Below are 115,343 nucleotides of genomic sequence, written 5' to 3'. Positions count from 1 at the left end.
TACTGACGAATCCATTGAAACCCGCCAAAAGAATATCGCTGCTCGCCATGGCATTAAACTATCTAACCATAGTTTATATCTATATGGTCATTGCGCAGATGGTGATTGCCGTGACAATGCTGACGCACACGAAGCAAAAGAGTAATAGTATTCAACCATCGTTGATGAAACATCATGGTTAAAAATGCCAAAACCCTGATAATACAATTTTATCGGGGTTTTTTATTTTAAGTATTAATATTCCCTTTTTTACTCGATTAGTGATAATTGTTAGTAAGTAACTTAAACACAATTATTTATCACTGTATTTTAGCAACAATGCAAGATTTTTATAAAAACTATAATAGTTGCAATTCAAATCAAAACCCTTATATTATTTCAGAGATAAATATATTCCGTTATCTAGAATAATACTTTACATATCAAAGTGGTATATAAATAACATCATAGATGATTCCAAACATTTCATACTATTTAAAATTATTTAATTACCTTGCTATAATTTCAACTCCAAATTAGAGAGTTAATGATCCAAATGTAGTCATAACGTTAAATCATCATTTAAATGCGTAATTACATTTATTGACTAAACTAATTGAGTACTTGAGTAATTTGTAAGAGATTAACTGATGAAAAAAACCTATCTTTTTCTCAATACAAGTTTTTTCTTCTGGTTTCTTACTTTAATAGGGTGGTTTTTTAGCTATTCGTCTATCACCTTATTTTCGTTTGTATTATCAATACTGTTCTTGATCGTATACTTCAATCAAAAAAAGGTAAGTAAAATGTTCACCAAAAGACAAAACAAGCCCACGCCTACAGCGACGTCCCCTTCTATAAGTAATGAGCCTGAAGTGACTACAAAAATAGAAGAACAAATAACACTGTCAACTCCGACTATTAGTGAAGAAAAATCGAATACGATTATCTCTAGGGACGTTATTTTTGAAGGAAATATTACGTCTAATGAGCAAGTGCATATCTATGGGAAAGTCATTGGAAATATAACAGGAAAAGAAAATACGGTTAAAGTTATGTTAAACGGCCAAGTTACGGGAAATATCACCTGCAAAGAACTGGTGGTTAATGGTCGTATTGAAGGTGAATGCTTATCTGATACTATTTGTATTGAAAATAATGGGGAAATCCACGGTACTATCCATTACAGTAGTTTATCAATTAAAAAAGGGGGGATTTTATCTGGCCAAGCACAAGTTAAAAACCCACCCCATCAATCAGAAAAAGTTACCGTATTAAAAAATAAATTAAAACAAGATACCCTTATACTCAATGAAAGTGTAAATAACGTATCCTTGTAATAAAAAAACAAAATAAGGTAAATAAATTTACCTTGTTTTTAACTCTTAATATAAGTGTTTATTCTTGTCTTAATATTCCATTCAATATTAAAAATATATGATAAGCCTTTAGCTATCAGGGCAAATGACTGCTATAGTTTCTTTATAGCAGTCATTGCTACTAAAGGATTTTACTAATTAGAATACCGTGAATGGCATCATCACCATAAATTTAATATCTTTTTCATCTTGGAAGATATTTCCGTAACCACCGCCATAGCTCGGAATATCTGTATGGTTATCATACTTGGTAAAATGCAGTTTAAATAGCGTATCTTTTGCTCGACCTGACTGTACGGTATATAAAATATCAAAGTTCCATGCGCTTTCTTTTAAGCGTACATCCTGAGCATATTGGCTATTGGTACTTGGTTTAGCATCCCATCCATAAATATATGAGGTTCCAACCTTCCATCCAGCTAAGTCCCAATTTTTTAAATCATACATGACACCGGCCATAACGGCTTTTTCATTATTAGCATTCCAATCCGAACGGCCATCCCACCAAATGTCCATGCGACCATTTGATGTTGCCCAACCGGGGGTCATACGCTGCAGGAAATAACCTTGGTTACCTTTGGCTTTTACATAGGTTCCTTCTAATTTAAAATCAAATTCATCGTAAGTGTAGCCTAGTGTCATCGCTTGCAACCAAGCTAAACCGTCATAAACATCGTTAACTCCACCGCCTGAAACCTTATCTTTTGCACCATAAAATTGATAAGACATACGTAAGTCACGGTCAACAACAGGAACTGCATAGGAAACCTTGGCAAAATATTGATCCATATAGCTTTTAGCTTGCCCATATGCCCCTTCTAAGACTAAATTGTTTTTAAAGTCATATTTAAAGCCAATTGAGTGTAAATAACTGATCCCAGTTTCACCATCCGCTTCACGGAAGTCATACATGCTACGGTACCAAGGTGCTTTATAGCGGTCGGTCCACATATAGGACATGCTAAGTTCACCATTTTGCTCAAAATCAAACACCCCGCCTACCTCTAATCCGCGATATGTACCCGGCATATAGCTCCAGTGGGATGCGAGTAAAGTTTGACCAGTAGGTTGAATATAGCCACCTCTACCCCAGAAAGGGCCATATTTCAATTTTGCAGCAGCCTTATAAAAAGTCACACCACTGCGATCACCTGTCCATTTTTCATCCCAACGTGATTTTGCATCACTAAAACCGATTTCATTGGGTGCAGCTGGGCCACTATTTGATAACTCAATAGCGGTAAAACCCGCTAAATCTAGCCCGATGATGTCCTGAAAATAACCGGATGAGAAATCAAGACTGGCATTAAATGTTGAGTGTTTAAGATTATCCGCATACTTTTTATATTTATCGCTATTTGGGTCTAAATCTTTACGTGAACGATCGCGTTGCCAGTAGTAAAGGCCACCTGTAAGTTTTGAATCTTCAATAAATTGCTCCGCATGCATGATTGGTTGGTAACCAATAGGAAGCATTGCTATTGCAATTTTTAAGACGAGCAATTTCCTGCCAGTATTGACATTTTTATTAACCATTCTTGTATTCCTCTAATATTTTTTAATTTTATTTTTCGGCCGAAATACGATTTAACTTTCCATTTAAATCTAAATATTCACAATGAGTTATATCTCTTGCGATGTATTTAGCCTATTTTTTGCAACGCGAATTATCAACACAGATACAGGCTTTGTTGCCAAAATATGATCAACGGCACATTAATTTTAATTAACTGTCATTATCACCGATGATGACCTTGCTAAAAATAAAAAGTAATTGATTGATAAATATAAAAAATATGCATGGGATACGTATAAGGAAGTGTTTAAGAAAAAATCAATAAATTAACTAATTGTTCCTTAATTTCGTCTATTCTGCAGGAATTCGCTAAGTTCTATCACCACATTGACCTAATTGCCTTAAAATAGATCAGATTACTGAGTCAAATAATTAGGATAAATGTTGTTATGCTGAAAAATAACATACACAGCTATAAAATTTCTCAATAAATAATCAAATAAAATGTACAGCATTATTAAGAGAAGCACCGCATTATCATTTGCTATTATGAACTCTCCTTTTCAATATAAAGAGTTCGTAAATGAAAATAGACTTAACAGGCAAACGCGCATTAGTCAGTGCATCAACAGCTGGAATTGGTTATGCAATTGCTAAAGGCCTCGCTAATTGTGGCGCAGAAGTTTTGATTAATGGCCGTAACAATATACGTGTTAATGATGCCGTTTCTCTGCAGCGACTTCCGGTGCAGCCTTACGTGTTGATGGTGGCGTTATCGATGACATTGTGTAATTCGAGCATTCAATAATATTGCCTTATTGTCACAGCAAAACTAACGGGGTACAGGCTACTGCACCCCGCTGTATGAAATAAATACTCGTTTTGATAATTAATATTTTTCGAATAATGCCTGAATTTGCTGAGGATCTTTAGTCTGAGTTAAGGCTAATTGCAGCAATACGCGCGCTTTTTGCGGATTTAACCTTTCTGAAGCAACAAAACCATATAAGTTATCATCCACTTCGGCATTTCTTGTCGTATACCCTGTTGGTACACGGCTTGAGCGAACGACAACCACGTCTTCTTTCGCTGCTTTTGCTAAAGCGTCAAAGACAGTCTTATACATATTACCGTTACCCACACCCGCGCTTACAATTCCTTCAACCCCTTCTTCTCTCAATGCTTTCACAGGAGCTGCTGATGCATTGGCATAGTTATAAACGATACCTACCGCAGGGAGCTTTTCGAGCTTACTGACGTCGAATGCCGCTTTGTCACTACGAGGTTGCGCTGCTTGGAAATAAGTAACTTTACCATCATGAATAAAGCCTTCTGCCCCACTATTAACGGCATCAAACGCTTGTACTTCAGTGGTGCTCATTTTCATCACATTACGGCCTTGCACGACTTTATCGTTCATTGCCATCAAAACACCGCGCTCTCCAGCAGACTTATCCGTCGCTAAAACGACTGCATTATACAGGTTCAAAGGACCGTCAGCGCCTAAAGCCGTTGACGGTCGCATTGCACCAACCAAGACAATGGGCTTTTTACATTGCGTGGTTAAATCAAGGAAGAATGCCGTTTCTTCTAAAGTATCAGTACCGTGAGTGATTACAAAACCATCTGTTTTATCACAATCTTGGTTAATTTTTTTCGCCAGTGCCAGCCAAACTTGGTCATTCATATCTTGCGAACCAATATTCACCAATTGCTCACCGCTTAAATTAGCGATTTTTTTGGTTTCTGGCACCGCATTAATTAAAGCATCAATCCCTACTTTACCCGCTTGGTAACTGGAGGATGTGGCTGAATCACCACCACCTGCTATCGTTCCCCCTGTCGCCAATACCGTAATATTCGGTTGAGCGATAGCGGATACGGCAAACAGTGAAACCAATGTCGCCAAAAGCGCTTTATTTCTGTTTTTCATCCTATTTTCCTTTCATTAATAAACTTCGGTTATTATGTGGAATTGTGCTGAATTTTATGTGACCTATACAATTATTTTAGGATAAATAATGAATTTTAAGATGATTTATCTATGAATGAATAAAAAGCGTGAGGCTTGCAGCAAAAATCCGTATCATAGCCCGTTTGAAACACTCTATTCACAAGTGACTGACAATGAGCCAAACTTTTATTCCCGGCAAAGATGCCGCTCTTGAAGATTCCATTGATGCATTTCAAACCAAATTAAAGAAATTAGGGTTTGATATTGAAGAAGCCTCTTGGTTAAACCCTGTACCTAACGTTTGGTCTGTACATATCCGCGATAAAGCGTGCCCACTTTGCTTTACTAATGGTAAAGGGGCGAGCAAGAAAGCTGCATTAGCCTCAGCGCTTGGTGAGTATTTTGAGCGTTTATCAACGAATTACTTCTTTGCGGATTTCTACCTAGGTAAATCTATTGCTGAAGGGGATTTTGTCCACTACCCTAATGAAAAATGGTTCCCATTAACCGAAGATGATAGCTTACCTGAAGGGTTATTAGACAATCGTTTGATTAAGTTTTATGACCCCGACAACGCCTTAGCCGCCAGCCAATTAATTGACTTGCAATCTGGTAATGAAGAACGCGGTATTTGTGCACTGCCATTTACCCGTCAATCAGACAACCAAACCGTATATATTCCAATGAATATTGTTGGAAACCTCTATGTTTCTAACGGAATGTCTGCGGGCAATACAGCCAACGAAGCTCGTGTACAAGGGCTTTCCGAAGTCTTTGAACGCTTTGTAAAAAATAAAATCATTGCTGAAAGTATTAGCCTACCGGCTATCCCAGCAGACGTCATGGCACGCTACCCTGCGGTAGTTGAAGCGGTTGAAACCTTAGAAAAAGAAGGTTTTCCAATTTTCTGTTATGACGCATCACTCGGTGGCCAGTACCCTGTGATTTGTGTGGTGTTATTTAACCCACAAAATGGGACTTGTTTTGCCTCATTTGGTGCTCACCCCGACTTTGGTGTTGCCCTTGAGCGTACCGTCACGGAATTACTGCAAGGCCGTGGCTTAAAAGACCTCGATGTGTTTAATGCACCGACCTTTGATGACGAAGAAGTGGCTGAGCACACGAATCTTGAAACTCACTTTATTGATTCAAGCGGTTTAATTAGCTGGGATCTGTTTAAAGATGATGCCGATTATGCCTTTGTAGATTGGAGCTTTAAAGGCACAACTCAAGAAGAGTTTGCAACACTGATCAGTATTTTCAATACATTAGATGCTGAAGTCTATATTGCAGATTATAACCACTTGGGTGTCTACGCTTGCCGAATCTTAGTCCCAGGTATGTCTGATATTTACCCAGTTGAAGACTTACATATCGCCAATAACGCGATGGGCGCTTATTTACGCGACACCATTATCAACCTACCTGATAGCCAATGGGAAAAACAAGACTATCTTGCCCTTATCGAGCAATTAGATGACGACGGTTTAGATGATTTTACCCGTGTTCGTGAATTACTTGGTTTGGCAGTAGGTAAAGACAATGGGTGGAGTAACCTGCGTATTGGTGAACTAAAATCCATGTTGGCACTAGCGGGTGGAGACCTTGAACAAGCACTTGCTTGGGTTGAATGGACACAAGACTTCAATAGCTCAGTATTTACTGCCGAGCGCGCAAATTATTATCGTTGCTTGCAAACCCTGTTGTTGTTATCTCAAGAAGAAGAACGTGACCCTGCGCAATACTACAACGCCTTTGTGCGTATGTATGGTCAAGAGGCAGTAGATGCTGCATCAGCCGCTATCGCTGGGGAATCATGCTTCTATGGCTTGTGGTCTATTGACGAAGAACTTAAAGCACTTCCTGCGCATCAAGCTTTGCTGGCTGCTTATGAAAAGCTGCAAAAAGCAAAGCGTGATAATGCATAATGTGAATTAAATCGTTGACGGGGAACTTGCCCCGTCAACATTTTTACATTTTATTGGTTTATATTAATTATAAATCCAATGAACGTTTCCATAATAAGAAATCAAACTGTTCTAGGCGATCCGCTTGGACCTGATAGTCACCGCTTGCCGTATCAATTACCCGTTCAAATAGCCCTTTACTTATTGTCGGTAATGGAACCCCATCAATAATTGGCCCGCAATCATAATCAATTATGTCCGATAGGCGCTCTGCAATGGCACTATTCGTCGATATTTTTAAAACAGGTACAATCGGGTTCCCTGTGGGAGTGCCAAGCCCTGTTGAGAAAATAACCACATTACACCCTGCAGCAACAAGTCCTGTGACTGCATCAACATCATTACCTGGCGTACAAACTAAGGATAACCCACTGTCAGGCATCGGCTCCGCATAGTCACACACCGCACTAATCGGCGATGTTCCGCCTTTTTTAGCCGCTCCGGTCGATTTAATCGCATCGGTTATTAGCCCGTCCGCAATATTGCCGGGACTTGGGTTATCGGCAATGGTAGTATTAAAGAAATTCGCTGTTTTTTCATAACGTTCCATCAAATCTAAGAATTTTTTCTTATCTTCAAAAGAGACGCACCGTTTCACCATATCCCCTTCTGCACCACATAATTCCGGAAATTCAGCTAACCCTGATGCGCCCCCCAAAGTCACTAGCCAATCAGAAACTAGCCCCATCGCAGGGTTACCCGAGATCCCAGAAAAACCGTCAGAAGCGCCACATTTCACACCGAGTTTTAAATGAGACAACGGAACGTCCACACGAGATTGCGGTATGACGGCCTTCATGCACTCATAGGTTTGCTTCAATGCTGTTTGCATCATTTCTTCTTCGCTACTCCACTCTTGCTGGCGAAAGTAAAGTGCAGGTTTAGCAAAATTAGGGTTACGAGCAACAAGTGACTCTTTAAACATTTTACGCTGTGCTTTTTCACAGCCCAAACTGAATACCGTAATACCGATGACATTAGGGTGGTCCGCATAAGCAGCAAGCACATCACACATCGTTTTACTGTCAGAGGTCGCTCCACCACAACCACTCGTGACCGTAATACATCGTACACCTTCTATATGTGGGAATAATTTAGGTTTTGCCGTTCCCCCTTGCTCACCAGCTGTTAAATCCAACGCAAAATTTTTCAAACTATTATTGGTATAACCTAATGCTTCATTTAAGGCGTCTGTAAGTTTTGTTACATTGCGGTTTTCACAAAATACCAATGGAAAAATTAACCAGTAGTTTGCGGTTCCTACTCGCCCATCCTCACGTACATAGCCTTTAAATGTGCGTCCTTGATATGCAGATACATCAGGTGCATTCCACTCGTACGGTGCATCTTGTTCTAAAGAAACTGGGGCTGCATAGTGGCGAATATTATCGACTGTGATAACTTCACCTTTTGCAATTGGCTTTGTTGCTTTTCCTACTGCTGTGCCATACATAGAAACAATGCCATCAACGGGTATCGCTTCCATGGCAAATTTATGCTTTGCTTTAACATCAGTCACGAGGGTCACATCTTCACTTCCCCAGTGATAAATATCCCCTGCTTGCAAGTCCTTTAAGGCAACAATTAGGTTGTCGCTCTCATCAATTTTGAGAATTTTTTGCATGTCACACCTTCCTAAAAATTGTCATTAGTTAGATGACAATGCGTTGAGATTCTTGTTATGCGTATTTTTTTTAAGTAATGCGATTAAGACGGCACAACCTACGGTGATCACCACTAATGTCACGATACCTGCGGTATTGCTATTCATCATTTTATCGACTTCCACGCGAATGATTGGCGCGAGGAATGAACAAAATGCCCCCATGGTGGTACAGAAACCAATTCCTGCTGCTAATGCAGGGCCGCTTAATAACTGAGGAGGAAACGTCCAAAATACTGGTTGAACGGATAAAAAACCAACAGCGCTTAAACATAATGCTGCAATAGCAAAAACAGGGCTTGCAAATGCTGACAATGCCAAACCTAATGCTGCGGCTAACATACACAGCACTGAGATTTCGATGCGACGAGTTGGATGGCGGTCAGCAAAACGAGGAATGTAATACACCCCGAATGCAGAACAAGCCCAAGGTATGGCAGCAACTAAGGATTGTTTAAAGCCTAAACTTTCCCCCATTAAGGACGCAACTTGGGAAGGCAGAAAGAACATCAAACCGTATACTGAAATTTGTATCGTGCCGTAAATCAGTGCAAGGTGCCAAACTTTGATATTTTTTAGTGCAGATAATACCGATGTGGTTTCAGTTTTTGCATTTTCTTTGGCTAATTGTTCAGTTAGCGCTTTTTTCTCTTCTTCGGTTAAAAAACGGGCTTTTTCAGGGCTATCATCCAAATAAAAGAAAGCAAAAATACCAATCACAACGGCAGGAAGTCCTTCAATGACAAACATCCAGAACCAACCTGGCCGGCCTAACCAGCCATGCAATTCCAGTAACGCGCCTGATAATGGCGAACCCAGTGTCAATGCCAAAGGTACACCTAGAACAAAGATCCCAATTACAGACCCACGTACATTATTGGGGAAATAAATTGAGGCTAATAATAGAATGCCTGGATAAAAGCCAGCTTCCCCAAGTCCCAACAAGAAACGCAAAACTATAAATTGCGTTTCATTGGTGATAAAACCTGTCATTGCCGACAGAACGCCCCAGATTACCGTGGTAATACTCAGCCACTTTTGCGCACCAATTTTGTTTAAAATTAAGTTAGCGGGAATGCCAAATAGCGCATATGCCGCAAAGAAAATACCGGCACCAAAAGCAAACGCTGAATCAGATAAACCAATGTCGACTTGCATTGCATCTTTCGCAAAACCTACGTTGACTCGGTCAATAAATGCAACAAAATACAAAATAAACATCAGGGGTACTAAACGTTTCCACGATTTGGCTATCGCAGAATTTAAAACAGGATTGTTATAAGCTTTAGTTGTCGCCATGATATTTTTCCCTGTTGGTAAGATGTTCTATTGTGTTTGATTCAGGAAAGGTCAGAGCGGTGAATCAGCAAGGGTTAACAACTGCTGAAGTTGCTCAATCTGTATATTGTTCAACCCAATAAATGGTGCTGTACAATAATCTGAATTAACCACACCTTTTAGCTGCAACGCTTTCTTAAAGGTTGGGATGAATGGCGCATTGACGCCATATATAGCCATCAATTGGTCTACTCGTTGCTGGTGTTTTGCCACTAACGCTAAATCACCTTGGGTAAACGCATGCATCCATGATGCAAAAAATTGCGGCACAATATTTGAAAGCCCACCAATGCACCCATTTCCCCCCGATAACACCACATGAGCAAAGTTATTATCGTAACCTGCGTATACCTCAAAATGAGGCAAGCGTGATTTCACCGTTTCAATCACTTGGGCGGTATGAGTCGTGTCAGGAATGGTATCTTTTAATCCGATGATATTGGGATATTTATCCGCTAAACGTAGGCAAACATCAGGGGAGACAGAATAACCTGTTCGTTCAGGAAAGTTATAAATGAAAATGTTAGCAGATGTTTTTGCTGCTATCGCACTGTAAAAACGAAAAACACCTTCATCATCTAGCGGGAAATAATATGGGCTAATAATCATCACCCCATCGATTCCTTTTTCATATGCATAGTTAGCCAATTCAATCGACTCTTCCACATCAAGGCGGCTTGCCCCTGCATAAACACGCATTTCCTCCTTGGGATAACGACCACATAGGTCGATGAGTTTTTTTGAGCTCTGCATATTGAGCGCAAAAAACTCCCCCGTGCTTCCCATAGTGACAAAACCGGAGACTTTGCCCTTCAATGAGTCATAAACACGTATATTTTGTTCTATATCCACTCGACCTTTGTCATCAAAGATGGTCACTACTGGAGTGATATAACGACTTTCCATACTGATAATCTCCTCGTTACCGATGTTCATATATACAAACTACATTCATAAATAAAAACTACAAACAAGAAATCATGAATCATTGATTGAGTCAAATTCATACAACTCATATGAAAATTTTATGTAATAATCTGATTAAAAAGATATTTGAAGGGATTAAGTGGTCATAAAGCTAACTAAAGAATAATTTTTTTATTGCTAAATTTTGAGCAAAGTCACGCCTTTTGGATGACTTTACCCATTATTAAGAGTGACCAATTTGAGATTAAACGTATTCCTGAGATGATTTACATAGTGGTATTTTAAACCTAGAATAGCGACAAAATTAATCAGGGAGGTGGTTTAATGTCTACGGGGCACATGCCGACAATTCGGGTATTAGAAATACTGCAAGTTTTATCGGCTGAAAATACTGGGCTTTCTTTGACGCAACTTTCTGATAAAACACAAATATTAAAAGGGACGATTTATCCTATCTTAAAAACATTGGTTGAACATCGGTATATTAATTACGATGATAATAGCCAGCTATATTATTTAGGTATCGCCTGCTCGCTTCTTTCCCGCTCATTTTTCGAAAAATCCTATTGGCTAAAAATGGTTCATCGGGAAATTGTGCATATCGTTGATGAATGCAATGAAGTGTGCCAAATGGGGATTTTAGACGGTGCTAATGTGTTATACATTGATAAAGTTCAATCGGCGCAAAAGGTCCAATTAATCTCTAATATTGGAACTCGTTTGCCTGCGATTTACTCGGCACTGGGTAAGGCTATGATTTTTAACTACAGTGACCAGCAAATTTCCGAACTTTATCCTTCGGGTTTTACTCCGTTAACCCAATACAGCGTGCAAACTTTGGCTGAACTGCGCCTACAGCTTAACGCGGTTCGCGAAAATAGTTATGCCGTTGATAATAAAGAAATTGATGAAGAAACCATTTGTTATGCTGTCTCATTACGACAACGCAATAACATCATTGCGGCAATCAGTGTGTCTATCCCAACCTTCCGCATCGATGAACCCAAAGTGAACCAAGTCATCAAAACGCTCTTAACTAGTCGAGAACGTATTGAGCAAGAACTAAACACTCTTGACAATATTGAATTTTATACCTAGTTACAACGTTAAAAACGGATTGTTTTATTAAGATATATCACTTTAATTTATCGATTAATTTATATTAATCTTTTATTATTTGCATAATTGTTAGATAAATATTGCAAAAATATGGTTTGGCTAAGGAATATATATCGGAATCTCCCCTAATTAACTAGGGCATTATGCAAACATAAGTTAAATTATATGCCAAAGAGATCATATTCATCTTAAATAGTTAACATTTACGCGTATATTTTTACTTATTTTGCTGGCCAAAACTGACTTTATAAAAATTTTATATAAATTTTAAAAAATATTTAAACCTTATTTATCAAATGGATAAGTTGTAATTTAACATTAAATTAACCGTTTTCACCACTCTCTCTAGAGAGTTCATGATCCATATCAAATTTATCAATTCTCCCCTTTGTTACTATTATTGCGTGCTATAATTAATCAACTTTGTAAGAGAGTGTTGGTATGAAAGCTGACAACCCTTTTAATTTATTGCCACCAGCTGTAATGGCGCAAGTCGCAGATGATGCCTCTGTTTATAAGGCAAATAAACATCCTGCAATTACTTACTTGTCAGCATTCACTGCCGGTATTTTTATCTCTATCGCATTTGTATTCTATATCACGGCAACAACCGGGGCAGCTGAAGCGCCTTATGGTTTCACTAAACTTATTGGCGGGATTTGTTTCTCCTTAGGCCTGATGTTAGTGGTTGTATGTGGTGCAGACCTTTTCACCTCCACCGTACTCACTATCGTCTCAAAAGCCACAGGTAGAATCACTTGGGGGCAAATGTTCCTCAACTGGTTTAATGTCTATATTGGTAACTTAATTGGCGCGCTGTTCTTTGTTGCACTGATTTGGTTTGCAGGACAATACACCGCAGCCAATGGCCAATGGGGATTAAATGTATTACAAACCACCAGCCATAAATTGCACCATACCTTTATTGAAGCGGTTGCATTAGGAATTTTAGCAAACTTAATGGTTTGCCTTGCCGTTTGGATGAGTTACTCCGGCCGTAGTTTAACTGATAAACTGGTCGTTCTAGTGTTACCTGTCGCGATGTTTGTGGCGAGTGGTTTTGAGCATAGTATTGCAAACATGTTCATGATCCCATTAGGTATTATGATTAAAGAGTTTGCACCTGCTGAATATTGGTCTCAAATAAATATGTCTCCTGATCAATTTTCACACCTAACAGTCGGTAACTTTATTACAGATAACTTAATTCCAGTTACTATCGGAAATATTATTGGCGGCGCGATTTTAGTCGGCCTCATTTATTGGTTTATGCATTTACGTAGTGGCCAAAAACATTAATAGCCACTGACACACACTAAAAGATTTATTAAGATCCCTAAAAGATCCATTGTTAAAAGGTAAAAGTATCATGTCCGAGTTAAATGAAAAATTCGCTTTAGCATGGCAAGGTTTTAACCAAGGTGACTGGCAGAATAACGTCAACGTACGTGATTTCATCCAGAAAAACTACACTCCATATGAAGGTGATGAATCTTTCTTAGCAGGCTCTACTCCAGCAACTGACACGTTGTGGGATAAAGTCATGGAAGGGATCAAAATCGAAAACCGCACTCATGCGCCAGTTGATTTTGACACAGATGTCGCTTCAACCATCACTTCCCATGATGCAGGTTACATTACTAAAGAATTAGAAAAAATTGTTGGTTTACAAACTGATGCACCTCTGAAACGAGGTCTTATCCCGTTCGGTGGTATCAAAATGGTTGAAGGCTCATGCAAAGCTTACGACCGCACTTTAGACCCTGAAATCAAAAAAATCTTCACTGAATACCGTAAAACTCACAACCAAGGTGTTTTCGACGTTTACACACCAGACATCTTAAAATGCCGTAAATCAGGTATCTTAACGGGTCTACCTGATGCATATGGTCGTGGTCGTATCATCGGTGACTACCGTCGTGTTGCACTGTACGGTATTGATTTCCTGATGAAAGACAAATTTAACCAATTCACCTCTTTGCAAGAAAGATTAGAAAAAGGTGAAGACTTACAAATGACTATCCAACTGCGCGAAGAAATTGCTGAACAGCACCGTGCATTAGGTCAAATGAAAGAAATGGCTGCAAAATACGGTTACGATATTTCTGCACCAGCAACAAACGCACAAGAAGCAGTACAGTGGACTTACTTCGGTTACTTAGCCGCTGTTAAATCACAAAACGGTGCTGCAATGTCATTTGGTCGTGTTTCTACCTTCTTAGACGTGTATATCCAACGTGACTTAGAAGCAGGTAAAATCACCGAACAACAAGCGCAAGAATTAATTGACCACTTAGTCATGAAACTGCGTATGGTACGTTTCTTACGTACTCCTGAATACGATGAGCTGTTCTCTGGTGACCCAATCTGGGCAACTGAGTCATTAGCAGGTATGGGCCTTGATGGTCGTACTCTGGTAACGAAAAGCACATTCCGTTTCCTGAACACACTGTATACCATGGGCCCATCTCCTGAGCCAAACATGACTATCCTGTGGTCAGAAAAACTGCCTATGAATTTCAAAAAATTCGCAGCAAAAGTGTCTATCGATACCTCATCAGTTCAGTATGAAAATGATGACCTGATGCGTCCAGACTTCAATAACGATGACTACGCAATCGCATGTTGCGTCAGCCCAATGATTGTTGGTAAACAAATGCAGTTCTTCGGTGCTCGCGCAAACTTAGCGAAAACCATGCTGTATACCATCAATGGTGGTGTTGATGAAAAACTGAAAATGCAAGTAGGTCCTAAACATACACCAATCATGGACGAAGTCTTAGATTTCGATACTGTGATGAACCAAATGGACCACTTCATGGATTGGTTAGCAACTCAGTACGTCACTGCACTGAACTGCATCCACTTCATGCATGATAAATACAGCTATGAAGCTTCACTGATGGCGTTACATGACCGTGATGTATATCGCACCATGGCTTGTGGTATCGCGGGTCTATCTGTTGCTGCTGACTCACTGTCTGCAATCAAATATGCGAAAGTTAAACCAATTCGTGACGAAGACGGTATTGCTATCGACTTCGAAATCGAAGGTGAATACCCTCAATTTGGTAACAACGACTCTCGTGTAGATGATATCGCGTGTGACTTAGTTGAACGTTTCATGAAGAAAATTCAGAAACTGCCTACTTACCGTAACGCGGTACCAACTCAGTCAATCCTGACCATCACATCTAACGTTGTGTATGGTAAGAAAACAGGTAACACACCAGATGGTCGTCGTGCAGGTGCACCATTCGGACCAGGTGCAAACCCAATGCACGGTCGTGACCAAAAAGGTGCGGTAGCTTCACTGACTTCTGTTGCTAAACTGCCATTTGCTTACGCGAAAGATGGTATTTCTTATACTTTCTCTATCGTACCAAATGCGTTAGGTAAAGATGATGACGTTCGTAAAACTAACTTAGCCGGTCTGATGGATGGTTACTTCCACCACGAAGCGTCTATCGAAGGCGGCCAGCACTTAAACGTTAACGTTATGAATCGTGAAATGCTGTTAGATGCAATGGAAAACCCAGAGAAATATCCACAGCTGACTATTCGTGTATCGGGATATGCTGTACGTTTCAACTCACTGACTAAAGAACAACAGCAAGACGTTATTACTCGTACTTTCACAAGCACAATGTAATAATTAGCTTATTAAAATAAAGTAAATTAAAGACCCCGCTTTATGGGGTCTTTTTATCTATACCAGCAACGATATTTTTTCTCTAAAGTTTGCGGTATGACAGATATTTTGGAGTGCCTGCTATGTCTATCGATGATACAAAAACCAAAACAATAGCGATAACTAATATGACAGAAACCCCAACCACACTCGGCCGCATTCATTCATTTGAATCATGCGGAACGGTCGATGGTCCAGGGATCCGTTTTATTGTCTTTTTCCAAGGCTGCTTAATGCGCTGCCTGTATTGCCATAACCGCGATACTTGGGACACCCATGGTGGCAATATCGTCACTGTTGATGAATTAATGAAAGAAGCCGTGACCTATCGCCACTTTATGAACGCGACTGGCGGCGGCGTTACCGCCTCTGGTGGTGAAGCTATCTTACAAGCCGAATTTGTTCGTGACTGGTTCCGCGCATGTAAAAAAGAAAATATTCATACTTGCCTTGATACCAATGGCTTTGTGCGCCGCTACGACCCAGTGATTGATGAACTGATGGATGTCACTGACTTAGTGATGCTTGATTTAAAACAAATCGATGATGCAATTCATCAAAAATTAGTGGGTGTTTCTAATCACCGTACTTTGGAATTTGCCCGTTACCTTGCCAAACGCAACCAAAAAACCTGGGTACGCTATGTTGTCGTGCCGGGTTGGAGCGATGACGACCATTCAGTACATTTACTGGGCGAATTTACCAAAGATATGAACAATATCGAGAAAATCGAATTATTACCTTACCATGAGCTTGGTAAACACAAATGGGAAACTATGGGTGAAGAATACAAGCTAGATGGCGTTAGACCACCATCAAAAGAAGTGATGGAACGAGTCAAAAGCATTCTTGAAAGTTATGGTCACAAAGTGATGTACTAAAATTATAGAGGCTCTTTGCAGAGCCTCTTATTTATTTGAAAAGCGGTAAATGGCCAATTAACTGAGTAACTGCTTTTTTATTTCCCACCAAGCCTATCCCTGCCAATTGAATATCTTTATATTGCTGTTCAGATAATTTCTGCTGATATTCATCATAAGTACGGCAAGATTGAGCGAGCAAACTAAAAGGAATGATATAAATATCATCTTTCTGGTAAGCTGCCACTTCAATCTCTTTCATATATTGCTCTGCGGATTTTAATATCGGTAATGGTGCATAAATCACCCCTGGGTAATTCATATTATCCAAACTATTAAGATCATTCCCTACCATATTATTGACTTTATTTCCTAAACTCACACCAATTACACTCGCTGCATTCATCGCTAAACCATTCGATAAGTTTTGGTTTACCACGATGGCACAACGGTGTTCTGTTGGATTAAAAATCATCTCTCTTTTCCCTTTTACTGTTTGTTATTGTTCTAAAACACCTCATTATTATTGCATTTAAAGAAAGAAATAGGCTTTCTAACTCAGTCATTACACGCTAAAATTTAGGCAATTTTATCCTATTTTATGCGATTTTAAGGTCAAGGCTTTCATTTATGGCAATAGATAAGACAGAAATAAAAATATTGAAATTACTACAAGATGACGCTCGAATAACGAATCAAGTTCTTGCTGAAAAAGTAGGCATGTCAGCCTCTCCCTGTTGGCGAAGAGTTAAAAAGCTAGAAGAAGAACATGTTATTGAAGGATATCGCGCTATTCTCAATCGTAAAAAAATTGGCTTAGGTGTGATGGTATTTGTTCGCGTTATTATTGATAGCGATAGCGAGGCTGAAGCTCAAAAATTTGAACAAGAAGTGACTGAGCTCGAAAATGTTGTCGCTTGCTACAGTATTGGTGGTGATACCGACTTTTTATTGCAGGTTGTATCTCATGATTTAGACTCCTACGCCGACTTCGCGATGACGGTTATTCGCCGGTTACCGGGTATCAAAGAAATGCAAAGTATGTTTGTACTAAAAGAGATTAAGCCATTGGATGCTTACCCCATATCGCTCATTTAACCGCTGGGTAAATGGCATTTTGCTTACGTATTAATAATAATGATTATTTAATTTACTCTTCACTATTAAGTTATGACTTGCTCTTACTGTATAGAATAAAAAAAAAGTCTTTTTCACTGTACTATTAAATACTTATATTCTATTCAATACATTAAGGTATAGACAATGGTCTTATTACGATAAAAAATATCTTATACAAGAAAATTTTAATCAACAATACCTTACCAGAATTGTCTGCTTTATAATAAGCTAACTTATCTGCATACTACTGCCGATAAGTTACAAGAATGAGTATAAACTCAGAAAACTTATTAATAATAATATATTGCTAATTCACTATGACTAACAGGTTCCTTTTTTATCATGAATAATGAAAACTTCAGTGCAGATAACAACCCTGCACCTACAATTAACGCACAAACTCAAGCCGATACATTCGTTTTTCACGCAGAACCTCGCACAGTAGATGCAGGTGAAGGTGTTAACTGGATCAGCCAATCATGGTCTCTTGTTAAAGAAAAGCTGGGAATGTGGATCCTAATTAACATCGTTCTGTTTGCGGTGATCTTTATCATCTCAATGATCCCATTCTTGAACTTACTGATTACTTTTATTACGCCTATTTTTATTGGTGGTATTATCGCTATCAGTGAAAATCAACGTAAAACTGGCCAAGCAGAAATTGGGTTATTATTTGCTGGTTTCCAAAATAAATTCGGTACCCTATTTGCCGTTGGAGCCATCAACTTTGCGGCTAACTTAGTAGGCATGATCATCGCATTTATTATCGGTGGTTCTGCTATGTTTGGTTTATTGATGGAAAGCAACCAATATGGTTCACCATCTGATGCGGCTATTCTTGCATCTTCAGGTACATTCTTCTTTGCAATTATTATCATGGCCGTTGCTGCGTTAGTAGGTACTGCCTTGACATGGTTTGCTCCAGCATTGGTTATGAACCACGACTTCACTGTTGGCGCTGCAATTTCTGCAAGCTTACAAGCTGTTAAGAAAAATATCCTGCCAGGTCTCCTGTTCTTTATCGTTTTATCAATCTTAATGATAATTTCAGTAATTCCTTTAGGTTTAGGTTTATTAGTTTCTATGCCAATTATGTATGTTTGCTATTACAGCAGCTACCGCAGCCTGTTTTTCTCACAAGTAAAATAAACCAAAATGTGATGGTTTAACGACTTTGCTAAATGATTTAATCTAAAAAAGGAAAGCAATTGCTTTCCTTTTTGCTATCCCATACAAATTCACATATATTCCTTTAAATAGTAATCTCCCTCTTTCCTTTCATAAATTGGAGCTGTTTTCCATGTATTTCGATATTACTGATTTAAAACTATGTGTTAATGTCGCTAATGCAGGGAGCATCACCCATGGAGCGAAACTAACTTATCTTACACTGCAATCTGCAAGTGAACGGATACGTGGGTTAGAAAATGAATTAAACGTAGATATTTTTGTTCGCTCAGTAAAAGGGGTTTCATTATCAAATGCAGGTCATACATTTATTGAGCATGCGAAAACAATTTTGCAGCAAATTGAAGTAATGCAAGATGAACTGCAGCAATATAGTCGACACCTGCGTGGGCATATTAATATTCTTTGTAATACATCTGCTCAAATGGAGTTTTTACCTGCCCGTGTTAGTGCTTATTTACGCCAGCACCCTGCGATGTCTGTGTCAGTGAAGGAAAAGCCAAGTACTAATATCGTCACTGCAATCAGAAATAAAATCGCTGATATCGGTGTTATCGCAGATTCTACTGATCTCACCGGGCTGGATATCCGGCCATTCAGCTCAGATGAATTAGTTGTTTTTGTCCATAAAGATAGCCTTTGGGCAAACCGAGAAAATGTTCCATTTTCTGACATTATTGATGCTGAATTTATTGGTTTAATGGAAGATAACCCATTACAAAAACATATTGACAATAACGCCAAACAGCAAGGTAAGCAGCTAAACTACCGGGTACGTATGCCAACATTAGATGCTGTAATGCAAGGAGTTAATGATGGCATTGGCATAGCCATTATTCCCAAACAAGCGGCACAGCGTAGCCAGCTCTCTGCGAGTAAAATAGTGCAATTGGCTGAGATTTGGGCATGCCGAAAATTAGTTATCTGTGCACGAGATTTCAACCAATTACCTGATTACACTAACGAGTTTGTTAATTTCTTAATTAACTGGTCATCTGAAGGCTAATTTTGTCGCCATGTAAATTCCTAATCCGATCAAACCAATAAAAAAGCAACGACGGAATAATTTCTCGCTAATAATCTTGCGAAAATATTGACCAAGGTACATTCCACCAATAGCTGGTATTAAGGCAAAGGCAGATAAACTCCAATTAATATCATATTGTTGCTGGTCAATGGATAACTTGATTGCTAATGCAACTGTTGATGCGGTAAATGCTAGCCCTAGAGCCTGAATAAGCTCATTTTTATTTAATTTTAAGGTTTGCAAATAAGGGACTGCTGGAATAACAAATACACCCGTAGCAGCCGTAATCACACCTGTGATATATCCCACTATTGGTGAAAGCCATATTTCATGTTTCTTGGATGATGGCATTTTTTTTGCGATTAACCCCCATATTCCATAGATAATAAGCACGAAACCAAGTGCAGGTAGTGTCCAACCAGATGCTGAGGTTAAAGAAGGTAAAAAACTGAATATGGTGCCAAGTACCACCCCAATAATAAAACCACTGAGCCGTTTGATTAGTGCCATAAATTGTGGGCCAATCAATAATTGCCATATATTCGTGATTAACGAGGGAATAATTAACAAGCTAGCAGCGGCAGCAGGCTCCATTGACGTGCTTAATAACCCCATTGCGATTGTCGGTAACCCTAACCCAATCACCCCTTTTACAAGGCCTGCTAGTAAGAAAACACCAATAATTACACCCATTTATTTCGCTCCGATAAATTTACTTTACCGTAGAGTAATGTCCTACATTGAATAGTGCTATTTGGAAAATATTGAGGGGGGATCAGGTTTAGCCTGAGGATACGTTTTCAAAATGCTTTAAATTTGCAAAAAAAACGCGACTACTATGAGTCGCGTTTTACTTTTGAAGAAGTAACGGAAATTAACCGATGTACTCTAACCCTTTCATGTATGGGCGTAATACTTCTGGAACTTCAATACGGCCATCTGCTAATTGGTAGTTTTCTAAAATCGCCACCAATGTACGACCAACCGCTAAACCAGAACCATTCAGAGTATGAACAAGTTGTGTTTTCTTATCACTCTTACCGCGGAAGCGAGCTTGCATACGACGCGCTTGGAAATCCCACATGTTTGAACAAGATGAAATTTCACGATAAGTATTTTGCGCTGGTAGCCATACTTCTAAGTCATAAGTTTTACGTGAACCAAAACCAATATCACCGGTGCATAAAATCACTTTACGATAAGGTAAGTTCAGTAATTGTAATACTTTCTCTGCATGGCCAGTCAGCTCTTCCAATGCATCCATAGATTTTTCTGGATGTACGATTTGCACTAACTCAACTTTGTCAAATTGGTGCATACGGATCAAACCACGTGTATCACGGCCATAAGATCCCGCTTCAGAACGGAAACAAGGTGTGTGTGCTGTCATTTTCAGAGGAAGTGAGTCTTCATCTAAAATTTCATCACGAACCAAGTTAGTCACAGGTACTTCAGCTGTTGGAATCAAAGCATAAGTGCTGCTGTCTGCTTCTTCTTCCAGTGGTTTAGTATGAAATAAGTCTTCACCAAACTTTGGTAATTGGCCAGTTCCGTAAAGCGTGTCATGGTTGACTAAATACGGAACATACAATTCTTGGTAGCCATGTTGTTCAGTATGTAAATCAAGCATGAATTGTGCCAATGCACGGTGCATACGAGCAATTTGCCCTTTCATGACAACAAAACGTGCACCCGTCAGTTTTACCGCAGCTGGAAAGTCTAAGCCGCCAGATAGCTCACCAAGGCTAACATGGTCTTTAACTTCGAAATCATACTGGCGAGGCTCACCCCAACGAGCCACTTCAACGTTGTCAGAATCATCTTTACCGTCAGGTACTTGATCATCAGGGATATTCGGGATACTCAAGGCAATATCACGGATTTCTTGTTGCAGCTTTTCAAGCTCCGCTTTTGCAGAATCCAATTTTTCGCCTAATTGGTTAACTTCTAGACGTAATGGTTCGATATCTTCACCACGTGCTTTTGCCGCACCAATAGTTTTCGATCGCGAGTTACGGTCTGCTTGCAGGGTTTCAGTTTCAACTTGTAAAACTTTGCGGCGTTCTTCTAATTCACGCAGCTTTTCCACATCAAGGGTAAAACCCCTGCGAGCCAGTTTTTCAGCAACCGCGTCTAGCTCCGTACGCAGTAAATTGGGATCGAGCATGCTTATCCTGTGATTATTGTTAGTAATTAATGATACTTTTTGAGGTGCATTCCAGCACAACAAATAAAGTAAAGTATTTCGCTATATAACCTTACCGCATTGCCCAGTTTAGCGATAGCGTTTTGTGGTGCTAATTTGATCCTGTTGGGCTAACCAGTCTAGTTTTTCAGCAAACTTGCTTTCTTGACCCCGTTTCGTAGGGTAGTAATAACGTGTTGTTTGCATAGGTTCAGGAAAATAGTTTTCCCCTGCCGCATAAGCGTTAGGTTCATCATGCGCATAACGATACTCCTTCCCAGCTCCCATTTCTTTTAATAGTTTAGTTGGTGCATTTCGAAGATGTTCTGGCACATCGTAATCCGGTTGCATTTGTGCATCTTTAATCGCAGCTTTATAGGCGGTATAAACCGCGTTACTTTTTGGTGCACAAGCTAAATAAACAATGGCTTGGGCAATTGCACGCTCACCTTCGGCAGGCCCCACTCGAGTAAAGCAATCCCAAGCTGAAATGGCTACTTGCATCGCACGAGGATCCGCATTACCCACATCTTCTGATGCAATTGCAAGTAACCGACGAGCAACATACAAAGGGTCACCACCCGCAGTGATGATCCTTGCAAACCAATATAGTGCGGCATCCGGTGCTGATCCTCTGATAGACTTATGCAGCGCAGAAATTAAGTCGTAATAACGGTCGCCTTTGTTATCAAACCTTGCGGTTCGTTCACCACTGACTTCTTTTAATAAATCAGCGGTTAAAATACGCTGCCCTTGGCCATCCGCTTCGGCCATATCCGCCATCATTTCCAGCAGATTTAATGAACGCCTAGCATCCCCATTAACCAACTGAGCAACCATTTTGCGCGTGCTGTCAGGTAGAACAATATTTTGCCCACCAAGGCCACGAGATGAGTCTGCCAGCGCTTGCAGCAATACTTGTTCAATATCATTCTCTTCAAGAGATTTAAGCAAATACACCCTAGCACGTGATAACAACGCAGAGTTTAATTCAAATGATGGGTTTTCTGTTGTCGCACCAATAAATGTAATCGTGCCATCTTCTATGTGCGGTAAAAATGCATCTTGCTGGCTTTTATTAAAACGATGAACTTCATCCACAAATAAAATGGTTCTTCGCCCTGCACTACGATTTTGCCGAGCCTTTTCAATGGATTCTCGGATTTCCTTAATACCAGAGGTAACCGCTGAGATGCGTTCAATATCGGCTTGTGCATAATTGCCAATAATTTCAGCAAGGGTTGTTTTGCCTGTTCCTGGGGGCCCCCATAAAATCATGGAGTGCAGATGACCCGCTTTAATCGCACGCGGTAACGGTTTGCCCTCTGCCAATAAATGCTTTTGGCCAATATATTGTTCAAGGGTTTCAGGCCGCATTCTTGCTGCTAAAGGTTGAAATTCATTCTGCGAAAAATCAAGAGACAGGTTACCCACTATATCCTCTTTTTTACCTCTTAAAATACCCTATATATTAACCAGCAAATACTCATGTTGCTGGTTAATATTTTTTCTAATCAAGCTTATTTTGCGTTTGAGCGCTGGTCATCTAAAGTGACACCTTTTGGCACAGTAAACTTGAATTTACTTGCATCAACGCGACCATTTTTTTGCTCTTTTAATTGATAAGCACTGGTTTGGCCATCTTGTTCAACCGCTGAAAACTGCTCAATCGTCCCTTGGGGAGAAACTGTAATGGAAAAACGTTTTAAAGTTCCATTAGTTTGTTTTGGTTTTAAATCAAACGTATTTCCTTGTTGGATGATTGAGTACTGTTTCCAATCTTTCGGGTCGTTACGTGTAATTAGTAGAAATGGCGTATCCTGCGTAGCATCCGCTAAATTAGTTACGGTCACTTGTTCTACAAACGGATTATAAAACCACAAATTTTTTCCATCTGACACCAGTACACTTTCATCCGGTGATGTCATGTTCCAATTAAATAAATTTGGGCGCTCAAGCCATAAATCTCCAACACCTTCTTGAATCAAATCCCCTTCAGGACTTGTCACTTTTTGCGAGAAGCTAGCTTGGAAGCTATTGACCTTATTCAAACGTTCTTGAAGGTCTTCGCTTGCGTCTGCCAATACTTGGCCAATATGTAAACTCAGGGCTAACGCACCCAATAACATCATTTTTTTCATCGATGAAAGACCTTAAAATTATTACCTTAAGAGGCGTCCCGTCTTTATACACCCCTTAAATTAAACCAGCAATCAGCACACTAAATTATTAATGTCCCATTGACGGAGGAGCAAGAACTTCACGGTTACCATTGTGCCCTTGCTCACTGACAATGCCTTGGACCTCCATTTGCTCAACAATCCTTGCAGCACGGTTATAACCGATCCTGAATTGGCGTTGAACCCCAGAAATGGAAACTCGTTGTTTCTCAACAACAAACTCAACAGCTTGGTCAAACAGTGGATCGAGCTCTTCGCCACCACTATCATAACCACCGCCTTCGCTATCATCACTACAGGTTGTAATGCTATCAATATATTGTGGTTTACCGCGAGCTTTCCAATCATTCACAACGGCATGAACCTCTTGGTCACGGACAAAGGCGCCGTGCACCCGCACTGGAATTGAAGAGTTTGGCGGTAAATACAGCATATCCCCCATACCGAGTAAAGACTCCGCACCGCCTTGGTCAAGGATCGTGCGCGAGTCAATTTTACTGGATACCGTAAATGCAATCCGCGTTGGAATATTTGCTTTGATTAACCCTGTAATAATATCAACCGATGGTCGTTGGGTTGCCAATACCAAATGGATACCCGCTGCACGTGCCTTTTGCGCCAATCGTGCAATTAGCTCTTCCACTTTTTTACCTGCCGTCATCATTAAGTCAGCAAACTCATCAACCATGACAACAATGTAAGGTTCTTTTTTCAGCATTGGATGCTCTGTATCCATACTATCACCAGGTTTCCAATGCGGATCAGGAATTGGCCGGCCCATTTCTTCTGCCGCTTTGATGCGGTCGTTATAACCCGCTAGGTTACGTACCCCTAATGCAGACATGAGTTTATAACGACGTTCCATTTCATTCACGCACCAGCGCAAGGCATTTGCCGCATCTTTCATGTCAGTAACCACTTCTGTCAATAGATGCGGGATACCTTCATAAATGGATAATTCGAGCATTTTCGGGTCAATCATGATAAAGCGAACATCTTCTGGTTTCGCTTTATACAAAATGCTGAGGATCATTGCATTGACCCCTACAGATTTACCAGAGCCGGTTGTCCCCGCAACGAGTAAATGTGGCATTTTTGCTAAATCAGCAACGACAGGATCGCCTTCAATATCTTTCCCTAAGACAATAGTGAGAGGAGATGGATTTTTGCGGAAGTCATCGCAATCTAATACCTCACTCAAGTAAACAGTTTGCCGTTTCTCATTAGGGAGCTCTAGGCCTACATAAGGTTTGCCCGGTATCACTTCTACAACACGTACGGCTACGGTTGACAACGAACGAGCAAGGTCACGTGACAATGTAGATATCCTTGCTGCTTTTACTCCCGGCGCTAGATCAAGCTCAAACCGAGTAATGACAGGGCCTGGAGAGAACCCAACTACTTCGGCTTTAACACGATAATCATTGAGCCTCGCTTCAATCAACCTCGCTGTTTGTTCTAGTTTGAACATGTCCACTGGCTCTTCTTGCGCTGGCGGGCTTGCCAGCAAATCAAGAGATGGCATTGGCGTTGTTGGTTTCGGTAATGGTTGGTCATTACGCACTAAGAACGGGTGGAATAAGCTATCTTGCTGTGGCTGCTGTGGCTGCTGTGGCTGCTGTGGCTGCTGTGGCTGCTGTGGCTGCTGTGGCTGCTGTGGCTGCTGTGGCTGCTGTGGCTGCTGTGGCTGCGCAAAAGTTTGTGTTACTGCTGGTGAGTTGCCAAGCCCTTCAGCAATATTATCAATATTATTTTGCGGAGCCGTAGGTGGAACAGAAGACGTACTAAATGACGGCATAAATAATGGGTCAGCAGGCTCGTTGTCAACCAAATCATCAACAGGGGTAAAACTATCCAGTACAGAGAACTCTTTTCTTAAATCAATTCTAGGCTCAAAGTCCTCTTGTACTTGCGAAGAATACTCTTGCGTGAACTGAGGCTGATAGCCATTATCAACGACTGGCGCAACTTCCTCAGGCTCTGGAATTGTATGCGTATTATTGGACTGTTGTGAAGCCGACGCCCAACGGTGTTCAATTTCTGGCTGTGTAAATGAGCTGATTTTATTTTCTGTCATTGGCTCATTTTGTAATGGTTCTTCATCTGAATGTACGCTATTTAATGGCGCTTCATAATCCGTTTCATCAACTTCACCATAACGTTCACGTTGCTGCTCTAAAAACTGTGCTCGTAGTAATTCACCTTGTTGTGCTTCATCATCAGTTTCAAGTTGCTCAGACTCACTCGCAGACCACTGCTGATATATCTGCTCACGTTTAGAGGCTTCTTCTTCACGCCGCTGTAGTTCTGCATCACGTAACGATGGAATGCGAATACCATATAACTCACGACGAGTCGGTAAGCGAACAGGGTTTGGCCGCGGAAGCTCTGGTTCCATATTTTGTTTAACCTGAGCATGACGTTCCAGCGCAGCCACTGAAATACCCGCAGCTGCTAATGCCGCAGGGTTAGAGACCCTTTCAGTGACTGATGAAGGAATAACACTTTGCGTTATATTGGTAGTGTCAAATGGTGGAACTGAGTGAGTTTGTGATTCAAAAGCCGCTTGCTGAACAGGCGTTTCTTGTTTATCCGAATACTCTTGGTAAGCGGTATTACCTTGTTTTTGTGGTTCTGATTGTTGATTATGCTGAACACTAAACAGCTGTTCTTCTGGTGCAACATATGGCGACGCTTGAGCTAACGGCTCATTAACGGTATCTGAAGTTGTATCAAAACCAGTACCAAGCTTAGGCTGGTAATCTTCAGGTACTTCAAAATGATATGTGCTCGGCTCATCCACTGCAGAGAAGGCCGTTACTGGAACTTGCTCAGACACGCTTTGATTCACCAATGGGATTGCGTTTTCTGTCGCTGTCATCGCTTCATTCGTCGTTTTTTCCGTTGTTGGAGCGATTTCAGTGACTAATTCAGCCACTGTGGGAGCAGAAAATAAAATATCATCCGCATCAATATTTTCTAGATCGTCATTGGCCCTGTGCTCAGCTTCTTGCGCACGCTGTAAAGCCCCTTCAGTCTCTTCAACGTCATAATCATAGTTATCTAAATCATCTCCCCTTGCTCGATTTGTCAGCAACGTAATTGGGAGAAGCACAGCCGCACCAATTTTTTCTGCGATTGTAAGCCATGACCACCCAGTAAACAGGGTAAAGCTTATTGCCCATAAAAATAGCAATGCTAACGTAGCGCCTAATGAATTGAACCACGGCATAATGGCACTGCTAAATACACTGCCAATCACTCCACCAGAGGCGAAGTTAGGTAAGTCGTCAAAATTGAGAGCCGCGAGTCCACAAGAGGATAAAATAAGTGCTAAACCACCGATTAATCTTAATGATAAAGAGAAAAAGTCAATATATCGGCGCTGACTTTCGTATTGAAAAATCGCCCAGCACCCTAGAAGTAATAAGGGGGGAATAGCAAATGCAAGAATACCAAAAGCCGAGAAAAGGATGTCAGCGCTCCATGAACCAACACTTCCCCCTAAATTCTTCACTGGGGCATTCCAAGTTGTCTGTGACCAGCTTGGATCTGAAGGGCTGAAGCTCAATAAAGCCACCATTAAGAAGAGTGCGCTCAAGCATATTGCGAGCAAAATAACCTCTAATAGCCGCCTTCCGCTACTTAGTTTTTTAAATTTGATGTGTTTATCTTCTGTATATTCTTGGCTCATTATTGTTTCTTTGCTAACTGATGTTCTTGACTAACCTAGGTTTATTCTACCATTAAACGACTGACTCTGCCTGCTTTACAACATCTAAGGTAAATCAGGGCATTATGAAAACGCTAAGGTGCAGTATTCCATCTAATGTATGACGATTCAATTTCTATTTCTCATCAAAAGTCCTAAATATTTATAGCTTTAGAATCAATAAATTGAAAATAAAATTTATCAATTGCTAAGTAATTTTTGCAAGATAACACAGAAAGACTGGGATTGCGGTCAGACAATGCCTTTTAAAGACGAGACATTACGTTTTTATCTAGCAGCAAATGAGGTGAGAAAAACGGAACAACGCTGAGTAAACTCAGCGTTGAAACTGCAGTGCGGCAACAAAGCTGAAATGCTGTGCTGAAGCGAGGTTAAAAAGCTCTGATTAGCGAGTTTTGATCACTAAGCGATTGCTTTGTTTAACTTCTTCCATAACTACATAGGTGCGAGTGTCGTTTACACCTGGTAAACGTAACAGAGTTTCACCTAACAGTTTACGATATGCGGACATATCTGGCACACGCGTTTTCAACAGGTAGTCAAAGTCACCAGAAACCAAGTGACATTCCTGAATTTCTTCCAATTTTTGAACTGCAGTATTGAATTGCTCAAACACATCAGCTGCACCGCGGTTGAGTGTAATTTCAACAAACACGAGTAAAGATGCATCTAAGTAATGTGGGTTTAATAACGCCGTATAGCCAGAGATAAATCCTTGTCTCTCAAGACGACGCACACGCTCTAAACAAGGTGTTGGGGATAAACCAACTCGTTTAGATAATTCTACGTTAGAAATTCGCCCGTCTTTTTGTAGCTCGTTTAATATATTCCTGTCGATACGGTCAAGGTCTTTGCCTGGACGCTTTTTATTGTCAATCATCTCTTTATCTCTCTTTCTCTAATTGTTATTTTCTACATCTAAAAATAAGCACCTTAGCCACCACCTTTTTTATTTAGGAATTCGTGTTCAGGAGCAAATTTTGTTCGTAATGCTGAAGTTAGTGTGAATGTAATTATCACCCACAATTTTTACTTGTATTTTAAATTTGTAAGTAGTGTAAAGTTAATTTTCCAGTGAGAACAAAAATGCGCCATTTCCATTGATCCGCTAGATAATTAACTCTTACACTGATGTTTTCGCAAATGCGCAGCCGATTGTCAAAGCAAATGAATAAAAATCAGTACAAGATTTCGCTTTTTTTTCCAGTAAAACGTTTCGCAGCCTTAATTCAAGATAATTCCTAAAAATTGTGATGCGTGACACAAGCAACTTTTTGTCACACTTTTTTACATTTTGTCGGTTTTACCTATTAATGAAATAAGCCAAATGAAACTAAGTCGCACTTAAACCACTTTTGTTAGCCTCTTATTTCTCCTACAATCTGATAAATGCTTTTTAGATTAAAGAGGAATTCATGAGCACAACAACACATCGCAAGTTAATCATTCTTGGTTCTGGCCCAGCTGGCTATACTGCGGCTGTCTATGCTGCACGTGCAAACTTAAACCCAGCATTGATTACTGGGGTGGAAAAAGGCGGTCAATTGACCACCACAACTGAAGTTGAAAACTGGCCTGGTGACCCAGAAGGATTAACCGGTCCAGGGCTTATGGAACGCATGCATGAGCACGCGTCAAAATTTGATACTGAAATCATTTCTGACCATATCCAAAAAGTGGACTTAAAACAACGTCCTTTCCGTTTAATTGGCGATGAAAATGAATATACCTGTGATGCTTTAATTATTGCGACAGGCGCTTCCGCACGTTATATCGGTCTGCCTTCAGAAGAAGCGTTCAAAGGCCGTGGCATTTCAGCTTGTGCAACCTGTGATGGTTTCTTCTATCGTAATCAAAAAGTGGCTGTCGTTGGTGGTGGAAACACCGCGGTAGAAGAAGCGCTGTACCTTTCTAATATTGCATCAGAAGTCCATTTAATTCATCGCCGTGATAGCTTCCGTGCAGAAAAAATCCTTATTAACCGTTTAATGGATAAAGTTGAAAACGGTAATATTATCCTGCATACCGACCGTACATTAAATGAAGTCTTAGGTGATGACATGGGGGTTACAGGTGTGCGCTTAGAGTGTACTAAAACACACGCAACAGAAGATATCCCTGTTATGGGCGCATTTATTGCCATCGGCCACAGTCCAAATACGGGCATTTTTGAAGGTCAACTCGATTTAGACAACGGTTATATTAAAGTGCAATCAGGCACCCAAGGTAATGCGACCCAAACCTCTGTTGAAGGTGTGTTCGCTGCCGGTGATGTCATGGACCACATCTACCGTCAAGCCATTACCTCTGCGGGCACAGGCTGTATGGCCGCCTTAGATGCAGAGCGTTATCTTGATGGCTTAGCATCTAAATAATCAATAAATTATTGTGATTTAAATAGGCTTCAATGTTTATTCAATTGAAGCCTTTTTTGTTACTGATATTACCCATCTTAACTATTGGTTTTACATATATTTTTAAGAGCAAGTTTATATTGTACTTCTCGAATACTCCCTATACTGTTTTTACATAACATTTACGAATATAGGTGTAGGTATGGGGCAACAATTAGAACGTGATGCCATTCGCGGTTATTCTTATTTTATTATTGTCATACTTGCCGTGATGCAAGGCATCGTCATCACTGCCACCACTGATTACGCCATCCGTATAGAAAGCCAATTAAGCACGACCACTCTATATCTGCCTATTTTGCTTGCTATTTTTGTTCCTTCAGCAATAAGTTACCTAATTACCAATGCAAAATCCGGTATTTTTTATCTCAACATCGTCGTTATTATTGGGTTAATTTTCTGGCTCAATTACTGGCATGCCCAAGACTTTAAAAATCCTGCAGATACAGACCCATTCTTCGCCTTTATCACCCTAACCGTCCTGTTCTTTTTTATGCTTCCTTGGATGCAACTGTGGCAAGTAACAAGAACATGGAAAATCGATTACGGTTGCTTAATGGGGCTATATATTAAAAATACCTTTTTAGGTGTTCTAGCTGCTGCTATCGGTGGGTTGCTAACTCTAATCATAAAAATAGCCAGTTTCCTATTTGATATTGTTAACCTTAATTTTTTGAGTGAAGCTCTTGATAACGACGTTATCTACTGGGTGAGCTTTGCACTTGGCTTCAACGTGAGTTTAGTTTTTTTACGGGCAACACTAAATGTACAGCTCAGTAATTTTGCTAGCTTTATTGCTCGTTTTTTCTTACCCCTCTTAAATATTGTTGCCGTTATTTTCTTAGGTGGTTTTGTTGTTTCCTACTTTTCAGGTTTAAGCTCCACGAATTTAGGCTCCGCGGTGATGCTATGGTTTTTAATTTTAAACCTCATTTTCATCAATTTTGTGTATGGCGATGGCACTAGCCAATATCAATACCGTACAGGTCTAAATGGTTTTGTCTTAGTTAGCATTATTCTACTCAATGCATTTTCAGTGCTTTCCCTCTATGGCATTCTGGTACGAGTAAACCAGTATAGTTGGAGCGTTGAACGCCTGTATGCATTTACTATTGCCTTATTTCTATTTGTATTGGTTTTTGCTTACAGTATTGCCATTATTTATAAAAGATCAGCTTGGATGTCCTATTTAGGGTTTATCAATAAAGCGGGGGTCTTGTCTCTAATTGCCATTATATTGGTCACTAACAGCCCTATTGCTGATTTTAAACGTATCACACTAAACAGTATTCTTGCTGGCGTTGAAAATGGCAAAATTAAAGTCAATAGCTCGCTAGCTTATGACTTAAAACAATTAGGTGAAAAAGGGCAACAGGCTTTTGAGCAACTCAATAACAACCCTGAATATCAAAAACTATTCCAAACTAGCCCTTATGAAGAAGAACAGCGCAAACCACTGAAATCAGTATTAATTCAGGCTCAAAATAGCCCCACAATACCAGACAGCTGGTTCGATCTCGGAGAAAATGTTAGCAGTGCGTGGTATTGCACTTCACAATATGACCCATACCCATGTGTGGGCTTTATGGCCGATGTAAACCAAAACAACCAAAATGATGTAGTTATGTGCTATTCCTACCCAAGTAGTTCGAGTATTGATTGCAATATATGGCAACAAACGGAACAGACCTGGGAGTTAATGGATACGCAAACTCGCACATTTAATAGCATGCAAGAAAAAGATCAGGCTTGGGATAATTTATTAAAAGGAAACTTTAAACTAAAACCCAAAGAATGGTTAATGATAGACCCCACTTCTTAATACTAATTAAAAATGCAGGTGGCTTAACATTTCTTTGTTAAGTCACCTTTTCATTACGTAAAAATACAGTAACATCTCAAGATTATTACATTCCAAACCTTACTGAAATATTAAATTTACCTTTACAAAACAATTTAATAACAAAACACAACTCACCGTAAATAACCCACTTTTATTATGTAACATATCGTGGTGAAACTGTTATGATGTACCCTAGTACCCGAATTTATGGGTAAGATCAAAAACGCAGATTTCCTTATAACCACCAATTGCGTTACCAGATCAAAAAATTATCGTTCTCATGCGGTATAAAATAGTCCAACTGCAATATAGCGCATGGTAAAAGCAACGTTAGGTTGGTATTTCCTAACTATACTCAATGACATTAAAACTACACCTGCTAACTAAATCATTATGGATAAATCAAGACAGACTGAATTGGTACGTTGGTTAAAACAACACAGTGCCCCTGCCAAGCGCTGGTTGCGGATCTCTATGTTACTAGGTATTTTGAGCGGATTACTGATTATTGCTCAAGCCTGGTTCTTAGCTGTTATCTTACAAGCATTGATTATGGATAACGTTCCTCGAGAACAGCTATTAACTCCCTTTATTCTTCTGATTTGCGTTTTCGTCTTACGTGCAATTGTCACCTATATACGAGAACGTGTTGGCTTTCGTTGTGGCCAAGTGGTGCGCCAAGAAATACGCACCATGGTACTCGATAAACTCCAAGAACTCGGCCCTGTTTGGGTTAAAGGTAAGCCAGCGGGTAGCTGGGCTACGATTATTCTTGAACAAATTGAAGACATGCAAGACTACTATTCACGCTATCTTCCACAAATGTATTTAGCGGGGATCATCCCCATTATGATCCTGATTGCTATTTTCCCATTTAACTGGGCTGCTGCACTTATTTTATTCGTCACTGCCCCGCTAATTCCTATTTTTATGGCATTAGTCGGGTTAGGCGCTGCGGATGCTAACCGCCGTAATTTTATTGCATTAGGCCGTTTAAGCGGTAGTTTTCTCGATAGATTACGAGGCCTTGATACCTTGCGGTTATTTTTTCGTGAAAAAGCAGAAATTAAGCAAATTCGCGAATCAACAGAGGATTTTCGTTCTAGAACGATGGAAGTACTAAGAATGGCATTTCTATCTTCTGGTGTACTTGAGTTTTTTGCATCGATTTCTATTGCTGTTGTTGCCGTCTATTTTGGTTTTTCTTACCTAGGTGAAATGAACTTTGGTAGCTACGGTCTACCTGTCACACTATTTGCCGGTTTTCTTGCCCTGATACTGTCTCCAGAGTTTTTCCAACCACTACGAGATCTTGGCACATACTACCACGCCAAAGCACAAGCTGTTGGTGCCGCTGAAACACTCGAAACATTGTTAAACAGTGATGGAGAACAAAACACTCAACAAGGAACCCAAACACTGAGCGATGATGCTATCTATATTCAGGCTAAACAATTAGAAATTTTATCCCATGATGGCGTGCGCCTTGCTGGGCCATTAGATTTCAATATTGAACCACAACAGCGTATTGCGATTGTTGGTCAAAGTGGCGCAGGGAAAAGCTCATTACTCAATTTATTGTTAGGCTTTTTACCTTATCGTGGCTCCATCACCGTCAATGGTGTTGAACTTCGTGAATTATGCCCTGATAAATGGCGTGAATTACTTGGTTGGGTTGGGCAAAACCCTCACCTTCCAGAGCAAACACTGGTTGAAAACATCTGTTTAGGCAAGCCAAATGCTACAGAGGCAGAAATTCAACAGGCTATTGATAATGCATATGTTTCCGAGTTCTTAGCCCATTTGCCTGACGGTCTAAATACCAAATTAGGTGACTATGCCGCCCGCCTTTCGGTCGGACAAGCTCAACGTGTTGCCGTTGCACGAACCCTGTTGAAACCTTCTCGTATGCTACTTCTAGATGAGCCCGCTGCGAGCTTAGACTCCCACAGTGAGCAACGTGTCATGCAAACACTTAACCAGCTATCAAGTCAGCAAACAACCCTTTTAGTCACCCATTTGCTGGAAGAAACCCTTGATTATGACCAAATTTGGGTAATGGCTAATGGTCAAATCATTCAGCAAGGTAATTACACACAACTAAGTCAATCAGAAGGCGCTTTTGCCCAGTTACTTGCCCATCGCAGTGAGGAGCTTTGATAATGAAAATTTTATTACCTTTCTTAGCCCTTTACCGCCGCCATTGGTTTTTAATTACATTAGGTATCATCTTAGCGATTGTGACCTTACTGGCGAGTATTGGTTTACTTACCCTTTCCGGTTGGTTTTTAGCCGGAACCGCAATTGCTGGTTTTCCGGGTCTTTACTATTTTAATTACATGTTACCCGCAGCAGGTGTCCGTGGCGCCGCTATTTTTCGTACCGCTGGTCGCTATGGAGAACGTCTAGTTAGTCATGATGCCACCTTTAAGGTGCTTGCTCATTTGCGAGTTTTTGCTTTTAGTAAAGTATTACCCCTTTCACCGGGTGGTATCAGTCGTTTCCGTCAAGGGGAGTTACTCAATCGCCTCGTCGCTGACGTAGAAACTCTAGATCACCTCTATTTACGTGTTTTATCGCCGATCATTACTGCATTTTTTGTTACCTTTGTCCTTATTTTTGGTTTAAGTTACCTCGACCCTCGTCTTGCGTGGACACTGGGTGGCATCATGCTGTTTTTACTGTTTACCATGCCATTTATATTTTATCGTGCTGGCAAACCCATCGGCCGTGAACTAACCGAATTACGTGGAAGTTATCGCACTATTTTAACCTCTGCACTGCAAGGGCAAGCTGAGCTAACATTGTTTGGCGCCACTGACCGTTTTCGTCAAAACTTGCTTAATATTGAAAACAAATGGCAAATACGCCAACAACAGCAAGCGGCACTTACTGGGCTATCTCAAGCCATTATTTTATTTGCCTCTGGTGTGACTGCGACACTACTTCTTTGGATGGCTGCCGACCATGTGGGCGGGGATACTAAACCGGGGGCTCTCATTGCTTTGTTTGTTTTCTGTGCGCTGGCTGCTTTCGAAGCACTAGGACCAGTTGCGGTAGCTTTTCAACATATGGGGCAGGTGATTGCGTCTGCTACTCGCGTTTCCCAATTAATGACCGCGAAACCGGAGGTAACTTTCCCAAGTGAAAGCCCTTCAATCGCAACATTGGAAAGCCTGACTGTCGACAATATTTCATTTACCTATCCAGAGCAGCCATTTGCCGTTCTTCACAATGTATCTTTAACGTTAAATAAAGGCCAACACCTTGCTTTATTAGGTAAAACTGGCTGCGGTAAATCAACACTCCTTCAATTATTAACTCGCGCTTGGGATGTTGATAGCGGAACCATCTACTTAAATGGCACGCCTATTAACGAATTTAGCGAAAAATCGTTACGCAATATGATGTCTGTTGTGCCACAACGGGTTCATGTCTTTAGTGATACATTACGCAATAATCTATTACTCGCCAATGAACAAGCGACTGATATCGAATTAAATGAAGTATTGCAACAAGTTGGCTTGGGCAATTTATTAGAAAACGAATTAAAGCTTAATGCATGGATGGGAGAAGGCGGTCGACAGCTTTCAGGTGGGGAACAGCGCCGCTTAGGCATTGCCCGTGCTTTGTTACATAATACCCCATTAATTCTAATGGATGAGCCAACGGAAGGGCTTGATGCGCATACAGAACAACAGATTTTAGCACTACTCAAAGAAAAATGTGCTGATAAAACATTAATTGTCATTACTCACCGCATGCAGGGCTTAGAGGAAATGGATAACATTTGTGTGATGGATAATGGTAAAATCATCGAACAAGGTACTCATCAAGCGCTGTTAGGCATGCAAGGCCAGTATTATCAGTTCCGCCAGCGCCACTGGGCACAGCAACCGCTCTGAGGCGTATATGTATCAATTAGATGACGACTCCTATTTATTCCCTCCCGTGTCTGAAGCCATGCGGGAGCCCAATGGTTTATTAGCGATTGGCGGAGATCTTTCATCAAAAAGGCTGCAAGCCGCTTATTATGATGGTATCTTTCCTTGGTTTAATCCTGGAGAGATGCCTTTATGGTGGTCTCCGGACCCTAGAGCAGTACTCATGGTTGGTGAGCTTCATATTAGCCGGTCAATGAAAAAAGTATTAAAAAAGCAGACTTATCGCATTACCGTTAACCATGCATTCAAGCAAGTTATTGAAGCTTGTTCTGTACGCCAAGAAGGCACATGGATTTTACCCGAAGTTCAAGCTGGGTATTTGGCATTACACCAAGCAGGAATGGCTCATTCCATTGAAGCTTGGTATGGCGATAAACTCGTTGGAGGCCTGTATGGTGTGAACATGGGGCACCTATTTTGTGGGGAATCTATGTTCAGTAGAATGAATGATGCATCCAAATTTGCTTTTATTACGTTCTATTTTCATTTTTTGCGCTATAATGGGCAACTTTTTGATTGTCAGGTACTTAACCACCATACCGCCTCAATGGGCGCAAAAGAGATATCCCGTAGGGATTTTTTACATATTCTTTATCGGTGGCGTGACAAAGCGATTGACCCCGCCTGCTGGATACCGCAATCGATTGAAATACCGCCAATTTTCGATTAATGAATTTTGGTTTTACATTAATTTTATTCCTTCACTTAAAAATAAAGATCGCGTTAAAATGCGACACTTCTTTACTTAGTGCGGGTTTTTGGGCATTATCTTGCCCGTTAAAAATCACGGTTATTAAACTTAGAGGATTAGATGGCCAAAGAAGACAATATTGAAATGCAGGGCACAGTTTTAGATACCCTGCCAAACACAATGTTCCGTGTTGAACTGGAAAACGGTCACGTGGTGACTGCTCATATTTCTGGAAAAATGCGTAAAAACTATATCCGCATCCTGACAGGCGACAAGGTAACTGTAGAGTTAACACCTTATGACCTGAGCAAAGGCCGAATCATTTTCCGTAGCCGTTGATATTCGCTTCAGGCAAGGCCTGACAACCACAGGTGCATTGATACACCTGTGGTCTATTCGTCAGAATACCGCATCCTCCGGAGAGGCCTTGTGCACGCTACTGAAGCTGTATGTCAGTGTGTTACTTTTTTCATCAAGCCCGATACTTACAGAGCCACCATTCGTTAGTGAACCAAATAGCAACTCGTTTGCTAATGGTTTTTTCAGGTTATCCTGAATGGTGCGAGCCATAGGTCGGGCACCCATCGCTTTATCATAACCTTTTTCACATAACCAACGGCGAGCCGCCGCGCTAACTTCAATTGATACGCCTTTCTCATCAAGTTGAACTTGTAATTCCACAATGAACTTATCAACAACTTGCGTAATAATTTCCGGAGTTAATGAGTTAAACCAAATGATACCATCAAGGCGGTTGCGAAACTCTGGTGAGAATGCCTTTTTGATTTCTGACATCGCATCAGTACTATTATCTTGCTCAGCAAAACCAATAGAACGACGCTGAGTTTCTTGTACCCCTGCGTTGGTTGTCATTACCACAACAACATTTCGAAAATCTGCTTTACGGCCGTTGTTATCCGTTAAAGTACCGTGGTCCATTACCTGTAAGAGGATATTAAACACATCAGGATGGGCTTTTTCGATTTCATCTAACAGCACCACTGAGTGAGGATGTTTAATAACTGCATCAGTCAGTAAACCGCCTTGATCAAAGCCGACATAGCCAGGAGGAGCCCCAATTAAACGACTAACAGTATGACGCTCCATATACTCGGACATATCAAAACGTAATAATTTAATATCCAGCGCTTTGGCTAACTGAACAGTGACCTCCGTTTTACCCACCCCCGTCGGACCTGCAAACAAGAAAGAACCCACCGGTTTATTTTCTAACCCTAAACCTGCCCGATTCATTTTAATTGCCTCAGACAACGAATCTATCGCTTTGTCTTGCCCAAACACTAACATTTTCAAACGAGAGTCGAGTGTCTTGAGTTTGTCTTTATCACTTGAAGAAACGGTTTTTTCAGGAATGCGGGCGATACGCGCCACAACAGTTTCAATTTCGGGTACACCAATGGTTTTTTTACGCTTACTTGGTGCAACCAATCGCGTTCGGGCACCAGCTTCATCGATCACATCAATGGCTTTATCAGGCAAATGTCTATCAGTGATATATTTAATAGATAAATCCACCGCGGCTTGAATTGCCTTTGCGGTATACCGAACATCATGATGCGCTTCATATTTAGGCTTTAACCCATTGATGATGCGAATTGTTTCTTCTGGAGTTGGTTCCACAATATCAATTTTCTGGAAACGACGCGCCAATGCTCTGTCTTTCTCAAAAATACTGCCAAATTCTTGATATGTTGTAGAACCAATAACACGAATTCGGCCACTGGATAGCAACGGTTTAATTAAATTTGCCGCGTCAACTTGCCCACCAGAGGCCGCCCCTGCACCGATGATAGTGTGTATTTCATCGATAAATAAAATACTCTTCGGATCTTTTTCCAGCATTTTTAATAATGCTTTGAAGCGTTTCTCAAAGTCACCACGGTATTTAGTTCCCGCCAGTAATGAGCCAATATCTAATGAATAAATTGTGCAGCCTTTCATTACGTCAGGAACATCATCTTGCTCAATACGCCATGCTAGCCCTTCCGCAATCGCGGTTTTACCGACACCTGACTCGCCAACTAATAGTGGGTTATTTTTACGACGGCGACACAGTACTTGAATGGTACGCTCTAATTCAGCCTGACGTCCAACTAGAGGGTCGATATTCCCTTTCTTGGCCTGCTGGTTCAAGTTGGTCGTAAAGTTGTCCATATGGTCTTCTGGGACCGGCTGCTCTTCATTTTGCATGCTATTAGAGGGGATATCTTGTTCTGATGGCGACTCTTCGCCTTTTATCGTGCCATGGGATATATAATTAACCACATCTAAACGGCTAACATCATGTTTACGTAATAAGTACGCAGCTTGGGATTCTTGCTCACTAAAAATTGCGACTAATACATTTGCGCCGCTAACTTCGTTACGCCCAGATGATTGCACATGAAAAACGGCGCGCTGTAATACACGCTGAAAACTCAACGTAGGCTGGGTGTCTCTGCTATCATTTTCGGGTAACAAAGGTGTCGTTTGCGCGATGAAGTGTTCAAGTTCTTGACGTAATGCAACAAGATCAACCTTACAAGCATCTAAAGCTTCGCGAGCAGAGATATTACTCAGTAGCGCTAGCAATAGGTGCTCTACAGTCATAAACTCATGGCGGCTGTCTTTCGCTTTCGTAAAAGCTACGTTTAAACTAAGCTCCAGTTCTTGATTGAGCATAAGCACCTCCCAAAATTGATATTAAGCCAAATTAGACTTTCTCTATAGTGCAAAGCAAAGGGTACTCATGTTCACGAGCAAAAGTATTGACTTGTGACGCTTTTGTTTCAGCAACCTCTGCAGTAAAAATTCCACAAACTCCCTTTCCTTGAATATGGACATCTAACATTATCTGTGTAGCGCGTTCTTCATCAAAAGAAAAGTATTTTTGTAACACTTCGACAACAAAATCCATCGGAGTGTAATCGTCATTATTTAATAGCACCTTATACATCGAAGGTGGCTGTAAGGTTTGTTCTATTTCATCTTTAAAAATGACATCAGTTTTAAATGTGCCCAGAAAATCACTCATTACTTTCTTGCTCAGTGTTTAACTTCAATTTAAGCATAGTCTTTATTATCAACGATTTCTATCAATCATATTGATAACACCACAAAACTATACCATTTCGTAACCATGCTGTTTTTGTTTATATTGCTTCAAGTCACAGTGTACCATGGGAATCACCTTTGCTTCCATGGTTAGCAATCTGTGAGCCACATCAAATATTATAGAAAATGAGCGCTATTGATTAGCGAATTCTTAACACTTTCCACTAATTCCTGTACCTCGCCTCTTGACCTTAGAAGGCAATTTATTACAGTATATTTTACGAACAAATAACATCGTATTTATACTTATTTTGTGTGTTTTTTATACATTACTTTAAACGCAAATATTGGTAAATCTGAAGGATGAAATATGGAGACGGGTATCGTTAAGTGGTTCAATAACGCAAAAGGCTTTGGTTTTATTTGCCCGGCTGATGGCGGAGAAGATATTTTTGCTCATTATTCCTGTATTCAAATGGACGGTTACAGGACACTAAAAGCTGGCCAGAAAGTTCAATTTAGTGTGACTATTGGCCCAAAAGGTAATCATGCAGACCTCATTGTTCCTATTAACACTGAGGATGTCCCAGACAACATTACCGAATTAAATCAATAGCTCAGCAATAGAGCACAGTTAATTATTTTAGTAATACTGACAACACTAATAATTAACTGTGACTATTTATCAATTAATCACTTCTTTACTGCACCATTGCCCGCGGTTTGCAGGTGCGACATATCACCATATAGTGACGTTAATAAATCATACTGTTCAACATCATAAAACGCACATTGCTTTCCTGTGAATGCTTTAGCCACTTCTATCATAAATTTCACTGTCGCTGCAATGTCAACCTCATGGCTAGCCCCTGTAGAACAACCAGGCACCACCGTTTCTGAGCAGATAGCGACGCCAACCACAGGCGCAGATGTAGATACTGCAGGTTGTAATATACTGTTGATATGATGCAGGCCATTACCATATGGCGTGATATCTTGAATTGACAACGGGAATGTCACCGCTTTTTGGCCACTGCTCCACTCCATCAAACGGATTAAATCCTCTGATACAGGTAAAATATAGCCATTTTTTACCGTTGGAGACAGCGCATACCCTTTATGATTGAGTAAACGATTTCCCTTTGTGGTATCTACAGACAAAATAGCATCCGCTTCAGGGATAGCTTCATGTTGATTCATCGTGGCATCTTCAAGGGGGGAGTCCATGAAATCAACAGGTGTATGCGGACGTGTTGGCGCATTGGGGCAAATATGTGTCGTGATCACGACATCGCCGAGTAGCCGATCGCCCTTTTCATGCATTTGTGCCAGTTTAAGCGCTGCTGCAAGTGCGGCAATCGCACCGTCTGCATCAGAGACAACACCAATTCGAGAAGGCCTAGCACCAATTCCGCCTAACCGCCCGATGATCCCCAGCGTTGGCGCATCTTTATGGTGTGATTTACCTTGTGTTCCTGGAATAAGAATACGAACAAAATCGCTTTGCCCTTTGTTATCCTTAACCGTTTTAGACATGACTTTAATGTGTGGGAAATCTTGGAACAATGCAACAATGTCTTCACCTTTAACACTAGCGCAATCGATTAGCTCATATAGGCAAAGAGTTTGTTTTAGACTCATTGTACTTCCTTTAATTTTTTTTATGGGAGTGAAGAGCTACTTTGAGGTTAACTCGCATAAAATAGCGAGTTAACCTCATTTCGCTCTAGATGGAGCCTCACGTAATTGAGGTTCCACTTTTCCTGATGAAGGCGTATTCACGCACTTAAAATACTAACAATATAAATATTTATAATTTACTGATTACTTCTACTACCTACTTCTTACTACTGATTGCTTTTATGACACGAAATAAGTTCATGACTTATTTATGCTTTTTTGCAACCAATACGGGTCACCCACCATACAACCAAGATAAGCGGCTTTATGGCAAAGACTCTTGGATAACAGCGCCATAACCTCATCATTCATTTGCGTCGCAGGCAAACTTAAACACAAGGCATATAACGTATTTTGCGCTGGGTCGAACACCGTGCTAGATATGGAAGCGACTCCAGCAACGGATTCATCCATCGAAAATTCCCAGCCGCGCTCAGCCACTAAATCCAAACGCTCAACTAATTTACCGCGCTCTTCTTTGGGTTCACGGTCAATAATTTTTGACCGCTCATTTAGCGGTAACCTTGCTAATAATGCACGCCCCGTTGACGTTCCCAGTATAGGTAAACGTGTCCCCGGTTGAGTAATCACTTGCAACATGCTATTGCCAAAGCGTGCATGAACGACACGAACCATATCATCGTCAAGTGCTGACACATAACTGGTAAAACCGCTATCTTTCGCAAGTTCATCAAGCGCTTCAAGCATCATATCGATTAACGGATTCATTCCCCTAGCTCGATGCGCTAATTCCATAATCAGCAAACCTGGCCGATATATCGGTGCATTGTTTTTCTTTTCTAGCAACCCAAGCTCTGCCATTTGCTTTAAAAGGCGGGAAGCCGAGCTTTTAGGCATACCTAATTCATTAACCAACGTTGTCACAGTCAGCTCATTTCCAGAACGCAGGAACAGTTGGTAAACGTCAACAACGCTAGATAAAATACTCATGACCCTAAACCTTGGGTTAATACACTGTAGCTTTGTGGCTTTCTATCTCTCAGATAAGGCACTTTTAAGCGGGTATGGGCTTGGTTTAAAAAATCAACCTCACCAATTAATAGCGCCTCACCCTCACAGCTGGCTTCACAAAGTACTTGGCCGCGAGGACCTAAAACCTTACTACCACCAAATAAATGCAAATCTTCTTCATGACCCCAACGGTTCACTGCAAGTAAGTGAGTTCCATTTTCTAATGCACGACAGGCACTGTTAATATCCCAGACATCTCGGTCTTGAACACACCAAGCTGAAGGAGCTAATAACAATTCGGCACCTTGTAATGTTAAAATTCGTGCGACTTCGGGAAAGCCCATGTCATAACAAATCATGATACCGATTTTACCAATCGGTGTTTCAAACACAGGGAAACTATCACCGCGTCCAAACCACTGTTTTTCTAGTCCAAAAGCATGAACTTTACGGAAAACACCACTGATACCCTCGCATCCAGGGTTCCAAACACCGACAGAGTTATATATATCGCCTAAATATTCACCGCGCTCAACAAAACCGCTCACAATAGTGATATTTAGACGAGTAGCAAGCTCGCTAAATAGCGTATAAGTTTCACTTCCGATAGAATCACTTAAATCCCACAACTTAGTGGTCAGTAAGTCGCCACGGTAACCTGTTGTCGCCAGTTCAGGAAAACAGATCAATTTTGCTCCTGAATCCGCGGCTTGTTGGCACAACTGTGCCATTCGTTGCAAGTTATTGGTTTTATTGCCTAGTTCTGAATCAAACTGAGCCAGAGCAACTTTAACTTTTGTACCTGACATTGTTTAATCCTTAATCTAAATGAGAGACTTTGCGAAAGTGTACCGTTTCAACACCTTTCGCTTTCGCCTGCCAGCGCATGCCTATCCAATAGGCTACTGCACCAGTAATCAAAGAGTTAAGCGCAGGGATACCATAGTCAGCGTGCAATGGACCTAATTCCGAAGTTCCCCATCCAACAGCTACGGCAATCACCCACACAACTAAGGTAACAGGGTTATATGCTTCACAGCTTGGTGGTAATATGCCTTGCTCTCGAGTGATATCTAATTCTTTGCGATCACGCTTCAATAAATAATAGTCAACAACCATAATCCCTGCGACAGGCGGGATGGCTATTCCTAAGTAAATTAAGAAACCAATAAAGTTATCTAAGATCCCTAACATTGAAGCAATTGTGCCGAAGATACCAATCACCCACGTTAAATAGCGGCGGTCAAAGCGCTTATTGAAGATGGCATTTAGCAGTGTTGAAAAACCTAAAGATGACGAATACAGATTGATGTCATTCATTTTTATTGTCGAGAAGATAACAATCGATGCACCTAATAGGCCAGTCAGTGCCATCATTAAATCAAATACTTGGCTTGTACGTAATGATAATGCCATTAGTACCGCTATCATATTGACCAGTAGCTCACCAAAAAATGTGCCGATGAGAGTCATCCAAAACACATCTTTAGGCCCTTTCATAAAGCGGCTGATATCGGGTGTTGTTACTGCTGCAATAATAAAACCACCAGCAACCATTGTGATGGCCGCAGGCATAGTCATTAATGGCCCGGCGGGTTCAGTGTCATTGATAAGTGTACCAATATCTTGACCTGATAATAAATTATATGTCGCCCAGCCTAACGCGAATAAAAATAGCGGCGTTGAGATATTGGCAGTAATAGATAAAAATCGATACCCATATACTGTTATAACCGTCACCGCAATACCTGTAATAAGTGACCAAGTCCCTGGTGTTAGCACATTAGTCGCTTTATACATTCCATCCGCAAAGAAACCATTTTGGACGCCAAACCAGCCCATTAAGGAGATAGCAATCGCGCCACCAATGAGAGCTGAGCCTAACTTACCAAAACCCGCCCACCGAGACAGTAGGCTGATCGACATTCCTTCACGGCACGCAGCCGCTCCAAGCCCCCAGCTGACAACCTGTAAAATTACAGAGCCAAGCATTGTTGCCCAAAACGCCTGCCAAAAAGTTAACCCATACCCAAGAGCTGCACCTAACATCACTTGTGAAACACAAGCTAGCGCACCAATTCGTAGAATTAACACTTCATAGAACGGTCTACGAGCACTTTGGGGTACTCGAGCCAAAGAATAATCTTCACCTGCTTTATTCGCCATATCGCACCTGCTGTGTGGTTGTCTTTGCTTAGTTTTTACTGGCTTTATTATAAGTTCCATTATATGGAACTAGGTTTCATTTATTCTACAAGGCAAATGATATCCATGATCGATACCAATTCGCAAGCAGAATTTATCTTTTCAGATAGTTTTTTATTATGAAATATTTTGAGAAACGAGGGAATATATAGATTGAAAAAAATATTATCAGGAAATGAAGGAGTTAAAAATAACGCATTTAATTAGCAGAATTTATTTGAGGAACTCGGTTCCAATAAATGAGACTATTCTTGAGCAGATATCTCTTTCACGTTAGCATTTAATGCCTTCTATATATCTTCTGCACCAAACCCTGTGATGCAGAAGATACACAGTAATTATTTAGGTTATAAATGATTAGGTTATAAATGATTAAGCTATAAACTATTCCCTCGCTAATGCGTCAATTGGGTTTAAGCGAGCCGCATTTCGCGCAGGTAAAAAGCCAAAAATAATACCAATGGCTGTTGAACAAACAAAGGCACTGATTAACGCCACAGGATCAAAAGAAAAAGTCCAGCCCGGTAGCGCCATTTGAGCCAATAAACTAATTCCATACGATAAGCCGATTCCCATCAGGCCGCCCATTAAACATACCAGTACGGCTTCGATGAGAAATTGCTGCATCACATCGCTGGTTCTAGCCCCTACCGCCATACGAATACCAATTTCTCGTGTCCTTTCTGTCACAGAAACCAGCATAATATTCATCACACCAATACCCCCGACTACTAATGAAATGACAGCCACTAGTGTGAGGAATAACTGCATAGTTTGGGTTGTTTTCTCAGCCGTTTTAATAAAGGTATCTAGGTTATAGGTAAAAATATCTTTCTTACCATGACGCAATGTCAATAAGCGGATTAGTTGCTGCTCCGCTGTTTTAGCATCATAGCCCTCTTTAACCCGCACAGTGATACTGTCGTAGTATGGCCGGTTAAGCACTTTACTATTTACCGTGGTGTCTGGTAACCAAATGGATAATGACTTATTCGAACCAAAAGCCGATTTTTTTTCTTCAAGTACACCGATGACCGTTGCTGGCATATTACCAATAAGTAAAGTTTCGCCAATAACATGCTCTTGCTTAGGAAAAAAGCGGCGCTTGGTGTTAGCATCAATGACCACCACTTGAGCTCGTCTGTCCGCCATATCTTGAGTAAACCCCATTCCTTCTGAAAACTTCCAAGCATAAACATTAAAATAATCACGCCCAACACCTGAAAGTTGAGCTGATGCATCTAAATTGCCTTTTCTTAACCGAGTTGAGCTGTTCAACTCCCCAGAGACAGCGTGGACATAAGGCTGCTTAGCAATCGCGTCAATATCCAAAGATTTTAATGATTGCCTATTTTCTGCATCGTCACTCCCGAAATCTTTCCCGGGATAGATAGAAATGGTATTGGTTCCGATCGATTTAATATCATTGAGTACCATGCCCTGCGCCGCATCGCCAATCACCATAATTGAAACCACAGAGGCAATACCAATAATAATCCCAAGCATCGTTAGCAGCGTGCGCATTTTATTGACAACCATGGCACGCCAAGCCATCAGTAATGCCTCACTAAATCGGCCATACATTTGATTTAATGTGAGTTTCCTTGCGGGGGCTTTTGGTAATGAATTTGCACGTATCGAGGCTTTACTCCCCGAATCTTTCAAAATTTCGCCATCTTTAATTTCTACGATACGTTCCGCTTGCTGAGCAATTTCGGGATCATGAGTAACAATAATCACTGTATGCCCTTGGGCACAAAGGCCTTTTAAAATACTCATGACCTCTTCCCCCGAATGGCTATCCAGCGCTCCTGTTGGCTCATCCGCAAGAATTATCTGCCCGCCATTCATTAGGGCGCGAGCAATACTCACGCGCTGTTGTTGCCCGCCAGACAACTGACTTGGACGATATTCAATTCGCTCTCCAAGCCCTAAACGCTGTAATAGTTGGGCGGCTCGTTCACGACGTTGGTTTTTACCCGCTCCTGCATATACCGCAGGTACCTCAACATTTTGCTCCGCACTTAAATGGCTTAATAAATGGTAGCGTTGAAAAATAAAACCGAAATGTTCTCGACGCAATTCTGCCAATTGGTCGTTATCTAATGTTGCAACACTTTGGCCATCAATACAGTAATTCCCTTCTGTTGGTTTATCTAAGCACCCAATAATATTCATGAGTGTGGATTTACCTGAACCAGAAGCACCTATAATCGCTACCATCTCACCTGCATTAATTTGCAGTGAGACATTTTTTAAGACCGTAACTTGGTTTTCACCTTCCCCATAGCGGCGAGAGATCCCTTGAAGATCAATTAACGCAGCCATAGTTAGTATTCCGCCTCGTTGTGCCCAATGACCACTTTGTCACCTTCATTTAGGCCTTTGGTAATTTCCACATACACATCGTTTCGACCACCAATTTCAACTTGTTTTTTCTCTACTTTATTGCCTTGCAGAATATCCACTTCATAGGTTTGTGGTGAAATTTCATTACCTAATGCAGATAGTGGTAGCAATAGCACATTCTTACGTGAATCTAATTCAATCGTGACCTGAGCGGTCATTTGTAATTTCAACAAATGTTGCGGGTTAGGCACCTCAAAACGCGCATAATAGAAAATGGCATCATTAATTTTTTCAGGAGTTGGCAAAATATCCTTTAATTGCCCAGCAAATTTTTTATCTGGAGCCCCTAGAACAGTGAAAGAAGCATCTTGACCGGGTTCCAAATAAATTACGTCGGCTTCAGAAACTTCGGCTTTCACTAGCATCGTGTCCAAATCCGCAAGCGTTAAAATTGTTGGTGCTTCTTGGGCAGCAATAACCGTCTGTCCCTGTAGTGTTTTAATAAAGGTGACAATACCATCCATTGGTGCCGTAATTTGCGTATATTTTAGATTTGTTTTTGCCGAATCTAGAGTGGCTTGGTTACGCTTAATTTGAGCTTGATAAGTGGCGACTTGCGCTTTTTTTACTTCCACATCGGTTTTAGCTTTATCAAGTTCTTGTTGAGAAACTGCTTGCTGTTTTGCTAGGCTTAAATGACGCTGATAAGTCACTTGGGCAAGACGCAGCTCGGCTTGAGCTAATGATAAATTGGCTTCGAGCTCACGTGTTGTTGCCTCAGACTCAATAACATCATTTTGAGCTTTTTTCGGGTCAATAACCGCTAATAAGTCACCTTTTTTAACATAATCACCCTCTTTGACATACAGCGTTTGCAGCTGCCCACTCACCTGAGCGCCCACATCGACTTTACGTACGGCATCAAGTTTCCCCGTTGCCAGTACTTGTTTATCTAAATTGCCTCGAGTGACATCTACGGTTTGAAAAACCTCGGCTTCCTCACGATTAAAAAGAAACCCAGCGGTGATTAGGGCAACAATAATGATTGCCAAATAAATCGGCCACTTTTTCTTAGGCTTTGCCTTCATGTTTACTTGCTTCCTATGAACAAAAAGAGGGCTTTGCCCTCTAAGATCGCTGACAACGTGTAAAAAGGAGGTTCCAATTAGTTGTCAGCTAAAAACTAATGATCAAATTATATATCACTTAAGTTATCAATTGATTCAACATGTGATAAACCTGAAAGAACCATTTCTTAATAATCAATCAACAACAAGTAATATTTCTCGATATCACGATTAATTTGCTTTCCCCCTTGCCAACCATGCCACGCGAGAAAACATACTTTTCAATTGCAGCGGAATGCTGTCTGGCCCTAATTCTGCGGCTCTATTTACAGTAGCTAGCGCTAAATCTGGTTTCGATGTACGAGAAATCGCCTTAATAATTACACGTCTGGTTGAAACCTTCGCATTATCTGGAATATCCGCAATTTCATGATAAAGGCTTCTAAACCCTTCACGATATAGGAAATGTTCCATATCTGGTGCGGGGAGCATCGTTAACCTATCTCTATCTGAAGAGTTAATTTTGTTGGCATAATGAGTCGCTGTTGCTGCATACTTGCGCCCCGCCTCATCACCATCGGTTAAAACATGCCATTCAATACCCATTTTATTGGCAAACTTCAGCAATGGTTTCAAACCACTTTGTGCAAATGCAATAACTTTTATTCCTTCAGTTTCAAAGTAATAGTTACACTGGCGCGAAAATTCATTCATCAACCAAATTTCCGTTTCCCCTTCCACTAATAACCAGCAGCGAGCAAACAGCGCTGATGGACGATTAAAGCGAATATGGAAAGAAATTTTACGTAATTCTTCAGCACTTAAATCATTTTCACTCAATCGATAAGCTGAAACTTTATTGGTATTGCGCACCAAACGACACAAATCTTCCAGAGGTGCTAATGAAAGCAACTCCCCTGAGTTCGTCGTGGTAATCCGCTGTAGAGAAAATAGGCTAAATAACCCCCATGCGATGGAGAGCATAATCGGGTGTAAGCGCGTTTCTGGATCTTCAACGATAATCAATGGCCTTGCATGTTTATCTAACTGAATATTACCTTTTGATTGTAATAACGAAGAAAACATTCCTAAGATAATTAATCGAATATTGCGTTGGTTTGGTTTTGCGATTAAACGGCTAATATTATCAAGTGCTTTCCACCCGCGCTTGCGCGGTTCTATATTGACAATTGAGTTATCCAGTTTTATAAGATGTGCGCTCTGCCCTGAAAAATAATGACTGAGCAGCTGTTGCATTGCATCAATACCATCACCAAGGTCCTCATCACTTAAACATTCAGGATTATTAACCAATGCATGAGTTAATTCTTTAATGCGGACGTTGAACAAATCACGTAAATCTTTTTGGCCTGTAACAATAGTTTCAGTGTTAAGTGTATGCAAAAAGCGGGCATCTCGCAGGCGAATAACCGGATACAACCTAATAATTTCTTTAATGTATTTACCTACATTATCCAAAGAAAGTTTATTACCACCTGAGTTCAAAAAGTTTTTATCTACAACAATCGTGTCATCATCTCTCAGCTCTGCACTAACACGATAGAAAATATGTTTAAGGCCATCTCCGTTATCGACCCAAACAGAGTTAAGATTATGAAAACGATATGATTGATGACGTCCTTTTCGGCGTTCACAAAATTTTAGAACAATCTGTAATGAGCGGTAACGCGATTCATCGTTCCCTGCTGGGTGATGAAAGTCATGAAGGCTGAATTGGTAATCTGTATGCTCAGGGGAAAGAAGAAGGTCAAGTGCGTCCAGTAAACTTGATTTTCCCCAAGAATTCTCACCGACTAAAACCGTACTATTATTCAGTTCTAAAGAAAGCCGGTTAATTCCTCTAAATCCGTATATTTCCACACGTTCCAGGTACATATTACTCTCCTTGGAAGATTTTTAATTCACCCTCAATATTATTAGTTTTCATTACATACCGGGTGATTCCGTCAATGAAACAGACTAAAAGACACTATTTAGAGCTTACCGATTAAGCGCCTTTATTACTATAAATATGTAAGCAAAATAAAAATACTTATAACAAAACAGCGAACTGTGTTGAGCATCTAATTACAGTGTTATAAAATAGTAAAACTTTCATTTTTAGTGTTTTTGACCTATTTTTCTTTCTTTAGCCAATAAAAAAATTTTATAACAATAAGTTCTTTTAGCACAGGGCGCTAAATCAGGTTTATGCTTCGATAACCTAAATAAAAAAGATAAGCATAACCCTTTGTTTACATTAACCTAGTCGATGGGATAACCTCTAAGGAAACGGCCATGTATTCAGGACTCTTAATTATTCTTCTACCGTTAACACTCGGTTATCTTATTCCAATTAAAAATAAACGTATTCTCCATCGAGTTCATCAATCCCTGAATTCAATGGTATATGTTATTTTATTTTTAATGGGAATTACCCTCGCACTGCTTGAAAACTTAAGCGTTCACTTATTTTCTATTTTAATTTATGCAGTTACCTTTTTTGGTTGCATATTTTCATTGAATGTAATCTCATTGTTATTGCTCGATAGATTTGATCCATGGAGAATTCCGCAACATAAACAAGAAAAGCCACCTTCACGAATCAAAATGGTTCTCGAATCCTTACAGTTATGCGGCGTGCTACTGCTCGGATTTGCCGTTGGCTTGACGCATTTTGACTTTCTACACTATGCCGATAGAGGTAGCCAAGTGGCGTTAATGCTATTGCTATTACTTGTCGGTATCCAGCTACGCAATAGTGGCATGAGCATCAAGCAAATTTTAATCAACCGCCGTGGTACCACCATCGCGTTTGTCATGGCAATCAGTGCGTTAGCTGGTGGCGCGTTAGCTGCATTTTTACTCGATCTTCCGGTGAAAATGGGGCTAGCGCTGGCTTCTGGCTTTGGTTGGTACTCATTAACAGGCATCGTACTTACCGATGCATATGGCCCAGTCATGGGAAGTGCGGCTTTTTTCAATGATTTAGCAAGGGAACTTGCTGCCATCATGCTCATTCCTATTATTATCAACCGTTACCGCTCAACGGCTCTTGGCATTTGCGGTTCAACATCAATGGATTTTACATTACCTGTTTTACAACGCAGCGGTGGAGTTTCAATTGTCCCTGCCGCCATAGTTCACGGCTTCGTACTTAGTCTAATTACGCCAATTCTTATGGCCTTCTTTACATAGGTAAAATTTCAGTCACAATAGCCGTTAATTTGCGTGAAACAGGAAATTAACATGACAGATAAACAACGTGTTTTAGTGTTGGGCGCTAGTGGCTATATTGGTCAGAATTTGATCCCTAAACTCATTGAGCAAGGATATGACGTAACAGCAGGTGCTCGCCGTGTTGATTGGATGCTATCTCAAGGCTGGCAAGATACCCAATGCATTTATGTGGATCTTCACGACCCCGAAACATTAAAAGGTGTCATGGAAGGCATCGATATTGTTTATTTCCTCGTTCATAGCATGGCTGACCAAGCCAATTTAGTCGAACGTGAGCGCACAGCCGCTCGCAATGTGCAACAAGCCCTTGAAGGCTCAAGCGTTAAACATGTTATCTATCTCAGCGCATTACAACACGGGCATACCTATTCACCACACCTAATAGCACGGCGTTTAACCGGTGATATTTTACGTGAAAGCCAAATCCCTGTTACTGAAATTCGTTCATCAATTATCGTTGGCTCTGGTTCTGCCGCATTCGAAATTATGCGCGATATGGTCTACAACTTAGCGATTTTAACGCCACCACGCTGGGTTCGCTCTAAGTCGTCACCTATCGCTCTGTCGAATATTTTGTATTATTTAACGCAACTGGCAAAAATACCAACAACCGAGAACCGAATTTTCGATGCGGGTGGCCCTGAGTTTATTAGCTACCAAGAACTATTTAAACGCTTTATTAAAGTGAGTGGTAAACGGCGTTTACTTATTCCCATTCCGATCCCCATCAGTATGATCTCTGTGCATTTCATCAGTTTGATCACCTCTGTGCCACCGTCAATTGCTAAGGAGCTAATCCAAGGCTTGCAGCACGACCTCCCGGCAGATGATAAAGCGTTACGAGAACTGATCCCACAAACCTTAATTTCTTTTGATGATGCTGTTAGAACCACTTTAGCTGAAGAAGCCGATGCCGTTGATAACGCAGATTGGGGTTATGACCCAGAAGTCAGAAAACGTTGGCGTCCTGGTTATGGCTATTACCCAAAACAAGCGGGAGCAACCCTTGGAACAACGGCCAGTTCAGAATCGCTCTGGTATACAGTGCAACAGATTGGCGGAAAAAACGGCTACTTCTATGCCAATGGTCTGTGGAAAACCCGCGCCATCATGGATGATATGATGTTGAATAAAGTGAAATATGGCCGCCCCGATCGTGAACAGCTCCAACTCGGTGATGAGATTGACGGCTGGCGCGTGATTAATCTTGAGCCTAATAAACAACTTAGCTTGTTATTTGGTATGAAAGCGCCAGGACTTGGCCGCCTAACTTTTACTATTCATGATAGCGGAAACCGCCGTTCAATCGATGTTCGGGCATGGTGGCACCCTGCTGGCTTTTGCGGTCTACTCTATTGGTTTGCCATGATGCCTGCACATTTATTTATTTTTAAAGGCATGGCAAAACGCATCAGTGAGCTAGCTTATGAGCGGGATAAACAACTCGCTAAACAACAGCAAGCAGAGCAACTGACCGTTAAATCAGAATAAATTTAGCGTAAAAACCAATTTTTTATGCAGAAATTATTGCATAAATATGCTCGTAGGATTAATATCGCAGGTAGTGAAATAAGATATTATTGGTACACATGAGCATTCAATTAAAAAACATCAACTGTTTCTATGGTTCCCATCAGGCACTCTTTGATATCAATCTAGAGTGTTCTGCTGGTGAGACTATGGTATTACTCGGGCCAAGCGGAGCAGGTAAAAGCTCGTTGTTGCGTGTCCTCAATTTATTAGAAATGCCACGTTCAGGCCACTTAAATATTGTGGGTCAGCAATTTGACTTTTCTTCTGCTCCAGATGCGAAAGCGATTCGTGAGCTGCGTCAAAATGTGGGAATGGTATTTCAACAATATAACCTATGGCCTCATTTGAGCGTTATGGACAACTTAATTGAAGCACCGTGCCGCGTGTTAAAATTGTCCAAGCAAGAAGCGCAAGCAAAAGCCTCTAAGTTATTAGAGCGCTTACGGTTGTCTCAATTTGCTGATCGCTACCCCTTACATTTATCGGGTGGGCAACAACAGCGTGTTGCGATTGCTAGAGCATTGATGATGGAACCAAAAGTTTTATTATTTGATGAACCAACCGCTGCACTTGACCCAGAAATTACCGCACAAGTTGTTGATATTATTCGAGAACTTTCTGCAACTGGAATTACGCAAGTCATCGTTACTCACGAAGTGGAAATTGCTCGCAAAACCGCTAGCCGTGTAGTGTATATGGAAAATGGCCATATAGTAGAACAAGGGGATGCAAGCCATTTCACTGCACCTCAAACAGAAGCATTTGCAAATTATCTGTCACATTAATAGATATAGGATTAAGCAATGAAAAAAATTATATTAGCTGCACTACTGGGCGCTGTAACCCTATCTGCAACTGCTGCGGAAAAAGAAACCATCCGTTTTGCAACAGAAGCGACTTACGCACCTTTTGAAATGTTCGATAAGAATAACCAAATCGTTGGCTTTGACGTTGATTTAGCCAATGCCATGTGTGAAAAAATGAATGCAACTTGCACATTTACTCACCAATCTTTCGACAGCTTAATCCCTAGCTTAAAATTCCGTCGCTTTGAAGCATTAATGGCAGGTATCGATATTACCCCTGAGCGCCAACAGCAAGTGGATTTCACTGAGACTTACTACCCTAACTCAGCAGAGTTTATTGCTGTGAAAGAAAAAATCAGCTCAGTAGACCAATTAAAAGATAAAAAAATTGGTGTTCAAAACGGAACCACTCACCAAAAATATATCATGGAACAACATAAAGGTATGACAACCGTTCCTTATGATAACTACCAATCTGCTATTTTAGACCTGCAAAATGGCCGTATCGATGCCGTCTTCGGTGATACCGCTGTTGCTGACGAGTGGTTAAAAGCTAAAGGTAACGAAAACTTAGCCGCTGTAGGTGAAAAAGTGACTGATCCACAATATTTCGGTATTGGTTTAGGCATTGCAGTGCGTAAAGGAAATAAAGAGCTGTTGGATAAAATGAATAAAGCCTTAGCTGAAGTTAAAGCAGACGGCACTTATGATGCTATCCACAAAAAATGGTTTCAACAGTAATTGATATAATTAATGAGCAACTTTCTATTTTTAACAAGTGCCGCCGGTATCACCGTCGGCCTTGCTGTTTCTGCACTGGTTTTGGGGCTGATCCTCGCCATGTTATTTACTGCGTGGGAGTCCGTCCGTTTTAAACCTATTGCCTTTTTAGGGACTTGCTGGGTTACTTTGATCCGCGGTCTGCCTGAATTATTGGTCGTGTTGTTTGTTTATTTCGGTACATTACAACTGATCAATTTGTTTGGTGATGGGTTCGATATAAACCTCGGTTTTTGGCAAACCACTATCCAAATTGACCCCAGCATTTTCTTTGCTGATAGCGGTGAATTTGATTACACCCCATTTGTCTGTGGTGTCATTGCCCTCGCCTTGTTGTATGCATCTTATGCATCACAAACATTAAGAGGGGCTTTAAAAGCAGTACCTTATGGTCAGTGGGAAGCTGGTTTTGCATTAGGTTTAAACAAACGCACTATTTTCTTTCGGTTCATTATGCCGCAAATGTGGCGCCATGCGCTTCCTGGCTTAGGTAACCAATGGCTTGTATTATTAAAAGATACTGCGTTAGTTTCACTCATCAGTGTTAATGATTTAATGCTACAAACAAAAACAATCGTCAATAGAACTCACGAACCTTTCACATGGTACACCATTGTAGGGTTGATTTACCTTGCCATTACGTTAGTCAGCCAAGTTATTTTAAAACGTATTGAATTGCGTACGACTCGCTTTGAGCGAGGTGAATCAAAATGATGGATTTAATTTTAGATATTCTTCCCGGGCTACCAACCAGCTTATCACTGACATTTAGTGCTCTTATTGTAGCTTTTATCTTAGCGATATTATTTACTTTAATTCTTTCACTTAAAACCCCCGTGGTTTCTCAAGCAGTTAAAGTCTATATCACGCTTTTCACTGGTACGCCTTTATTGGTGCAGTTCTTCTTAATTTATAATGGTCCAAGCCAGTTTAAATCACTGCAGAATTACCCAATGCTATGGGAGTTTATCTCAACCCCTTGGGTATGCGCCATGATAGCATTGGCACTAAATAGTGCAGCGTATTCTACTTTGTTATTCCACGGTGCAGTTAAAGCTATTCCGTCAGGCCAATGGCAATCGTGCCAAGCCCTCGGGATGAGCAAAATGCAAACCATGCGTATTATTTTGCCTTATGCCTTTAAGCGTTCGTTATCGTCTTATTCCAATGAAGTTGTCCTGATTTTCAAAAGTACTTCACTTGCCAGTACGATTACAATGCTAGATGTTATGGGTTACAGCCAACTGATCTTTGGTCAAAGCTGGAATGTGATGGCGTTTGTTGCTGCGGGAATTATTTATTTAGTGGTCAATGCAATTTTGACCGTTCTAATGCGTTTAATTGAACGCAAAGCGCTGGAATTTGAGCACAGAGGCTAGTCCTTCTTTCTCGCCGACAAGTAAAAAAAGCTTGGTATTATGCCAAGCTTTTTTTTAATAAGATTCATTGATTTTTGAAAGAGCATTAAAGTTACAAATGCCATAATTCAGGTTATTACATAAATAAAATCAATAATTGAGGTAACTATGCCTGATATTAAATTTGACATTCCTTTTAATCAAAATAAGTTAATTACCTATTTTAAAAATGACAAAAAAAACATAATAAGTAACAAACTATCTCTTGTAAAGAATACATCAAATATAACTAATGGCCTTTGTTATGGATTGTCCTCTGCTTATCTTTGTAATGAAAACAAGAATCAAGGTGATAAATTAATAAAAACCATAGCTTCACAATTAAAAAAATGCAATCAAGATAAAGCATCAAACAAATTTAAGTTACTTAGTACAAAAACAGAGGAATACAATTATAATACATCGACATTGAACACTCATTTAGCTAATATTTTAAACATTCAAATAAATTGCTCACGCGCATATAATTTCAATTACATCTCATACAATTTAGATTCAATTATTGGTGATACAGTATCCCCAAAGCTCTCTCTAGATAAAAAGATAAGCTACCTAAATACTAAGGAAGAAACTAAACCCTTAATAATTGGCAACGGAAAAAACAACAACTTATATAACATACTGTTTTTTCTTAATGAAAGAAAAGATGTAATTAATGATAAAATATTATTTTCAAAAGAGAATCATGAAGTTTTAAAACTAGTGAATTTATACTACAATCTGTTAAAAACAGAAAATATTGAATTCTATCCTAAATCAGATTTAAATATAGATATCCTTCATAAAATAAAAAATGACATAGAATTAAGTGAAACTGAAATAATAGATTTTTTAAAAAGCTCATTTAAATTTTTAGCTAAAAATGAAATGTATAAAAACACGTCTAAAAAATTAAACTTTGGTTTAGTAAACTGTAAAGAACGAAAAATCAATGACGATGAAAATTTAATTTTCGATAATGACCTTTCATCCATTCAGGAACTTAAGGACAGAATAAAAAGCATAATAAACAATGAACATGTTTTTTATTCATTAATTATTTATGATAATCACTGCATGGCTATTTCGATTAAACGCAACTCAAAAAACTCCGATTATATCTATAAATTCTTTGATTCTAATAAAGGGATAAAAAAATATAAAACTCAAGAATCTTTTTTTGATGATATTGAAGAGCTACTCTCCAATCATAGTTCAGATAAAACTCTAATCAAAACACTGGATTTTCCAGTTGAAATAATCTCAATGGAATCACTTAAGAATTCAAGTTATAATATTTTATAAAATAACTAGAATAAATTTTGAAAATAGAGCATAAAAATATCGAACTATAAGCTGTTCAAATAGGCTTTACTGTTCGATTCGCTTTAACAACGTCAGCACTTCAAAGTGTGCTGTATGAGGAAATAAGTCGAATAACTGGACTTTACAGACTTGATAGCCAGCCAACAGTTGTAAATCTTGCGCCATGGTTTGTGCATTACAGCTAGAATACAAAATATATTCAGGCTGCATATGCGTAAGGTAATCGCATAATTCCTTACCGATCCCTCGACGTGGCGGATTAACTAAAATAAGCTGAGGGATATCCTGATTCGCCGTGGCAAAACGCGTTGAATCAAGGGCTTTAAACTCAACATGCTTTAATCCAAGTTCATCCGCGGATTGCTGTGCGCTGGCAATCGCTGGCGCACTAATTTCTATCCCTGTTAAGCGAGTGTCTTTTTCAGCACAGTGCAACCCAAAGCCGCCCACCCCACAAAACAGATCCCACAAGCTATCGATATCTAACGCTTTAACCCATTCCCTCGCGGTTTGGTATAATTTTGCAGCCACTATAGGATTCGTTTGGAAAAAACCTTGTGGCCGAATAAATAAAGGGACTTGATTAAACTCTTCACGAAGTGTGCGCTGCTCCGTTAAGAAAATCTCATCCTCACCTTCAAGTATTGCCATATGCACGGGTTGAATATTGGCGGTGATCACCGCAAGCAGTGGCAACTGTTCTTGTAGCCATGGCAGTGCCTTTTTTAACTGCTCAATTTTTTTCTCTGAGCGCAACACAAACCGCAGCATAAATTTCCCAGTATGATGACTTTGAGTCAATAATAGGTATTTTAACTCACCACGTTTGCGTTCAATGTTATAAGGCGTCAGCCCTGCCCTTGCAATAAAAGGAATAATGGCACTAAACACATCAGAAAAGGCATCTGGATACAACGGGCAGTCCGTTAAATCTACACCTTGCCCATCTCGCCCAACAATACCTAAAATTGGCTTCTCAACACTACCACTAACGACCATTTTAGCTTTATTGCGAAAAGCCGTTTGCGGCCCTGTAACTGGAGGCTGAAATAGGGAGGTATCAATAGCAGGTAAAAGAGCCTGTAGTTGGCTCTGCTTTTCAATAATTTGCTGTTCAGGAGTTAGTGTCAGCCATTGGCATGAATGGCATTGCCCAGTGGCATACTTTTCACAATGCATAACAAAGACTTAGTGGAGTATTATCGAAGGTTTGTCGTCAAGAGAATGCTCAGAGTCTTCATCAGAATTGTCATCGTCTTCACTGAAATCATCTTGATTCGCATACAGCAAGTTATTGCTAAAAATTTCAAATACAATAGCTGAAATTTGTTCTTCTGCTTGCTGTAAAAAATGACCGAATTGACGATACGTCATTCCTGCTGCTAATGAAAATGATTGGCTAACAATCAATTTAGGCAAGTTTTCATTATTTATTTCAAGGAAAACTTTTGCCGTTAATGAGCTGGCATTAATTTGGCTGATATTCGCCACTAACGTCACAATCGCTGTCGGTTTGAGCTCAGCTAATGCAGACAACACCAAAACATTATTTAAAATATCGAGCTTCGCATCAAAAATACCGTCAATATTTTGCATATGAGGTAAATGTAATGCAGAGCAGGAATCACACTCGAAATAAGAGGTTTTGAGTTGGTCTAGCCATTCACGTAACTTAGTGATGTCAGGGTAACAAATAGAATCCATGGGCAGTAACCTTCTTCAACTCAAAATAGTCGTGCAATATTGATTTGTTAGGGTTTTGGCACATTTTCCCCCTAACGAAAAAACGAATAATTCTCACATATTGTAGGCCGAAACACCAGTAAAACCGCGTTTAATCTGCTTATTCATCGAGTTTATTATCTGTAGAGTCTGACTTTTTAGAAGCTTTCTTTTCTGGTTGTTTATTATCTATCCCCAAAAAACTCAGGCCATGAATTGCCCGCCAGACAATATTGATCATTGCAGGCACCAAACAACCAATACCGACCATAATAATGCTGACGATCGCTCCTGACTGCATTAAAGGCTCCGGCAGAGTGATATAGTCATTTAATGCCAACAACACAATGATAAGCAGAATGATCCCGACACCTTCTAACACGATAATGGGCTTTGGCATATCCGCCAATGAACGCATCGTCCCTTTAGACTGAGGTTTATTACTCATTCTTCTTCTCCTCTCATTATTGTGTCTCTTCCTCAAACTGAGGATTATATGCCATACCTATAGGTATAACAGGAAAATTCGACTTTTATTTCATAATTTATGTAGGCATAGTATTGAGCATTGTAATTAGAATCTGAGTTCAAGATAAAAAGGAGATACTATGTATACTGTTATTTTTGGTCGTCCTGGCTGCCCATACTGCGTTCGTGCAAAAGAACTCGCTGAAAAACTGAAAAATGAACGTGAAGATTTTGACTACCGCTATGTTGATATTCAAGCAGAAGGTATTTCTAAAGAAGATTTATCTAAAACTGTCGGCAAACCTGTTGAAACCGTTCCACAAATTTTCATTGATGAGCAACACATTGGTGGGTACACAGATTTTGAAGCTTACGCAAAAGAAAATTTAAATCTTTACAAATAGTTAGCCATACCTGTTTTTCATCTCAACAAGCAAAGTTGTTCACTTATTTATCGGTGCTGACACTTTGCTTGTTCTTTTTGTGCTATTTAAGCCAAATTTAATAAAAATATTGCACTTTTTTTCATCTAAGTGAGAACTTTCTTTTTTAGACGGAGTCTTAATTAATGCCACTGCTTTTCTTTGATGTCCCCATATTGAGGAGCCCGATAGCCAACTTTTTGTTTTCCTGCTATCGGGTTTTTTGTTTTTAACGGCTGAGTTCACCCTGTAATGTAATGATTAACCTACGTTTTCCACCATAATTTCGGTGCTCACATAAATAAATCCCCTGCCACATCCCCAAGTTTAAACGCCCTTTAGTAATCGGAATAGTCAAACTTGCACCCAATAAACTGCTTTTTAGGTGAGCTGGCATATCATCACTTCCTTCATAATCATGTTTATAATAAGGCTCATTTTCAGGAACGGCCTGATTAAAAAAACTTTCGAAGTCTTCTCTGACAGTGTAATCCGCATTTTCATTTATCGTTAAAGATGCCGATGTATGTTGAATAAAAATATTGGCTAAACCAACATTGATTAAGCTAAGTTCGGGAAGTTGCTTGAAAATTTCTTCTGTCACTAAATGAAATCCTCTTGCTTTTGCGCTAAGTTGTATCTCTTTTTGCCACCACATCACTTTTTCTTCCTTTTACTTTTCTATGTCTGTTACTGCACTAAATAATTATTGAGTAATAGTTAAACCGCAAGTAAATTTGTCGCACAAAGCTTTCAATAATAAGACAAAGGGACTTTACCTGCGAGGTAAGACACTTTAACCTCCTCTCTTTATGTATCTACCCTGTCTTACTCACTATTTGCCCGAGGTACTGAACTGTGCTGGAACAACTGAATCTTGATCTTTTCAATTTGATCAATGCCACACCCGAGACCGCAAGTGGAACCATTGCTGTAGCTAACGTGATTGCTAAGCGCTTAATCCTCTTATTTCCACTTTTTACGGTTGCCTGTTGGTTTTGGGGCGCCCAGCCAAATATGACTCGCCAACGTGCCTTTGCCTGTAAAGCCGCTATTGCTATCGTCATTGGTTTAACTATCTCATGGTTAATTGGTTATTTTGCTCCACATGACCGCCCATTTGTCATGGGGATTGGCACCAATTTTTCTGAGCATAAAGCCACACCTTCCTTCCCGAGTAATCATGGCACAATTGTGTTTACATTCGCTTTCGCATTTCTTTTCTGGCTAAGAACTTGGGTAGGGCTTGTAATGATGATCCCTGCCATTGTTATTGCCTGGTCACGAATTTACCTCGGTGTTCATTGGCCTTTAGATATGGCTGGTGCTTTCATACTTGCAATGGTGGCATGCGGCTTAGCTCAAATTCTCTGGTCTCTTGGTGCGAATAAAATTCAATTACCTATCACGCAACTATATAGCTTTATTTTTGCTCCTCTTATTCGTAAAGGCTGGTTTCAGCCATAACAACGTATATTCAAATACTGGCATTAATTAATGCCAGTATTCTTCGCATTATAAAAATTGCGCTAAATCAAAGTTTCTGTTTATTTTCACTTTCATCATTAAAACTTTTTTGAAGTTATCAATAAAATTATTAAAACAATTAATTAACAAATATTTCGTTACCTTTTTCAATTATTTTTTTCGTTGCGAAAAAAGTGACAAAAATAGGTCTGAGAAAAACGTAAAATAATTAATGTATAGTTCTATTCTCTCCAGTTTTTAAACTAATTAATCACGCAATAAACCAATCAGCAAATAAAAAATATCCCGTTGTTTTTCATATAAATACAAAAATACACAGCCTAGAAAATCGTACTACCATTACAGTACAGTTCAATATTCACATTGATATAGATGATATTTTAGCCAGCTACATTTCGATCATTAATATAATAATATTTTTCTAACAGAATATTATTCTGCTCATATTCCAGCAAAGCAAAACTTATTTACTCAGTATTTAATTGCTAACAAAAATAAACTTAACACAAATTTATTTAACAATTTTATAAAATGTGATTATTTTGCGCAATTTTGGGGGATATTTCTCTTTTGAGATAATGATCACGGCATTTTATTCTGGTAAAATATAAATTCACACACTCAAAATCCACTGTTAAAATTAAATGATAAAAATACAAAACTGATTGAAAATCAATTTACCGTAAATTTTAGTTTTATTTCCAATCAGATTGTTACGCAAAAGAAAACAATTGTTATTGAGTAATTGTTCGTACCTAAAGATTAAAAGTTCGTAACGCAATTGCCGTTACGCTAAATGATTTTTTTGACTTATATTTTCGGAGACTATTATGGATGCAACAAAAGTTGGTTCCATCGACAAAACAGCCTCGCAAACAGTAACGAGTAATGCTTGGCGCAAAACTGACACAGTATGGATGCTGGGTTTATATGGTACAGCTATCGGTGCTGGGGTGCTGTTTTTGCCAATCAACGCAGGTATGAGTGGTTTATTACCTGTTTTACTGATGCTGGTATTAGCCTTCCCAATGACATTTTTTGCTCACCGTGGGTTAACACGCTTCGTTCTCTCTGGTTCAAAACCTGACGGTGATATTACTGAAGTCGTCGAGGAACACTTTGGTCGCACAGCAGGTAACTGGATCACCCTACTCTACTTCTTTGCTATTTACCCTATTCTTCTTGTTTATGGTGTTTCCATCACTAATAACGTCAATAAATTCTTAACCGAATTATTGGGCGTTGGCGCACCGCCACGCTGGTTACTTGCCTTAATCCTTGTCGGCGGAGTCATGGCGATTGTGGCATTCGGTGAAAAATACATCGTCAAAGTCATGAGTATGTTAGTGTTTCCATTTATCGCCGTACTGGTTGCATTCTCACTGTATATGATCCCACACTGGTCTGGCGATGTACTAAATACCTTAACTTGGGAAGGTATCACTGAGGCAACAAAAAATACGGGTGGGCAAAGCATTTGGGTCACTATTTGGCTGACAATCCCTGTGATGGTATTCGCATTTAACCACTCACCAATTATTTCTGCTTTCTCTGTGGCAAAACGTGAAGAATACGGTGATGCCGCTGAACAAAAATGCTCACGGATCCTTGCCTCCGCACACATTTTGATGGTGCTGACCGTCATGTTCTTCGTGATCAGCTGTGTATTTACCTTATCTTCAGCGGATCTCGCACAAGCTAAAGCACAAAATATTAGTATCCTTGACTACTTGTCTGGCTATTTTGACCAGCCATTCATCAAATATGCTGCTGCAATCATTGCATTTATCGCAATTATTAAATCTTTCCTCGGCCACTATTTAGGTGCTCGTGAAGGTTTCAATGGCTTAGTTGAACGTGCTTACCGTGCAAAAGGTAAAACCATTGATGTTCGCAAGTTAAACCGCGGTACTGCAATTTTCATGTTAGTCACCACTTGGCTAGTGGCAACATTAAACCCGGGTGTATTGGATATTATTGAAAGCCTCGGTGGCCCAGTTATCGCTATCTTACTGTTCTTAATGCCAATGTATGCAATTAGCAAAGTACCTGCGATGCGTAAATACTCAGGTAAAATCAGTAATGTATTTATCGTAATTATGGGTCTGGTCGCTATCTCTGCGGCAACATATAAGTTATTCTTCTAATTGAAGCCACTAGGTAGCGACCAGTAATGGAAGCTACCTAATTTCAATGACTTTCTACAAAAGGAAGCACTGAATATGATTAGTGTATTTGATATCTTCAAAATTGGTATCGGCCCTTCAAGCTCCCATACTGTCGGCCCAATGAAAGCAGGCAAACAGTTTGTTGACGACCTTATCCAGCAAGAATTACTCACTCGCACGACACGAATTTCAGTAGACGTCTATGGCTCACTCTCTTTGACGGGTAAAGGCCATGCAACGGATATGGCGATTATTATGGGCCTTGCAGGTAACTTACCAGACACCATTGATATTGACGCTATTCCTACTTTTATGCGTAACGTAGAGCAAACTGAAAGGCTCTCCCTTGCACACGGGCAACATGAGGTTGATTTCCCTACTGAAGGTGGCATGAATTTTCATACTACCAACCTACCTCTCCATGAAAATGGAATGAGTATTACGGCATTCAGTGGTGATGATGTTATTTACAGCAAAAATTACTATTCTATCGGTGGCGGTTTTATCGTCGATGAAGAGCACTTTGGCCAGTCTGATGAAAGTGCAGTGCAAGTCCCTTACCCATTTAAATATGCGGCCGACCTGCAAAAACATTGTAAAGACACAGGCTTATCACTTTCCGCACTCGTGATGCAGAATGAATTAGCATTACGTAGTAAAGAAGAAATCCAACAATATCTCTCGTCCGTCTGGGATGTCATGAAATCCGGTATTGAACGAGGGGTGACAACCGAAGGTTTACTACCCGGACCATTACGTGTACCGCGCCGAGCAGCCGCATTACGCCGTCAACTCGTGACAACGGATAACACCAATATGGACCCAATGGCCGTCATAGATTGGATCAATATGTATGCGCTTGCCGTTAACGAAGAAAATGCAGCGGGTGGTCGTGTTGTCACGGCACCAACTAATGGTGCATGTGGCATCATTCCTGCGGTATTAGCTTATTATGATAAATTTATTCGCCCTGTGAATGAAAATTCCTATACCCGTTATTTTCTAGTTTCCGGTGTCATTGGTGCATTATATAAAATGAATGCGTCAATTTCCGGTGCCGAAGTGGGTTGCCAAGGAGAAGTGGGTGTTGCTTGTTCGATGGCCGCCGCGGGACTCGCCGAATTAATGGGCGGTAGCCCTGAGCAAGTGTGTATCGCAGCAGAAATTGCCATGGAGCATAACTTAGGTCTCACCTGTGACCCTGTTGGAGGGCAAGTTCAAGTACCTTGTATTGAACGTAACGCCATCGCTTCCGTTAAAGCCGTGAATGCGGCACGCATGGCACTACGTCGCGTCAGTGACCCACGTGTTTGCCTCGATAAAGTCATTGAAACCATGTATGAAACTGGTAAAGATATTAACGCTAAGTATCGTGAAACGTCTCAAGGCGGCTTAGCGATTAAATTGGCTCACTGCGAATAGTATTGTTTATCTATCATCTCTATAAAAATGCCTGTATTAACAGGCATTTTTTTGTTCACATCATTTTCACTCAATCATTATTAACCGAAAATGGCACTCCACCAGCCACTAATGGTTTTCATGATATAATCCCAAATACGCCCAAAGAACCCCGCTTCTTCAACCGCATTTTTTGCGACTAAAGGGTGCTGTTCGACAACTTCATCATTAAGAATAAAGTTAATCGTTCCCACTGTTTGGTTCTTAGCAAGAGGCGCTTCAAGTGAATCGTTGGTGAGTTGAATATCCACTTTTAAGTTTTGCAATTGCCCTTTAGGAATAGTAATAGAAACATCATCGGCAACACCTAAATCAACTTCTGAAGTATCACCAAACCAGACACGCTGCTTTTTCAGTGTGGCATCAGCTTTAATTGGCGTGACAGTTTCAAAGAAACGGAAACCCCATGTCAGTAATTTTTCGCTTTCAGAAAAACGCACTCGGTCACTTGGTGCCCCCAACACAACTGAAATTAAACGCATATCACCTTCTGTTGCAGAGGCGACTAGATTATGACCTGCACCACTCGTGTGCCCAGTTTTTACACCATCCACCTTTAAATTTTGGTTCCATAACAAACGATTACGGTTTGGTTGACGAATTTTATTAAAGGTAAATTCCTTTTCCTTGTGCAGTGCGTATTCATCCGGTACATCACGGATCATCGCTTGGGTTAACAATGCCATATCCCGTGCCGTGCTGTATTGCCCTTCAGAATCGAGACCATGAACCGTTTTAAAGTGAGTATTTTTCAAACCAATCTTTTGCACGTATTGATTCATTAAGCTCACAAATGAGTCTTGGCTACCAGCAACATAATCAGCAAGCGCGATACTGGCATCGTTTCCTGACTGGATCACAATCCCTTTATTTAAATCTAATACAGAAACGCGGTCTTTTGGCTTCAAAAACATCAAAGAAGAGCCTTTCAAAACAGGATTACCCGTCGCCCATGCATCTTCCCCTACCGTGACCATGTCTTGTGGGGTAATTTTCCCTGCATTTACTGCCTGACCAATCACATAGCTGGTCATAATTTTGGTTAAACTTGCGGGGTCTAAGCGTTCATCTGGATTCCCAGAAGCTAAAATTTTACCGCTATTATAATCCATCAGAACAAATGCTTTTGCATCGACTTGAGGAGCAACCGGTGTCTGCGCCGCATAAGCACTGGTACTTACGACAACCAAAAGACTCAACCCAATACCTGCTCGGCGGGTTTTTAAAGATAATATTTTCTTACTCATCGGTTATTCCTTCACTTAATTCTACACATTTAAAATACGGTCATTGACTCAAGCGTCACTAAACGAGAACCCATCGCCGTGACAAAATTCGATAACTGGACCTAATATAAGACTTTAATTTCACAGAGGCCACCGCTAACAAATAAACATTTGCCTATGAGTGAATTTAATCTATCTTAACCATGGCCGATACCAAAAAATCAATTTAGGAGACTGCAATGTTAACTGTTTGGGGACGCGTCAACTCTTCCAATGTCAAAAAAGTACTTTGGTGCTTAGAAGAATTAAATATCGCTTACAATCAAAAAGATGTGGGTGGCCCATTTGGTGGGCTAGATACACCTGAATATATAAAAATGAATCCAAACAGCACTATTCCAACTCTACAGGATGATGACTTTACGCTGTGGGAATCAAATACGATTTTACGTTACCTTACGGAAAAATTTGATCATTCTCACTTATTACTTGCACAAGACTTACAAGAGAGAGCTGCCGCCGATAAATGGATGGATTGGAGTGGTGCTAATTTATTCGACCACATTAAGCAAATGATGAATAAAATTGTTCGTGTTCCTGAAGCGGATAGAGACCCAGAACAAGCTAAAATTATATATGGCAATATTAATCGATTACTCACAATTGCTGATAATGCATTAGCCAACCAAGCCTATTTCAGTGGTGATAAATTTGGTATCGCAGACATTGCTATCGCGCCACTATTTTACCCTTGGCATGAAATTGTAACTGAACGCCCTGAATTTAACAATTTGGAACGCTGGTATCAGCAGCTGACCACGCGTCCTGCGTTCCAAAAAATTGTCATGATCCCAATTAAGTAATCACAAGGTCATACTCATCAAACTTGGGTTTGGGTACTGGTATTCAAACTCAAGTTCTTGGCAAATTTTATTACCGTTAATGACTTTCCCCTCTAATGCATTCTCCTCTTCAATAAATTGTGGTGGAACTAAACCAATAGATTGAGCGGCATGAGTATAAAATTCAGCTCGTGTCGGGTGGATTGGCGCACAAAGGTTATAAATATGCCCTCCCTGTGGCTGCTGGAGCAATAATAAAATGGCGTCAATTACATCGTCTTGATGCACCATATTGACAGGCTGATTTGCCCCCTTCACTCCGGTTTTACCCGCTAAAAAACGCCCTGCATGTCGTTTTTCCCCGACTAATCCAGCTAATCTCAGAATATCTACCGATATGTTCGGTAATTGATGCAACCACTGTTCTGTCGCCACTAAAGCTTTAGCTGAATCCGTCACTCCATCCAATGGGCTATCTTCGGTCATTTCACCATTTTGCTCCCCATAAACCGCAGTAGATGACGTGAAAATAACTTTGGGTACCTGAAATGCTATTGCGCTATTCACCAGTGTTTCAATCGCTGCCATATAGTATTCGGTATTAATTTTAGAAGGGGGAAGCAAGATGACGATAGCATCGCTTTGCATCATCAATTGCGCTAAATCATCGTTATCACATTCAAGTTCAGGGGTTAATTTCAATGCATAACACTCAATTCCTACCGCTTGAGCGGCTTCAATACCATCTGGTGTTGTTTTAGTTCCAACCACATGAATGCCTTGGGACAATAAAGCTTGGGCAAGGGGCAACCCTACCCACCCTAACCCAATAATGGTGATTTTCTTCATTCGATAACTCCTCAATCGACCAACTGACTGAAATTAATCACAGAGTAGCTGAAAACCATAAAACTTCCGAACACAATTTCTGAGAGATTAATCACTATAAAAGCGCATCAACTAATTATTATTGGTTATTTTTTAAAAAAAGGTTGCATTCATAGGGGGAAATCGGATAGGTTGAATACCAATGAGTATTTAGTTAGCACAATGAATGTTTAGTCATTCACTTAAATAACAGAACGGAAGACATTATGAATCGTATTTCACGCAACCATCATCATCACCATCATCCTGACTAGTCTTTCGGGCGATGTGTGCTGGAAGGCGTTCAACGAATCTTCCGGTGGCTGAAATGCAAATTGAGAGAACCCTCGGAAGATAATCTTCCGAGGGTTTTTTTATTCTTGAACAAAGAGTTACTAAACAAAAAATTTTAAAGGGATAAGGGTAAAGTCATGTTGGATAAATCACGTTTACGTATTGCAATTCAAAAATCAGGTCGTCTGAGTGAAGAATCAAGAGAACTACTGGCTCGCTGCGGCATCAAAATCAACTTACAACAACAACGTTTGATTGCTTATGCAGAAAATATGCCTATTGATTTACTTCGTGTTCGTGATGACGATATTCCAGGACTGGTCATGGATGGCGTTGTTGATTTAGGGATCATTGGTGAAAACGTTCTTGAAGAAGAGTTATTAAACCGCCGCGCGCAAGGCGAAAACCCACAATACAAAACACTGCGCCGCCTCGATTTTGGTGGCTGTCGCTTGTCATTAGCGGCGCCATTGGACTTTAACTACACGGGTGCAGAATGCCTGAATGGTTCACGTGTTGCGACTTCTTATCCACACTTGTTAAAACGCTATTTCGACCAAAAAGGCATTCAGTTTAAATCATGTCTGTTAAATGGTTCGGTTGAAGTTGCCCCGCGTGCTGGGCTTGCGGATGCGATTTGTGACCTTGTTTCTACTGGCGCCACATTAGAAGCAAACGGCCTAAAAGAAGTGGAAGTCATTTACCGTTCGAAAGCATGTTTAATTCAACGTGACGGTGAAATGTCAGCTGATAAACAACAGCTTATCGACCGTATGATGACCCGTATCCAAGGTGTTATCCAAGCGCGCGAATCTAAATACATCATGTTACACGCGCCAAGTGAAACACTAGAAGAAATCATTGCCTTATTACCAGGTGCTGAACGCCCAACTATTTTACCATTAGCCGGTGACAACAACCGCGTTGCCATGCACATGGTCAGCTCAGAAACCTTGTTCTGGGAAACCATGGAAAAACTCAAGGCATTAGGGGCAAGCTCAATCCTTGTATTACCAATTGAAAAAATGATGGAGTAAGCCGCCATGAAAATGGGATTTAACCAACCTGTTCGCTGGTCGGCTTGTAATCAAGAGCAACAAAGTGCTTTACTGATGCGCCCCGCAATTGCGGCCTCTGGCAGCATTAGTACTGCGGTGAGCCAAATTATTGACCAAGTCCGTAACGAGGGCGACACCGCCCTCCAAGCACTAAGCCGTCGTTTCGATAAAACTGAAATCGACACAGTGCGAGTACCTGCAAATGCCGTTGACGCGGCAGAGGCTCGTCTTGGCGATGAAATCAAAACAGCAATGAAAACCGCCATTGGCAACATTCGTCGTTTTCACGAAGCCCAAAAACCCACTCCGATTACAGTGGAAACACAGGCAGGCGTAGTATGTCAACAGGTCACACGCCCAATAGATGCAGTCGGTTTATATATTCCGGGGGGTTCTGCTCCCTTGTTATCAACAGTCATGATGTTAGGAACTCCGGCGAATATCGCAGGCTGTCGCAAAATCATTTTGTGTTCTCCCCCACCTATTGCCGATGAAATTTTGTATGCAGCGAAACTGTGCGGCATCAGCGATATTTTCCAAGTAGGTGGCGCGCAAGCGATTGCAGCAATGGCATTTGGCACCCAAAGCATTCCTACGGTTGATAAAATATTTGGCCCCGGTAATGCCTATGTCACTGAGGCAAAACGCCAAGTGAGTCAAAGCCATGATGGAGCCGCCATTGATATGCCTGCGGGGCCTTCTGAAGTGTTAGTGATTGCGGATAGCGGAGCAAATCCAGCGTTCACCGCATCTGATTTACTATCACAAGCGGAACATGGCCCTGATTCACAAGTCATTTTATTAACTGACGATGAAAACTTTGCCCAGCGTGTGATTGAAGAAACAGAAACACAATTAGCGCAACTTTCTCGTGCCGAAATTGCCAGAGAAGCACTAAGTGCCAGCCGTGTCATTATTGCTGATTCGATCGCTCAATGCGTTGAAATTAGCAATCGCTATGGACCTGAGCACTTGATTTTACAAACACGCAATGCCGATGACCTAGTCGATTCTATCACTAGCGCAGGCTCCGTGTTTGTCGGAGACTGGTCACCCGAATCTGCAGGAGACTACGCTTCAGGCACCAATCACGTATTACCGACTTACGGCTATACTGCAACCTATTCAAGCCTTGGCCTCGCTGACTTTATGAAGCGAATGACGGTGCAAAAACTGTCGCAGCAAGGCTTATTAGGCTTAGCCAACACCATCGAAACTTTAGCGCAAGCAGAGCAACTCACCGCTCACAAAAATGCCGTTACCTTACGCGTTAACGAACTAAAAAAACAAAATCAGGAGTAAGTCATGAGCCAACCATTTAATGCCGCCAGTCTTGCACGTGAAAATGTTAAAACCATGACCCCTTATATGTCGGCGCGCCGCTTAGGCGGAAATGGAGATGTTTGGCTCAATGCCAACGAGTATCCTATTGCTCCTGATTATCAATTCAGTGAACGTAACCTGAACCGTTACCCTGAATGCCAACCTGTTGCCGTGATCAATAACTATGCGGCTTATGCGCAAATCACACCAGAACAAGTCCTGGTTTGCCGTGGGGCCGATGAGTCTATCGAATTATTGATCCGCGCATTTTGTGAGCCGGGTAAAGATGCGGTGATGTTCTGCCCACCAACCTATGGCATGTACAGCGTCAGTGCAGAAACCTTTGGCGTTGAACAAAAGAAAATCATGGCGTTGCCTGACTGGGCATTAAACGTTAACGCGATCCGTGAAAATTTATCTAATACCAAACTGATTTATATTTGCAGCCCAAATAACCCAACGGGCAATATCATCGATAATAAAGATTTGCGTGAAGTGCTAAATATGGCAGCAGGCCGCGCATTAGTCGTTGTCGATGAAGCTTATATTGAGTTCTGTCCACAATACAGTGTGGCAAGCTGGCTTGCACAATACCCCAATTTGGTGATTTTAAGAACCTTATCTAAAGCCTTTGCATTAGCCGGTTTACGCTGTGGCTTTACCTTAGCTTCTCCTGAAGTGATTGAGGTGCTATTAAAGGTTATCGCCCCTTATCCTTTATCAACCCCTGTTGCGATGATTGCCGCTCAAGCCCTTGAACCACAAGGTATTGAAACAATGAAAAGCCGTGTAATAACGGTAACCGAAAACCGTATTGCACTCAGTGAAGCTCTGCGCGACTTGTCTGTGGTTGAACATGTTTATCCGAGTGAAACTAACTATATTTTGGTGCGTTTCACCGATGGCAGTAAAGTCTTTAAAGCCCTGTGGGATCAAGGCATTATTTTACGTGACCAAAGCAAACAGCCGGGTCTCATTAATTGCCTGCGTATTACTGTCGGGACAGAAATTGAAAATACCCGTGTTATTGAAGCTATTACCGCACTTTGCTAATTAGGAATGACTCATGAGCCAGAAAATTTTATTTATCGACCGTGATGGAACATTAATTACCGAGCCGCCAACTGACTTCCAAGTTGATAGCTTAAGTAAACTCGCCTTTGAAAAAGCAGTCATTCCTAGCTTACTTGCCCTGCAAAAAGCCAATTATCGCTTAGTGATGATAACCAATCAAGACGGCTTAGGAACAGATAGCTTTCCGACCGCTGACTTTGAACCACCACACAACCTAATGATGCAAGTTTTTGAATCACAAGGCATAAAATTTGATGACGTGCTGATTTGCCCACATAAGCCTGAAGATAACTGCGCTTGCCGTAAACCTAAACTTCAGTTGGTTGAGCGCTATTTAGATAGCAACGTGCTAGACAGTGAAAATAGCTATGTGATTGGTGACCGCGAAACGGACATTCAACTCGCTAAAAATATGGGAATTAAAGGGTTACGTTATAACCCAATGGAACTAGACTGGGAAGCTATCACCACGCAGTTAACCAAACGCGACCGCCATGCGCTAGTCAAACGCGTGACAAAAGAAACTAATATCCAAGTCGAAGTGTGGCTAGACCAAGAAGGCGGCAGCAAAATTAGCACCGGTGTGGGTTTCTTTGACCACATGTTAGACCAAATCGCGACTCACGGCGGTTTCCGGTTAAACATTGAAGTCAATGGCGACTTATTTATTGATGACCACCACACTGTCGAAGACACGGGCCTTGCTTTAGGTGAAGCACTGAAAATCGCGCTTGGTGATAAACGCGGTATCGCACGTTTTGGTTTCGTTCTGCCAATGGACGAATGCCAAGCACGCTGTGCACTGGATATTTCAGGTCGCCCACACCTTGAATATAAAGCAGAATTCAAATACCAACGTGTCGGTGACTTAAGCACTGAAATGATTGAGCACTTCTTTAGCTCACTTTCCTATGCTATGGGTTGTACATTACACCTGAAAACCAAAGGGAAAAACGATCACCACAAAGCGGAAAGTTTATTTAAGGTCTTTGGCCGTACCTTGCGCCAAGCAATACGCGTTGAAGGGGATACGTTACCTAGCTCAAAAGGGGTTCTTTGATGAACGTTGTCATCCTTGATACTGGCTGTGCAAATTTAGCCTCCGTGGCTTATGCGGTGAAACGCCTAGGTTATGACCCTGTGGTGAGCCGGGATACCAATACCATTTTACAAGCCGACAAAGTCTTTTTACCGGGTGTCGGTACGGCTAGCGCGGCCATGGAAAAGCTCACTGAACGTGAATTAGTGCCGTTAATTAGAGCACTGACTCAACCCGTGTTAGGCATCTGTTTAGGTATGCAATTACTCGGTTCTTTCAGTGAAGAAGGTCAATCAACGGTGCCACTACTGGGGTTAATTGATAGCCCTGTACAAAAAATGGATGCCAATGGGCTTCCAGTTCCACATAGCGGCTGGAACCAAGTCAAAGCCCTAGCAGGGAACCCTTTGTTTAGGGATATCCCTGATAACGCCTATTTCTATTTTGTACACAGTTATTCGATGCCTATTTCCAGTAATACCATCGCACAAACTCAGTATGGCAACCCGTTTAGTAGCGCGGTGAATCGCGATAACTTCTACGGTGTCCAATTTCACCCAGAACGTTCTGGCACCGCAGGTTCACGCTTGATTCAAAACTTTTTGGAGATGTAATTACCATGATCATTCCCGCATTAGATTTAATCGATGGCACCGTAGTGCGATTGCACCAAGGGGATTACGCCAAGCAAACTGATTATGGCAATGACCCACTCCCCCGTTTGCAGCAATATGAAAAAGAAGGGGCAAAGCTCCTACACTTAGTGGATTTAACGGGCGCCAAAGATCCACAAAAACGCCAGATTCCACTGCTCAAAAAATTATTGGCTGGCGTGAATGTTCCAGTACAAGTTGGTGGGGGTATTCGTACCGAAGAAGATATTAAGGCCTTACTGGAAGCCGGAGCGGCTCGTGTTGTCATTGGCTCAACTGCGGTGACCAAACCTGAATTGGTTAAAACATGGTTTGAAACCTATGGTGGGGAAGCCATTGTACTTGCGTTAGATGTACGCATTAATGACAAAGGCGTAAAAGAAATCGCCATTAGCGGCTGGCAAGAAAATTCAAATTTAACATTAGAACAAGCCATTGAAATATATCGTCCTTATGGCTTAAAACATGTCCTTTGCACCGATATTTCCAAAGATGGCACCTTAGCGGGTTCTAATGTGAATTTATACCAAGAAGTAAGCCAAAAATTCCCCGACATTGCCTTCCAAGCATCAGGGGGCATTGGCAATTTAGATGATATTGCGGCTATCCCGCCATCTGGTGCGGCTGGCGTGATTGTGGGTCGCGCATTATTAGAAGGTAAATTCACCGTTGCGGAGGCAATCAAATGTTGGCAAAACGCATAATTCCTTGCTTAGACGTCCGTGATGGGCAAGTGGTTAAAGGTGTCCAATTTCGTAATCACGAAATTATCGGTGATATTGTTCCATTAGCACAGCGTTATGCCCAAGAAGGTGCAGACGAACTGGTATTTTATGATATTACCGCCTCTTCTGATGGTCGAGTGGTAGATAAAAGCTGGGTTGCCAAAGTCGCTGAAGTGATTGATATTCCTTTTTGTGTTGCAGGTGGAATTAAAAGTGTCGATGATGCTGCACAAATTCTGTCTTTTGGCGCTGACAAAATTTCCATTAACTCCCCAGCATTATCCGACCCTACATTAATCAGCCGCTTAGCGGAGCGTTTTGGCGTACAATGCATCGTTGTGGGTATTGATACTTGGTTCGATGAAAGTACGGGTGAATATCTCGTTTACCAATTTACCGGTGATGAAAAACGTACCACACAAACTACGTGGAAAACCCTTGATTGGGTAAAAGAAGTTCAACAACGTGGCGCGGGTGAAATTGTGTTAAATATGATGAACCAAGATGGTGTTCGTCAAGGGTATGACCTACAGCAACTAAAAAAAGTTCGCGAAGTATGCCAAGTGCCATTGATTGCCTCAGGTGGTGCAGGCGAAAAAGTACATTTCCTTGATGCCTTCACTGACGCAGGCGTTGATGGTGCTTTAGCCGCTTCTGTATTTCATAAACAAATTATTAATATCGGTGACTTAAAACAATACCTAGCCGAAAATGGAGTTCAAATTAGAGTATGTTAACCACAGAACAATCTAGCCAGCTAGCATGGCAAAAAGTCGATAACCTAATGCCTGTTATCGTGCAACACGCTGTTTCAGGTGATGTGCTAATGCTTGGGTATATGAACCCAGAAGCATTACAAGTCACTTTAGATAGCCGTAAAGTCACCTTTTTCTCTCGCACAAAACAACGTTTGTGGACGAAAGGCGAAACCTCTAATAATTTTTTAAATTTAGTGGATATTTACCCAGATTGTGACAGTGATACGCTGCTAGCTCTCGCACTGCCAGATGGCCCAACTTGCCATAACGGTACACAAAGCTGCTTCGCACCAGCACAAAGCGACTGGGGCTTTTTATTTGAGTTAGAAACGTTACTAAAAGAACGCAAAACTGCCTCTCCTGAAAGCTCCTATACCGCACGTTTATACGCTAGCGGGACTAAACGCATTGCGCAAAAAGTCGGTGAAGAAGGTGTTGAAACTGCATTGGCAGCCACCGTGAATGACCGCGCAGAATTGACCAATGAAGCCGCTGATTTGATGTACCACTTATTAGTCTTACTACAAGACCAAGAGCTGGATTTAAGCACAATAATCAAACGGTTAAAAGAGCGTCATCAGTAAACAACAGGCTGCCAGTCTCACTGGCAGCTTTATCATAGATGCAAGATGTGTTCAATTTGCTCGTGACTGAATAAATACCCAAGAATATTAGTAATAACAGACACAAAATACATCTGATACTTATTTTTTAATATTTCACCTATTTTAACGCTTTAGCAGCCTTCGGCCCCAAGGTTGTATCTACTTCCAAACTTGTTATCATTCCCTGTTATTGATGTGGTTTTAAAGGGAAAAAAACAGTGTCTGAAAATTCTATTTTTATGCAACTCACACAATTACTTGATAAAAATAATGCCAAATATCGTGTGATGGAACATTCCACTGCGGGGAAATCAGAAGAAGTGGCAAAAATACGTGGCACGCAACTTGGGCAAGGGGCAAAAGGATTAGTATGCCATGTCAAAGGAAATGGTATACGCCAACACGTACTGGCAATTTTACCTGCCGATAAACAAGCTGATTTGAGTAAAATTGCCACAGCAATTGGCGGGACTCGTGCATCTTTAGCAAGCCCAAAAGAAGTCGATGAGCTCACTCAATGCGTATTTGGGGCTATTCCCCCCTTTAGCTTTCATCCCAATTTAAAATTAATTGCTGACCCGCTACTTTTTGAACGTTTTGAGGAACTCGCCTTTAATGCTGGTACATTAGAACGCTCTATTATTTTAAATACAGAAGATTATCAAAGAATAGCAGCGCCTAGTTTAGTTGAATTTATTCGCACAGAAGAAAATTAGTTATATGTAAAAAGGGAGATTCCACAGAATCCCCCTTAACCTTAATAAGAAAAGCTAGCTAATCAATCGCTGGTCATATTTCTGGCTGGCATTTTTTAATGCCACAAAATCGGAACCACAAATAAACCGCTTTAATGCGGTAAATTTTTCCTCCGGCCAATCATAGATTTTCAATGCTAATAGTTCAGTAATGACGTCGTGTGAAAAGCGATAGTTAATCGGCTTTGCAGGGTTCCCCCCAACAATAGAATAAGGCTCGACATCTTTGATCACTACACTATTAGCAGCAATTACAGCTCCTTCACCTATTTTAACTCCGGGCATGATAAAGGCACGCATGCCAACCCAGGCTCCGTCGCCAATCACTGTGTCGCCTTTTCCTACATAAGCTTCTTCAATATATTCAAGAAAAGGATATAAGCAAAACCAATCCATTCGGTGAGTATGGTTCCCTCCCATTAATATCACCGCTTCGCTACCAATACAGACATAATCACCGATATAAAGTTGATCAACATCCCATGCTAGCTGCCAGTCTCGGCTTTGTTCGTCACCTTGTAAATAGCGCACAACTGACTGCTCAAACCCGTTATCCCAACAGTCGCTGTAATAACTATGCTGACCTTTAATATGGATATTGGGATTTTGTACGACCTCATGAAGTAGTTCGTATTTTGACCAATGTTTTTGATTCATGGCACTAAACCTTTTAATTCGTTTATATTTACCATAGAACGCATTCTATGGTGATGCATTCGCGTTCAAAATACACCACCTTTAGCCACTCGAGGTTGTTTTAATAATGGATTCAACATGTTATTCATCCTAACAAACCTGTTATTATTTAAATTACTTGTGCAAATAATATCATAGAAAATAATTTCCATATAATTAATTATCAAATAATAGAAAACAACCGAATAGTATTTAAGACTAACTTTAAAATAAAAAAGTACACAATTAATATATTTTATTATAAATTAAATAAAAATAATTTCAGCATACTGTTAAATAGAAGAAAGATACAAAATGATAGTAAAAAAACCAATAATTCAAAATATTATTAATCAAAACACTTATAATTCATTAACTTCCCATTATTCAACAAACTTAGTCAATAACATTTATGAAATATTTCATATATTAAATAATGAAAATAACGAATCAAACTTGGAAATGATTCTCCATGCAGATAAAACAAGTAATCCACTTATTAACTTAGATAGAAACAACGAAAAAAGCAGTAATGGAATAAAACCGGATAAGGCTATTTACTTTAATAAAAATAAGTTTATTAACCCTTTAACACATAAAGAAATTAGTGACACGAGTGGTGAATTAAAGGGAAGCGTTTATTTCGCTCAAAACTCAATCATTCCTGCTGTGAATCGAATTGAAGGAGATATACAACCTAAATTGGTATCCGGTCGAAAAACTTTAGTCATGTTTAAACCTCAATCATCAATTCAACAAAATGAAAACATTAAATTAAATATTTATGATGAAAATAATAAATTGGTAACTAGTGAAAACCTAAGCCCTCCTACCAAATTACCTAAGATTGTAGACAACAGTACCATAGAGACAAATTTATTGCCTCACCATTTCAAACCACCTAAAAGATTTGATATTTTCATTGAAAATGAAAATCATTTAAATGTTATAGTTTCCAACCAAAAAGCTTTACATTATTTAATTTTAAAAAATAAAATAATACACTTAACATTTAATCATAAATATATGAAGGAAACATTCACACTAAATAATGATGTGAGATATAAAGGAAAAACTATAGTTTTAGAAAACATTCATAAAAAAGACATTAATATTAGCTATGGAAATGAAACAGTCACATTACCAAAAGGTCTCACGATTCAATTTATTTGTGACAATAATGGACGTTGGCTCACTGAAGAAAATGTCAATCTAATCGAATACTGGAAATCACCTGATATTTCAGCACGTAATTTTCCTCCATTTTTCGATTCTGAAATTGAAGGTCTGCCAGATATCGATGTTAGCGAAATTGATGCAAACTTTATGAATGATATCTTGAATGAACATTCAACAATAAAAATAACCAAGGTTGATTATGATACGACTAATAGTTTAATGTTAAAAAGTAATATTAATCATGTATATAAACAAATCCTATTTACCTCAACATCCGATGAGACGACTCTTATTCATACTAAATATAAATGTGTTGAATTAAAAAAAGGAGACTTATATTTATTCAAGTGTGATACTAATGGGGATTGGGAAAATATACCTATCACCAGAGAGATCCCACCGCTAGACTATTCACAACCAGAAAACTATGATTTAACTTTAGATAATAACAAGTCGATTAATGAATCATCTGAAAATAAAAAAAACTTATTGGAATTATTAAAAAACAATGAATCAATAAAAATTGCTACAAGTGACGGGAACTGGGCTCGTGACTTTACACTTATGGCAGATAATGACCTTCATAATAAAAAAATCCTTTTCAGCTCTAGTGCCTACTATGATAGCCATATTCATTATGGAAATAAAAGTTTAAAACTAGGAACGGGTGAAAGTGTTCTTTTTATTTATGATTTACATAAAAAATGGTTCCCTATTTATCTTAATAACGAACCTTATATCGCAAAGAATGACGATTCAACGAGTAATTTGGAATATATTGAAAATACATGGTCAACGACAATTTCTGAAGAGTATATTCACCCTGATATAAAGCTAGAGTTTGTTTTGAAAGAGCAAAAAGGAACACTATCAAATATTGATATTGGCGCCCCAAATGAATTACTGGTCAATACATTAGATATTGGCCTACTTACCCCCCCAAGGGATGTACTTCTTTTCCAAGAAAAACCCGAGCTTAATCGGCAATATTACCAAACTATTCCCGTTAAAAATTTTATTGTTTCTCGCTATGAGCCAATTCACCTTACAAAAGTAGTGATGCCTAATGGCCAAGTTTTCACCGATAAAGCAACAGGAAAAGGAGGCGCGTATAGCGGCAATATGAGGGAGTCGATAACCAAACGTTTTTATGCCGATGGCATTAATCTAGCAAATTATGGTGTAAACAGTTCAGCTTCTGATGCTGAGTCATTTAATCCTACGAGCCAAATAACTGCCTATAATTCTGTTGGGGTATATGAGAATGGGAGGGTTATTCATGGCTGGTCAGGCGGCGGTGGAAAAGCAACGTTAAATAGAACCGATAGTAATGAGCTTAGTCATGAATTTGGCCATAACTTTGGCCTAAGTGATTACTATGGGGGCACAGAAGGAGGAACACATGCAACTGCCGATAAAAAGAATTCAACATGGCTATGGGATCCTTATAATAACTATTTTATTCCAAATACCTATCAAGATGGTTCATTAAACCATGACGCAATGAGTGGTGGGGAAGCTTACAATCCCAAATACAATGCCTATACCGCATACACACCAAATTCCCTTGTTGCTATCCAAAAAAAATTAAAAAGCAATTATACTTTTAGCTCAGAATCATCGACGGGATATAAAAAATGGGATCCGAATATAAAAAAATTGGTTGACGCTAAATTAGATCTTTCCAATTTCAATATCATTAATTTTTCCCCAAAAAATGGTTCTGATATTACAACTGATCGCATAAATGAACTGTTAAAAAAAAGTAACTTAGTCTATCTTTGCCAAGGAAATGGCTATTATGCACCGAATATTAGTCTCCCAGCAGCATCCGAGCATAATAAAAATAGCATTATCAAGATAAAGTCATATGCACAATGGAATAGCAAAATACATGTCAATAATAAGGTGGAGACAATCACCAAAAATGATTTATTTTGCTATCGTTCAGATGGGGTCAGTTGGAAACGAATTTCGGAACCAGAATCTGCTATTCATAAAAAAGCCAGAAAACAGGGTGTAGAGGTTGTCACTTTAATGGGCTTCTATGATCCTGAAGGAACCATTGATAGCTATATTTATCCCCCTTCATTTGGTTCTTATGGCATGGTTTATCAAAATGATGCGCGAGTTAATACTGATTCCCCCTACCTAGAGGTGATTTTTAACGACGGGAACAAAATACAATATCAGCTTAATAACTTCCGTGGCAATAAAGATATGATGAATAAATTCCATATTAATATTGAACACGGTTTAATCCCAATTGAGACTAAGCTGTATATTAATAATAAAATGGTTCATTCAAGACCTATTGAAATTAAAGAGAATCGGTTTCTCACTACGATTAATGGCACTATTGTTGAATAAATAATCCAATCCTGTCACTGGTTATATCCAACAACCAGTGACATCTTGATGTATCAATAAAAATAGTTTTTAACCCGCCTTAGTCAGTGAATGGCTAGCAAATGATAAACTCGTTTTTCTTGCTATTAGCCCAAACAGACAACCGACTAACATCACTATTGCTAAGGATAATCTTGGGGCAATGGGCAAACCGATTGCACAAAGCCCAAGAGCTGCCCCTCCGGCCATTTGTACAAAACCAACTAACGCAGAAGCGGTTCCTGCTTCCTGACCAAAAGGTTCTAAAGCATAACTAGTTGCCGTTCCCATCATAAAGGCCAGCCCTGTACAAGCACAGGCGACAGGTAACATATAGACTAACCAATGGCTTTGTATTTCTACCGGCAATACGACAAAACCTAGCAATAATCCTAAGCAACCAAGTGCCATCATTAAACTACCCACTAATAAACAGGTTGGTCGCCCTATTTTATGAATAAAGTAATTAGCGATATAACTGGCAAACATGATCCAAAAACCATTAATACCAAATACAATAGAAAACGCTAGCGGAGATAACTGCGCATCCCCCATCAGTACAGTTGGTGCAAGTGACACATAAGTTAATGCCATACCCATCGTGCCTGCGTTCACTAAGGCAAAAATAATAAATTGATAATTTCCTAAAATTCGCCAATAGGTTTTCAGCGGAATAATCTTTGCTTTAGGTAAATTAGCTGGCCGTGTTTCCGGTAAAAAAGCAACAGTTAGCACTAATATAACCAACGCATACAAAGCAAGAAACCAGAACGGTGCCCGCCAGCCCCATGCCTCTGCCAGCAAACCTCCGAGTAGTGGAGCTAATGCTGGAACAATATTTAATGTCCCATTTAAGAAACCAAAAGCGCGAGCGGCTTCCGTACCATTCATTCGGTCACGTACACAACTAAATGCCACTACCGAAGTACAACAAACCGCAACACCTTGCAATAAACGTGATGCAATAAATACCGTAGGTGCTGTTGCTACAATAGCAACACCTGCACCAATGATGTACAACAGCATACCCGCAATCGCGACAGGTTTTCGCCCATATCTATCGACTAATGGGCCCGAAATCAATTGCCCTAACCCCAGAACAAGAATGAACAATGCTATCGTTGACTGGATCACCGACTCACTGCTACCTAACTCCTTCGCAATATCAGGTATTGTTGGTAAATATAAATCAATCCCTAATGGACCAAGTAAGACTAATAAAAGTAATAAGATAAGAAAATTACGCATAAACCATGCCTAGACTCGATAAAATGTAATTTAGAAAATACTCATAATTATAAATTCAACATTTTACGGTGCTTAAAAGTCAAAAAAGGCGCTAAACTTAGCGCCTTTCATGTCATCAACAATCAATGATGACGGATTATTCCATCCATTCAGTATGGAAAACGCCGTCTTTATCAGTACGCTTATAAGTGTGAGCACCGAAGTAGTCGCGCTGCGCTTGGATTAAGTTTGCAGGCAATACCGCTGAACGGTAGCTATCATAATAAGAAATAGCAGCTGAGAATGTTGGTGTTGGGATACCATTTTGTACACCATAGCACACCACATCACGCAGTGCTTGCTGGTATTCGTCAGCAATTTGTTTAAAGTATGGCGCTAACAACAAGTTGGCAATTTTTGCATCTTGGTTATACGCATCAGTGATTTTTTGTAGGAACTGCGCACGAATGATACAGCCTGCACGGAATATTTTTGCGATTTCACCGTAGTTTAAATCCCAATTATATTCTTCTGATGCCGCTTTCAGCTGTTGGAAGCCTTGTGCATAAGACACAATTTTACCTAAATACAGTGCGCGGCGAACTTTTTCAATAAACTCTTTTTTATCGCCTTCAACCGCTTTCAGTACTGGACCTGTTAATACTTTAGAAGCTGCAACACGCTGATCTTTTAAGAAAGAAATATAACGTGCAAATACAGATTCAGTAATTAACGTCAGAGGGATACCTAAATCCAGCGCACTCTGGCTAGTCCATTTACCGGTACCTTTATTAGCCGCTTCATCAAGAATCACGTCAACCAGATATTTACCATCTTCATCTTTTTTCTTGAAGATATCTGCTGTGATTTCAATTAAATAGCTACTCAGTTCACCTTTGTTCCACTCAGCAAAGATGCCAGCTAATTCTTCGTTGCTCAGGTTCAATGAACCTTTTAATAATGAATAGGCTTCTGCGATTAATTGCATATCACCGTATTCAATACCGTTGTGAACCATTTTAACATAGTGGCCCGCACCATCTGCACCAATATAGGTCACACAAGGTTCACCTTCTGCTTGTGCTGCAATTTCTTTTAAGATTGGTGCAACTAACTCATAAGCTTCTTTCTGACCACCAGGCATAATTGAAGGACCTTTTAATGCGCCTTCTTCACCACCTGAAACACCAGTACCGATGAAATTAAAACCTTGCTCAGATAATTCACGATTACGACGGATAGTGTCAGTAAATAAGGTATTACCACCGTCAATTAAAATATCCCCTTTGTCCAGATGAGGAGTCAGCGAGGCAATTGTTTTGTCCGTTGCTTCACCCGCTTTTACCATCAACAAGATGCGGCGAGGTTTTTCCAGAGAGTCAACAAACTCTTCAATTGTATAGTTGGGAACTAATTTTTTCCCTGGATTTTCGGCAATCACTTCATCTGTTTTATCTTTAGAACGATTAAAGATAGACACTGAGTAACCACGGCTTTCAATGTTGAGCGCAAGGTTACGCCCCATGACTGCCATTCCGACAACACCAATCTGCTGCTTTGACATGAACAACTCCTGTCTGATTAGGACCAAGTCAGCCTCGACCGTGCTGACATTCTGTTAACGGGATCACATATTAACCTAGGATTGTGTTGCATGGTAGTTATTGATGCAATCGATGACGTATACAAGGCCATTTTTGTCAAGAATTGTCCAACTAACGTTATTTTTTATTGATATTTCGTTCAACAAACCGCATTATTCACTCGTCGGTATAAGCCGTCATATCAGAAGGTAAAACAAACTGTATGGAATGGATCGCAGATCCTTCGATTTGGGCGGGCCTCGCTACCCTTATCGTTCTAGAAATCGTTCTTGGTATTGATAACCTCGTCTTCATCGCCATTCTGGCCGATAAGCTCCCGCCAAAGCTGCGTGATAGAGCCCGTGTAACTGGACTTTTATTAGCCCTGATTATGCGTGTTGTGCTTCTATTTAGCCTGTCATGGCTCATTACCCTCACGAAACCGATATTAACTCTCTTTGATCACGCCTTTAGTGCTCGAGACCTAATTATGTTGGTGGGTGGTTTATTCCTCTTGTTTAAAGCCACAATGGAGCTAAACGAGCGGTTGGAGGGGAAAGACGAACACACCAATACCCAAAGAAAGACATCTAATTTCTGGGCTGTTGTTGCACAAATTATTGTTCTTGATGCTGTATTCTCACTAGACTCCGTGATCACCGCTGTCGGTATGGTTGACCATATCGGTGTAATGATTGCAGCTGTGACCATTGCAATGGCATTAATGATTTGGGCAAGTAAACCGTTAACGAGCTTTGTTAACCAGCACCCAACCATTGTCATACTGTGTTTGAGCTTCTTACTGATGATTGGTTTCAGCTTAGTTGCCGAAGGGTTTGGCTATGCCATACCGAAAGGTTACTTATACGCTGCAATTGGCTTCTCTATCATGATTGAAGTCCTAAACCAATTTGCCCAATTTAATCGACGTAAATTCCTTAAAGGCTCACGTCCACTACGTGAACGTACAGCAGAGGCGGTATTACGCATTCTTAGCGGTAATAACGAACGTGGAGAATTAGACCCACATACTTCTGATCTTATCGCTGATAATCAATCCGTTTTTGACCCACAAGAGCGTTTAATGATTGCTCGAGTGCTCGGTATGGCACAACGTAACGTAGAAAGCATTATGACTTCACGCCATGATGTGGATTATCTCGACATTAATAAATCATCTTCAGATTTACTGCAATTAATGGAGAAAAACCCACACTCGCGTTTAGTGGTCATTGATGAAACTATCAGCGATGAACCTGTTGGGGTAGTACATGTAATGGATTTGGTTAAACAGCAATTAAAAGGCCAACCATTAAACTTACGTGCATTGATTACCCAACCATTGATATTCCCAGAAGGGTTGTCTCTGTTAAAAGCGTTAGAGCAGTTTCGTAAGGCGCATACTCACTTTGCCTTTGTTGTGGATGAGTTTGGTTCTATCGAAGGTATCGTGACATTGACTGATGTAATGGAAACGATCGCAGGTAACTTGCCGGTTGGTGATGAAGAAAATGACTCACGCCACGACATTCAAAAACTGGATGATGGTACTTGGATTGCCAACGGCTTTATGCCACTTGAAGACCTGATCATGTTTATCCCTATGGAATTAGACGATAAACGTGAGTATGAAACGATTGCGGGTCTTTTAATGGAACACTTACAACGTGTTCCTGAAGTGGGTGAACAAGTGACAATTAACGGTTGTATATTCCAACCTCTTGAGGTTAACAGCCACCGAGTCAATAAAGTGTTAATCACTCCACCAGCCCCTGAGGGGGATGGCTATGAGTTTGAAGATGACTAATTAGCACGTGCTTTTTGACTAAATACCAGCCTATATGGCTGGTATTTTTTTGCCTAAAACCTATAGATATCAACCTTTAGACGATTAAGCGCAAAATAGTGGCGTTTTTTAAAAGAAAAATACATTCAAAGCTTGAATAATTCAGCGTATTAAATACAACTAATTTAAACGAAGGTCACATTGTGAAAATAAAAACTAGCCAATCAAATAGCAGTACGATCCAAGTGCCTAGTACAAGTACAAAAAAAAAATCAGAAAATATAGCAGTTACAGCAATAAGCATTAATAATAACGTTAAATGTTGCCCTGTACTGATTAAAGAGAACAGTAATAATTTAATCACTAATCAAAGTGATAAATTACAAAAAACACCAGAAAAAACAAATAATTTCAATAAAATAAGTAAATTGAGCACCCAAATCACCAAATTAATTATAACTATACATGATATTAACACTGAGCAATTTAATCCGAATGACTCTTCATTTTTTCAAAATTTATCGGATAAAATGATTCAACTAAATAATGATCTTTCTGATTACAAAAATAAAATAAGTTCATAAAAAGAGAAAACACCCATTTAAGGGCGCTTCAGACTGCTGACAAACCTATTATGTTTGGCAGCAAATCTAATAGATTTTGAAAATAAATTAGGAAAATCAATAAATTGATTTTCGGCTGATAACACAAGGCGGGAAAAACCACGCTTTTATCCCGCTTTGTCAACAACCTCAAACGCCCATTTAAGGGCGTTTTGTTATCTTAAAGGGCATTCAATAAATCATTGAGTCCTTTATTTTCTTCTTTCTTCAAGAAGTTACCAAGCGCTTCTTTAGCTTGTGTACGTAACTCATTACGCAGTAATTTTTCGACATCTAATTGGTATTTCAAATTATGCCAATTACCATAAATTCGCAGTGGAATGGTCATGGCTTGCAATTGTTGAACTAAACGTGAATCCCCACCCCAGCCATTGGCAATATTAACCCCTAAATTGACATCAATGGTTTCATTAGGGATATTCATACGGCCTTGCCCACTGATGTTAACTAAGGATGACATCGCATTCATAGAGGAAATGTTCAACGTACCTTTATTTAATTTACCTGCCACAGTGAAAGAATCAACCTCAGTGACGTTCCCCGTATTCACGGGCGCATTAATTTTACTGGTTACTCTGGAAACCGATTGCTGAATTAATAACGGAATATTCAATCCCTGTAATTTGGCATTTCTTAACTCAAAATTAACAGGCCCTTGCCACTGGTTTTTCACTGCATTGTCATCATAACCCACACCCGATAACGCCGCATTTAACGAAATTATTCCACTTAATTTTTGTGGCATATTGAAGGCTTTTAATAATGGAGTTAAATCGATATTTTTTAAATCTGGTTTTGCTGAAACATAAGCGGGAGTTGAACTGTAATTAAATGTCACCGGTATTGAAAAATCACCACCAAATGCCTTACCTTGTAATTTTGAAACAGTTAAACGAGGTGTTTGGTTTTGTGCCTCAAAAACTACATCACTAACCGTCATTCCACGATAGATTAACTGCTTAATGGCTAAATTGATATCGGCGGAAAATGCCTGCAAGCCTGATAAATCATACTGTTGAGGATTTGCACCAGAAATAACAGGCTTAACACCAACACGGTTATTATTCGTCTCTGATTCTACACTGGTACTGGCAGGCGCTGTTCCTAATAGATTATCTAAATCTAATTTCTCGGCGACTAAATTAACCCTAATTTCTGGGGTATTCGTTAATTGGATACTGCCATTACCTGATAGGCCACTTTCGTTAGCTGTTATTAACAAATTGCTTAAACTCGCACTTTCCACTTTCCCTTTGGTATATAGGAAATCACTTGTTATTTGCCCTTCAATTCCACTTTCAGGTAAATCAACACCACTCAATTTATAGTCAAACTGAGTTAATTTGCCACTAATCCTTTGATTAATATCTGATAAATCGATATCTGCGCGTAGATTAAATACAAACTCTTGTTGGTTTTTATTTAGATTTCCACTGAATTTAACTGCGACCTGTTTTTTATCACTTTTCTTCAGTGATAAATCAATGTTGCGCAGATTAAATTCATCTTTAGCAGTTTGCCAAATAACTAAGCTATTAGAAATATTAATTTTTTCTATATCTAATAACCAGTCACTTTTCTCTTGTGCAGAGGTTGATGTTGGCACACCACCAGGCGCTACAGGGGCGTTACGGTGAGTTTGGATTTCGCTATCGGGTGTCTTGCGGATAACAGCACCATCAATAACAATTTGCTCAACAGAGAGTTTATGGGAAATGAGAGGCCATAATTCAACATCTAAGCGCATATTATCTGCACTTAGTATGGGTTTAGCCGCATTCGGCGCAGTAAGAGAAACAGGCCCAGTAATAATGCTTAAGGTTGGCCACACATGCCAACGCATATCACCGTTGAATTCAAGTTGATAACCACTTTTTTTCTCTACTTGTTCAACAATATAATGACGGAAATCATTCGGGTTCACTAACATTACGAGTGTTGTTAACCCAGCAACAATTACCACAAGTAAAATAATCAGTGTCGTCAAAAAACGTTTCATCCTTCCCTCTCTTAAATTCCGCTTGCGCTCGCCACAAAAATGAACTCACACCTATCCCTGAAAATGGGCGGAAATTACCGGTTTAATCTCCATTAAACACAACAATTTCCGCAAAGTTCACCGGTTATCAGTCTTCACTGATACGGCTACCAACAGCACCTTGTTGGTTTTTATATTTAGCATCTTGTCGGCTATTATAAGGGCGATCGGCACTGCCAGATAACGGCTCAAAGCTTAATGCACCAATCACCATGCCGGGACGCAATGCTAACGGTAATTTACCTGAATTATAAAATTCTAACACGATTTGCCCATGCCAACCGGGATCAATTCGATGTGCGGTTACGTGTACCATCAAACCTAGTCTCGCTAATGAAGAGCGCCCGTCTAACCAACCTACAAGGTTATCAGGGAGCGTAACAGACTCAAGCGTCACTGCAAGTGCTAATTCTCCTGGGTGCAGGAAAAATGGCTCATCCTCATCAAGAACAATTTCATCGCTCATGACGCGATCTAATGCGGCATTAACCTCATCTTTAGGGCCACTAAGGTCAATAAATGCAGCAGTGTGTCCTCGAAAAACGCGGAATTGATTTCCCAAACGAACATCTGCAGTTGCACCATTGATTCGTTCAACTGGTGGGCGTGGGCTAATAACTAATTTACCATCATCCATCCATTGAATAATATCGCGGTCACAAAGACGCATGGTTGTTTCCCCCTTCATTATTTTAATTTCTGCGCGGTTTAATCTTGACAGAATTCGCCAATTTTCGCTTTCAAGATATCAATCGCTACACGGTTTTTCCCACCGCGAGGAACAATGATATCGGCATATTGCTTTGATGGCTCAATAAATTGCAAAAACATTGGGCGAACCGTTTTATTATATTGGTCAATAACGGAATCAAGCGTTCTGCCCCTTTCATTTACATCACGTTTAATACGGCGCATCAAGCAAATATCAAGTGGTGTATCAACAAAAATAGAAAAATCCATTTCACCACGTAAGCGTTTATCTGTTAATAACAAAATACCTTCAATGATAATGACTTTTTTAGGTTTGAACGTGATGGTTTTTTGTTTACGTGTATGAGCGACATAGTCGTATTGCGGAATTTCTACTGCTTGGCCACTTTTCAGTGATTTGAGATGTTCATAAAGCAAGCTGTGGTCCATCGAGTTAGGATGGTCATAATTTACTTTAAGGCGTTCTTCCATTGGGACATCGGCTTGGTCTTTGTAATAACAATCTTCTGGAATAACACCGATATTATGATCACCGACCTGTTCTCTTAACTCACGGTATAACGTGCTTGCAATTAAGCTTTTGCCAGATGCAGAGGCTCCCGATATACCTACAATGGTACAGTGATGCGCTATGTCAGTCATAAAATGATAACCTGGTTAAATATTTAGAAATGAGATACACAACAGAAAAATGTTATGTTGGCGGAATTATAGGGGGTAATGGCGTGTTGTTCCAGCATACCTCAACAAAGTTCGCTAAAAAAACACCCATTAGATAGGAAATGCCGTAAATCGGAGCGTACAAAATGTCATTTATACACTAAAACTGTTTTTTTCCTTCTAATACCGCAATGCGATTTTCAATCGAGGGGTGAGTTGAAAACACAGAATCGCCCTTATTAAAAATATAAGCGGCCTTACGGTAAGCTTGCCCTGTGGTACTGTTATCATATTCATGGGTTTCATGATTACCGGAGATTTTTTTCAACGCACTAATCATGGCTTGGTTATCTGCAGTCAAATCCACTGCCGCGGCGTCAGCCATATATTCACGAGTGCGAGATAAATAAAAATAGAGTATTTGGGTTATCCACGGCAAAACAAAATTTAGAACTAATAGGATCATTTGCGCTTTATTAGCGGCATTATTGCGGCTGCGCCCTGCTGTTCGGATAAAAATCTGACTAAATAAATTCGTTACCGTTAAAATCACGTTTGCCAAAATCCCCACATACAGGGTTAATTTTGAATCACCATGAATAATGTGCCCAACTTCATGAGCGAGAACGGCTTGAACTTCTTGCCGATTAAGCGTTTGCAACAAACCTCTGGTTACCCCCACAAGCGCATTACGGTTATTCCACCCTGCCGCAAAAGCATTCGGCTCATCCGTTTCTAAAATATATAAACGGGGAATATAACCTAAACTAGCACTTAAACTTAATTCTTCAATAATATTAAAAAGTTGTTTTTCTTGGGGGCTACTCGCATTTTCTTGGGTTATTTCTCTGGCATTCATCCCAGCTAACATCATTTTATGGCCTCTAAAATGAATATAAATCAACCCAAGAAAGGTTAAGCCTAAAACAATAAAAGTGGCGATAGGTAATTCATGAAGTGTCACAAACATCATCGCATTATCGACTAAGTCAAATTGCTCATTTGGGTGTGTTGCAATATCCGCCAATAAGCCAATAATTAGCATTAAAAAAATATAGCTCATCACCACTAAGCGTGTGCGAATATTATTTTTACGAATGACGTTTCTAAAATCCATAATGTGACCTGTTATCTACCACTCATATAATATCGGAACACCATAAGGCATTCCGATGATTGATAACTTCAAAGGTTAAGCGGTTTTTAATCAAAATTAATACGACGTGATTCCTCAGTCTTGATGGTTTCTTCATCAAGACGCCAATATTCCTTGGAAATTTTTAAGCTAGGAATAATGCCAACAATTAGTGCCGCAGGCATAGACGCAATATACGCATTATAAGTTTCTAATGAGCGGTTATAACCACGTTTAGCAAATGACAATTTATTTTCTGAAGAAACGATTTCTTCTTGTAAATTTGCCATAATTGCATCGGATTTTAGCTCAGGATAAGCTTCAACTGCGACATTAATCGCCCCACTGGTCACCATTTTTGATAATGCATCTTCGGCTTCGCGGGCTTTATCCCCTGTCGCATTTTGTGCTTGTGTCCGTAGTTCAGTAATTTTACTGAACACCTCGGTTTCATGACTTAAATATTTTTTAACTGTTGCCAATAAGCTATCAAATACTTTTCCACGACGGTCTAATTGAACTGAAATTTCTGTTTCACTCGAAATAACAGCTTCTCGCAACGCAACGATACGGTTATAAAAATAAATAACGATCAGCACCACGACAACAATAAAAATTAAAAATTTCATAGTCACCTTTTCGGATTACCCGTAGAAAGAAAACTGATTAAATAACAGATGCGGCTATTCTACGCGAACATGACTCAATAAAGAAATATTCCGCGAACAATTCAGAAAAATAGAAGGCTAAAACAAATGCGTTTAGTAGAGGAAAGTGTCGACAATAAATAAGGCTATTTAGTCATAAACTAAATAGCCTTTTTATTCTATGGCCGATTAAACTGCACGGAAAGAAATTTCTGTTGGGATTTTATCCCCTTCCCAATACATCAAAGCAGAAATTCCTGAAGCAATTTCGCGGTAGATATCGGCAAATTCGCCTTCTGGATCACGCATAACAGTAGGCTGGCCACGGTCAAGGTCTTCACGTAAAGAAATATGCAGAGGAACCTGTCCCAATAATTTAGTATGGTATTTTTCTGCTAATTTCTCAGCACCACCGGTACCAAAAATCGGCTCTACATGCCCACAATTGCTGCAAATATGTGCGCTCATGTTTTCAACCACACCCAGTACTGGGACATTGACTTTCTTAAACATCACAATACCTTTCATGGCATCAACCAAGGCGATATCTTGTGGTGTTGTCACTACCACTGCCCCAGTGACAGGGATATTTTGAGAAAGTGTTAATTGGATATCTCCCGTTCCCGGTGGCATATCGATAACTAAGTAATCCAAATCCGGCCATAGCGTGTCTTGCAGCATCTGCATTAATGCTTTGCTTGCCATTGGGCCACGCCAAACCATGGCGTTGTCATCCGTCACTAAGTAACCGATTGAGTTTGTTGCCAAGCCATACGCCATAATCGGGGCCATATGCTGACCATCTGGAGAGGTTGGGCGCTCTAATGTTGTGCCTAACATATTTGGAATTGATGGGCCGTAAATGTCCGCATCAAGGATCCCCACTTTCGCCCCTTCTTGTGCCAGAGCGAGCGCTAAGTTCACAGAAGTGCTTGATTTACCAACGCCACCTTTACCCGAACTGACGGCTAAGATATTACGAACACCATTAATACCCGGCAAATCATTTGCACGTTTTAATGTCGTGATGTCATGACGCAGTTTCCATTCAACAGCATGAGCGCCTGTTTGTTGCTTCAATTCAGCGGTCTTTTCGCTAATTAAAGTTTGAAACGGCCCTTTCCAAACGAATGGCATAACTAATTCGACATGCAGCACGTTGTCCAACATTGCGCAATGATGTAACGCTTTGATAGAAATCAAATTACGTTGCAGTGTTGGGTGTGTAAATGAAGCCAAAACTTTGGAGACTTGTTCAGTCAGCAGTTCTGGTTTGTTCTGCTCGGGGGATTTATCGTTCATCCCGGCTCCTTTATTTATATTTTTGAACTAGGTACATCCTGAATAATAAGCTACATAAAATTAAACAGATATACTTTGACTGAGATTAATCATAACAGAGAACACAAAAAATAGTGATTACCCCGCATAGTAAAAACCACAAAGAGGTAAAAATTTCTTTTTCGAACAAATTGCCAATTAATATTTTATACCCCTAGCAGCGATGGTTTTGATCGGTTAACATCAAAGACCCTTTTCAAATAATGGAAGTAAGAAAGTTACTATGTCTCAAGTCGCGAATAAATTACTGGTAACCTGTGCGTTACCCTATGCTAACGGTTCAATCCATCTTGGTCATATCCTGGAACATATTCAGGCTGATATTTGGGTCCGTTATCAGCGAATGCGCGGCAAAGAGGTTCACTTTATCTGTGCCGATGACGCGCACGGAACTCCAATCATGCTTAAAGCTCAACAACTTGGCGTAACGCCAGAAGAGATGATTGCGGCAGTGAACCAAGAGCATCAGAACGATTTTGCTGGTTTCGCCATTAGTTATGACAATTATCACTCCACACACAGTGAAGAAAACAAAGTCTTATCAGAGCTAATTTACGGGAAACTGAAAAATAACGGTTTTATTAAGAACCGTACTATTTCACAGCTTTTTGACCCAGAAAAAGGCATGTTCTTACCGGATCGCTTCGTTAAAGGCACTTGTCCAAAATGTAAAGCCGAAGACCAATATGGTGATAACTGTGAAGTCTGTAGCGCAACCTATAGCCCAACAGAACTGATTAACCCACGTTCAGTGATTTCTGGCGCTACACCCGTAATGCGTGATTCAGAACACTTTTTCTTTGATCTTCCTGCATTTAGCGACATGCTTCAAGCGTGGACTCGCTCAGGCGCATTACAAGAACAAGTCGCCAACAAAATGCAAGAATGGTTCGAATCAGGCCTACAACAATGGGATATTACCCGTGATGCACCTTATTTCGGTTTTGAAATTCCTGATGCGCCGGGTAAATATTTCTATGTTTGGTTAGATGCGCCTATCGGTTACATGGGCTCCTTTAAAAACCTGTGTGACAAACGCGGCGATCTTGATTTTGACGAGTTTTGGAATAAAGATTCGAAAACCGATCTTTACCACTTCATTGGTAAAGATATCGTCTATTTCCACAGCCTGTTCTGGCCTGCCATGTTAGAAGGTAGCCAGTATCGTAAACCAACAAACCTGTTTGTTCATGGTTATGTCACGGTTAATGGGGCAAAAATGTCGAAGTCGCGCGGTACATTTATTACTGCCCGCTCTTACTTAGATCACCTAGATGCCGACTGCTTGCGCTATTACTATGCAGCAAAACTGTCTTCGCGTATTGATGACATCGATTTTAATTTGGAAGATTTCGTCCAGCGCGTCAACAGCGACATCGTCAATAAAGTGGTTAACTTGGCATCACGTAATGCGGGCTTTATTGCTAAACGCTTTGGCGGTCAATTATCAGCAAACCTTGCTGAGCCAGAGTTATACCAACAATTTGTTGATGCCGCTAAAGTTATCGGTGAGGATTATAACAACCGTGAATATAACAAAGCGATCCGTGAAATCATGGCATTAGCCGATATCGCAAACCGCTATGTTGATGAAAAAGCCCCTTGGGTTGTGGCAAAACAAGAAGGTAAAGATCAAGAGCTGCAAGATATTTGCTCGATGGGCATCAATTTGTTCCGCGTTCTGATGACTTACCTGAAACCTGTTTTACCAGGGCTCACTAAGCGTGCTGAAGCTTTCTTAAATAGTGAATTATCATGGGATGCGATTAACACCCCATTATTGAACCACAGCGTCGCACCATTTAAGGCATTATTTAACCGCATTGAAATGGCAAAAGTGGATGCAATGGTCGAAGCCTCAAAAGAGAGTATCAAACCCGTTCAGCAACTTACGGGGCCGCTAGCCGATGACCCAATTCAAGATACCATCACCTTTGATGACTTTGCGAAAATTGACCTGCGAATTGCATTAATCAAGCAAGCTGATTTTGTTGAAGGCTCAGACAAGCTACTGAAATTACAATTAGATATTGGCGGTGAAACTCGCCAAGTATTTTCTGGTATTCGCTCCGCTTACCCAGACCCTAAAGCTTTAGAAGGCTGTTTAACCGTGATGGTTGCCAACCTCGCACCTCGTAAAATGCGTTTTGGTATTTCTGAAGGTATGGTAATGGCTGCTGGCCCTGGCGGTAAAGATATCTTCTTACTCAGCCCAGACAGTGGTGCACAACCCGGTATGCAAGTTAAATAACCCATACTTGCTCTAGTCTGTTATTCATTAAAAGTGGGAAGCTAAATACTTCCCACTTTTTTATTGGCTTTTTATTGTGATCGGTAGCACAATAATAAAGTTAATTGTATGATGAATAGATATTACATTACAGGACCAGTCTCATGTCATTTAAACAGGTACTGATAACGGGATGGCAATATTTGCGAGCTTTCGCAATACTCTACCTTTGCCTGATTATTGGAAACCTTATCTCAACACTACTTCCATTCTCCATCCCTGGCAGCATTGTCGGCATGTTAATTTTATTCATACTGCTTGCGTTACAAATTATTCCCGCGAAGTGGGCACAACCCGGTTGCAGCATTTTGTTGAAAAATATGACCATCCTGTTTGTTCCTATTGGTGTTGGCATAATGAATTACTATGAATTACTCAGCCAACAAATGGTTCCTATCATCGTTTCCTGTGTGGTTAGTACCTTAATCGTTATGGTCGTTGTCGCCATCAGTTCCAACTATATTCATAAGGAACGCCCTGTCGTTGGGGCTCAACCTGATGACGTTCCTTTACCCCCCGAAGACCCAATTTCTTCGGTCATTAATAATGATAAAACTAAGGGGAATGAATAATGTTAGAACATATTTGGTGGTCATTGCCGCTGACCATTGTGGTGTTTTATTTGGCTCGTAAGCTGTCGACCACATTTAAGTTACCGATTTTAAACCCACTATTAATTACTATTGCGGTATTGATTGCACTACTAGTGATCACGAATACCTCTTATGAGCACTATTTTGCAGGTAGCAAAATACTCAATGATTTACTACAGCCTGCAGTCGTCGCGCTCGCTTTTCCACTTTACGAACAAATGCACCAAATTCGAGCCCAGTGGAAATCTTTATTAAGTATTTGTTTTGCAGGTAGTTTAGTGGCCATGTTTAGCGGTGCCGCCATCGCGTTATGGTTGGGGGCAACCCCTGATATCGCGGGTTCTATTTTGCCTAAATCGGTTACTACCCCTATCGCGATGGCTGTTGCTGATTCGGTTGGTGGGATCCCTGCGATTAGTGCCGCCTGCGTGTTATTTGTTGGGATCTTAGGCGCCATGTTTGGCCATAGCTTATTTGATGTGCTGCGTGTACGAACCCACGCATCAAGGGGACTCGCGATGGGAACCGCTTCCCACGCCCTAGGCACTGCCCGCTGTGCCGAAGTGAATTACATTGAAGGTGCTTACAGTTCCCTTGCATTGATGACCTGTGGGGTTATCACCTCACTTATAGCCCCGTTTATCTTTCCTGTTATTTTACATCTTTTTAGCTAAGCTTAATTCACTAAGCCAATATCCAAGCAAATGAGTAAGAGGAATTTATTAGCCTCTTACTCACTAACACACGGAGAAAACATGAGATATATCTCTCAATTAAAGAATTTGTTTCATATGTTTCATTTAAAATGGTGACTTAAGTCACATATTGTTGAGCGCATTATTGAATAGAATAAAAATAATTAATTAGGGAGGTAACACATGCATTCACGATTTAAGGCCGCTTGGGCCGAACTTCCAGAAAAGTTACAGTCGGTACTTAGACCAATCATTGATAATTCTGATTTCCGAGGTATGTTAACAGCGGAACAAGTCAAACAGATTAAAGCTGAAGCAGGTGTAAGCGACGCTGAATTAGCCTTTGCGTTGTTGCCTTTCGCTGCGGCTTATGCAATTACTCCAATCTCCCATTTTCACGTTGGTGCAATCGCTTGCGGCGCAAGTGGTAATTTATATTTCGGCGCCAATATGGAATTTAGCCATGTTTCAATGGGGCAAGTGATCCATGCAGAACAGTGTGCAGTGACACACTCTTGGATGAAAGGTGAAACGCAGATTACCTCAATTACCGTGAATTACACACCTTGTGGGCACTGCCGCCAATTTATGAATGAATTGCGTGAAGGCGGTAAAATTATGGTGAATTTACCGGGCCGCACACCCGCAGTACTACACCACTATTTACCCGACTCATTTGGGCCGTCTGACCTCAATATTACTACTTTACTACTCGACCCTGTTGACCATGGCTATAAAAACCAAAGCCGTGACCGGTTATTAAGTGCAGCAATTGAGGCTGCAAACCAATCCCATGCACCTTATAGCCGATCCCATTCAGGAATTGCGTTACAATTAAAAGATGGCTCACTGTTTACCGGACGCTACGCAGAAAATGCCGCATTCAACCCAAGTTTACCACCACTGCAAGCCGCTTTAATTATGATTAACCTTGCAGGTAAAGATATTCACGCCATCGACCAAGCTAAGTTTGTTGAAAAACAAGATGCGATTATCAAACATTGGTGTGTGACCGAAAATACATTACAGGCACTAGGTTGCCAAAATATTGAATTAGCTTATTTGGATTAATTTGATATTGATTTAAAAGTAACGGTTATTGCTACTAATATGAATAGTCAGCAATAACCGTTTCATGTTATGACAAACCATCATAAATAATTATTTTTATTATTAGCAATTTTATAATACTAATTAAAATTAAAAGAAGCCCCTGACGAATACCCCCTATAACTAAATTCAGGTACACTTGGTATTGAAGGTATTGAGTATCTATCATTAAATGAATTCATTGAGTTATTCATTGATGACATATTGTCTCTTAGCTGACCAACCATGTTCTCGAAATGACGATTATTTTCTATTGTATCCTTAGGAAAGTCTTTAAATCCTGGCGTTCCCGGAAGAACAACGCTTGGGCGTTCTAAATAATGATTTGTTGGTGTTTCATTTTTATCAACTGTTAATCTATCAAACAGATTTGTTGTACGAGGTGCTAATTGTCTATTCGGTTCGACTTTCGGATAAGTGCTTTCCAATATCGATTTCTCTACCCTATTATGTGGATGCTTAATTGGTGGTGTTGATGGCGCTCCTTGATTGATAGGCTGGGTTTTGGTTTGCGATATTTTGCTCTCAACCCCATAAATATCTAAATCGCTTTTAGGGATAACTTTTTTTAATTCATTCAAGTAGGCTGCTATATCTTCCTTGAGTGTTATTCCACTTTCTACAAAATAATCACCAAAAACAGCCCCCACTTCTTTTATATTATCAATTGTTAATAATGTCTCCCCCCAATTAACATAATATTTTATCGATTCTATCTTTGGGTTTTTAATTATTTCGAGAAACATTTCGTCACTTAAGAAAATAGAAAACTGAAATTCAGCCTGATCATTACCTGCAGATTTTAACATTTCAAGATGAATTTCTTTATGTCTGCTTTCTGGTAAAATCTGGTAAGGGATTGTTAATGTCCATCCATACCTTGATATACCATTACGTTCAAAAGCATTATAATGAATACGTTGTGTTTCTTGTGATGTTAAATCTCCCTTTATAACCCCATCACTATCACTTCGTGATATAAATGTTAAAATAGTTTCTTCTGCCAAATCCAATTTTAATTTATCCAAAATAATTTTACTTTCATTTATTCCATTTTTTTCCAACTCTGTATCTATAAAATTACTTGCAACCTTTCCAGATAAAGATTGTTCTTTAATCAATCCATTTGCAATAACAGCGTATTTGGAACCTTCACTTTCCAAATAATCATAAATAACTTCAGACTTTTGTATCTTTTTAAACTCCTCATATATTCTAATAGCATCATCTTTTTTCGTAACAAACTCATCAGTATAATTACCAACTGACCTTTTTCTCCTTCTATTTTTAATATCTTTTTCCAACACCTCTAATTTGATTTTATTTTTCAAATCAATCTTATCAGAGTAAAATAATTTATTTTCTTGATAGTTTATTAAATCATACACATTCCCTATTTTAATATCCATTTCATCTTTGTATTTAACATACTTCATATGAACAGTATATATTAAATCACAAAGATATTTATCTTTTAATATTATATCTTTCTGCTCTTCAATTAACTCACACCCCCTTTCATACATAAATAGATTATAGTTATTTTTCAAGTACCACGCTATAGGAGTGCCTTTTTTATTAGTATATTTATCATAAATATCCAATAGGGAATTTATAGTTTTAAAATAATGAATCACTTGGCCTTTGAATGAATCACTATTATTTAATTTACTATCCCAATACTCCCCTCTTTCTTCAGTAGTAAAAAATAACATTGCTATATTAGTATCCCAATATCCCATAAACATATTATTTTTTTCTAAAACATGCATATAGTGCTTATAAATATCCTCACTAGATATATTTATAAACCCTCTTTTATCCATATTATTTTTAAACTTACTTTCTATTAACACCATGTACTCTTTAGCTAAATCCTGTTGAACCCTATATAATATTCCTCTTAAATACATGTATTTCAGTTCATCACTATAAACATCTAAACCATAATTAAAGTATAATCGACTTAAGAAACTATGCTCATTATAACTCCCAGGCGCCGTTAATGAATACCTATCCCCCTTGTCAGCAAGATATCTGTAAAACGCTTCCAAATATCCTTCATTTAAAATAGCCTTCAAATTTACAACATCATTATAATTAATTGAAAAACTAGCCATATCTTTACTCATAATATTCATCCTTAATAAAATCAATCACAAAAACCTTAGTTTCTTTCATTATATCTCTCCATTTTTTATGTTTATCAAAACTAAACCTAACCTCTGCTAGTATTCTCACTTCCAATATTGAAAAACTCATATTACAACTTAAATATTTATTTTCTAATGGTAGCCATAAGCATTCTAAGATAGCAATAACTTCATTTTCATTTTCGAACCAAAAAAAAGTTCTTTTCTTTTGAGTTCTTTCTCCACTATATAGTTTTTCAGATATATTATATTCATCAAAATAGTCAACATATTGAAGTTCGGAATCATCGTCATAAAATATTTGACTTCGCTTTCCTAAATATGATGCATTTAGATAATTTCTCATTTTTTGTGTTAATGAATAATCTTTCTCTCGAATTGGTCTCAATATAATTCTTATCGTTTTTTCATCTATTTCAAGGTGGATTTTTTTTTGGAATCAACACTTGTCATATAAGGCCAATGCGTTATTAATGTTAACTCTCTAAAATTAGCATCGCATCCTTCTTTATTTTCAATAAACCTTGGGTCAAAATAGCTATACCCTTCATATTCAGCAAATGGAAAAACATACTCGCTAGGAACTTCTATAATATTCTTATTAAACTGCCCACAGACAAAGCCGGGGCGGTTCTCGCCATTTACAATGCAGGAAAATAATAATAACGGTAGAATTAAACAAAAATATAATTTCATAATAATTGACACCTTAATACTTATATAACATTTAGTTTTCAAACTTATTTAAATGAAAACTATGATTTAGCAGAAGCTAATGTTTTACTCATACGTTCATACCATTTATTAATAATTATTTTCTGTTTTTTAGTGGCCTTCTTTTCCTTTTCTAACATCACTTTCATCAAGCTGTATATTACCGATAATTCATGGCCACGGTCTCCGGAAGCTGCCATAATTTTTTGCCAATAAAATTCTTTTTCTTTTTCATCTAATACAGAAAATACCACACCTAAAACCCAAGCTTCTTCGGGTATTTTATTACGTAACATGACCAGATAGTGTATTTCATCTGCTTCTTTATAAGTCATATCATGAGAGACTTTTTCACCTGTACTCTGTTTCTTCGCTTTTCGCTTCAATACTTGAAGCATTTCTAATGCATGGTCATAATTTATTTTGTCTATCAATGTGTTATTAATTGTTTTGTTTTTTTCTTTCATCACCAAATAAAAATAATCTGTTATAACTCGACCAAAAATTGATGAGCCATATTTGTTTTCATAGAAATAGCTGTCAATATTCCTTAGTGTTTCGATTGGGTTATAGTCTGCTCTTGAATGATTCATTCCTCCTAGAAATGCCATAATAAGTAATATATAAATACGCTTATTTCTTAACACCCCATTAATTAAATTCATAAAACTCCTTAGTGAAAAATGAAATATAAAATAAAATTCAACTTATATAAATTTAAAACTTGCAGCAATATATGATATTTAAAAATATAATTTAACTTTCAGTGAATCCGTTTTTTCTCTCTGTAACTGACTAAAAATAAGAAAAAACATGAAAAAATTGAACCCGCAGAAAAGCTAAACTAACGTTTGAAAACGTAAAAATAACGATGAGACATTCATTATTTGCCTAAGCGTGATCTACCTACCGTAATGCGTATGCCGTTATCGGCTTTCATTCCCTTTCGCGCATAAACTCCTTATCATATGCACAATATTTTTCAGTAAATTTTTTAACGCTTTTTTATCATTATTTACTGTACATATTTGCTGTTTACCTTAGGATCTACCCTGACTTTGTTGATTAATCGTCCGAAGAGTGATATTTCATGGAACATGAGTACGAAACAAAACGCCCTCTCTATATACCCTACGCTGGCCCAATTTTGCTTGAATTCCCTTTGCTGAATAAAGGAAGCGCCTTCACCGAAGAAGAGCGTGCAAATTTTAACTTGCATGGTTTACTTCCTGAACAAGTTGAAACCATCGAAGAACAAGTTGAACGCGCCTATCGCCAATTAATTGATTTTAAATCAGATATTGATAAACACATTTATCTGCGAAATATTCAAGACACCAACGAAACCTTATTTTATCGCCTTATAGATGCTCACCTCACTGAAGTAATGCCTATTATTTATACCCCAACCGTGGGTGAAGCTTGTGAGCATTTCTCTGACATTTATCGTCGTGCACGTGGTTTATTTATTTCTTATCCGAATCGTGAATACATCGACGACATGCTACAAAACGCCACTAAACAAAATGTGAAAGTGATTGTTGTTACTGATGGCGAACGTATTTTAGGCCTTGGTGACCAAGGTATCGGTGGTATGGGCATCCCAATTGGGAAACTCTCTCTCTATACCGCGTGCGGGGGTATCAGCCCTGCTTATACCTTACCTATTGTTATTGACGTAGGAACCAACAACCCACAGCGTCTGAATGACCCTCTGTATATGGGATGGCGTCACCCACGTATTACTGGTGATGAATACAACGAGTTCCTTGATGAATTTGTTCAGGCAGTTAAACGCCGCTGGCCAAACGTATTATTGCAATTTGAAGATTTCGCACAGAAAAATGCGATGCCTTTATTAACCCGTTACCGTGATGAACTATGCTGTTTCAATGATGATATTCAAGGCACCGCGTCAGTTGCATTAGGTAGTTTAATTGCCGCCAGCCATGCCGCAGGCAGTAAGCTAAGTGACCAACGCGTGACTTTCTTAGGTGCAGGCTCAGCGGGTTGCGGTATCGCAGAACAAATTATCGCTCAAATGAAATCTGAAGGGTTAAGCGACGAAGAAGCGCGTTCGCGCATTTATATGGTTGATCGTTTTGGTTTATTAACCGATAAACTGCCTAATTTACTCGATTTCCAAGCCAAATTAACCCAAAGCAGTGGAAATTTAACCGACTGGGATGTTAACAGTGACTCAATTTCACTGTTAGATGTCGTACGCAATGCCAAACCAACCATATTGATTGGTGTGTCTGGCCAAGCTGGGTTATTCACAGAAGAAATCATTAAAGAGATGCATAAGCACTGTGAACGCCCTATTGTGATGCCGTTATCTAACCCAACATCACGTGTTGAAGCTCGCCCTGAAGACATTATCAATTGGACTGATGGCAAGGCCTTAGTCGCAACAGGAAGTCCATTTAGCCCAGTGTCTTACAAAGACCAAGTGTTCCCAATTGCACAATGTAACAACTCCTATATCTTCCCGGGTATTGGTCTTGGTGTGATTGCCTCTGGTGCTAAACGTGTCACTGATGGCATGTTAATGGCTGCCAGCCGTGCTCTCGCCAGCTGTTCGCCACTAGCCAAAAATGGCGAAGGTGCGCTATTGCCTTTACTGTCTGATATCCAAGATGTTTCACGCATTATTGCTAAACAAGTGGCAAAAGAAGCACAAGTTCAAGGTGTGGCAACGGTCACTTCGGATAGCGCGCTTGATGAAGCTATTGAACGCAATTTCTGGAAGCCTGAGTACCGTACCTATAAACGAACTTCGTTTTAATTTGTCATAATGACGTTGAAAGGAGCTCTTAGAGCTCCTGAGGTTGTTGACAAAGCGGGATAAAAGCGTGGTTTTTCCCGCTTTGTGTTATCAGCCGAAAATCAATAAATTGATTTTCCTAATTTATTTTCAAAACCTATCAGACTTGCTGCTCTTTAGAGCTCTTTTTTTGTTTTTTATGACCCCTACAAAATGATATCTGCATTCTCAGATAATGATAAATTGCGCTAAACAAATCACTTATTTAAGATAACGGCCATGACTGATTAATAGGACATTTACATGACTGGCGACCTCAATACTGCTATTCCACAGAAACCTAAGTTTTCCCTATGGGCAATAGCCCTAACGCTTTTTATTGCAGTGCTGAATATTGTTGTTTATTTTTACCAGCTCAATTATGCCGCCCCACTCGATTCCCAAGAAAATAATTTATTGCTATTTGGTGCCAATGTTTACCAACTTTCATTAACGGGGGATTGGTGGCGTTATCCAGTCAGTATGGTATTGCACTCAGGTGGTATGCACCTTGCTTTAAATACATTGGCCTTGTTTGTTATTGGGATTGAATGCGAACGCACCTATGGAAAATTTAGGATGCTCGCGATATACCTATTTTCAGGTATTGGCGCCGCATTTTTTAGTGCTTATTGGCAATATAGCGAAGCCATTAAGGAAGCAGCAAGCCGAGCATCAATGAATGCATGGAACAGTTTATATTTACCTGATAACACAGTGTATATTACTGTTGGCATTGGTGCATCTGGTGCCATTATGGGGTTAGCTGCGGCTTCTGTCATTGATTTATTAAAAAGAATTAATCACCCCAACCTTTCTCTTGAAGAACGCAACCAATTAAAACGCCCGCTATATAATATTATTGGGATGATTGCGTTAACTCTTATCAATGGTTTGCAGTCAGGTATTGATAACGCAGCTCATATTGGTGGCGCAATACTCGGTGCAGTTATCAGTGGCGCTTTTGTACTAGCTCCCCATGCAACAGCTCGAGCAAAACTGCTGTCTAGTGGCTTAATTGTATTTATAGCCGCCGCCTTACTCGCTATTACACTCAGCCAGTTTTCTTCCTTACAAGACGAAGACCTAAACTATGAGCGCCAGTTTATTTACCAAGAAATGACAAAAGAGCTTAATCAGCGATAAACGCACCGTTTTTAATGAAGAGTCAGTCCTATTATTAACAACATCAATAATAGGACTCATGACCCTAGAAGGTGAATAAATTCATTGTCATCATTACTGCACTACAGGTAATTAATAACAATGTAATGTATTGAAAGGTGCGTTCAGATAAACGGATCAGTAAATATTTAGCCAGTGGCATCACAATCAATGCCCCTGCACACAATATCAGCGCCAATTTTAAATCCGTATAGCCATCTTGCGCATAAGCTAAAGCAGAGGAACCGGATAACACGGTTGTTACAAAAATCGATGTGCCAATTGCTTGCTTAATATTTAGTTGCATATAGCGCAATAACATAGGGAGAACAACCACCCCACCACCAACACCCGTTGCACCAAGTACAACACCCGCCAAGATAGCTGGCACAGCCATGGATTTTAGCTGGTCCCCTTTCGCCGTTTCTTGTTTGATGATCGAAACAAAAAACATTCGCTGAATAAATAAATAGAGCGAAAAAATAATGGCAGCAGCCACTAAGAGATTAATCCCCCACTCAACTTGTTTTTCATACCCCGGTAACCCCCCCAGCCATGTTACAAACAAACTAGAGAGAAAGGTGCTCGGTAACATAATCGCTAACACAATCATTGCCCCTTTAAAGGGAATATTGCCTAGTCGAAAATGCATATAAGAAGAAGAAACCTTCATTAACATCGAAAGAAAATTGGCAGTGGCTACTGCCGCTAATGCATTTAGCCCAAAAAAATAGGTCAGTATCGGTAATACAATCACACCACCACCGACACCCGTTGTGCTAATAATCAGCCCAATCAGTGCACCTATCGCTAACTCCGTTACAATCATTAACTCTTGCCTTGTATCAGTGCTCGTCGCCCTTTTTGTAATGCTTCATTTGCATCACTATCTGCTAACGTGAGGTATTTAAAAAATAATGTATCGAAAGTAATCATCTGTAACACTTGGGGGGTGATGATGCCTAATTGGGAGTGTTGCTCATCATAAAAATAAGGCAAGGCGAAGTCCGCTAACTTCATCGCTTCATCTTGGCCAAAACGCGTCAGTGCGACTGTCGGGCATCCGGTTTCTTTTGCAGAACGAAGCATGCTATTGATTTCTTGAGTATTTCCGCGTGCCGTTACCGCAATAGCAAGGTCTTCTGGCCCCAAATTTGCCGAGTAACTTAGCTGAACATGCAAATCATAACTAAACAGTGCATGTTTATTAATGCGAATTAATTTATGGAAAATATCACTGGCAACAATAGCTGAAGACCCGACACCAAACAGCACAATACGTTTGGCCTGGTACATTTTTTGCGCAATCGTATCCACAACTGGTGGTTCAAGCAGATCCAGTGATTTTTCAATAGCCGAAATAAACATGTGCCCCGTTTTAGCGATAATCTGAGAAGTATCATCGTGGCGACTCAGATTACCGTATAGGCTTTCGGCTTTGTGTTGTTTCTCATCCGACAAATAATCGACTTTAAATTCAGGATAGCCACGGTACCCCATTTGACGTGAAAAGCGGATAACAGATGCACTACTTACCCCAGCCGCCTGCGCCAACTCCGCTGCATTCATCGCGATAAGACTTTCGCGGTTATCCAGCAAAAAGGTGGCAATACGTTGTTCTGTGCCTTTACCGCGTGTCTGCAAGCTTTCCAGTTTTACCGTCAGTGTCGACATGGCTTTTCCTTCTAATTATTTTTCTGGATCAGTGAAGCCTATTATCATACTGGCAATGAACCCGACAATCCATGCACCCGCAACAGCAATTAAGAAATCCAATATTTGGCCATCACCCACTAATGGAATTAATGATAACCCGGCAGTACCAAATGGAATGATGATCCCGACATGGAAGAACGCCATTAATGCGCCGCCAGCTGCGCCACCAATACAACCTGCAATGAATGGTTTACCTAATGGTAATGACACACCAAATAAAAGTGGTTCACCGACACCAAAAATACCCACAGGTAACGCACCGACTAATGTTTTCTTCAAGCGTTGGTTTTTGGTTTTTAAATAAACCCAGAAACATGAACCCACTTGCCCCATTCCACCCATGGCTAAAATTGGGAACAAGTAATTCAGGCCAAACGTTTGTAAAATTTCAGCATGAATTGGGATCAAGCCTTGGTGTAAACCCGTTAATAATAAGAATAAGAAACTTCCCCCCAAGATACCGCCAGTCGCCACGGCACCACCGCCACTATTTAATAAAGCGACAGAAACACCTTGCGCTAAAATTTGGTTTAAGTAATGTCCTGCAGGTTGGAACACTACAATTGCCACCATCGCTGAGACTAAAATGGTCACAAATGGCGTCACGATGAGGTCTAAGCTTTCTTTAATGATACTTCTAAACCACACTTCAAATTTAGAAGAGAAAACGACCACCATAAGCACTGCAAAAATTCCCCCACTACCCGGGACTAACTTCGAGCCAAATAAGGTGATATCCGCTAAACCTGGCATTGAAAGTAATCCAGCCATGACCGCACCAATTGAGGTAGATGCACCAAGCTCTTTCGCAGTATTCACCCCAATCATAATTGAAAGATAAACAAAGACTGCACTACCAATCAATTTTAATAACTTAAATAATTCAGGGAATTGTTCAACAACGCCTGGTGCCACTAAACGCACAATATTGATCAACCCCATAATCAAACCACAACCAATCAGTGCAGGAATGGTTGGAACAAAAATGGCGGCCAACGTATTTAGCATACGTCGTATGGAAAATGCTTTTTTCTCTGCTGGTGCTGCACTTTCCGTTGTTGCAGAGGTACTACCTTGCATGCGTTTGTTCATCACCGAAAAGACTTTCGCTGCGGTTCCCATTCCAACAATCACTTGTTGTTGCTCACCATTGAAAATAACGCCTTTTACACCCTCAATTTGTTTCAAAGCTTCAGCATCGAATTTACTGTTATCTTTTAAAACTAAACGGATACGCGTCATACAGTGAGTTAATGTTGCCACGTTCTCAAAGCCGCCCGCATATTTTTCTATTTCTCTGGCGAGTACTTCCAGATGTTCTATCTTATTAGCCATATGATTCCCCTGATGTTGACTGAGCCAGTAAACCCGCTCTTCATCACGCTATCCCATTACTTAACGGTGATTGCTAACATGCTGTCCAAGGTGGTGTTTGGATGCTGTTGAACAATATCCGTTGCTTGCTGTGCATTAATCTGTAGCTCATGCATTAAAATTGCGCGTCGTGGATGATAATCCACTTGTGCCAATAACCCTGCCGCGGTGTGTTCATCAATACCGCAGACTTCACTAACAATCCGTTCTGCGCGGCGCAGTAATTTGATATTACTAGCAACGACATCAACCATTAAATTAGTATGAATACGACCTAATCGCCCCATTACACAGGTACTTAGCATGCCTAAAATCATTTTTTGTGCAGTACCGCTTTTCATGCGAGTTGAACCCGATAACACTTCAGGGCCAACATCGGGTGCAATAGCTAATTTTGCGACATCACTGACTAATCCCCAGCCTCGCGTGGTAATAGCCACCGTTAACGCACCGATTTCATTGGCGTATTCAATACCTGCTAAAGTAAATGGTGTACGTCCACTGGCAGCAATCCCCACCACGACATCTTTTGCGCAAAGCTGGCGCTTTTTAAGCTCATCAATCGCTGATTCCGCTGAATCCTCAATATTTTCAACCGCTTTTAACATTGCATCTTGGCCACCCGCAATAATCGACTGTACCATTTCAGGCGAAGTACCAAATGTTGGTGGGCATTCTGCACTGTCTAATACAGCTAGCCTGCCACTGGTACCCGCCCCAATGTAAAACAAGCGTCCACCTTGCTTTAAGCACTCAGCAACAGCATCAACCACTTGGGCAATCGCAGGTAGAACGGCCTGAATAGCACCTGCAACCGTACTATCTGCTTGGTTAATAACGTTCACCATAGAGAGTGTATCCAAACGTGAAAACTGTTGCGTTTCCTGATTGAATTCATTGTGTAGACAGTCACTCAGAGTATTTTCGGCTAGAGACATTCAAACGCCCTCATGAAATTTAATTTCATTAAAAAATACATTAAATGAATTTTTATTTCAATTTAAATCACTGCGATTTCATACAACTTAATTGCAGGTTATGATCTTTCTCACAATATTACGTTTGTATTGAAAAGCTACCGGTGACGAAAGCCACCGGCGATAACGCTATTTTACGAACTTGCAGGTTCCGAAGGCTGATGGGATGTGAAAATCAGGTTTAACGGAATCAGGTTTGATCCAGCTAATCCATTTACGCACTTGCTTTGGCTCACCTGCACTAAACTCTCCGCGCAAAATGGCACACATTAGTGTCTGTTTGTCCGCATCTTGCCATAAATCGAGTTTAGTAAATTCATCTAAATCAATTTTTCCTGTTAATACATAACCATTTGGCGTTATTTCACCCACCGTTTGTAATGTTTCCCAGTTCCAACTTGGGTCAACTTCACGATAATAATTAGCTTTTGCATCGAAAGTACGCCCTTTCGGGTCCATTTCCGCCGTGTAATACGGTTTTAATTCAGGACTAGTCGCGAAAAAGAGTTCAACTCGGTCAGAATCTAACACCGCCTGGTCTTTATCTGAGTTATCACCTAGCTGAATATCTTTATCATCTGCAATAAATCGGAAATATAATGTGTCATCACTCCACAGGGCACGAAAATCTGTTTTAGGAGCCGCTTCCTTTTCCCATGGGTAAGTAAAATCGGTTAATACTTCTGCTTTTTCCCAGACTTCCGTACTTTTTGTCGCATCATTGAGTGATTTTAACTGATCGGTATGATTGATTTGGTATTCTTTCGCCGCCACACTTGCTGTAACAAGTACAGCACTTGTGGCTAATAATGTCGTTAGTTTCATACTTTCCTCACCTTCCTGATTAAAAATCTGTTATTCACAAAAAACCATTAAAGAAACAATATTTCACAATCAATTCAAAATATAGAATTAAAATTTCATAATATATAGCTTCATTCTATAAAAACTATCATGATGTGAAGCTGCTCACTCTTTGATGAGAATGTGATTTATCTTTTTCATCCAATGTCTGATTAATTTTGATTCAATTAATAGGCTTAATATTAGTTAACCCCGATTGTAATGTAGACATTGACATGATTTTACGTTACGCGACTTGCGTCACTAATTTAAGTCAAGTAGCCTAGAGATACTGGCCTATTGAGGCTAACAATTTCTAAATTATGACTCTTTATTATCAAGGCTAGGACATGAGGAAACGTCTGTTTTTTGGTCTTATTATTCTTGCAGGGATCGCATTTACGACCATATTGTTGCTTGATCGCTGGATAAGCTGGGATACCGCCCCCTATATCTATGAAGATGTAGAAAAATTGCCTGCGCGCGATGTCGGGATGGTACTTGGCACATCCAAATATTATTCCTCTGGCGTTAATAACCTCTACTATACCTATCGTATTAAAGGCGCAGCTGAGGCATACCACAGTGGAAAAGTTAAGTATTTACTTCTTAGTGGTGATAATGGCGCACATAATTACAATGAGCCAATCAACATGCGTAAAGATTTAATAAAAGAAGGGGTTCCAGCCTCTAAAATTGTGCTCGATTTTGCAGGTTTTAGGACATTAGACTCGGTGGTACGTACTAAAAAAGTGTTTGATACCGATAACTTTACCATTATTACCCAGCGTTTTCATTGTGAACGAGCGGTTTTTATCGCCAAACATAAAGGTATTGATGCGCAGTGTTTAGCGGTTCCGACACCATCTGGAATGTATAAAGTAAGAGTACGTGAAGTATTTGCACGGCTAGGAGCTCTGGCGGATTTATATATTTTAAAACGCGAACCTAAATTTTTAGGTGAGCAAGAATCCATCCCTGCTCCCATTAAAATGCCTGCAGGAATTAAAGGCTATCCGGCTGTTTCACCGGATGAAGTCAATAAATTGAATTAGACCTATAAGTAGATGAACCTTCATCTACTTATTAACTTTCCCGTCAATTTGCGCCAACACCATTCAAGTGGCCCCTGGCTAAAAAACATTAACCAATAATAAGAAAACAATAAATTTGCTCCCCAAATAACGGGAACCAAAACAAGTAATTCAACCCGTGTAAATTGCCCAAAATAGCCTAAGTGGTAAAACAGTGTGGTACAAATTAGCGTTTGCAAAATATAATTACTCAACGCCATACGACCCACATATTGCAGCCCATGGATTATTTTGTTGTTTACCACTATCCCCCAAAAGCCATACACCAGAGCTATATATCCTAAAGATTGAAATGGAATAACTAGCTCATTAATAATATAACCAATGATTGATGTTGAAAAATAGCTCCAATTGAATTGGCTTTGTATGTATAGCGAAACTATTTGAATCAATAACGATGGCAAGATAAATATGCAGGCTATTTTGCGATAATGTTGAGCGGTGAATTGCCCTCGTAACCAACCATTTTTCATTAACAACGCGCCAATAATCATCAACGCAGATAATTGCCAGCCATATTGGATAACCAGCATTTCAACCATCTTGAGCATCTCTGATGCTCGATAATACACACCATCCATTCCCCCAGAGGTATGTATAGTATATTCAAATGCTAATTGCTTATCCGAGGTTTGCCAAAAACCTGAGGGATCTACACCACTTCCCAACACGAGCAAGATAAGTAACCCAATCAAATATAGTGATAGTGCTATTTTCAATAAAAAACCATCATCATATTGATTAAGCAAATAGGTTACCAACAAGCCCGTTAATGCATAGGCCAAAAGAATATCACCGTCCCAAAAGCCAACCCCATGAATCACCCCGAACAGAGCTAAAACAAATAAACGGCACTGGTTCCAACGAAGAGAACGAGGCTGCAACAACACGAGAGTTGCCCCAAAGAGGATGGAAAAAATAGCGAGAACTTTACCTTGAAAAAGGACATTGAAAACACCCCAGAGGTAAGCCTCTGACTCGGGTGTTGTATTGGTGTAATAAGGGTTTAAATACGCCGCTTGTGGTAAAGCAAAAGCAAAGATATTCATTAAAAGAATACCTAAAATCGCTATACCACGGACGGCGTCAAGCGCGTCAATACGACTTGACGGTGTCGTTGTTGTCATAAATTATAAATGACGAACTGCACGTAAAAATTCTTGCCGTGTGTTTTGGCTTGATTTAAACAACCCGCCTAATGACGTTGTTGTTGTTGCACTTGTCGCGTCACGAATACCACGTGCTTTCACGCAATAATGCACTGCATCTATGCAAACAGCCACATTCGTAGTTCCCAGTAATGTTTGCAAAGCAACCAAAATTTGCTGTGTTAAACGCTCTTGCACTTGTGGGCGTTGTGAAAAAAATTGCACAATCCGGTTAATTTTCGATAAACCAATAACTTTATCTTTTGGAATATAGGCAACCGTTGCTTTTCCATCGATCGTAACAAAGTGGTGTTCACAGGTGCTTGTAAGCGTAATATCACGCACGGTGACCATTTCATCCACTTTCATTTTATTTTCAATCAGAGTGATTTTTGGAAAGTTCGCGTAATCTAGCCCTGAAAAAATTTCATCAACATACATTTTTGCGATGCGACGAGGGGTATCAGCTAAACTGTCATCGGTTAAATCCAAATTCAGCAGCGTCATGATCTCTGTCATGTGCCCTTCAATCAGTTTCTTGCGTTCGTCGCCTGATTTTGGCTGGATACGCAAAGGCGTTTCTAAGCCTCTTGCCTCCAGTGCGGCATGAACTAATTCGGCCTCTTTACTCAGAGATGACATGTGATCCTCCACAAATGGTATAACTATTTTTATAAAATGCAGGTGTGCGGTACTCTAAAACAGCAGGTACAGATAATCCAGTACAACATGGATAATTACCGTGAAATATTTGCATTTATTCATGCAATTCATTCACCCTGTCAATCTATTCTTTAAAAGGTTTTACACCTTATATACGGTGATTAATAGCACATTTTTTATTGATACATTAATTTTAAAAGATAAATATAAAGTGCCTAGAATATTTAACATGATTATAGCAGCAACAGTTTTGTTATTTTGTGCATAATTTTCTCTGTGCTAATACCAGCTGATTGACTAAATCTCACTAAAAGCTATCTGTAATCAATTTCTATTCATTCACCCACTAATGGATTTCTGCCATAATATGCATTACGAACACATTTTAAGCCTCAAGGCAGATAACAATAATGAGGGTCATTATTTATGGATCAGTGTCATACTAACGATTTGATTTCTCTAGATGTTGCATTGGAAAAATTACTATCTCAAACAAAAACCGTCACAGATACCGAAATCATTCCACTGACCTCCTCTGCACAGCGCATCATTGCGACAGACCTGATTTCCCCTATCAATGTCCCACCATTTGATAATTCTGCTATGGATGGCTATGGCTTACGTTTTGCCGATTGGGATGGGAAAACACCAATGTCAGTGGCAGGTAAATCATTTGCCGGCAACCCAATGGAAGGCGAATTAAAAGCAGGTTGCTGCGTGCGTATTATGACGGGCGCCCCAATCCCACAAGGTGTGGATACGGTTGTGATGCAAGAGTCTACAGAGCAAACGGACGAAGGCATTGTATTTACCCAACCTATTAAACAAGGTAGTAACGTTCGTAAAGCAGGGGAAGATATTGCCCAAGGCAGTGCAGTGTTCCCAGCAGGAACGTTACTCACAACAGCCCAACTGCCGTTAATTGCTTCACTGGGGATTGCAGATGTCACCGTATATCGTCGCCTTAAAGTTGCCGTTTTTTCAACGGGCGATGAGCTACAAGCCGTTGGCCTTCCTTTAGCAGATGGGCAAATTTATGATACTAACCGTTTCACCGTTCGCCTGATGCTTGAAAAACTTAACTGCGAAGTACTTGATCTAGGTGTGATACCGGACTCGCCAGAAAAACTCAAACAAACCTTTATCGAAGCTAACCAACACGCTGATTTGGTCATCAGTAGTGGCGGCGTTTCCGTGGGTGAAGCTGACTATACCAAACAAATTTTGGATGAATTAGGCACGATTGGTTTTTGGAAGTTAGCCATTAAACCAGGAAAACCCTTTGCATTTGGTAAGTTAAGTGACGCTTGGTTTTGTGGGTTACCGGGGAACCCTGTTTCTGCCGCACTCACCTTCTACCAATTGGTTCAACCACTGATTGCACGCCTTTCAGGACACAGCCAATGGCGTGCCCCGCTACGCTTCAAAGTTCCGGTTACCACCGCGTTGAAGAAAAGCCCTGGTCGTTTAGATTTTCAACGAGGAATTCTAAGCGCTAATGAACAAGGACAATTGCAAGTCGCCACGACGGGTCACCAAGGCTCACACGTGTTTAGTTCATTTAGTTTAGCTAACTGCTTTATTGTCCTTGAAAGAGAACGTGGCCGTGTTGAAGCGGGTGAAATGGTTGAAGTCGAAATGTTTAACTATTTATTAAAAAGTGAATAATAACAGTGCAAGAGCTTAGCGATCCGGAAATGTTGCGGTACAACCGCCAAATTATCCTCCGTGGGTTTGATTTCGATGGGCAGGAAAAACTTAAAGCTGGCAAAGTGCTGGTTATTGGCCTTGGTGGTTTAGGCTGCGCTGCAACTCAATACCTTGCCGCAGCAGGTGTTGGTCACCTGACATTGGTGGATTTCGACACCGTGTCATTATCTAACTTACAACGGCAAGTGTTGCATCGTGATGCGACCATTGATATGCCAAAAGTTGATTCTGCAAAAACACAGCTTGCAGCCATTAACCCACATATCCAAATTGATACCGTCAATGCACAGCTAGATGATGCACAACTTGATGAATTAATCACACATCATGATGTGATCTTAGATTGCACTGATAACGTCGCCATTCGTGAACAGCTCAACCGGTTGTGTTTACCGCATAAAAAACCATTGGTTTCAGGTGCAGCTATCCGCATGGAAGGACAATTATCTGTTTTCACTTATGAAGAAAGTACTCCTTGCTATCACTGTTTAAGCCGTTTATTTGGTGACAATAACTTAACTTGCGTTGAAGCTGGGGTCATGTCCCCTTTAGTCGGGACCATTGGTACGCTAGAGGCGATGGAAGCAATTAAATTATTAGCTAATTATGGGAAGGTTAATTCAGGAAAAGTATTGCTATTTGATGCAATGACAATGGATTTCCGCCAATTTAGACTTAGCAAAGACCCGCATTGTGAAGTCTGTGCTAAAGGCTAACGGCTAAATTTTCGAGCAAGTTGACTTTTTTCATCATTCAGGCGAGGCTTTTCTCGCCTTTTTCCTATTTCAATCACACTAAAATTAAGAATAATCCGAAAAAATAATTTAATTGTCCTTTCACCTTATACTATCCCTCTTTTGTGGTGCTTGATGGTTTAAATATCACCACTGTTTATTCTTTTGATAAAGTTACTGAGAGTATGAATATGCAATTCCCTCCTTGCCCGAAATGCCAGTCTGAATACACCTATACTGATAACGATATGTATATCTGCCCTGAGTGCGCGCATGAATGGAATGATGCCGAGCCTGTAGCTGATATTGATGAATTAATTGTAAAAGATGCCAATGGCAACCTGCTAGCTGATGGCGATACCATCACCGTGATTAAAGATCTCAAAGTCAAAGGCAGCTCTTCAATGCTAAAAATCGGTACCCGCGTTAAAGGTATCCGTTTGGTCGAGGGCGACCACAATATCGACTGTAAGATTGATGGTTTCGGTCAAATGAAATTGAAATCTGAGTTTGTGAAGAAAAACTAAGTTTACTTCGCCCATTAAAAAGCCCTCAATCAAAACTGAGGGCTTTTTGTTTCTAATCCAAAACGATATTTAAAGCACTACACCTTGGCTTGTCAGGTATTCATCATAACTACCTTTGAAATCAATTACTTTATCTTCTTTGATTTCTAAAATACGGCTCGCTAACGAGCTAACAAACTCACGGTCATGGGAAACGAAAATTAACGTTCCTTTGTATAATTCGAGGGCTAAGTTTAATGACTCGATGGATTCCATATCCAAGTGGTTGGTTGGTTCATCCATAATCAAAATATTTGGCTGTTGCATCATTAACTTGCCAAATAACATACGCCCTTGTTCACCACCGGATAACACTTTAACTTTCTTTTTAATGTCATCTTGAGAAAACAGTAAACGGCCTAAAATACTGCGCACCGCTTGCTCGTCATCCCCTTCATTTTTCCACTGACTCATCCAGTCAAACACGGTTAAATCTGTTTCAAAATCTTCTGCGTGGTCTTGGGCATAGTAACCAATGTTACTGTTTTCTGACCATTTAACCATTCCGCTAGTTGCAGGCTGCTCGCCCACCAACGTTTTTAAGAATGTCGTTTTACCGATACCATTAGCACCAATAACCGCCATTTTTTCGCCAACTTCCAGTAATAAATTGATGTTTTTGAATAATGGCCCTTGATCATAACCATTGGTCACTGCTTCTAATTCAAGTGCATTTCGGAACAATTTTTTCTCTTGTTCAAAACGAATGAATGGGTTTTGACGGCTAGACGCTTTCACCTCATCCAATTGAATTTTATCAATTTGACGTGCACGAGAAGTCGCTTGTTTCGACTTAGAGGCATTCGCGCTAAAGCGGCTAACGAAAGACTGTAACTCAGCAATTTGCGCTTTTTTCTTCGCGTTATCCGATAATAGGCGCTCACGCGCTTGGGTTGCCGCAATCATATATTCATCATAGTTACCTG

Annotated in this window: 99 protein-coding genes, 1 pseudogene and 1 other annotated feature (2 of these 101 running past the window's edge); of the genes and pseudogenes, 52 read left to right on the top strand and 48 right to left on the bottom strand. The window is 40.1% G+C overall.

Annotation, left to right across the window (positions count from 1 at the left end):
* Both fur and PR767_RS07585 read left to right on the top strand, forming a co-directional pair.
* A protein-coding gene (fur, locus tag PR767_RS07590) for a ferric iron uptake transcriptional regulator (RefSeq protein WP_004256285.1) crosses the window boundary here: on the top strand, window positions 1–145 show its end. 305 nt of this gene lie to the left of the window's left edge; 145 of the gene's 450 nt are visible here — the last part of the coding sequence; its start codon lies off the left edge, out of view; its stop codon occupies window positions 143–145.
* Window positions 146–785: 640 nt separating this feature from the next.
* Window positions 786–1,319, top strand: a complete 534-nt coding sequence (locus tag PR767_RS07585) for a bactofilin family protein (RefSeq protein ID WP_238562697.1) — start codon at window positions 786–788, stop codon at window positions 1,317–1,319.
* A 177-nt stretch (window positions 1,320–1,496) separates the two neighbouring features.
* Here PR767_RS07585 and chiP read toward each other — a convergent pair whose 3' ends face one another.
* A complete protein-coding gene (gene chiP, locus PR767_RS07580; protein ID WP_004909523.1) occupies window positions 1,497–2,894 on the bottom strand; it encodes a chitoporin ChiP in 1,398 nt (465 codons plus the stop codon).
* A 563-nt stretch (window positions 2,895–3,457) separates the two neighbouring features.
* Here chiP and PR767_RS07575 point away from each other — a divergent pair.
* A pseudogene (locus PR767_RS07575) lies at window positions 3,458–3,604 on the top strand (oxidoreductase); the annotation flags it as partial.
* A 159-nt stretch (window positions 3,605–3,763) separates the two neighbouring features.
* Here PR767_RS07575 and ansB read toward each other — a convergent pair.
* Window positions 3,764–4,807, bottom strand: coding sequence for an L-asparaginase 2 (gene ansB / locus PR767_RS07570; RefSeq protein ID WP_109911037.1), 1,044 nt, complete (start codon window positions 4,805–4,807; stop codon window positions 3,764–3,766).
* A 194-nt stretch (window positions 4,808–5,001) separates the two neighbouring features.
* Between ansB and ycaO the strand changes: the two genes are divergently transcribed.
* The gene (gene ycaO, locus PR767_RS07565) at window positions 5,002–6,756 is read left to right on the top strand and encodes a 30S ribosomal protein S12 methylthiotransferase accessory factor YcaO (protein WP_272520084.1); all 1,755 of its coding nucleotides are present in this window, start codon (window positions 5,002–5,004) and stop codon (window positions 6,754–6,756) included.
* Window positions 6,757–6,823: 67 nt separating this feature from the next.
* On the opposite strand, the gene PR767_RS07560 is transcribed toward ycaO, so the two are convergent.
* Genes PR767_RS07560 through PR767_RS07550 form a run of 3 tightly spaced genes read right to left on the bottom strand, consistent with a single transcriptional unit; the run spans window position 6,824 to window position 10,702 of the window.
* Window positions 6,824–8,419: a UxaA family hydrolase gene (locus PR767_RS07560; RefSeq protein ID WP_109911035.1), complete on the bottom strand. Its 1,596-nt coding sequence runs from the start codon at window positions 8,417–8,419 to the stop codon at window positions 6,824–6,826.
* A gap of 24 nt (window positions 8,420–8,443) precedes the next feature.
* Window positions 8,444–9,757: an MFS transporter gene (locus tag PR767_RS07555; protein ID WP_272520083.1), complete on the bottom strand. Its 1,314-nt coding sequence runs from the start codon at window positions 9,755–9,757 to the stop codon at window positions 8,444–8,446.
* A gap of 51 nt (window positions 9,758–9,808) precedes the next feature.
* Entirely contained in the window at window positions 9,809–10,702 is an 894-nt protein-coding gene (locus PR767_RS07550) for a dihydrodipicolinate synthase family protein (protein ID WP_272520082.1), read from the bottom strand.
* 345 nt (window positions 10,703–11,047) lie between these two features.
* On the opposite strand from PR767_RS07550, the gene PR767_RS07545 reads away from it, so the two are divergent.
* From PR767_RS07545 to pflA, 4 genes are all read left to right on the top strand, one after another.
* Window positions 11,048–11,821, top strand: a complete 774-nt coding sequence (locus PR767_RS07545) for an IclR family transcriptional regulator (RefSeq protein ID WP_272520081.1) — start codon at window positions 11,048–11,050, stop codon at window positions 11,819–11,821.
* A gap of 462 nt (window positions 11,822–12,283) precedes the next feature.
* The gene (gene focA, locus PR767_RS07540) at window positions 12,284–13,141 is read left to right on the top strand and encodes a formate transporter FocA (protein ID WP_109911032.1); all 858 of its coding nucleotides are present in this window, start codon (window positions 12,284–12,286) and stop codon (window positions 13,139–13,141) included.
* A gap of 70 nt (window positions 13,142–13,211) precedes the next feature.
* Window positions 13,212–15,494 carry a formate C-acetyltransferase gene (pflB, locus tag PR767_RS07535; protein WP_109911031.1) on the top strand — a complete coding sequence of 761 codons (2,283 nt, stop codon included), beginning with the start codon at window positions 13,212–13,214 and terminating at the stop codon, window positions 15,492–15,494.
* A gap of 167 nt (window positions 15,495–15,661) precedes the next feature.
* Window positions 15,662–16,414: a pyruvate formate lyase 1-activating protein gene (gene pflA, locus PR767_RS07530; protein WP_042851778.1), complete on the top strand. Its 753-nt coding sequence runs from the start codon at window positions 15,662–15,664 to the stop codon at window positions 16,412–16,414.
* A gap of 31 nt (window positions 16,415–16,445) precedes the next feature.
* On the opposite strand, the gene PR767_RS07525 is transcribed toward pflA, so the two are convergent.
* Window positions 16,446–16,868, bottom strand: coding sequence for a DUF2000 domain-containing protein (locus PR767_RS07525; RefSeq protein ID WP_004909488.1), 423 nt, complete (start codon window positions 16,866–16,868; stop codon window positions 16,446–16,448).
* A gap of 155 nt (window positions 16,869–17,023) precedes the next feature.
* On the opposite strand from PR767_RS07525, the gene PR767_RS07520 reads away from it, so the two are divergent.
* From PR767_RS07520 to PR767_RS07510, 3 genes are all read left to right on the top strand, one after another.
* The gene (locus PR767_RS07520) at window positions 17,024–17,491 is read left to right on the top strand and encodes an Lrp/AsnC family transcriptional regulator (RefSeq protein WP_004909485.1); all 468 of its coding nucleotides are present in this window, start codon (window positions 17,024–17,026) and stop codon (window positions 17,489–17,491) included.
* 363 nt (window positions 17,492–17,854) lie between these two features.
* Window positions 17,855–18,661 carry a BPSS1780 family membrane protein gene (locus tag PR767_RS07515; RefSeq protein ID WP_004909482.1) on the top strand — a complete coding sequence of 269 codons (807 nt, stop codon included), beginning with the start codon at window positions 17,855–17,857 and terminating at the stop codon, window positions 18,659–18,661.
* A 151-nt stretch (window positions 18,662–18,812) separates the two neighbouring features.
* Entirely contained in the window at window positions 18,813–19,706 is an 894-nt protein-coding gene (locus tag PR767_RS07510) for a LysR substrate-binding domain-containing protein (RefSeq protein WP_272520080.1), read from the top strand.
* Here PR767_RS07510 and PR767_RS07505 read toward each other — a convergent pair.
* From PR767_RS07505 to lrp, 6 genes are all read right to left on the bottom strand, one after another.
* The gene (locus PR767_RS07505) at window positions 19,692–20,420 is read right to left on the bottom strand and encodes a sulfite exporter TauE/SafE family protein (RefSeq protein WP_196718689.1); all 729 of its coding nucleotides are present in this window, start codon (window positions 20,418–20,420) and stop codon (window positions 19,692–19,694) included. The genes PR767_RS07510 and PR767_RS07505 overlap by 15 nt on opposite strands.
* Before the next feature lie 181 nt (window positions 20,421–20,601).
* Window positions 20,602–21,894: a serine--tRNA ligase gene (serS, locus tag PR767_RS07500; protein WP_004909472.1), complete on the bottom strand. Its 1,293-nt coding sequence runs from the start codon at window positions 21,892–21,894 to the stop codon at window positions 20,602–20,604.
* Between the two features lie 108 nt (window positions 21,895–22,002).
* Window positions 22,003–23,346: a replication-associated recombination protein A gene (locus tag PR767_RS07495; protein ID WP_004909469.1), complete on the bottom strand. Its 1,344-nt coding sequence runs from the start codon at window positions 23,344–23,346 to the stop codon at window positions 22,003–22,005.
* An 86-nt stretch (window positions 23,347–23,432) separates the two neighbouring features.
* Window positions 23,433–24,053 (bottom strand): outer membrane lipoprotein chaperone LolA, encoded by a 621-nt coding sequence (gene lolA / locus PR767_RS07490; RefSeq protein WP_004909466.1) that lies wholly within the window; start codon window positions 24,051–24,053, stop codon window positions 23,433–23,435.
* Between the two features lie 88 nt (window positions 24,054–24,141).
* Window positions 24,142–27,786 carry a DNA translocase FtsK 4TM domain-containing protein gene (locus tag PR767_RS07485; RefSeq protein ID WP_272520079.1) on the bottom strand — a complete coding sequence of 1,215 codons (3,645 nt, stop codon included), beginning with the start codon at window positions 27,784–27,786 and terminating at the stop codon, window positions 24,142–24,144.
* Window positions 27,787–28,210: 424 nt separating this feature from the next.
* Complete coding sequence (lrp, locus tag PR767_RS07480) at window positions 28,211–28,705, bottom strand: leucine-responsive transcriptional regulator Lrp (protein WP_004256338.1); 495 nt, start codon at window positions 28,703–28,705, stop codon at window positions 28,211–28,213.
* A gap of 535 nt (window positions 28,706–29,240) precedes the next feature.
* Here lrp and trxB point away from each other — a divergent pair.
* From trxB to infA, 6 genes are all read left to right on the top strand, one after another.
* The gene (gene trxB, locus PR767_RS07475; protein WP_272520078.1) at window positions 29,241–30,200 is read left to right on the top strand and encodes a thioredoxin-disulfide reductase; all 960 of its coding nucleotides are present in this window, start codon (window positions 29,241–29,243) and stop codon (window positions 30,198–30,200) included.
* Window positions 30,201–30,381: 181 nt separating this feature from the next.
* On the top strand, window positions 30,382–32,061 hold the full coding sequence (locus PR767_RS07470) for a DUF7057 domain-containing protein (RefSeq protein WP_272520077.1): 1,680 nt from the start codon (window positions 30,382–30,384) through the stop codon (window positions 32,059–32,061).
* A gap of 414 nt (window positions 32,062–32,475) precedes the next feature.
* On the top strand, window positions 32,476–34,242 hold the full coding sequence (gene cydD, locus PR767_RS07465) for a heme ABC transporter permease/ATP-binding protein CydD (protein WP_272520076.1): 1,767 nt from the start codon (window positions 32,476–32,478) through the stop codon (window positions 34,240–34,242).
* Window positions 34,243–34,244: 2 nt separating this feature from the next.
* Entirely contained in the window at window positions 34,245–35,987 is a 1,743-nt protein-coding gene (gene cydC / locus PR767_RS07460) for a heme ABC transporter ATP-binding protein/permease CydC (RefSeq protein ID WP_004909441.1), read from the top strand.
* A gap of 7 nt (window positions 35,988–35,994) precedes the next feature.
* On the top strand, window positions 35,995–36,696 hold the full coding sequence (aat, locus tag PR767_RS07455; RefSeq protein WP_004256353.1) for a leucyl/phenylalanyl-tRNA--protein transferase: 702 nt from the start codon (window positions 35,995–35,997) through the stop codon (window positions 36,694–36,696).
* 141 nt (window positions 36,697–36,837) lie between these two features.
* Window positions 36,838–37,056, top strand: coding sequence for a translation initiation factor IF-1 (gene infA / locus PR767_RS07450; protein ID WP_004244560.1), 219 nt, complete (start codon window positions 36,838–36,840; stop codon window positions 37,054–37,056).
* Window positions 37,057–37,116: 60 nt separating this feature from the next.
* On the opposite strand, the gene clpA is transcribed toward infA, so the two are convergent.
* Together clpA and clpS are read right to left on the bottom strand one after the other, a co-directional pair.
* Window positions 37,117–39,399 carry an ATP-dependent Clp protease ATP-binding subunit ClpA gene (clpA, locus tag PR767_RS07445; protein WP_109911024.1) on the bottom strand — a complete coding sequence of 761 codons (2,283 nt, stop codon included), beginning with the start codon at window positions 39,397–39,399 and terminating at the stop codon, window positions 37,117–37,119.
* 31 nt (window positions 39,400–39,430) lie between these two features.
* Complete coding sequence (gene clpS, locus PR767_RS07440) at window positions 39,431–39,751, bottom strand: ATP-dependent Clp protease adapter ClpS (RefSeq protein WP_004909410.1); 321 nt, start codon at window positions 39,749–39,751, stop codon at window positions 39,431–39,433.
* A 390-nt stretch (window positions 39,752–40,141) separates the two neighbouring features.
* On the opposite strand from clpS, the gene cspD reads away from it, so the two are divergent.
* A complete protein-coding gene (gene cspD / locus PR767_RS07435) occupies window positions 40,142–40,387 on the top strand; it encodes a cold shock domain-containing protein CspD (protein WP_004909408.1) in 246 nt (81 codons plus the stop codon).
* 77 nt (window positions 40,388–40,464) lie between these two features.
* On the opposite strand, the gene PR767_RS07430 is transcribed toward cspD, so the two are convergent.
* The 7 genes from PR767_RS07430 to PR767_RS07400 all read right to left on the bottom strand — a co-directional run bounded on the left by PR767_RS07430 (window position 40,465) and on the right by PR767_RS07400 (window position 49,940).
* A complete protein-coding gene (locus tag PR767_RS07430) occupies window positions 40,465–41,412 on the bottom strand; it encodes a DUF1177 domain-containing protein (protein WP_272520075.1) in 948 nt (315 codons plus the stop codon).
* 237 nt (window positions 41,413–41,649) lie between these two features.
* Entirely contained in the window at window positions 41,650–42,402 is a 753-nt protein-coding gene (locus PR767_RS07425) for an IclR family transcriptional regulator (RefSeq protein WP_109911022.1), read from the bottom strand.
* Complete coding sequence (locus PR767_RS07420) at window positions 42,399–43,232, bottom strand: nitrilase-related carbon-nitrogen hydrolase (RefSeq protein WP_109911021.1); 834 nt, start codon at window positions 43,230–43,232, stop codon at window positions 42,399–42,401. Before PR767_RS07420 ends, PR767_RS07425 begins: the two co-directional genes overlap by 4 nt.
* A gap of 10 nt (window positions 43,233–43,242) precedes the next feature.
* The gene (locus PR767_RS07415) at window positions 43,243–44,589 is read right to left on the bottom strand and encodes a purine-cytosine permease family protein (protein WP_004909397.1); all 1,347 of its coding nucleotides are present in this window, start codon (window positions 44,587–44,589) and stop codon (window positions 43,243–43,245) included.
* A 423-nt stretch (window positions 44,590–45,012) separates the two neighbouring features.
* Window positions 45,013–46,956, bottom strand: a complete 1,944-nt coding sequence (gene macB / locus PR767_RS07410; protein WP_272520074.1) for a macrolide ABC transporter ATP-binding protein/permease MacB — start codon at window positions 46,954–46,956, stop codon at window positions 45,013–45,015.
* Between the two features lie 2 nt (window positions 46,957–46,958).
* Window positions 46,959–48,065, bottom strand: a complete 1,107-nt coding sequence (gene macA / locus PR767_RS07405; RefSeq protein WP_109911019.1) for a macrolide transporter subunit MacA — start codon at window positions 48,063–48,065, stop codon at window positions 46,959–46,961.
* Window positions 48,066–48,275: 210 nt separating this feature from the next.
* Window positions 48,276–49,940 carry an ATP-dependent nuclease gene (locus PR767_RS07400; protein WP_109911018.1) on the bottom strand — a complete coding sequence of 555 codons (1,665 nt, stop codon included), beginning with the start codon at window positions 49,938–49,940 and terminating at the stop codon, window positions 48,276–48,278.
* 402 nt (window positions 49,941–50,342) lie between these two features.
* Between PR767_RS07400 and PR767_RS07395 the strand changes: the two genes are divergently transcribed.
* From PR767_RS07395 to PR767_RS07365, 7 genes are all read left to right on the top strand, one after another.
* The gene (locus tag PR767_RS07395) at window positions 50,343–51,242 is read left to right on the top strand and encodes a lysine exporter LysO family protein (protein ID WP_117162158.1); all 900 of its coding nucleotides are present in this window, start codon (window positions 50,343–50,345) and stop codon (window positions 51,240–51,242) included.
* Between the two features lie 51 nt (window positions 51,243–51,293).
* Window positions 51,294–52,775 carry a DUF2867 domain-containing protein gene (locus PR767_RS07390; protein WP_272520073.1) on the top strand — a complete coding sequence of 494 codons (1,482 nt, stop codon included), beginning with the start codon at window positions 51,294–51,296 and terminating at the stop codon, window positions 52,773–52,775.
* A 98-nt stretch (window positions 52,776–52,873) separates the two neighbouring features.
* The gene (gene artP / locus PR767_RS07385) at window positions 52,874–53,602 is read left to right on the top strand and encodes an arginine ABC transporter ATP-binding protein ArtP (protein WP_004256404.1); all 729 of its coding nucleotides are present in this window, start codon (window positions 52,874–52,876) and stop codon (window positions 53,600–53,602) included.
* Window positions 53,603–53,620: 18 nt separating this feature from the next.
* The gene (artJ, locus tag PR767_RS07380) at window positions 53,621–54,364 is read left to right on the top strand and encodes an arginine ABC transporter substrate-binding protein (RefSeq protein WP_004256405.1); all 744 of its coding nucleotides are present in this window, start codon (window positions 53,621–53,623) and stop codon (window positions 54,362–54,364) included.
* A gap of 12 nt (window positions 54,365–54,376) precedes the next feature.
* Window positions 54,377–55,117, top strand: coding sequence for an arginine ABC transporter permease ArtQ (artQ, locus tag PR767_RS07375; RefSeq protein ID WP_272520072.1), 741 nt, complete (start codon window positions 54,377–54,379; stop codon window positions 55,115–55,117).
* On the top strand, window positions 55,114–55,782 hold the full coding sequence (gene artM, locus PR767_RS07370; protein WP_004909376.1) for an arginine ABC transporter permease ArtM: 669 nt from the start codon (window positions 55,114–55,116) through the stop codon (window positions 55,780–55,782). Before artQ ends, artM begins: the two co-directional genes overlap by 4 nt.
* 147 nt (window positions 55,783–55,929) lie before the next feature.
* Window positions 55,930–57,105 (top strand): hypothetical protein, encoded by a 1,176-nt coding sequence (locus PR767_RS07365; RefSeq protein ID WP_272520071.1) that lies wholly within the window; start codon window positions 55,930–55,932, stop codon window positions 57,103–57,105.
* Window positions 57,106–57,171: 66 nt separating this feature from the next.
* Here PR767_RS07365 and rlmC read toward each other — a convergent pair whose 3' ends face one another.
* The 3 genes from rlmC to PR767_RS07350 form a co-directional block, all read right to left on the bottom strand.
* Entirely contained in the window at window positions 57,172–58,305 is a 1,134-nt protein-coding gene (gene rlmC / locus PR767_RS07360) for a 23S rRNA (uracil(747)-C(5))-methyltransferase RlmC (RefSeq protein WP_117162161.1), read from the bottom strand.
* A 9-nt stretch (window positions 58,306–58,314) separates the two neighbouring features.
* Window positions 58,315–58,830, bottom strand: coding sequence for a YbjN domain-containing protein (locus PR767_RS07355; protein WP_004909366.1), 516 nt, complete (start codon window positions 58,828–58,830; stop codon window positions 58,315–58,317).
* A gap of 139 nt (window positions 58,831–58,969) precedes the next feature.
* The gene (locus PR767_RS07350) at window positions 58,970–59,296 is read right to left on the bottom strand and encodes a YbjC family protein (RefSeq protein ID WP_272520070.1); all 327 of its coding nucleotides are present in this window, start codon (window positions 59,294–59,296) and stop codon (window positions 58,970–58,972) included.
* A 160-nt stretch (window positions 59,297–59,456) separates the two neighbouring features.
* Here PR767_RS07350 and PR767_RS07345 point away from each other — a divergent pair, with 160 nt between their 5' ends.
* Entirely contained in the window at window positions 59,457–59,720 is a 264-nt protein-coding gene (locus PR767_RS07345; protein WP_004909359.1) for a GrxA family glutaredoxin, read from the top strand.
* Between the two features lie 247 nt (window positions 59,721–59,967).
* Here the strand turns inward: PR767_RS07345 and PR767_RS07340 are convergent, their stop codons facing one another.
* Window positions 59,968–60,396 (bottom strand): secondary thiamine-phosphate synthase enzyme YjbQ, encoded by a 429-nt coding sequence (locus PR767_RS07340; protein WP_117162162.1) that lies wholly within the window; start codon window positions 60,394–60,396, stop codon window positions 59,968–59,970.
* 200 nt (window positions 60,397–60,596) lie between these two features.
* Between PR767_RS07340 and ybjG the strand changes: the two genes are divergently transcribed.
* The 3 genes from ybjG (at window position 60,597) to PR767_RS07325 (ending at window position 64,816) form a co-directional block, all read left to right on the top strand.
* Window positions 60,597–61,205, top strand: coding sequence for an undecaprenyl-diphosphate phosphatase (gene ybjG, locus PR767_RS07335; protein WP_109911010.1), 609 nt, complete (start codon window positions 60,597–60,599; stop codon window positions 61,203–61,205).
* An 851-nt stretch (window positions 61,206–62,056) separates the two neighbouring features.
* The gene (locus PR767_RS07330; protein WP_004909352.1) at window positions 62,057–63,373 is read left to right on the top strand and encodes a serine/threonine transporter; all 1,317 of its coding nucleotides are present in this window, start codon (window positions 62,057–62,059) and stop codon (window positions 63,371–63,373) included.
* Between the two features lie 75 nt (window positions 63,374–63,448).
* Window positions 63,449–64,816, top strand: a complete 1,368-nt coding sequence (locus PR767_RS07325) for an L-serine ammonia-lyase (protein ID WP_267748176.1) — start codon at window positions 63,449–63,451, stop codon at window positions 64,814–64,816.
* Between the two features lie 80 nt (window positions 64,817–64,896).
* Here the strand turns inward: PR767_RS07325 and PR767_RS07320 are convergent, their stop codons facing one another.
* Window positions 64,897–66,102 carry a serine hydrolase gene (locus tag PR767_RS07320; RefSeq protein ID WP_109911008.1) on the bottom strand — a complete coding sequence of 402 codons (1,206 nt, stop codon included), beginning with the start codon at window positions 66,100–66,102 and terminating at the stop codon, window positions 64,897–64,899.
* Between the two features lie 218 nt (window positions 66,103–66,320).
* Between PR767_RS07320 and PR767_RS07315 the strand changes: the two genes are divergently transcribed.
* Window positions 66,321–66,944 carry a glutathione S-transferase family protein gene (locus tag PR767_RS07315; protein ID WP_272520069.1) on the top strand — a complete coding sequence of 208 codons (624 nt, stop codon included), beginning with the start codon at window positions 66,321–66,323 and terminating at the stop codon, window positions 66,942–66,944.
* Here the strand turns inward: PR767_RS07315 and PR767_RS07310 are convergent, their stop codons facing one another.
* Entirely contained in the window at window positions 66,945–67,772 is an 828-nt protein-coding gene (locus tag PR767_RS07310; protein WP_109911006.1) for an SDR family oxidoreductase, read from the bottom strand.
* Window positions 67,773–68,040: 268 nt separating this feature from the next.
* Window positions 68,041–68,168 (top strand) — a sequence feature (His leader region).
* A gap of 53 nt (window positions 68,169–68,221) precedes the next feature.
* On the opposite strand from PR767_RS07310, the gene hisG reads away from it, so the two are divergent.
* The 9 genes from hisG (at window position 68,222) to PR767_RS07265 (ending at window position 76,035) form a co-directional block, all read left to right on the top strand.
* Window positions 68,222–69,121, top strand: coding sequence for an ATP phosphoribosyltransferase (hisG, locus tag PR767_RS07305; RefSeq protein ID WP_109911005.1), 900 nt, complete (start codon window positions 68,222–68,224; stop codon window positions 69,119–69,121).
* Between the two features lie 6 nt (window positions 69,122–69,127).
* Window positions 69,128–70,444 carry a histidinol dehydrogenase gene (gene hisD / locus PR767_RS07300; RefSeq protein ID WP_196718695.1) on the top strand — a complete coding sequence of 439 codons (1,317 nt, stop codon included), beginning with the start codon at window positions 69,128–69,130 and terminating at the stop codon, window positions 70,442–70,444.
* Between the two features lie 3 nt (window positions 70,445–70,447).
* A complete protein-coding gene (gene hisC / locus PR767_RS07295; RefSeq protein ID WP_272520068.1) occupies window positions 70,448–71,518 on the top strand; it encodes a histidinol-phosphate transaminase in 1,071 nt (356 codons plus the stop codon).
* Between the two features lie 13 nt (window positions 71,519–71,531).
* Window positions 71,532–72,599, top strand: a complete 1,068-nt coding sequence (gene hisB / locus PR767_RS07290) for a bifunctional histidinol-phosphatase/imidazoleglycerol-phosphate dehydratase HisB (RefSeq protein ID WP_004909334.1) — start codon at window positions 71,532–71,534, stop codon at window positions 72,597–72,599.
* The gene (gene hisH, locus PR767_RS07285; RefSeq protein WP_004909333.1) at window positions 72,599–73,192 is read left to right on the top strand and encodes an imidazole glycerol phosphate synthase subunit HisH; all 594 of its coding nucleotides are present in this window, start codon (window positions 72,599–72,601) and stop codon (window positions 73,190–73,192) included. Before hisB ends, hisH begins: the two co-directional genes overlap by 1 nt.
* A gap of 5 nt (window positions 73,193–73,197) precedes the next feature.
* Window positions 73,198–73,935, top strand: coding sequence for a 1-(5-phosphoribosyl)-5-[(5-phosphoribosylamino)methylideneamino]imidazole-4-carboxamide isomerase (gene hisA, locus PR767_RS07280; protein WP_109911003.1), 738 nt, complete (start codon window positions 73,198–73,200; stop codon window positions 73,933–73,935).
* A complete protein-coding gene (hisF, locus tag PR767_RS07275) occupies window positions 73,917–74,693 on the top strand; it encodes an imidazole glycerol phosphate synthase subunit HisF (RefSeq protein WP_004909328.1) in 777 nt (258 codons plus the stop codon). The genes hisA and hisF overlap by 19 nt, the downstream gene beginning before the upstream one ends.
* Window positions 74,687–75,298, top strand: a complete 612-nt coding sequence (gene hisIE / locus PR767_RS07270; protein WP_004909325.1) for a bifunctional phosphoribosyl-AMP cyclohydrolase/phosphoribosyl-ATP diphosphatase HisIE — start codon at window positions 74,687–74,689, stop codon at window positions 75,296–75,298. Before hisF ends, hisIE begins: the two co-directional genes overlap by 7 nt.
* A gap of 260 nt (window positions 75,299–75,558) precedes the next feature.
* On the top strand, window positions 75,559–76,035 hold the full coding sequence (locus tag PR767_RS07265) for a YbaK/prolyl-tRNA synthetase associated domain-containing protein (protein WP_109911324.1): 477 nt from the start codon (window positions 75,559–75,561) through the stop codon (window positions 76,033–76,035).
* 54 nt (window positions 76,036–76,089) lie between these two features.
* Here the strand turns inward: PR767_RS07265 and PR767_RS07260 are convergent, their stop codons facing one another.
* A complete protein-coding gene (locus PR767_RS07260) occupies window positions 76,090–76,731 on the bottom strand; it encodes a CatB-related O-acetyltransferase (protein WP_109911002.1) in 642 nt (213 codons plus the stop codon).
* A gap of 333 nt (window positions 76,732–77,064) precedes the next feature.
* Between PR767_RS07260 and PR767_RS07255 the strand changes: the two genes are divergently transcribed.
* Entirely contained in the window at window positions 77,065–80,298 is a 3,234-nt protein-coding gene (locus PR767_RS07255) for a M66 family metalloprotease (RefSeq protein ID WP_272520067.1), read from the top strand.
* 69 nt (window positions 80,299–80,367) lie between these two features.
* Here PR767_RS07255 and PR767_RS07250 read toward each other — a convergent pair whose 3' ends face one another.
* Window positions 80,368–81,564, bottom strand: a complete 1,197-nt coding sequence (locus PR767_RS07250) for a multidrug effflux MFS transporter (RefSeq protein ID WP_109911000.1) — start codon at window positions 81,562–81,564, stop codon at window positions 80,368–80,370.
* A gap of 136 nt (window positions 81,565–81,700) precedes the next feature.
* The gene (gndA, locus tag PR767_RS07245) at window positions 81,701–83,107 is read right to left on the bottom strand and encodes an NADP-dependent phosphogluconate dehydrogenase (RefSeq protein ID WP_004909277.1); all 1,407 of its coding nucleotides are present in this window, start codon (window positions 83,105–83,107) and stop codon (window positions 81,701–81,703) included.
* A 242-nt stretch (window positions 83,108–83,349) separates the two neighbouring features.
* Here gndA and PR767_RS07240 point away from each other — a divergent pair, with 242 nt between their 5' ends.
* Both PR767_RS07240 and PR767_RS07235 read left to right on the top strand, forming a co-directional pair.
* Window positions 83,350–84,933, top strand: coding sequence for a TerC family protein (locus tag PR767_RS07240; protein ID WP_004909274.1), 1,584 nt, complete (start codon window positions 83,350–83,352; stop codon window positions 84,931–84,933).
* A 182-nt stretch (window positions 84,934–85,115) separates the two neighbouring features.
* Window positions 85,116–85,496 carry a hypothetical protein gene (locus PR767_RS07235; RefSeq protein WP_117162167.1) on the top strand — a complete coding sequence of 127 codons (381 nt, stop codon included), beginning with the start codon at window positions 85,116–85,118 and terminating at the stop codon, window positions 85,494–85,496.
* A gap of 199 nt (window positions 85,497–85,695) precedes the next feature.
* Here PR767_RS07235 and asmA read toward each other — a convergent pair whose 3' ends face one another.
* The 6 genes from asmA to apbC all read right to left on the bottom strand — a co-directional run bounded on the left by asmA (window position 85,696) and on the right by apbC (window position 92,028).
* Complete coding sequence (gene asmA / locus PR767_RS07230; RefSeq protein ID WP_123382134.1) at window positions 85,696–87,534, bottom strand: outer membrane assembly protein AsmA; 1,839 nt, start codon at window positions 87,532–87,534, stop codon at window positions 85,696–85,698.
* Window positions 87,535–87,661: 127 nt separating this feature from the next.
* Window positions 87,662–88,243 (bottom strand): dCTP deaminase, encoded by a 582-nt coding sequence (gene dcd / locus PR767_RS07225; protein ID WP_004909269.1) that lies wholly within the window; start codon window positions 88,241–88,243, stop codon window positions 87,662–87,664.
* Window positions 88,244–88,281: 38 nt separating this feature from the next.
* Window positions 88,282–88,926, bottom strand: coding sequence for a uridine kinase (gene udk / locus PR767_RS07220; protein WP_004256495.1), 645 nt, complete (start codon window positions 88,924–88,926; stop codon window positions 88,282–88,284).
* A 178-nt stretch (window positions 88,927–89,104) separates the two neighbouring features.
* The gene (gene htpX / locus PR767_RS07215) at window positions 89,105–90,061 is read right to left on the bottom strand and encodes a zinc metalloprotease HtpX (RefSeq protein ID WP_272520066.1); all 957 of its coding nucleotides are present in this window, start codon (window positions 90,059–90,061) and stop codon (window positions 89,105–89,107) included.
* Between the two features lie 86 nt (window positions 90,062–90,147).
* Entirely contained in the window at window positions 90,148–90,708 is a 561-nt protein-coding gene (locus PR767_RS07210) for a LemA family protein (RefSeq protein WP_004909264.1), read from the bottom strand.
* A 207-nt stretch (window positions 90,709–90,915) separates the two neighbouring features.
* Window positions 90,916–92,028 carry an iron-sulfur cluster carrier protein ApbC gene (gene apbC / locus PR767_RS07205; RefSeq protein ID WP_004256506.1) on the bottom strand — a complete coding sequence of 371 codons (1,113 nt, stop codon included), beginning with the start codon at window positions 92,026–92,028 and terminating at the stop codon, window positions 90,916–90,918.
* A gap of 262 nt (window positions 92,029–92,290) precedes the next feature.
* On the opposite strand from apbC, the gene metG reads away from it, so the two are divergent.
* The 4 genes from metG to cdd all read left to right on the top strand — a co-directional run bounded on the left by metG (window position 92,291) and on the right by cdd (window position 96,716).
* Window positions 92,291–94,318: a methionine--tRNA ligase gene (gene metG / locus PR767_RS07200; protein WP_272520065.1), complete on the top strand. Its 2,028-nt coding sequence runs from the start codon at window positions 92,291–92,293 to the stop codon at window positions 94,316–94,318.
* Window positions 94,319–94,461: 143 nt separating this feature from the next.
* A complete protein-coding gene (locus PR767_RS07195) occupies window positions 94,462–94,929 on the top strand; it encodes a CidA/LrgA family protein (RefSeq protein WP_004256512.1) in 468 nt (155 codons plus the stop codon).
* Window positions 94,929–95,624, top strand: coding sequence for a CidB/LrgB family autolysis modulator (locus tag PR767_RS07190; protein ID WP_004256514.1), 696 nt, complete (start codon window positions 94,929–94,931; stop codon window positions 95,622–95,624). The genes PR767_RS07195 and PR767_RS07190 overlap by 1 nt, the downstream gene beginning before the upstream one ends.
* A 204-nt stretch (window positions 95,625–95,828) precedes the next feature.
* Window positions 95,829–96,716, top strand: coding sequence for a cytidine deaminase (gene cdd / locus PR767_RS07185; RefSeq protein WP_110731803.1), 888 nt, complete (start codon window positions 95,829–95,831; stop codon window positions 96,714–96,716).
* 119 nt (window positions 96,717–96,835) lie between these two features.
* Here the strand turns inward: cdd and PR767_RS07180 are convergent, their stop codons facing one another.
* The 4 genes from PR767_RS07180 to PR767_RS07165 are packed head-to-tail and all read right to left on the bottom strand — an operon-like array spanning window position 96,836 to window position 100,287.
* Entirely contained in the window at window positions 96,836–98,887 is a 2,052-nt protein-coding gene (locus tag PR767_RS07180) for a hypothetical protein (protein ID WP_272520064.1), read from the bottom strand.
* Window positions 98,880–99,296: a hypothetical protein gene (locus PR767_RS07175; protein ID WP_272520063.1), complete on the bottom strand. Its 417-nt coding sequence runs from the start codon at window positions 99,294–99,296 to the stop codon at window positions 98,880–98,882. The genes PR767_RS07180 and PR767_RS07175 overlap by 8 nt, the downstream gene beginning before the upstream one ends.
* A 23-nt stretch (window positions 99,297–99,319) precedes the next feature.
* Window positions 99,320–99,604 carry a hypothetical protein gene (locus PR767_RS07170; protein ID WP_272520062.1) on the bottom strand — a complete coding sequence of 95 codons (285 nt, stop codon included), beginning with the start codon at window positions 99,602–99,604 and terminating at the stop codon, window positions 99,320–99,322.
* A 59-nt stretch (window positions 99,605–99,663) separates the two neighbouring features.
* Entirely contained in the window at window positions 99,664–100,287 is a 624-nt protein-coding gene (locus PR767_RS07165; RefSeq protein WP_004909242.1) for a hypothetical protein, read from the bottom strand.
* Window positions 100,288–100,712: 425 nt separating this feature from the next.
* Between PR767_RS07165 and PR767_RS07160 the strand changes: the two genes are divergently transcribed.
* Both PR767_RS07160 and PR767_RS07155 read left to right on the top strand, forming a co-directional pair.
* The gene (locus tag PR767_RS07160) at window positions 100,713–102,410 is read left to right on the top strand and encodes an NAD-dependent malic enzyme (RefSeq protein ID WP_115167696.1); all 1,698 of its coding nucleotides are present in this window, start codon (window positions 100,713–100,715) and stop codon (window positions 102,408–102,410) included.
* 282 nt (window positions 102,411–102,692) lie between these two features.
* A complete protein-coding gene (locus PR767_RS07155; protein WP_196719756.1) occupies window positions 102,693–103,574 on the top strand; it encodes a rhomboid family intramembrane serine protease in 882 nt (293 codons plus the stop codon).
* A 64-nt stretch (window positions 103,575–103,638) separates the two neighbouring features.
* Here the strand turns inward: PR767_RS07155 and PR767_RS07150 are convergent, their stop codons facing one another.
* From PR767_RS07150 to PR767_RS07130, 5 genes are all read right to left on the bottom strand, one after another.
* Window positions 103,639–104,421, bottom strand: a complete 783-nt coding sequence (locus PR767_RS07150) for a sulfite exporter TauE/SafE family protein (protein WP_004909234.1) — start codon at window positions 104,419–104,421, stop codon at window positions 103,639–103,641.
* A complete protein-coding gene (locus PR767_RS07145) occupies window positions 104,421–105,266 on the bottom strand; it encodes a MurR/RpiR family transcriptional regulator (protein ID WP_004909230.1) in 846 nt (281 codons plus the stop codon). The genes PR767_RS07150 and PR767_RS07145 overlap by 1 nt, the downstream gene beginning before the upstream one ends.
* 15 nt (window positions 105,267–105,281) lie before the next feature.
* Complete coding sequence (locus tag PR767_RS07140) at window positions 105,282–106,643, bottom strand: PTS transporter subunit EIIC (protein WP_004909226.1); 1,362 nt, start codon at window positions 106,641–106,643, stop codon at window positions 105,282–105,284.
* A gap of 56 nt (window positions 106,644–106,699) precedes the next feature.
* Window positions 106,700–107,620 carry an N-acetylmuramic acid 6-phosphate etherase gene (gene murQ / locus PR767_RS07135; protein WP_109910987.1) on the bottom strand — a complete coding sequence of 307 codons (921 nt, stop codon included), beginning with the start codon at window positions 107,618–107,620 and terminating at the stop codon, window positions 106,700–106,702.
* Window positions 107,621–107,788: 168 nt separating this feature from the next.
* Window positions 107,789–108,484: a sugar-binding protein gene (locus PR767_RS07130; RefSeq protein WP_109910986.1), complete on the bottom strand. Its 696-nt coding sequence runs from the start codon at window positions 108,482–108,484 to the stop codon at window positions 107,789–107,791.
* A 368-nt stretch (window positions 108,485–108,852) separates the two neighbouring features.
* Here PR767_RS07130 and sanA point away from each other — a divergent pair, with 368 nt between their 5' ends.
* A complete protein-coding gene (gene sanA, locus PR767_RS07125) occupies window positions 108,853–109,557 on the top strand; it encodes an outer membrane permeability protein SanA (RefSeq protein ID WP_109910985.1) in 705 nt (234 codons plus the stop codon).
* Window positions 109,558–109,577: 20 nt separating this feature from the next.
* On the opposite strand, the gene yeiB is transcribed toward sanA, so the two are convergent.
* Window positions 109,578–110,723 (bottom strand): DUF418 domain-containing protein YeiB, encoded by a 1,146-nt coding sequence (gene yeiB / locus PR767_RS07120; RefSeq protein ID WP_109910984.1) that lies wholly within the window; start codon window positions 110,721–110,723, stop codon window positions 109,578–109,580.
* Window positions 110,724–110,726: 3 nt separating this feature from the next.
* Window positions 110,727–111,386 (bottom strand): GTP cyclohydrolase I FolE, encoded by a 660-nt coding sequence (folE, locus tag PR767_RS07115; protein WP_004256561.1) that lies wholly within the window; start codon window positions 111,384–111,386, stop codon window positions 110,727–110,729.
* 447 nt (window positions 111,387–111,833) lie between these two features.
* Here folE and moeA point away from each other — a divergent pair, with 447 nt between their 5' ends.
* The 3 genes from moeA (at window position 111,834) to PR767_RS07100 (ending at window position 114,378) form a co-directional block, all read left to right on the top strand.
* Window positions 111,834–113,075: a molybdopterin molybdotransferase MoeA gene (gene moeA, locus PR767_RS07110; RefSeq protein ID WP_272520061.1), complete on the top strand. Its 1,242-nt coding sequence runs from the start codon at window positions 111,834–111,836 to the stop codon at window positions 113,073–113,075.
* A gap of 5 nt (window positions 113,076–113,080) precedes the next feature.
* Window positions 113,081–113,833, top strand: coding sequence for a molybdopterin-synthase adenylyltransferase MoeB (gene moeB / locus PR767_RS07105; RefSeq protein ID WP_181937022.1), 753 nt, complete (start codon window positions 113,081–113,083; stop codon window positions 113,831–113,833).
* A 209-nt stretch (window positions 113,834–114,042) separates the two neighbouring features.
* Complete coding sequence (locus tag PR767_RS07100) at window positions 114,043–114,378, top strand: zinc ribbon domain-containing protein YjdM (protein WP_004909208.1); 336 nt, start codon at window positions 114,043–114,045, stop codon at window positions 114,376–114,378.
* 69 nt (window positions 114,379–114,447) lie between these two features.
* On the opposite strand, the gene PR767_RS07095 is transcribed toward PR767_RS07100, so the two are convergent.
* Window positions 114,448–115,343, bottom strand: partial view of an ABC-F family ATPase gene (locus PR767_RS07095; protein ID WP_272520060.1) — the 3' portion only. The gene runs 703 nt beyond the window's last position; 896 of the gene's 1,599 nt are visible here — the last part of the coding sequence; the start codon falls outside the window, past its right edge; its stop codon occupies window positions 114,448–114,450.

The organism is Providencia sp. PROV223, assembly GCF_028479245.1.
GTDB classification, from domain to species: Bacteria; Pseudomonadota; Gammaproteobacteria; order Enterobacterales; family Enterobacteriaceae; genus Providencia; species Providencia rettgeri.
The sequence above is the reverse complement of the archived record's forward strand: the minus strand, read 5'-3'. Positions and strand labels throughout refer to the sequence as shown.

Bases quoted from the DNA above. Each gene is read 5' to 3' on its own strand.
- PR767_RS07585 (WP_238562697.1), top strand. From the start codon at position 786: ATGTTCACCAAAAGACAAAACAAGCCCACGCCTACAGCGACGTCCCCT.
- chiP (WP_004909523.1), bottom strand. From the start codon at position 2,894: ATGGTTAATAAAAATGTCAATACTGGCAGGAAATTGCTCGTCTTAAAA.
- ansB (WP_109911037.1), bottom strand. From the start codon at position 4,807: ATGAAAAACAGAAATAAAGCGCTTTTGGCGACATTGGTTTCACTGTTT.
- ycaO (WP_272520084.1), top strand. From the start codon at position 5,002: ATGAGCCAAACTTTTATTCCCGGCAAAGATGCCGCTCTTGAAGATTCC.
- PR767_RS07560 (WP_109911035.1), bottom strand. From the start codon at position 8,419: ATGCAAAAAATTCTCAAAATTGATGAGAGCGACAACCTAATTGTTGCC.
- PR767_RS07555 (WP_272520083.1), bottom strand. From the start codon at position 9,757: ATGGCGACAACTAAAGCTTATAACAATCCTGTTTTAAATTCTGCGATA.
- PR767_RS07550 (WP_272520082.1), bottom strand. From the start codon at position 10,702: ATGGAAAGTCGTTATATCACTCCAGTAGTGACCATCTTTGATGACAAA.
- PR767_RS07545 (WP_272520081.1), top strand. From the start codon at position 11,048: ATGTCTACGGGGCACATGCCGACAATTCGGGTATTAGAAATACTGCAA.
- focA (WP_109911032.1), top strand. From the start codon at position 12,284: ATGAAAGCTGACAACCCTTTTAATTTATTGCCACCAGCTGTAATGGCG.
- pflB (WP_109911031.1), top strand. From the start codon at position 13,212: ATGTCCGAGTTAAATGAAAAATTCGCTTTAGCATGGCAAGGTTTTAAC.
- pflA (WP_042851778.1), top strand. From the start codon at position 15,662: ATGACAGAAACCCCAACCACACTCGGCCGCATTCATTCATTTGAATCA.
- PR767_RS07525 (WP_004909488.1), bottom strand. From the start codon at position 16,868: ATGATTTTTAATCCAACAGAACACCGTTGTGCCATCGTGGTAAACCAA.
- PR767_RS07520 (WP_004909485.1), top strand. From the start codon at position 17,024: ATGGCAATAGATAAGACAGAAATAAAAATATTGAAATTACTACAAGAT.
- PR767_RS07515 (WP_004909482.1), top strand. From the start codon at position 17,855: ATGAATAATGAAAACTTCAGTGCAGATAACAACCCTGCACCTACAATT.
- PR767_RS07510 (WP_272520080.1), top strand. From the start codon at position 18,813: ATGTATTTCGATATTACTGATTTAAAACTATGTGTTAATGTCGCTAAT.
- PR767_RS07505 (WP_196718689.1), bottom strand. From the start codon at position 20,420: ATGGGTGTAATTATTGGTGTTTTCTTACTAGCAGGCCTTGTAAAAGGG.
- serS (WP_004909472.1), bottom strand. From the start codon at position 21,894: ATGCTCGATCCCAATTTACTGCGTACGGAGCTAGACGCGGTTGCTGAA.
- lolA (WP_004909466.1), bottom strand. From the start codon at position 24,053: ATGAAAAAAATGATGTTATTGGGTGCGTTAGCCCTGAGTTTACATATT.
- PR767_RS07485 (WP_272520079.1), bottom strand. From the start codon at position 27,786: ATGAGCCAAGAATATACAGAAGATAAACACATCAAATTTAAAAAACTA.
- lrp (WP_004256338.1), bottom strand. From the start codon at position 28,705: ATGATTGACAATAAAAAGCGTCCAGGCAAAGACCTTGACCGTATCGAC.
- trxB (WP_272520078.1), top strand. From the start codon at position 29,241: ATGAGCACAACAACACATCGCAAGTTAATCATTCTTGGTTCTGGCCCA.
- PR767_RS07470 (WP_272520077.1), top strand. From the start codon at position 30,382: ATGGGGCAACAATTAGAACGTGATGCCATTCGCGGTTATTCTTATTTT.
- cydD (WP_272520076.1), top strand. From the start codon at position 32,476: ATGGATAAATCAAGACAGACTGAATTGGTACGTTGGTTAAAACAACAC.
- cydC (WP_004909441.1), top strand. From the start codon at position 34,245: ATGAAAATTTTATTACCTTTCTTAGCCCTTTACCGCCGCCATTGGTTT.
- aat (WP_004256353.1), top strand. From the start codon at position 35,995: ATGTATCAATTAGATGACGACTCCTATTTATTCCCTCCCGTGTCTGAA.
- infA (WP_004244560.1), top strand. From the start codon at position 36,838: ATGGCCAAAGAAGACAATATTGAAATGCAGGGCACAGTTTTAGATACC.
- clpA (WP_109911024.1), bottom strand. From the start codon at position 39,399: ATGCTCAATCAAGAACTGGAGCTTAGTTTAAACGTAGCTTTTACGAAA.
- clpS (WP_004909410.1), bottom strand. From the start codon at position 39,751: ATGAGTGATTTTCTGGGCACATTTAAAACTGATGTCATTTTTAAAGAT.
- cspD (WP_004909408.1), top strand. From the start codon at position 40,142: ATGGAGACGGGTATCGTTAAGTGGTTCAATAACGCAAAAGGCTTTGGT.
- PR767_RS07430 (WP_272520075.1), bottom strand. From the start codon at position 41,412: ATGAGTCTAAAACAAACTCTTTGCCTATATGAGCTAATCGATTGCGCT.
- PR767_RS07425 (WP_109911022.1), bottom strand. From the start codon at position 42,402: ATGAGTATTTTATCTAGCGTTGTTGACGTTTACCAACTGTTCCTGCGT.
- PR767_RS07420 (WP_109911021.1), bottom strand. From the start codon at position 43,232: ATGTCAGGTACAAAAGTTAAAGTTGCTCTGGCTCAGTTTGATTCAGAA.
- PR767_RS07415 (WP_004909397.1), bottom strand. From the start codon at position 44,589: ATGGCGAATAAAGCAGGTGAAGATTATTCTTTGGCTCGAGTACCCCAA.
- macB (WP_272520074.1), bottom strand. From the start codon at position 46,956: ATGGCTGCGTTAATTGATCTTCAAGGGATCTCTCGCCGCTATGGGGAA.
- macA (WP_109911019.1), bottom strand. From the start codon at position 48,065: ATGAAGGCAAAGCCTAAGAAAAAGTGGCCGATTTATTTGGCAATCATT.
- PR767_RS07400 (WP_109911018.1), bottom strand. From the start codon at position 49,940: ATGTACCTGGAACGTGTGGAAATATACGGATTTAGAGGAATTAACCGG.
- PR767_RS07395 (WP_117162158.1), top strand. From the start codon at position 50,343: ATGTATTCAGGACTCTTAATTATTCTTCTACCGTTAACACTCGGTTAT.
- PR767_RS07390 (WP_272520073.1), top strand. From the start codon at position 51,294: ATGACAGATAAACAACGTGTTTTAGTGTTGGGCGCTAGTGGCTATATT.
- artP (WP_004256404.1), top strand. From the start codon at position 52,874: ATGAGCATTCAATTAAAAAACATCAACTGTTTCTATGGTTCCCATCAG.
- artJ (WP_004256405.1), top strand. From the start codon at position 53,621: ATGAAAAAAATTATATTAGCTGCACTACTGGGCGCTGTAACCCTATCT.
- artQ (WP_272520072.1), top strand. From the start codon at position 54,377: ATGAGCAACTTTCTATTTTTAACAAGTGCCGCCGGTATCACCGTCGGC.
- artM (WP_004909376.1), top strand. From the start codon at position 55,114: ATGATGGATTTAATTTTAGATATTCTTCCCGGGCTACCAACCAGCTTA.
- PR767_RS07365 (WP_272520071.1), top strand. From the start codon at position 55,930: ATGCCTGATATTAAATTTGACATTCCTTTTAATCAAAATAAGTTAATT.
- rlmC (WP_117162161.1), bottom strand. From the start codon at position 58,305: ATGCATTGTGAAAAGTATGCCACTGGGCAATGCCATTCATGCCAATGG.
- PR767_RS07355 (WP_004909366.1), bottom strand. From the start codon at position 58,830: ATGGATTCTATTTGTTACCCTGACATCACTAAGTTACGTGAATGGCTA.
- PR767_RS07350 (WP_272520070.1), bottom strand. From the start codon at position 59,296: ATGAGTAATAAACCTCAGTCTAAAGGGACGATGCGTTCATTGGCGGAT.
- PR767_RS07345 (WP_004909359.1), top strand. From the start codon at position 59,457: ATGTATACTGTTATTTTTGGTCGTCCTGGCTGCCCATACTGCGTTCGT.
- PR767_RS07340 (WP_117162162.1), bottom strand. From the start codon at position 60,396: ATGTGGTGGCAAAAAGAGATACAACTTAGCGCAAAAGCAAGAGGATTT.
- PR767_RS07330 (WP_004909352.1), top strand. From the start codon at position 62,057: ATGGATGCAACAAAAGTTGGTTCCATCGACAAAACAGCCTCGCAAACA.
- PR767_RS07325 (WP_267748176.1), top strand. From the start codon at position 63,449: ATGATTAGTGTATTTGATATCTTCAAAATTGGTATCGGCCCTTCAAGC.
- PR767_RS07320 (WP_109911008.1), bottom strand. From the start codon at position 66,102: ATGAGTAAGAAAATATTATCTTTAAAAACCCGCCGAGCAGGTATTGGG.
- PR767_RS07315 (WP_272520069.1), top strand. From the start codon at position 66,321: ATGTTAACTGTTTGGGGACGCGTCAACTCTTCCAATGTCAAAAAAGTA.
- PR767_RS07310 (WP_109911006.1), bottom strand. From the start codon at position 67,772: ATGAAGAAAATCACCATTATTGGGTTAGGGTGGGTAGGGTTGCCCCTT.
- hisG (WP_109911005.1), top strand. From the start codon at position 68,222: ATGTTGGATAAATCACGTTTACGTATTGCAATTCAAAAATCAGGTCGT.
- hisD (WP_196718695.1), top strand. From the start codon at position 69,128: ATGAAAATGGGATTTAACCAACCTGTTCGCTGGTCGGCTTGTAATCAA.
- hisC (WP_272520068.1), top strand. From the start codon at position 70,448: ATGAGCCAACCATTTAATGCCGCCAGTCTTGCACGTGAAAATGTTAAA.
- hisB (WP_004909334.1), top strand. From the start codon at position 71,532: ATGAGCCAGAAAATTTTATTTATCGACCGTGATGGAACATTAATTACC.
- hisH (WP_004909333.1), top strand. From the start codon at position 72,599: ATGAACGTTGTCATCCTTGATACTGGCTGTGCAAATTTAGCCTCCGTG.
- hisA (WP_109911003.1), top strand. From the start codon at position 73,198: ATGATCATTCCCGCATTAGATTTAATCGATGGCACCGTAGTGCGATTG.
- hisF (WP_004909328.1), top strand. From the start codon at position 73,917: ATGTTGGCAAAACGCATAATTCCTTGCTTAGACGTCCGTGATGGGCAA.
- hisIE (WP_004909325.1), top strand. From the start codon at position 74,687: ATGTTAACCACAGAACAATCTAGCCAGCTAGCATGGCAAAAAGTCGAT.
- PR767_RS07265 (WP_109911324.1), top strand. From the start codon at position 75,559: ATGCAACTCACACAATTACTTGATAAAAATAATGCCAAATATCGTGTG.
- PR767_RS07260 (WP_109911002.1), bottom strand. From the start codon at position 76,731: ATGAATCAAAAACATTGGTCAAAATACGAACTACTTCATGAGGTCGTA.
- PR767_RS07255 (WP_272520067.1), top strand. From the start codon at position 77,065: ATGATAGTAAAAAAACCAATAATTCAAAATATTATTAATCAAAACACT.
- PR767_RS07250 (WP_109911000.1), bottom strand. From the start codon at position 81,564: ATGCGTAATTTTCTTATCTTATTACTTTTATTAGTCTTACTTGGTCCA.
- gndA (WP_004909277.1), bottom strand. From the start codon at position 83,107: ATGTCAAAGCAGCAGATTGGTGTTGTCGGAATGGCAGTCATGGGGCGT.
- PR767_RS07240 (WP_004909274.1), top strand. From the start codon at position 83,350: ATGGAATGGATCGCAGATCCTTCGATTTGGGCGGGCCTCGCTACCCTT.
- asmA (WP_123382134.1), bottom strand. From the start codon at position 87,534: ATGAAACGTTTTTTGACGACACTGATTATTTTACTTGTGGTAATTGTT.
- dcd (WP_004909269.1), bottom strand. From the start codon at position 88,243: ATGCGTCTTTGTGACCGCGATATTATTCAATGGATGGATGATGGTAAA.
- udk (WP_004256495.1), bottom strand. From the start codon at position 88,926: ATGACTGACATAGCGCATCACTGTACCATTGTAGGTATATCGGGAGCC.
- htpX (WP_272520066.1), bottom strand. From the start codon at position 90,061: ATGGATTTTAGAAACGTCATTCGTAAAAATAATATTCGCACACGCTTA.
- PR767_RS07210 (WP_004909264.1), bottom strand. From the start codon at position 90,708: ATGAAATTTTTAATTTTTATTGTTGTCGTGGTGCTGATCGTTATTTAT.
- apbC (WP_004256506.1), bottom strand. From the start codon at position 92,028: ATGAACGATAAATCCCCCGAGCAGAACAAACCAGAACTGCTGACTGAA.
- metG (WP_272520065.1), top strand. From the start codon at position 92,291: ATGTCTCAAGTCGCGAATAAATTACTGGTAACCTGTGCGTTACCCTAT.
- PR767_RS07195 (WP_004256512.1), top strand. From the start codon at position 94,462: ATGTCATTTAAACAGGTACTGATAACGGGATGGCAATATTTGCGAGCT.
- PR767_RS07190 (WP_004256514.1), top strand. From the start codon at position 94,929: ATGTTAGAACATATTTGGTGGTCATTGCCGCTGACCATTGTGGTGTTT.
- cdd (WP_110731803.1), top strand. From the start codon at position 95,829: ATGCATTCACGATTTAAGGCCGCTTGGGCCGAACTTCCAGAAAAGTTA.
- PR767_RS07180 (WP_272520064.1), bottom strand. From the start codon at position 98,887: ATGAGTAAAGATATGGCTAGTTTTTCAATTAATTATAATGATGTTGTA.
- PR767_RS07170 (WP_272520062.1), bottom strand. From the start codon at position 99,604: ATGAAATTATATTTTTGTTTAATTCTACCGTTATTATTATTTTCCTGC.
- PR767_RS07165 (WP_004909242.1), bottom strand. From the start codon at position 100,287: ATGAATTTAATTAATGGGGTGTTAAGAAATAAGCGTATTTATATATTA.
- PR767_RS07160 (WP_115167696.1), top strand. From the start codon at position 100,713: ATGGAACATGAGTACGAAACAAAACGCCCTCTCTATATACCCTACGCT.
- PR767_RS07155 (WP_196719756.1), top strand. From the start codon at position 102,693: ATGACTGGCGACCTCAATACTGCTATTCCACAGAAACCTAAGTTTTCC.
- PR767_RS07150 (WP_004909234.1), bottom strand. From the start codon at position 104,421: ATGATTGTAACGGAGTTAGCGATAGGTGCACTGATTGGGCTGATTATT.
- PR767_RS07145 (WP_004909230.1), bottom strand. From the start codon at position 105,266: ATGTCGACACTGACGGTAAAACTGGAAAGCTTGCAGACACGCGGTAAA.
- PR767_RS07140 (WP_004909226.1), bottom strand. From the start codon at position 106,643: ATGGCTAATAAGATAGAACATCTGGAAGTACTCGCCAGAGAAATAGAA.
- murQ (WP_109910987.1), bottom strand. From the start codon at position 107,620: ATGTCTCTAGCCGAAAATACTCTGAGTGACTGTCTACACAATGAATTC.
- PR767_RS07130 (WP_109910986.1), bottom strand. From the start codon at position 108,484: ATGAAACTAACGACATTATTAGCCACAAGTGCTGTACTTGTTACAGCA.
- sanA (WP_109910985.1), top strand. From the start codon at position 108,853: ATGAGGAAACGTCTGTTTTTTGGTCTTATTATTCTTGCAGGGATCGCA.
- yeiB (WP_109910984.1), bottom strand. From the start codon at position 110,723: ATGACAACAACGACACCGTCAAGTCGTATTGACGCGCTTGACGCCGTC.
- folE (WP_004256561.1), bottom strand. From the start codon at position 111,386: ATGTCATCTCTGAGTAAAGAGGCCGAATTAGTTCATGCCGCACTGGAG.
- moeA (WP_272520061.1), top strand. From the start codon at position 111,834: ATGGATCAGTGTCATACTAACGATTTGATTTCTCTAGATGTTGCATTG.
- PR767_RS07100 (WP_004909208.1), top strand. From the start codon at position 114,043: ATGCAATTCCCTCCTTGCCCGAAATGCCAGTCTGAATACACCTATACT.